Origin of the sequence: Streptomyces sp. NPDC052236 (genome assembly GCF_044548015.1) — a bacterium.
GTDB lineage: Bacteria > Actinomycetota > Actinomycetes > Streptomycetales > Streptomycetaceae > Streptomyces.
In genome coordinates, this window is sequence record NZ_JBIUBL010000002.1 from 1 (window position 1) to 112,413 (window position 112,413).

Sequence of the window (112,413 nt, forward strand, 5' to 3'; positions counted from 1 at the left end):
ACCGGAGCGATCGTGGTGGGCATCGGACCGTTCAGGCCCGACCGGAGGCCCCAGGGCGTGAGGAAACCCGCCCCCACCTGCCCGGACCGCGCACCGGATGCGCCCCGCCGGCAGTGGAGCGAAAGCGGGGGACCAGCCTGCCCAATACCGTTCGGGGCAGCGCCACCGAGCAGCAGTCCTGGCACCAGGACTCACTCCCGCTCAGTGTCTAGGAACGGTGGAGTTCGAACCAGAGGAGTTTGCCGCTGCGGCCGAAGAGGTCGTCGCTGAGCGGGTGGCCGCCCCAGTTATCCGCGCACAGTTGTACGAGCAGGAGGCCGCGTCCGCCGTCCTGGTCGGCCGGGACCAGGTCGGGTACGGGTGGTACTGCCGCCGACGGCTTGTCGAAGGCCGGGGGGATCATGGGGTTGGCGTCCCAGACGCTGACGTGGAGTCGGCCTCTGCCGAGGTGTCTGACCCGCAGCTTTGTCGGCCCGTCGGCGTGCTGGTAGGCGTTGGTGGCGAGCTCGCAGGTCAGTAGCTCGGCGGTGTCGAGCAGTTCGGTCATGCCGTGGCCGACGAGTACGGCTCGCAGGGTCTTCCGGGCCACGCGTGGCGCGCGCGGATCGTGGGGCAGTTGGAGGGCGTACGACCAGGGTTCATGCGGCGATACGGTATCCACGGAAGTCTCCTACGGGCAGGCGGAGTCGGTTCACTCGGCGGCCAAACCGTGCGGTGGCGTGTCGCGGGATGCGGTGCGCTTCCGGCTTACGCGGTGGGCCGGTTGAGTGGCTTGGGCCATACCGTAGCGCGCCGAGATATAAGGTCTTCCATAAAAGTTAGGAAGATGTTCCATCTCTACCCGTGTGGGTGACCTTGGAGAACGTCATGCAGACCCGTACGTCTCTGACCCTGCGGCAGCAGCGACTTGGTACCGAACTACGCAAACTCCGGGAGCGGGCGGGCTTCACCTCCACCGAGGCGGCGGCTCTTCTCGGCGGCCCCCAGTCCCGTATCAGCAATATCGAGGCCGGCCGGTATGCGGTGAGCGCGGATCGAGTGCGGGCTATGGCCCACAACTACGCCTGCGCCGACGAGGCCTATGTCGAGGCCCTCGCCTCCATGACCGGTACGCGAACCCGTGGCTGGTGGGACGAGTATCAGGACCGGTTCGCCCCTGGCCTGATCGACCTCGCCGAGATGGAGCACCACGCCACCGCCCTACGCGTCGCTGTGGTGATTCACATCCCCGGTCTGCTCCAGACCGCCAACCACGCCCGCGCCGTCATGGAGGAGAGCGTGCCGCCCCTCCGTCCGTACGAGATCGAGCATCGCGTCTCGTACCGCATCAAGCGGCAGGCCGTGCTCTACGAGGGAACACCCACCCCGTACACAGCCATCGTTCACGAAGCCGCTCTGCGGATGGGATACGGAGGCCGTCACGTCGCCCGCGAGCAACTCGGCATTCTTCTGGAAGAGGGCGAGCGGGACAATGTGACCCTCCTGGTCATTCCGTTCGGCGCATCCTTCCCTGCCTCCGGGCAGTCGATCACGTACGCCTCCGGGCCAGTGGCCCAGCTTGACACCGTGGTCCTCGACACCGACCACGGCTGCGAGTTCGTGGACGCCGCAGCTCAGTTGGAGCGCTACCGGTCCGTGCTGGACCGGATGGAGGCCCAAGCACTCTCCCCCGAGAAGTCCCGCGAACTCATCCACCGCATCGCCCAAGACACCTGAGAGGAAGTACGTCATGCCCGAGCTCCACTGGTGGAAGTCCTCCTACAGCGCCGAAGCGGCCAACTGCGTCTGTGTCGCCATCGCGCCCGACGGGACCGTCCGCCTCCGGGACAGCAAGGTCCCCGAAGCTCTCGTCGCCGCGAGCCCCAACGCCCTCCGCACGTTCATAGACGCCGTCGCGACAGGGCAGTTCGGCCAGGGCGGCGGGCACGCTCGCCCGTGATCACCCGGCGAGATTTTTTGCGCATAGGGTGGCCGTGCTTCGCGATGGCCCGCATTGGCTGGGTCCCCGGGACTTCACGCCTGTGGGGGTGCCCCTATGTCTTTCGTCAAGTCAGGCAAGTATGGGTGTCATGACGGATGGGGATCAGGGGCGGGATTGGATGGGTCGCACTGCGATGCACTATGCCTGCTTGCATGGTGACGTTGCCGGGGTGAGAGAGGCGCTGGGAGCGGTGCAGACCCGGGCCTCGCGGACAAGGCGGGCATGACGCCGTTGCACTTTGCCGCGCAGGCCCAGAGCTCGCCGACTGCCGAGGTGCTTTTGGCAGCGGACGTCGCTGTGGATGTGCGCGACGGAGATGGGAACACCGCTTTGCTTACTGCGGTGTTCAACTACCGAGGCGATCCCGCGACGCTCCGCGTGTTGCTGGCGGCCGGAGCCGATTCCGGGCTGGCACGCCCGCGCCTGCGGTCAAGGCGCTGACCGCCGCCGAGCTGGAGAAGCTCGCGCTCGTGCAGGGTGATGTCAAGCAGCACAAGATCGAAGGGCCCGGGTCGGGGGGCGGCCGGTCATGGCGGAGAGCGCGTCAGCGCGTCTACCCGCTGAGTACTCCAACCCGCGCCTGAGTCCGGGGCGTCGGGTTCGGTGCTTTGGTTCTGTCAGGCGGCGTCCTCGGTGCCGTGTGAGGTGAACCGGACAATGACTTGACCGTGTTCGGGAGCGAGGTGGATGTCCAGTTCTGAGTCCATGGCCCCTGCGAGGCGGGAGAGCAATGGGAGCGTGGGGGTAGTGCCGCCGAGCTCGATACGGGAGATGCCCGGCTGGGTCATGCCGGCCCGCCGGGCCAGCTCGCTTTGCGAGATGCCCAGTTCCCGGCGTCGTTCCCGGACCCCTTTGGCCAGCTGATGAGCGTAATCCACCATGCTCTCCTATGCGGCGTGGGCGTTGAAGGTCACGGCTGTGCCGCCGGAGGGTGCCAGGTGCACGTCCACCGCCACGTCCAGTGCGGTGGCCAGCCGGACCAGTAGATCGGAGGTCACAGGCAGTACGCCGCCCACTTCGATGTGCTCGACCTCTTCGGCGGACATCCTGAGCCGGCTCGCCAGGGCAGCCTCGGAGAGACCCAGTTCGGTGCGGCGGTCGTGGACGAGTTGGCCGAGTGCCATGGCCAGTCGGATCTGTTCACGCTCTGCGGTGACTTCCGGTGGCTCGGTGTATCCCTCGGCGAGTTTCTTCTCGCGGGTCAGCTTCCAGCGTGTGTGGTTCACTGCTCCTCCTCGTGTGCGTCACGGCTGTACGTCTGGTGTGCGGCCGTGTGCTCTGCCTCGCAGAGTTGCTTCGCCCGTCTGGCGCGCTTGACCTCGGTGTCCTCGCGCATCTTGGTCTTGCGGAAGACGGTGAGCAGCACGATGCGTTTTCCGGCAGGCAGCCAGTAGGTGATGCGTACGGCGTTGCCTCCCAGACTGAGCCTGAGTTCTCGTACGCCATCTCCCAGGTAGCGGGAGTGCGGCTCGGACAGTGTGGTCGGGTATTCGGCGAGCAGTTCCGCTTTCTCCTCGACCTGCCGGTAGCGCTGGGGTGAGAGATTGGGCAACCACTGCTGGACCTCCGGCTCGATCTCGATCACGTACAACTCGCCCATACCGGGAATCGTATATCACGAGGATGATATGGACCTGGCTGTGATCCCGGTCGGGATGAAATCGCAGATCGGGGAGCGTCGAGGTTCGCCGGTACGCCGCTCCGGCTGTATCCGGGCAACGGGACGAAGGCACAGCGGTTGCGGATCGGCGCGGCTTCGTCTCGCGTGCTAGGCCCGGCACTGAGTGGATCGGATGGCGGCGAAGAGATCACCGCACATTGTCGGGCTGGGGCGGATGGCTGAGGCAGTCGGTCGCATGGACTCCGCTGCGGAAACCGGTACTTGAGTGTCCGTGCCATGCCATGCGCTGCGATCACCCGCCGCGCGCCACGCGCCTTAGGGGCGGCGGCGGAGGGCCCCGCGATCACGCGTCAGCACGTCCGTGCGCTTCTCGGCTCGCCCGGCGAAGATCCGACGCTCGTGGTGTTGGAGGGTCTCGCCGAGGTGATCCCCGCCGCGCCGCCGATTCGAACTAAACGATTTGGCCGCTTCTGGTGCACTTGTTGTAGCGCGAAAGCAGCGCTACTTTGCATGCATGGCTACCGTACAGATCAGAAACCTGAACGATGATGCGTACGCGATACTGCGTCGGCGCGCAGCCGATTCTGGCCGCTCCCTTCAGGAGTACCTGCGTGTCCGGCTGGAGGCGGAGGCCGCTGAGCCGACCGTTGACGAGCTGCTGACTGACGTGCGCTCCAAGCTGACCAGTGAAGTGCCTCTCGACACGATCGTCGGCCTCATCAGGGAGGACCGCGATCATGATCGTCGTTGACAGTTCCTTTCTGGTTGCTGCTCTGACCGACGCCGGTGCGGGAGGCAAGGCCTGCGCAGACCGATTGCGGGTGGAGACGCTTGCTGCTCCGGACGTCATCGGTCTGGAAGCGGTCAGCGCGATTCGGGGCCTGTTGCGGGGCAAGAAGATCACGGAGGCCGAGGCAGACCGCGCGGTGCGCGTTGTTGCTCGTATGCCGATCCGGCGGGCGCCTCTCACGGCGCTGCTCGAGCGCTCCTGGGAGTTGCGCGACAACTGCACGCCTTATGACGCCGCGTACATCGCGCTGGCCGAAGCGCTCGATGTGCCCCTGGTGACGGCTGGCAGCAAGCTGAAGGGCGTCCCCAAGACGCGTTGTGTCGTTGAAGTCGTCAGCTGAGAGATAGTCACTCGCGAGACAGCGAATTAGACCCAGCAGCACCCACCCGGTGACGAGAGCGGCCCCACACACACGTGGGGGCCGCTTCCCCTTTGCGTCGGGGCAACCCGTGATCATCCGGCGGAACTTTCGCGCATAAGGTGTGCGTACTTCGCGATGGCCCGCATTGGCAGGGGTCGGGGGACTTCACGCCGGGGGGCGGGTCGTTGGCCATCGACAGAGAAAGTTGCACCGTGAGAACCAGCGTCATCCGCCGTACCGCCGTCGCCGCCTCCGCCGTCTCCCTGGCCTTGCTGGTCACCGCCTGCGGCGGCGAGGACTCGGACAGCGACTCCACCGGCGGCAAGGCCAAGGAGACCGCAGCCGCCAAGCCCAACACGCCCGCGGTCAAGGCGCTGACCGCCGCCGAGTTGGAGAAGGCCGCGCTCGTGCAGGGCGATGTCAAGGAGCACAAGGTCGTGAAGGCCGGGCCCCAGGACACGCTCACCGCGGACAAGGTCACCGTCGACAAGGCCGCCTGCAAGCCCATCGCGTACACGATGTCCGGTGTGCCGGTCGGCGACCCCGCAGCCAACGTCCGGCGCAGGGTCACCAGTGAGCCCAAGAAGGGCCAGGGCACGCCCTCTCCCGAGGACTTCGCGGCGGCCTTCGATGTGACCATTACGCTCGCCTCCCTCTCCTCCTATGACGGCAAGGGCGCAGAGGAAGCGGTCAACAGTCTGCGTACCGCTGTCACCGACTGCGCGAGCGGCTTCACCATGACCGTGTCCGGCACTGCGCAGAAGGTGCTCAAGATGACTGAGACGAAGGCCTCCGGCGGTGACGAAGCCGTCGCCTGGTCCGTGCTGACCGAGGCGGACGGCGACAAGTCCGTGCTCAAGCTGGCGGTCGTACGCAAGGGCGCGACGCTCGCCACGTTCCCCGCGACCAAGGTCGCCGCCCTGGGCACCGGCAAGGACTACCCGCTGCCCGTCGCCGTCATGGACGCGCAAGTCGCCAAGCTCGGCTGACCCCGGCCCGGCGCATCCGCGTCGTAGGCTGCACCGCATGTGCGGAATCGTGGGGTATGTGGGAGGGCAGTCGGCCCTCGACGTGGTCATCGCGGGTCTGAAGCGGCTTGAGTACCGGGGCTACGACTCGGCCGGTGTCGCCGTACTCGCCGACGGCGGGCTGGCCGGGGCCAAGAAGGCGGGCAAGCTCCTCAACTTGGAGAAGGAGCTGATGGACCGCCCGTTGCCGAGCGGGTCCACCGGGATCGGGCACACCCGGTGGGCCACCCACGGCGGGCCGACCGACGTCAACGCCCATCCGCATCTGGACAACGCGGGGCGCGTCGCTGTCGTGCACAACGGCATCATCGAGAACTTCGCCGCTCTCCGGGGCCAGTTGGAGGAGCGCGGGCACACCCTCGACTCGGAGACCGACACCGAGGTCGTGGCGCATCTGCTCGCCGAGTCGTTCTCGTCGTGCGGGGACCTGGCGGAGTCGATGAGGCAGGTGTGCCGGCAGCTGGAAGGCGCGTTCACGCTGGTCGCGGTGCACGCGGACGAGCCGGAGACAGTGGTCGGCGCGCGGCGGAACTCCCCGCTGGTGGTGGGCGTTGGAGAAGGTGAGTCCTTTCTCGCCTCGGACGTCGCCGCGTTCATCGCCCACACGCGGTCCGCGATCGAGCTGGGTCAGGACCAGGTGGTGGAGCTCCGCCGGGACGGCGTGATGGTCACCGACTTCGACGGCGCGCCCGCGGACGTGCGGGCGTACCACGTGGACTGGGACGCTTCCGCGGCCGAAAAGGGGGGTTATGACTATTTCATGCTCAAGGAGATCGCCGAACAGCCCAAGGCGGTCGCTGATACGTTGCTCGGCCGGATCGACGCCGAAGGCTGGCTGACCCTCGACGAGGTGCGGATTCCCGTCTCCGCGCTGCGCGAGGCCACCAAGGTCGTCATCGTCGCCTGTGGGACCGCCTTCCACGCGGGGATGATCGCCAAGTACGCCATCGAGCACTGGACCCGCATCCCGTGCGAGGTGGAGCTGGCGAGCGAGTTCCGCTACCGGGACCCGATCCTGGACCAGCGGACGCTCGTGATCGCGATCTCCCAGTCCGGCGAGACCATGGACACTCTGATGGCGCTGCGCCATGCCCGTGAGCAGGGCGCGAGGGTGCTGGCCATCTGTAATACGAACGGCTCGACCATCCCGCGGGAATCGGACGCCGTGCTGTACACGCACGCCGGCCCGGAGGTCGCGGTCGCATCGACCAAGGCGTTTCTGACGCAGCTGGTGGCCTGCTATCTCGTCGCCCTGTATCTGGGGCAGGTGCGAGGCACTCAGTGGGGGGACGAGATCCAGGCCGTCATCCGGGACCTGGCGAAGATCTCGGGTGAGGTCGAGAAGGTCCTGGAGACCATGGAGCCGGTGCGGGAGCTGGCGCGTTCGCTCGCCCACAAGGACACGGTGCTGTTCCTGGGGCGGCATGTCGGCTATCCGGTCGCGCTGGAAGGCGCGCTCAAGCTCAAGGAGCTGGCGTATATGCACGCGGAGGGCTTCGCCGCGGGCGAGCTCAAGCACGGGCCGATCGCGCTGATCGAGGAGGACCTGCCGGTGGTGGTTGTCGTGCCGTCGCCGCGCGGGCGCTCCGTCCTGCACGACAAGATCGTCTCGAATATCCAGGAGATCCGGGCCCGGGGAGCGCGCACGATCGTGATCGCGGAGGAGGGGGACGAGTCGGTCGTGCCGTACGCGGACCATCTCATCCGTATCCCGGCGACGCCGACACTGCTGCAACCGCTGGTCGCGACCGTCCCGTTGCAGGTTTTCGCCTGCGAGCTGGCGACGGCCCGCGGCAACGAGGTCGACCAGCCGCGGAACCTCGCCAAGTCGGTCACCGTCGAATGATCATTGGGGTGGGGATCGATGTCGCGGAGATCGACCGCTTCCGCGCGGCCATGGAACGCACGCCGGGGATGGCGGAACGGCTGTTCCTGGACCGGGAATTGCTGCTGCCGAGCGGCGAGCGGCGCGGATACGCCTCGCTCGCCGTGCGGTTCGCCGCCAAGGAGGCGCTCGCCAAGGCGCTCGGCGCGCCCTCCGGGCTGCACTGGACGGACGCCGAGGTGTACGTGGAGGACAGCGGCCAGCCGCGGCTGCGGGTGAGCGGGACGGTGGCGGCACGGGCGGAGGCGCTCGGCGTGCGGTCCTGGCATGTGTCCCTCAGCCACGACGCGGGGGTGGCATCGGCGGTGGTGATCGCGGAGGGTTGACGTTATGCGTACCGCTTACAGCGTAGAGACCGTACGGGCCGCCGAGGCCGCACTGATGGCGCGACTCCCGGACGGCGTGCTCATGCAGCGGGCAGCCGCCGGACTGGCCGCCGCCTGCGCGGACCTGCTGGGCCGGGTGTACGGCAGGCGGGTCGTCCTGCTCGTGGGCAGCGGCGACAACGGCGGCGACGCGCTGTACGCGGGGGCACGGCTGGCGCGCCGCGGGGCCGGGGTGGCCGCGGTGCTCCTCGCCCCGGACCGTGCGCACAAGGGCGGGCTCGCGGCCCTGCTCGGCGCGGGAGGACAGGTCGCCGACGACCCCTTCAAGGCGCTGGCCGCCGCCGACCTGGTCATGGACGGCGTCACCGGAATCGGCGGCCACGGCGGGCTGCGGCCGGACGCGGTGCCGGTGGTGGAGGCCGCGCGCGGCTCGGGCGCCGTCGTGGTCGCCGTCGACCTGCCCAGCGGCGTCGAGGCGGACACCGGGGAGGTGCGGGGCCAGGCCGTGCGCGCCGACGCGACCGTCACCTTCGGCACGTACAAACCGGGGCTCCTCATCGACCCGGCGCACGAGTACGCGGGGACCGTGCGGCTCATCGATATCGGGCTCGACGCCCATCTGCCGTCCGTGCCCGATGTGGAGGCGCTGCAACACGCGGATGTGGCACGGCTGTTGCCGGTGCCGACCGGCGAGAGCGACAAGTACCGGCGGGGCGTGGTCGGCGTCGTCGCCGGATCGCTGCGCTACCCGGGCGCGGCGGTGCTCGCGGTCGCGGGGGCGCTGCGCGGCGGTGCCGGGGCCGTGCGGTACGTCGGGCCGGCGGCCGAAGCGGTGATCGCCCGTTTCCCGGAGACCCTGGTGCACGAGGGGCCGCCCTCGAAGGCGGGCCGGGTCCAGTCGTGGGTGGTCGGCCCGGGGATCGGCGACCGGACCGACGACGTACGCGACGCCCTGGATTCCGACGTACCGGTGCTGGTCGACGCGGACGGGCTGCACCTGTTGGACCCCGCGACGGTACGGGGCAGGGGCGGGCCCACGCTGCTGACCCCGCACGCCGGGGAAGCGGCGGCGCTGCTCGGCGTGTCGCGCCAGGAGGTGGAGTCGGCGCGGCTGGCGTCCGTACGGGAGCTGGCGACGCGCTTCGGAGCGACGGTGCTGCTCAAGGGCTCGACGACGCTGGTGGCCGCGCCCGGTGACGGCCAGTCCGGTGACGGTCACCCGGCCCGGGTCAACCCGATGGGTACGGCCTGGCTGGCCACCGCGGGCAGCGGCGATGTGCTCTCCGGTCTTGCGGGCTCGCTGCTGGCCGCCGGACTGACGGCCCGGGACGCGGGCTCGGTCGCGGCGTATCTGCACGGGCTCGCGGCCCGCCACGCCGCGTCGCAGGGCACGCCGATCACGGCGTACGAGGTGGCGGCGGCGGTGCCTTCGGCGTGGCGTGACGTACGGGAGTGAACAGCGACCGGGCGCGTAAACAGTGGCCGGGCGCGAGCAACGGCACAGCGCTCCTGTACGGGCCATGTCGTACCGCTCTGAGACACTGGGCGCGATGAGCCAGACACCACCCTCCCTCCGAGCCCGTGCCGAGATCGACCTCGCGGCCCTGCGCGCCAATGTGCGTGCGCTGCGCGCCCGCGCGCCCCAGGCTGCCCTGATGGCCGTGGTGAAGTCGGACGCGTACGGACACGGCATGGTGCCCTGCGCCCGCGCCGCGCTGGCGGCCGGCGCCACCTGGCTCGGCACCGCAACGCCGCAGGAAGCCCTCGCGCTGCGTGCGGCGGGCATCCAGGCGCGGGTCCTGTGCTGGCTGTGGACCCCCGGCGGGCCCTGGCGCGAAGGCATCGAGGCCGGCCTGGACATGGCCGTGAGCGGACTGTGGGCGCTGCGCGAGGTCACCGCCGCCGCCCGAGAGGCCGGACAACCGGCCCGTATCCAGCTCAAGGCCGACACCGGCCTGGGGCGCAACGGCTGCCAGCCCGCCGACTGGCCCGGCCTGATCGCCGCCGCGCTCGCCGCCGAGAGCGAGGGGACGGTCAAGGTCACCGGCCTCTGGTCGCACTTCGCGTGCGCCGACGAGCCGGGGCACCCCTCGATCACCGCCCAGCTCGACGCGTTCGGCGACATGGTCACGTACGCCGAGAAGGCGGGCATCGCCCCCGAGGTGCGCCACATCGCCAACTCCCCGGCGACGCTGACGCTCCCCGAATCGCACTTCGACCTCGTACGGACCGGCATAGCGATGTACGGTGTCTCGCCCAGCCCCGAGGTCGGCGCCCACGACGCGCTGGGGCTCCGGCCCGTCATGACGCTCGCCGCCTCCGTCGCGCTGGTCAAGCGCGTCCCCGCAGGCCACGGCGTCAGCTACGGCCACCACTACGTCACGGCGGAGGAGACGACACTCGGCCTCATCCCGCTCGGCTACGCGGACGGCATCCCGCGCCACGCCTCGGGCCGCGGCCCGGTCCTGGTCGGCGGTGAGTGGCGGCGGGTCGCGGGCCGGGTCGCCATGGACCAGTTCGTGGTGGATCTGGGCGGGCAGTCGGTCCCGGAAGGCGCGCAGGCGCTGCTGTTCGGGCCTGGTGACCGGGGCGAGCCGAGCGCCGAGGACTGGGCGCAGGCGGCGGGCACCATCGCGTACGAGATCGTCACGCGCATCGGTACGAGGGTTCCGCGCGTCTATCTGAACGAGGAGCCCACGGAACCGACGGAATCCAGGGAATTCAACGAAGGGGGAGCGGCACGGTGAGTGACACCAGCACGGGGGACGCCGTGACCGCGGCGGCGACAGCCGCAGCGACCGGCAACTGGCGCCGCGCGGGCATCGCGGGCGCCGCCATAGGCGTCATCGCGGCCGGCGCGGCGGCGGGCGTGGCGATCGAGCGGATGACCGTCGGCCGCTCCATGCGCCAGAAGGCGCGGCTCGCGCTGGACGCGTCGGGTCCGTACGGCGCGCTGCGCGGCATGCCCGGCAAGGCGTACGCCGACGACGGCACCGAGCTCTACTACGAGGCCGACGAGATCGACCCGGACGCGGGCGGTCCGCGCCGCCGCCGGCTCTTCGGCCGCCGGGCCCCCACGCCGGTCACCGTCGTCTTCAGCCACGGCTACTGCCTCAGCCAGGACTCCTGGCACTTCCAGCGGGCCGCGCTGCGAGGTCTGGTGCGTACGGTGCACTGGGACCAGCGCAGCCACGGCCGTTCGGCGCGCGGCGCCTCGCAGTCGGGCCCGGAAGCCGTGGCCGTTTCCATCGACCAGCTGGGCCGCGACCTGAAGGCGGTCATCGACGCGGCGGCGCCCGAAGGCCCGCTGGTGCTGGTCGGCCACTCCATGGGCGGCATGACGGTGATGGCGCTCGCCGACCAGTTCCCCGAGGTCGTACGGGAGCGGGTCGTCGGGGTCGCCTTCGTCGGCACCTCGTGCGGCAAGCTCGGCGAGGTCAATTACGGGCTGCCGGTCGCGGGCGTGAATGTGGTGCGCCGGGTGCTGCCCAGCGTGCTCAGGGCGCTCGGCTCGCAGGCCGAACTGGTCGAGCGGGGGCGCAGGGCCACCGCCGACCTCTTCGCGGGCCTCATCAAGCGGTACGCCTTCTCCTCCAAGGACGTGGACCCGGCGGTGGAACGGTTCGCCGAGCGGCTCATCGAGTCCACCCCGATCGATGTGGTCGCGGAGTTCTACCCGGCGTTCGTCGACCACGACAAGGTGGAGGCGCTCGCGATCTTCCTCGATGTGCCGGTGCTCGTGCTGGCCGGTGACAAGGATCTGGTCACGCCGAGCTCGCACAGCGAGGCCATTGCCGACCTGCTGCCGGACTCGGAGCTGGTGATAGTGCCCGACGGCGGTCACCTGGTGATGCTGGAGCACCCGGAGGTTGTCACGGACCGTCTCGCCGACCTGCTGGCCCGGGTCGGGGCGGTGCCCGCAGCGGCTAACGTTGGCCCGTATGGAAGCACCGCACAGCCCGGCGGCTGAGACCACGGCCACCACGGCTACCACCGCCGCCACCACCACCACCACCATCCCCGCCGCGACCGCTGTCGCCCGCCTCTCCGTCGGATCGCCCGAGCGGATGCGGGAGCTGGGGCGCGGGCTCGCGAGGCTGCTGCGCCCCGGCGACCTCGTGATGCTCACGGGCGAACTGGGCGCGGGCAAGACGACGCTCACCCGGGGCCTCGGCGAGGGCCTGGGCGTGCGCGGCGCGGTCACCTCGCCGACCTTCGTCATCGCGCGCGTCCACCCCTCGCTGACCGGCGGTCCCGCTCTGGTCCATGTCGACGCGTACCGCCTGGGCGGCGGTCTCGACGAGATGGAGGACCTCGATCTCGACGTCTCACTGCCGGAATCGGTGGTGGTCGTGGAGTGGGGCGAGGGCAAGGTCGAGGACCTCTCCGAGGACCGGCTGCATGTGGTGATCCACCGGGTGGTCGGCGACACGGAGGACGATCGCCGCGAAGTGACCCTGACGGGGTACGGGAAGCGCTGGGCCCAGGCGGATCTGACGGCCCTGGCCAACTGATTCCGACATGGTGTCGGGAAAATGTTGCATCCGGCGTGCCGCGCGTGGTCACATGGTACGGAGAGCTGGTTAGGGATACCTAACTAAGCCTGCCCCCGGAGCCCCAGGAGGCACCCATGTCGGCAACCGAGCGCGAAACGCGGCCACGGCAGCAGCCGCCGGTCGTGTCGATGCGTGATCTGCTGGCGTCGTGCGCGGCGGCCAGCGCGGTCTCGACCCCGCCCCGCGAAGAACCGCTCACGGTGGAGCATGAGAGCGAAGAGAGCCGGGAGAACCGAGAGCACCAGGAACGTCACCAGGAGCGTTCTGGGCGGCGGCGCGACGCCGCGTAATCCGTACGGGCGGTGTTGAGCCAGGTCTCTTAAGGGACGACGGCTAAGGGACGACGGCTAAGGGACGACGACGACCCTTGAGCCGATCGTCGCGAACGTCCAGACCGCGTCACCGTCCGCCCGCGCCATCCGGACACCGCCGGTCTTCTTGCCCGGGTCCGGGCTCGCCAGCGAGCCGTCCACCGCCGCGCTGAAGCCGACCGGGACCTCGTCCACGCTCGCGAAGCGCACCACATGCTCGATCTGCACCCCGTCCGAGCCGGGCACCGACCCCGACCGCGAGGTCACCTTGTACGAACCGGGCGGCGGGCTGACCGTGGAGGGCATGACCGCGAAGGTCCGCTTCAGCTGCTCCTTCGCGCCCACCAGCCACACCCGCCGGTCGCCCAGCGAGTACACGACGCGCACCCCCGCCCCCGACTTCGCGGGAATCACCCGCGGGTCCTTGGGCTTCTGCTTCGTGCCGCCGGAGGCCTGCGCGGAGGGGACCGAACCCGGGGGTTTCGCCGCGCCGGGCTGGTCGGTGACGCTCGCCGACGCCTGATAGGCGAGGAAGCAGACCGCGGCCAGAGCGGCTGCCGTGAGCCCGGCCACGAATCCCGAGCTGCTCCGTGCCACCGTGCCCACCTTTCGTATGCGTATGTACGTAGCCCCACGTATCCCGGCTGACGTTAGCAGCAGGCGTTCCCTCCCATGGGGCAGCCCATGGCCCCGGCACCGGAGCCGTAGGCTGTTTGCGTGCTCCTGCTCGCTGTTGATACCGCCACGCCCGCCGTCACCGCCGCCCTCCACGACGGCAGCTCCGTCGTCGCCGAGTCCAGTCGCGTCGACGCGCGCCGCCACGGGGAGCTGCTGCTGCCCGCCGTCGACCGCGTCCTCGCCGAAGCCGGGGTGAAACTCGACGCCGTCACCGCGGTGGTGGTCGGGGTCGGCCCGGGCCCGTACACCGGACTGCGCGTCGGTCTGGTGACGGCCTCGACGTTCGCGTCGGCGCTGGGGGTGCCGGTGCACGGACTGTGCACGCTGGACGGTCTCGCGTACGCCTCCGGCCTCGACGAGCCCTTCGTCGTGGCGACGGACGCGCGCCGCAAGGAGGTCTACTGGGCGCGCTACGACGGGGCCCGCGCGCGGGTGGGCGAGCCCGCCGTCGACCGGCCCGCCGACATCGCCGAGCGGCTGTCCGGGCTGCCCGTCGTGGGCGCGGGCGCGCTGCTCTACCCCGAGGCGTTCCCGGACGCGCGCGGGCCCGAGCATGTCTCGGCGGGCGCGCTGGCCGCACTGGCGGCCGGGAAGCTGGCCGCGGGGGAGGACTTCCTGCCTCCGCTGCCGCTGTATCTGCGCAGGCCCGACGCCCAGGTGCCCAAGAACTACAAGGTGGTCACCCCCAAGTGACCGTCTCAGCAACCTCAGTAACCTCAGTAACCGATGTGGTGCTGCGCGAGATGCGCTGGTGGGACCTGGAGCAGGTGCTCGAAATCGAGCGCGCGCTGTTTCCCGAGGACGCCTGGTCGCCCGCGATGTTCTGGTCCGAGCTCGCGCACGCGCGCGGACCGCACGCCACCCGCGGCTATGTGGTGGCCGAGGAGGACGGCAGGGAGGGGGACGGCAAGATCGTCGGATACGCCGGGTTCGCGGCGGCCGGCGGCCTCGGCGACGTACAGACCATCGCGGTCGCCCGCGGCCAGTGGGGCACCGGACTGGGGTCCCGGCTGCTGACCGACCTGCTCCAGCACGCCACCGCCTTCGAGTGCGACGAGGTGCTCCTCGAAGTGCGCGTGGACAACACCAGGGCCCAGAAGCTGTACGAGCGTTTCGGCTTCGAGCCCATCGGTTTCCGCCGCGGCTACTACCAGCCGGGCAATGTCGACGCCCTCGTCATGCGGCTGCGGCTCCACGTACCAGGAACAGAGAATTGACGGATGGCACTGATGGCTGACGAACCGCTCGTACTGGGCATCGAGACCTCCTGCGACGAGACCGGCGTGGGCATCGTCCGCGGTACGACCCTGCTCGCGGACGCCGTCGCGTCGAGCGTGGACACGCACGCCCGCTACGGCGGCGTGGTCCCGGAGATCGCCTCGCGCGCGCACCTGGAGGCGATGGTGCCGACCGTCGAGCGCGCCCTGAAGGAGGCCGGTGTCTCCGCGCGCGACCTCGACGGCATCGCGGTGACGGCGGGACCGGGTCTGGCGGGCGCGCTGCTGGTCGGGGTGTCGGCGGCCAAGGCGTACGCGTACGCGCTGAACAAGCCGCTGTACGGGGTGAACCACCTCGCCTCGCACATCTGCGTCGACCAGCTGGAGCACGGGCCGCTGCCCGAGCCGACGATGGCGCTGCTGGTCTCCGGCGGGCACTCGTCGCTGCTGCTCGCGCCCGACATCACCTCGGACGTACGGCCGATGGGCGCGACGATCGACGACGCGGCGGGCGAGGCCTTCGACAAGATCGCGCGCGTGCTGGACCTGGGCTTTCCCGGCGGTCCGGTGATCGACCGGCTGGCGCGCGAGGGCGATCCGGCGGCGATCGCGTTCCCGCGCGGCCTCACGGGGTCGCGCGACGCCGCGTACGACTTCTCCTTCTCGGGGCTCAAGACCTCGGTGGCGCGCTGGATCGAGGCCAAGCGGGCGGCGGGCGAGGACGTGCCCGTACGGGATGTGGCGGCGTCCTTCCAGGAGGCGGTCGTGGACGTGCTGACCCGCAAGGCGGTGCGGGCGTGCAAGGACCAGGGCGTGGACCACCTGATGATCGGCGGGGGAGTGGCCGCCAACTCCCGGCTGCGCGCGCTGGCGCTGGAGCGCTGCGAGCGGGCGGGGATCCGGCTGCGGGTGCCGCGGCCGGGGCTGTGCACCGACAACGGCGCGATGGTGGCGGCGCTGGGCGCCGAGATGATGGCCCGCAACCGGCCCACGTCCGACTGGGATCTGTCGGCGGACTCGTCGCTGCCGGTGACGGACACGCATGTGCCGGGCCGCGCGCATACGCACGATCATGTGCACGAGATCAGCAAGGAGAACCTGTACGGATGACGCTGATGACGCCGACGACGGTCACGTTGATGTGGGAGGCCAAAGCGGCCCAGGGGAGGGGCGCGGAGCTGCTCGCATGGGCGCGGGAGCGGGCGCGGGAGCGGGCGCGGGAGCTGGCGTACGAGCCGCTGCGCCGCGAGGTCTTCCGCGCCGGGCCGGACCGGGTGCTGGTCATGACGTGGTGGGAGGCGGCCGACGTGGCCGCCGAGCTGCCTGAGCTGCCCGAGCCCGCGGCCGACTTGAGCGCGCGGCCGGTGCACCGCTGGCGCTTCGAGTCACTGGGCGTCGCCTGACGGGTCCGCCGCGGCCCTCCCCTCTGGCCGCTCCGGAAGATTCTCAAAAGAATTTCGGGGAGGCTGTCGATCCGGCCGTCTCCCGTTCGACGCAAGGGTGAGAGGCAGGGAACGCCCCCGCCTTTTTGACCGGCTGACCGGCTGACCGACTGACCGAGGAGTCACCATGCCGCGCTTCATGTCCCTGATCCACGTCGATGAGAAGAACGCCCCCGCCGAGGGCCCCAGCCCCGAGCTCATGCAGCGCATGGGCGCGCTGCTCGAGGAGATCACGAAGGCCGGGGTCATGCTGGACACGGCCGGGCTCGCCCCGACCTCGCAGGGCACCCGCGTCACCTGGTCCGGCGGGAAGCTGAGCGTCACGGACGGGCCCTTCACGGAGAGCAAGGAAGTGATCGGCGGCTACGCCATCCTCCAGACCAAGGACAAGGCCGAGGCCATCGAATGGACCAAGCGCTTCCTGCAGGTCCATGAGGAGTACTGGACCATCACCTCGGAGATCCGCGAGATCGCCGAGGGCTAGCCGAGGGCTGGAAGGCGGCGGGACCCTGCGCTTGCCTGCCCCGACCCACGGCTGTTCTGATGGATGGTCGTGACGGCAGCAAGCGCGGTGGAAGCGGTATTCCGGATCGAATCGGCGCGGATCATCGCCGGTGTCACGCGGATCGTACGAGACGTGGGCATCGCCGAGGAACTCGCGCAGGACGCTCTGGTCGCCGCGCTGGAACAGTGGCCGGAGTCGGGCGTCCCGGACAAGCCGGGGGCCTGGCTCATGGCCACTGCCAAGCATCGCGCGATCGACCTCGTACGCCGCCGGGAGACGTACGCGCGCAAGCTGGCGGAGGTGGGGCGCGCCCTGGAGGACGTACAGCCGCCCGAAATCCCCGGACCCGCCGAGCCCGACGACATCGACGACGATCTGCTGCGGCTGATCTTCACCGCCTGCCACCCGGTGCTCTCCACCGAGGGGCGGATCGCACTCACGCTGCGGCTGCTGGGCGGGCTGACGACCGACGAGATCGCGCGCGCTTTCCTGGCGCCGGAGCCGACGGTCGCCCAGCGCATCGTCCGCGCCAAGCGCGCGCTCGCCAAGGCGGACGTCCCCTTCGAGGTCCCGTACGGCCCCGAGCGCGCCGAACGCCTGTCATCGGTGCTGGAAGTCATCTACCTGATCTTCAATGAGGGCTACGCGGCGACCGCCGGCGACGACTGGCAGCGCCCGGCGCTGTGCGAGGACGCGCTGCGCCTGGCCCGGGTGCTGGCGGGCCTGATGCCCAAGGAACCCGAAGTGCACGGCCTGGTCGCGCTGCTGGAGATCCAGGCCTCACGCACGGCGGCCAGGACGGACCCCGACGGCACACCGGTGCTGCTCGGCGACCAGAACCGCGCCCGCTGGGACCAGCTGCTGATCCGGCGCGGCTTCGCGGCGCTGGAACGGGCGGGGAGCGGGCCGTACGGACCGTACGCGCTCCAGGCGGCCATCGCGGCCTGCCACGCGCGGGCGATGCGGTACGAGGACACGGACTGGTCCACGATCGCCACCCTGTACGGCCGCCTCGCGGCGCTCACCGCGTCCCCGGTCGTGGAACTGAACCGCGCGGTCGCGATCTCGATGGCGGAGGGCCCGGAGGCGGCGCTGACCCTGGTCGACGCACTGGCGACGGAGCCCGCGCTGAAGGGGTACCACCTGCTGCCGAGCGTACGGGGGGACCTGCTGGCGCGCCTGGGCCGGGGCGAGGAGGCCCGCGCGGAATTCGAACGGGCGGCGTCGCTGACCCGCAACGAGCGGGAGCGGGAGCTGCTGCGGGAGCGGGCTCGTCAGTCGATGTGATGAACGGCGGGGACTACGGCAGTGCGCAGTGCGCAGTGCGGATCAGCGGTCAGTGGATCGGCGGTCAGCGGAGCCGGCTCGCCAGCTCCGCGAGCCACGCGCCCGGGGCGTACTCCGCCGGTGCGTCGACCTCCATGCCCAGCGTGGTGACGGCCAGCGCGTAGTCGGACTCCTCCAGCGGCAGCGTCAGCAGCTCGTGGAGCTCCCCCGTGAGCTGGGCGATCAGCCCCGCGTCGGTGGTGTCGAGGTAGTCCTGGAGCGCCGCGTCATGGTCCTCGAACTCGTCCGGCATGTCCTGCGAGAACCAGCCGCCCAGGAACTGCGCGAGCTCCGGGAAGCGGGCGTGCCACTCCCAGTGCGTCTGGGGAGTGGCGGGCGGCGGGGCCTCGCCGGTTTCGACGCTCTCCTTGAGGCGGTCCGCCAGGCGCACCAGCCACGCCTGGATCTCCGAGTCGGGCAGACCGACATCCGGTACGGGATAGAACTCGCCGAGCCGCAGCCGCAGCCGGCCCGGCGGGTTGTCGGCGTACTCGCGCAGTTGGTGCTCGGCGACGGCGATGCACCAGGGGCGGGTACGCCAGGTGTGGCGGAGGTAGGCGGTCAGCGGCTCCTCGTCATCGGCCGTCCGGCCCAGGTGGGCCCGGATGACCTCATCCAACTCGCCGTACTTCCGGTCGTGTTCGCGCGGCTTCAGGGACACGGGCGCTGCCTTTAGCGGTAGATGTGGATCGGGAACGTGGCGTGGACGGTGAAGCCGTGCGGGCTCTCGGTGTTCCGCTTGAGGATCACGCGGGCCGCGCGGACATCGACCGGCTCTCGCCCGGCCAGCATCATCGCCTGCAGCAGCACCCGCCCGACGGGCTCGGAACGCGACGGCCACGCCGCCTCGATGGTCAGGCGCTGCCGGGTGGACTGGGCGAGCCAGCGGTGGATGACCTGCTCATTGCGGGTCACGACCTGCTGCGTGGCCCACTGCGCCGTCTCCCGGTCGGGGTACGTGGCGACGCGGTTCCGGGTGACGGCGGTCATGAATGCTCTCGCTGCATATGGTCGTTGACGGTGTCGATGAGCGCGCGGAGCCCGTCGCGGCCGGCCCAGGACAGATGCGGCCTGAGCCCCTCCGCGCCGGGGAACAGCGCCAGGGCCCGCTGCGCCTCGGTCGCGTAGGAGGCCGCCCGCTCATGGCAGTACGGGTGCTCGCTGCTCACATAGGACCGGACGGTGTCCGAGAAGGACCCACCGCCCTCGTCCATGAGGACGGCGTCGAAGCCGAACAGATAGGGAAACGTCTGCAGGAATTCCCATCCGGCCATCGGCAGTTCCGAGTATTCGGGTACCCCTTCGCGGTTGAGAATCCGCACCAATTCGGCCAGCATGCGCAGATACTCGACGGGTTCCATATCACCGGCCGCGCGCATCGCCTTCTCCCGGAATTCCGGCGGAAAAGAATCGAGCGAGCCCGCTCGGGCGACGGAGTCGGCGGCGAAGTCCAGCACTCCGGACGACGCATAGACCGAGCAGTTCCAGTTCGCGATCCAGTCGCCGCGGACGACGCGGATATAACGCTGGATCTCCTCGTCCAGGGAAAGCTTCCCGCCCGACTCCTGGGCCGCGATGGCGAGATCGAGGAGCCGCGGCGCCGGACCGTCCGAGAACAGCGACACAGGCGATGGCTGCCAGTCCTGCGAGTGCTGCGAGGGCTGCGAGGGCTGCACGTAACGTACCTCTCTCAAGGGTCTCAGCGGGCTCACGGGCCCTTGTGCGGCATGGCGGTGAGCACGATGAAGGGCGGCTCCAGACCCTCTTTGTAGACGAGCCGCACCTGGACCCAGTTCTTGTCCTCGGCCCTGGCGTTCATGCCGTCTGCAGCATAGTCGTCGCGCGAGACGCTACGGCCGGTGGACTGCCCGGGGAATTCCAGATAGACCGGTGGCTGGATCTCCGACTTGTTCGGATCGTAGTTGGGGTTGTTCTTTATCTTCTTCTCTGTGCTGTCGATCCAGTCCGCGATCCGGTTTTCGTTGGCGTCGTTCTTGAGGGCGGCCTGCGTGAAACGCTGCGCGGAGCCCAGGTCCGTGAAAGAGGACGCGGCCGGCGCGCCCGCCTGGTCCCGCAGCCGCTGCCTCAGCTGGTCATCGGTCAGGCCGACATGTTTGTCGATGGGGTGGCTGCCGTAGAGCCCTTCCTGATTCGCCAGATCCATCGGGTAATAGGTGTTGTCCGGGTCCTCACCGGGCACGGTGAAACGGTGCTCCCGCTTGAAATCGTTCAGGGCGCGTGCGCCGAACGCCTGTGCCCGGGCGGCCTCCGCGTTGTACGTCGGGGCGCTCAGGAAAGCCTCGTCCAGCGGGCCGTTCAGCGCGTTGAGCTTGGGCACGATCGCGTTGACCCGGGTGTTGTAGGTCTCGACGACGGCGTTGATCGCCGCGGTGTCGAGATTCAGCGTAATTTCCATACTGAGTTCCGCTCCGCCCGCGGCGGCACCCGAGAGGACGCGTCCGAACATCTTGACGGCGCCCTTCGCGCCTTCCTTGACGTCGTCCATGCCGACTCCGTCGCTGAGGTCGATCTTCCCGACCGCCTCGCGTACGGCCTCCATGTAGATGTCCCAGACCTTGCCGTTGAGATCGACGGCGGCCTCGGCGAACTCGTACAACTCATCGCCGAGCTTCATGGCGGTGTCGTGGAGCGCTGTCATCACCGGGTGGCTGGGGGTTGTCTGGGGAGCGCCCGCCGACGGGGCCTGGTCGTGCTTCCACGCGTAGCCCGCGGTGGATGTGCCCCAGGCCGTGGTGCCCCACAGCGAGCTGCAGAACTGGCGCATGGCGTCGTACCACTCGCTGTTGGCCTGCTGGGTGATGCTGTTCGCCTGCCCGGTCAGCCTGCCCTCGGTCGCGCCGAGCGCGATGGTGATCGAACGCCACGCCTTGGAGAGATCGTTGAGGTGGTGCTGGTGCGGATACGGGTAGACCTCCGCGACCTTGCCGAGCCGGAAGGCGTGTTCGACGACCGGGCGCAGCAGGTCCCGGATCATCTCCGGGACCCATTCCAGCAGGCTGCGGAAGAAGCCGTCGCCGCCGTCGTCGTCGCCCCATTTCAGGTTGGGAACCTTGCCGTAGTCGGGAGCCTTGTCGATGACCTGCGGCACTGGCTGCAGGGCGGGCTGCTTGGTGCCGGAGGGGTGGGCGGCGGCCTCCGCCGTCGCATAGTTGTTGGCCGTGGTGGTGAAGCCGACGGCCGCGCCGCCGATGGAGACCACGCTCTTGGCCCACACCTGGAGGAAGCGGTTGCCGACCTTGACGTACGCGGTGGCGAAAGCCTCGGCCGCGGTGCCGTAGCCGCCCGCGTCGGGATGCTTCTGCAACTCCGTGAGCAGGTCCTTGGGCGCTCTGTCGTGTATTTCCTGCTGGCTGGCGAAGCTGCCGGAGACCCGGTGCAGATCGGACGGTTTGACGTCGATGGTGCCGGCCCCCGAGGGCGGAGTCGGAGGGGTGGCCATCAGGCGGCCCCCCAGCCCCGTAGCACCGCGCGGTGCGCCTCGGCGTAGTTCGCGTGGCCGGTGGTCACCACCTCGTGGAGCCACGCCTGCGCCGCCTGCAGGTCCTGCATCTGCCTGTCCCACTTGTCGAGTTCGTCGACGAAGGCGTCGCGGGCCTCGCCCTTCCAGGACAGGACCACTTTCTCGGTCCGCTCGTAGAGGGTTTCGAGCCGCTCGTTGAGCTGCTTGAGGATGTCCCCCAACTCCTCGGCCAGCTCCCGCAGGGTGGTGAAGTTGACGCCTATGTAGTCGTCCGACACGGGTGACCTCCCCTTACGTTCAGATGTCGTGGATGCGACTGCGCGGCGCCGGCGGGGCTGTGTCCTCCGACAGCGCCTGCGCCTCGCGCGCCACGTCCACCCGCGACTCGGCGCGCCGCATCGTCTGGAGCGTGTCCAGCTCCTGCCGGGTGAAGCCGTCGCGCCCCATCCGCATGGCCTCTTCCAGGACGACGAGGGTTTCCCGGATCCGTACGGCGTCTTCCGCGGCGCCCCGGTGCAGCGCGCGGTACCCCTTGGCCGTCTCGCCCTGCCAGCCCGCCTCGATCCGGTCGACGATCGCGTCCATGCGCTTCACCTGCGCGTTCAGGTGACGCTGCATGTCATCGAGGTCCCCGGCGAGCCGGGTCAGATCGCCGTCCGAGACATCGAGATTGGCGCGCTCCACCATGGCTACCCCTCAGTCGGTCACTCCTGCGCTACCGCAATCACATCCGGCACCCTAACAACGCCCGTTTACGGCATGGCGGTTGCAACGGCAACGGCATATGTGAGCCGGATTACGCGAGCCGGATGACGCCCGGATTACGCGGGCCGGATCGCGTGAGCCGGCTGCGCGGGCCTCCCGATCAGCATCGTCGGCGCCCCCGCCACCCTCGTCAGGAAGACCGTCGCCGCGTTCGGCCCCTGCGGTTTCACCTTGCGGCGCAGCTCCTCCGGTTCCACCGCCGAGCCGCGCTTCTTCACCGTCAGCGTGCCGACCCCGCGTTCACGCAGCAGCGCCTTCAGCTTCTTCAGCCCGAAGGGCAGCTCGTCGGTGATCTCGTACGCGGTGGCGTACGGCGTCGGCCGGAGCTCGTCGGCCGTGATGTACGCGATCGTCTCGTCTATCAGCCCGCCGTCCAGCTGCTGGGCGACCTCGGCGACCAGATGCGCCCGGATGACCGCGCCGTCGGGCTCGTAGAGGAAGCGGCCCACCTTCCGTACCCGCGGGTCGGGCAGGCCGCTACCGGTGAGCGCGCGCGGCCCCGGCAGCAGCGTCGCGCCCACCGCGCCCGGCCGCGTCCCGAACCACAGCACCGCCTCCTTCACCTCGCCGCCGTCCGAGATCCACTCCGCCTCGGCGTCGTCCGGGACCGCCTCGTGCGGGATGCCGGGGGCGATCTTGAGCGCGGCGTGCGGGCGGGTGCGGGCCGCGGCGATCGCCCAGGACAGCGGCGGCGAGTACGACTCCGGCGAAAAGATCCGGCCCCGGCCGCCCCGCCTGGCCGGGTCCACGAACACCGCGTCGTACGCGGACGTGTCGGTCCCGGTGACGTCCTCGCACCGGACCTCGATCAGACTGGTCAGGCCCAGCGCCTCCGCGTTCGCACGTGCCACCTCCGCCGTCAGCGGGTCCCGGTCCACCGCCAGTACGGAGATGCCCGCCCGGGCGAGCGCGATCGCGTCGCCGCCGATCCCGCAGCACAGGTCCGCCACGCTCCGTACGCCGAGAGCGGCGAAGCGCTCGGCGCGGTAGGCGGCGACGGAGCGGCGGGTCGCCTGCTCGACGCCGTTCGGGGTGAAGAACATCCGCCGCGCGTCCTGAGCGCCGAACTTCGCGGCTGCCCGCTGGCGCAGCCGCGCCTGCGAGAGCGCCGCCGAGACCAGCGAGGCCGGATGCTCGCGGCGCAGGCGGGTGGCGACGGCCAGCTCCTGCGCCGGGTCGTAGGCGTCCAGGGACGCCAGGAGTGCCGGCCCTTCCCCGGTGCGCAGTTCCGCGAAGGAGGTGAGGGGATCAGTGGGGGCGGTGGCGTCGTTCACCGGCCCATTGTGGGCCAGGCGGGGGATGGTGCGCCCGCGGTGGCGGTGTCGGCCGGAGCGTACGGACCGGTGCTGACAGGATGCGACGCCATGCAGCTAGTACGACAAAAGGAAAATAAGACAGCAAACAGGGCCTTGCTGGTCCTGGCCGCACTTCTGGCCGCGGCCCTCGGTTCCGCCTGCGCGTCCGGCGCCCAGGGCGGCTCCGGCCCCCCGGGCGGGCGGGCCGGCCCGGATGCGGATGCCGGACCCGTCACCGGTCGGCACGGGAAGGAGCCGGAGCAGGCCGGCCCGGCCGGCGCGCTCTCCGCGTACGTACAGCGGGTGAAGCGCGCTCAGGCCGCGCGTGTCGTCGCCGCGAAGAAATGGGGCCTGGCGAAGACCCCGCTCGCCGCGCCCCCGCCGCCCGCCGTCAAACCGAAGATCACCAGCCGCAAGGGCTTCGAGGTCGAGGGCGGCGAGTCGCTGCCGCCCGTCTTCACCACCGTGCCGGTCAAGGAGAAGATCGTCTTCCTGACCATCGACGACGGCGCGGAGAAGGACCCGGCGCTGCTGCGGATGATGACCGACCTCCGGATCCCGTACAGCGCCTTCCTCAGCGACTATGTGATCAAGGACGACTACGCCTACTTCCGGCAGATGCGGGACCGCGGCGTCTCCCTGCACAATCACACCCTCAACCACCCCTATCTGCCCGGCCTTTCGTACGCCGAGCAGAAGGAGGAGATCTGCGGCCAGCAGGCGAAGATCGAGAAGCACTTCGGGAAGCGGCCCCCGCTCTTCAGACCGCCGTACGGCAACTACAACAAGGACACCCTGCGCGCCGCCCGGTCCTGCGGGGTGAAAGCCGTGCCGCTGTGGGCCTCCGAGGCGTTCCCGGACCGTATGGAGTGGCGGGAGTGGGACCGCGATCTGCACCCCGGCGACATCATCCTCACCCACTTCCGGGGCCGCGCGGAATGGAAGGGCTCCATGCCCGACTTGATCCGGCACGTCATGAAGACGGTCACCGGCAAGGGCTACGCCGTCGCCAAGCTGGAGGACTACGTATGAGGCGGGCGGTATGAGGCCGGCGGCACTGCTGGCGGCCGGCGCGCTGCTCGTCACGGGGTGCGCGCAGTCGGTCGACCCGATCGAGCGCCTCGGGCGCAGGGCCGCGCAGCAGGTCTCCCCGGGGGCGCGCTCGGCACCGTACGCGGTGGACCGTGTGCCGACCCGCGACAAGGTCGTCTTCCTCGCCTCCGACGAGCGCGCGGTCCGCGATCCGCGGTTCGTACGGATGAGGGGCGAGCTGAAACTGCCGGTCAGCGTCTTCCGTACGGCGGGCCGTCCCGGTCCGGTGCCGGGCCGGGTGTACGCGGAGGGGGAGCGGCTGCGGCCGGGCGACGTCGTACGGGCGGAGCCGGGGACGCTGGCGCTGCTGCTGCGCCGCGTACAGGAGCAGGGGTACGCGGTGGCGCGCCTGGAGGACTACGTCCGGCCGCGTCCGACCCCCGGGAAGAGTGGAGATCGAGCCGCCGCACCGCCGTGAATTGGCACTCCGCTTGACCGAGTGCTAATCGCGGTCATAGTCTCTGGTCTGGCACTCCCCAGTGGAGAGTGCCAACGCAGCGACAGGCAGGTCCGGCACCCGCGACGACGGATCCACCTGGTCGCCACCCAGACAGTTAACCCCGTGAGATCTCCGAAGGGGGAGGTCGGATCGTGACGACCGCCAGCTCCAAGGTTGCCATCAAGCCGCTCGAGGACCGCATTGTGGTCCAGCCGCTCGACGCCGAGCAGACCACGGCCTCTGGCCTGGTCATCCCGGACACCGCGAAGGAGAAGCCCCAGGAGGGCGTCGTCCTTGCGGTTGGTCCGGGTCGCTTCGAGAACGGCGAGCGCCTGCCGCTCGACGTCAAGACCGGCGACGTAGTGCTGTACAGCAAGTACGGCGGTACCGAAGTCAAGTACAACGGCGAGGAATACCTCGTCCTCTCGGCTCGCGACGTGCTCGCGATCATCGAGAAGTAGTGAAGTAGTCCAGCAAGACAGTAGTGAAGTACTGAAGTAGTCAGGTCGGAGACCCGGGGGTCATTCCCCCGAAGCCTCCGCACCCGAGCATTTCTTGATCTGCGCCCCTGGCCCCCGCGACATATGTAGCCGGGTGGTCAGGGGCGCAGTTCGTTTGAGCGATGACGGTCGCCAGGGGGCGGCCGAGGATCGCAATGAGAGGACAGAGAAGCTCCATGGCGAAGATTCTGAAGTTCGACGAGGACGCCCGTCGCGCCCTCGAGCGCGGCGTCAACAAGCTTGCCGACACGGTGAAGGTGACGATCGGCCCGCGTGGCCGCAACGTCGTCATCGACAAGAAGTTCGGCGCCCCCACCATCACCAACGACGGTGTCACGATCGCCCGCGAGGTCGAGCTCGAGGACCCGTTCGAGAACCTCGGCGCCCAGCTGGTGAAGGAGGTGGCGACCAAGACCAACGACGTCGCTGGTGACGGCACCACCACCGCCACCGTGCTGGCCCAGGCGCTGGTCCGCGAGGGCCTGCGCAATGTGGCCGCGGGCGCGTCCCCGGCCTCCCTCAAGAAGGGCATCGACGCCGCGGTCAAGGCCGTGTCCGAGGAACTCCTCGCGACCGCCCGTCCGATCGAGGACAAGGCCGACATCGCCGCTGTGGCCGCGCTCTCCGCGCAGGACCAGCAGGTCGGCGAGCTCATCGCCGAGGCGATGGACAAGGTCGGCAAGGACGGTGTCATCACCGTCGAGGAGTCCAACACCTTCGGTCTGGAGCTCGACTTCACCGAGGGCATGGCCTTCGACAAGGGCTACCTCTCGCCGTACATGGTGACCGACCAGGAGCGTATGGAGGCCGTCCTCGACGACCCGTACATCCTGATCCACCAGGGCAAGATCACCTCCATCCAGGACATGCTGCCGCTGCTGGAGAAGGTCATCCAGGCGGGTGGCTCCAAGCCGCTGCTGATCATCGCCGAGGACGTCGAGGGCGAAGCCCTGTCGACCCTGGTCGTGAACAAGATCCGCGGCACCTTCAACGCGGTGGCCGTCAAGGCCCCCGGCTTCGGCGACCGCCGCAAGGCGATGCTCGGCGACATGGCCACCCTCACCGGTGCCACGGTCATCGCCGAGGAGGTCGGCCTCAAGCTCGACCAGGCCGGTCTTGACGTGCTGGGCACCGCCCGCCGCGTGACGATCTCCAAGGACGACACCACCATCGTCGACGGTGGCGGCAGCTCCGACGAGGTCAAGGGCCGTATCAACCAGATCAAGGCCGAGATCGAGTCCACGGACTCCGACTGGGACCGCGAGAAGCTGCAGGAGCGCCTCGCGAAGCTGGCCGGCGGCGTGTGCGTGATCAAGGTCGGCGCGGCCACTGAGGTGGAGCTGAAGGAGAAGAAGCACCGCCTGGAGGACGCCATCTCCGCGACCCGCGCCGCGGTCGAGGAGGGCATTGTCTCCGGTGGTGGCTCCGCGCTCGTCCACGCCGTGAAGGTGCTTGAGGGCAACCTCGGCAAGTCGGGCGACGAGGCCACCGGTGTCGCCGTCGTCCGCCGCGCCGCCGTTGAGCCGCTGCGCTGGATCGCCGAGAACGCGGGCCTCGAGGGCTACGTCATCACCGCCAAGGTGGCGGAACTGGCGGCCGGTCAGGGCTTCAACGCCGCGACCGGCGAGTACGGCGACCTGGTGAAGGCCGGCGTCATCGACCCGGTCAAGGTCACGCGCTCCGCGCTGGAGAACGCCGCGTCCATCGCTTCCCTGCTGCTCACGACCGAGACCCTGGTCGTCGAGAAGCCGGCGGATGACGAGGGCGACGCGGGCCACGGTGGCCACGGTCACTCGCACTGACGCGTAAGCGTCAAGCGTTGAGAAGGCCCCTGTTCCGGTCGGAGACCGACCGGAACAGGGGCCTTCTTCGTCAGGCATTGAGGTCAGGCATTGAGCTGGCGCATCAGCCCCGTGGTGTCGTAGTGCCACCAGCCTTCCTGGATCTTGCCGTCCTTGAACCGGAAGATCGTGGTGCCCGTCATGGAGACCTGCTTGCCCGTGGGTGCGAGGCCCAGGAACTCTCCGTGATGGGTTCCGGTCCAGGTCCACAGCGTCACGACGTCGTCGCCCTGGCAGATCTCCCTGTCCAGGTTGAAGTTGAAGTCGAAGGCCGCGCGCCAGCCGCTCACATCGTCGCGGAGGGCGTCGGATCCGACCACGGTCTCCTCTGCCTTTACGGGGTCGTGGTCCCGGTAATCGGCCGCGAACACCTCCTCGATGGCATCGAGATTGCCTCCGACGGCGATCTCGTGGAAGAACCGTCGAGAGGTTGCCTCATTCAACTGTTCATCGCGGACGACATCGAGGTCGGTAAAGTTGGGCATCCCGTCGCAGAGGGCGACCATCTCCTGGAAGATCCGGTCCGTCTCAGGCAGCTTCGAGTTCTTCATCGCCTCTTCGTACGACGGAAATTCAACTATCTCGACAATGTGGGAGCCGTCGGTGCGGTCCTTGCCGACGAGGCTGTGGGTGGCGGTCCGCTTGCCCTTGGTCTGTTCGACCCATTGGTCCATGAGCCGGTCCAGCTCAGCGAACCGCTCGGTCTTGCAGTCGATTATCTGTACGAATTTCATGACGTCTCCCGAGCTGGCGAGCCGATCAGGATACGTCCAGTTTAGTGATATCTGTACAGATTGCGGTCCTTTCTTAGTGATTTACCGGCTTACCGGCTTACCGAGTTGCTGAGTTGCCGAGTTATTGCGGACCGTACTTCCGGCCCGTCCTGGACGAGAGCCCACCGAGCAGCCCGCGCGGCGCCAGCTTCACCACACCCATCAGCGCCTTGTAGCGCGCGTCCGGGATCGACACCGACTTCCCGCGAGCCAGATCCGCCAGCGCCGCCGCCACCAGCTTGTCGGCGTCCAGCCACATCCAGCCCGGGATGTTGTCCGTCCCCATACCGGCCCGCTCGTGGAACTCCGTCCGTACGAATCCGGGGCACAGCGCCATAAGCCGTACGCCCGAACCGGCCAGATCCCGGGCCGCGCCCTGCGTGAACTGAACGACCCACGCCTTCGAAGCGCCGTACGTGCCGCGCGGCACGAACGCGGCCATCGACGCCACATTCACCACGCCGCCCCGCCCGCGCTCCCGCATCGCCTCCGTCGCCGCCGACGTCAGCCGCAGCACCGCCTCGCAGTGCACCTTCAGCATCGTCAGCTCGTCGGCCATGGACACTTCCAGGAAGCGCCCCTTGTTGCCGAACCCGGCGTTGTTGACCAGCAGGTCCACCGCGCTCTTGCGGTCGGCGAGCCGCTTCTCGACCACGCCGATCCCCGCCTCCTGCGACAGGTCGGCGGTCAGCACCTCCGCCTCGATGCCATGCCGGTCGTGCAGTTCGGTGGCCTGCTCGCGCAGCCGCTTGGTGTCGCGGGCCACCAGCACCAGGTTGTGCCCGTCGGCCGCGAGCCGCCCCGCGAACGCGGCGCCGATGCCCGCCGTCGATCCCGTAATCAGTGCAGTCGTCATAGGCGGCACGTTAGTGCCCCGGGTGCGCGGGCGGCGTACGCGCCCTGTCCACCTGCTGTCCCTTCCCGGTGACCGGGAACTGCCCCATCGTCCCGCCGGAGAGCCGCTGCTGCCACGCGCGCATGGCGTCATCGGGATGCTCCGGCGGCCATCCCTGAATCAACTCCCCCTTGTACGGGGGTGATACGGGCCCGCCTTCTCAGGGATTTGGCCCTACGCGGACTTCCCCTGAACGGACTTCCCCGACGCGCCGAACTTGGCCACGTACGCGCGGGCCTTCTCCAGAAGCTCGGGATGGAGGGCATCTCCCGCCGCGAGCACCTGGGGCAGCAGTGCCCGCTCGGTGGTCCCGGCCCGGAACGACAGAGCGACCGTGACCTCGTGATCCGGCCGGTGCACGACCTCTATCGCGTCGCCCCCGCGGATCTCGCCGGGGACGACGACCCTGAGATACGCGCCGGGCACCGCATGCAGCGTGAAGCGCTTGACCCAGCCCCGCTCACCCAGCCAGCTCCCGAACGTACGACACGGAACCCGGCCGCTCGTCACCTCCAGCACCAGCTCCTGGCCTATCCGCCAGCGCTCGCCGATCTTCGCCCCGCTCACATCGAGCCCGCTCGTCGTGAGGTTCTCCCCGAACGAGCCATTGGCGACCGGCCGCCCCAACTCCCGCTCCCAGTGGTCGAGATCCTCGCGCGCGAAGGCGTACACCGCCTGGTCGGTGCCGCCGTGGTGCCGCAGGTGGCAGACGGCGTCCCCATCGAGCCCGCCGCCGCCCTTGCCCTTCGGGCCCGGGTCCGTCACTCGTACGGCCCCATCGACCGGCTGTTTGTCGATGCCCGTCATGCCGCTCGGGGATTCGGTGTACTCGACGCTCTTCGGGCGTCCCACATTCACGGTCAGAACCTTCATGTACAGCACGCTAACCCGCCGCTCTCAAACCAACCAGTCAATTATTACCGTTCCCCCCAAGCTCCCCTTATATTCAAGGAATGATCGAAGCCCGGCATCTCCGTGTCCTGCGCGCCGTGGCCGCCACCGGCTCGTTCTCCGCTGCTGCCCGCGTGCTCGGCCGCACCCAGCCCGCCGTCAGTCAGCAGATGAAGGTTCTGGAGGCGTCCGCGGGCACCCCGCTGCTGATCCGTACCGGTCGCGAAATGCGCCTGACGCAGGCGGGCGAGGCGCTGGTGCGCCACGCCGCGGGCATCCTCGCCGGGCTGACCGCGGCCGAGGAGGAGATCGCCGCCATCGTCGGCCTGCGGGCCGGCCGGGTCCGCCTCGTCTCGTTCCCCAGCGGCAGCTCCACGCTGGTGCCGACCGCGCTCGCCGCCCTGCGCGCAGCCCACCCCGGCACCCGGGTCACCCTGGTCGAGGCCGAACCGCCGCGTTCGGTGGAGCTGCTCCGGGAGGGTGACTGCGATGTGGCGCTCGCCTTCCGCTACGGCGCGGCGGGCGAGGCGCGAGAGGAGCGGCGAAACGAGGTGCGAGAGGAGGAGTGGGACGACCTGACCGTCCGCCCGCTGCTCACCGACCGCCTCGTCGGGCTGGTCCCCGAAGCCCACCGCCTCGCCGCAGCGGGCTCTGTCGCCATCGGCGAGCTGGCCGAGGAGTCCTGGATCGCCGGCTGCCCGCGCTGCCGCGGCCAACTCGTCGCGGTCTGCGAGGAGGCGGGCTTCACCCCTCGTATCGACTACGCCACCGACGACTCCCCGGCGGTAATCGGCCTGGTCCGCGCGGGTCTGGGGGTGGCGGTGCTGCCCGAGCTCGCGATGGAGTCCGTACCGCCCCAAGGCGTGCGGACCGTGGCCCTGGAGCCGCCGGTCCGGCGCGAGATCGTCGCGCTCACGCTGCCGGACCTGGCTCAGGTCCCGGCGGTCGCCGCCATGCTCGACCAGCTGACCCTGGCCGCGACCCGCTGAGGGTCCTTGCAGGAACGTATCTTCAAATCTTGGAATATTTCCGGAATCCTGGACTTCCACCGAACCGGACACGGGGCCAGAATCGGATCGGAATCGGGGCCAGAACCGGAATCGGGACCAGAATCAGAACGGGAACCTCGGACTTCTTCAGAACCTTGACCTTTCCAGAACCTCGGGCTCTCCGGCCGCGGGCGTCAGTCTCGCGCCGTGCCTCCCACGCTGGTCGCCGGGACCAGCCGATGACGGGCGCGCCCCATGAGCTCCTCGCGCTCGTCCTCCGTCAATCCGCCCCACACGCCGTACGGCTCACGTACCGCCAGGGCGTGCGCCGCGCACTCCGCGCGGACCGGGCACCTCATGCAGACCTCCTTCGCCGAGTTCTCGCGTGCGCTGCGCGCGGCGCCCCGTTCGCCCTCGGGGTGGAAGAAGAGTGAACTGTCCACCCCACGGCAGGCCGCGAGCAGCTGCCAGTCCCACAAATCGGCGTTGGGTCCGGGAAGGCGGGAGAAATCTGCCATAGCGCTTGTCCCCTTGAAACCGTGCTGAGTGGATACAGGACAGGTAGAACCAGACGAGATACGGGCGGGTCCGGCACCCGTCCCGTGCCAACGACCGTACATCTACTGTCTAAGTAGATGTAAATATGACTCATTGCGAATCTAGCCACATACGCCAGGAAAAGTGAAGAAAAGCCGCTAAATGGTGCACAGCTTGTAAATGGCTGGGTGGGGGAGCGGCGGCGCTCTCCTCCGCACACGGCCCCTCACATAGAGTGCTGAAGGCGGCCGTCCGACCCGTAACTCTTTCGAGTGACCGTCGTTGAGAGTGCCGAGGCGGTTGCGAGAACCAGCGCTCGGGCGCATGTCCGAGAACGTTCAACCGCACAGGTGACAAAACGTACCCAGCCTGGAGGCTCAAGGTGACGCGCATCAGCTGCGGAGGACGGTCATGACATCCGTCCTCGTCTGCGACGACTCCCCGCTTGCCCGAGAGGCGCTCCGCCGCGCGGTCGCGACCGTGCCCGGCGTCGAGCGCGTGACGACCGCGGCCAACGGCGAGGAAGTCCTCCGCCGCTGGGGCGCCGACCGCTCGGATCTGATTCTGATGGACGTACGCATGCCCGGTCTGGGCGGCGTCGAGACGGTCCGCCGGCTGCTCTCCGCCGACCCCGGCGCGCGGATCATCATGCTGACCGTCGCCGAGGACCTGGACGGCGTCGCGCTCGCGGTCGCCGCCGGCGCCCGCGGCTATCTGCACAAGGACGCCTCGCGCGCCGAACTGCGGGCGACGGTGACCCAGGCCCTCGCCGATCCGACGTGGCGGCTCGCTCCGAGGCGGCTGCGTTCGGCCGAAATGGGCGCCGCGCCGACGCTCACCGCGCGCGAGATCCAGGTACTCGAAGGGATGAGCCACGGCCGGTCCAACGCCGAGATCGGACGCGAGCTCTTCCTCTCCGAGGACACGGTGAAGACGCACGCCAGGCGGCTGTTCAAGAAGCTGGGCGCTTCGGACCGGGCGCACGCGGTGGCGCTCGGATTCCGCTGGGGTCTGGTCCGCTAGAACCTCGCGGGTGGGTTGCCGCGGGGGTACGACGGACCCCGCCCGCCACGGGTGGGCGGGGTGCCGGACGACTGCGGGCATCCGTTTCCCGCGCGATGCCGCATCCTTGAGGATGTGGAGTTCCTCAGGAACGAGTCGGTCGAGCGGGAGGGGAGGGCGCAGGAGATGAGTTCCGGCGCACCCGCTCATAACGCTTCGGTGCACAACATTGGACGCGGCGCTACGGACCCGGAGCCGCCAAGGCACCATGGACCGATGCGCGACGACGAGGTGGCGACCGCCCACGGGGCCATCGGTTCACTCGTACACCGAGCCGTCGACGGCGACGGACAGGCGACGCACGATCTCCTCGCGCATGTCCATCCGCTCGCGCTGCGCTTCTGCCGCTCCAGGCTCAGCCGGCTGCCAGGAGACGCGCGTCACTTCGTGGAGGACCTCGCCCAGGAGGTCTGCGTCGCGGTGCTGATGGCACTGCCGCGCTACAAGGACACCGGACGGCCCTTCGAGGCCTTCGTCTTCGCCATCGCCTCCCACAAGGTCGCCGATCTCCAGCGGGCCGCCATGCGCCATCCGGGGTCTACGGCCGTGCCGTCGGACGAGATGCCGGAGCGCCCGGACGACTCGCTGGGCCCGGAAGAGCGCGCGCTGCTCAGCGACGACGCCGAGTGGGCCAAGCGCCTGCTCGCCAATCTGCCGGACAACCAGCGGGAACTGCTGGTGCTGCGGGTCGCTGTCGGCCTGACCGCCGAGGAGACCGGGCAGATGCTCGGGATGTCCCCGGGCGCGGTGCGCGTCGCCCAGCACCGGGCCCTCAGCCGTCTGCGCGCGCTGGCCGAGCAGTGAGCCGAGCAGTGAACTGAGTCGTACGGACGTCACATACGTAGGTACAGACAGAGCTGCCCTGTGATCTTGATCGTGGAATACAAGGGCCGCGAAGCCGTTAGCATGGACATCCGCACCGATCAAGGCCATTTGGGGAAGGTGTCATGACCAACGTCGACGGAGTGCCCGGTAAATTCGCGACACTCGGGCTGACCTACGACGATGTGCTGCTGCTGCCGGGCTCGTCGGACATGGCGCCCGACCAGATCGACACCTCCTCGTACATCTCGAAGAACGTACGGGTGAACATCCCGCTGCTGTCCGCGGCCATGGACAAGGTCACCGAGGCCCGGATGGCCATCGCCATGGCCCGCCAGGGCGGCGCCGGCGTACTGCACCGCAATCTCGCCATCGCCGACCAGGCCAACCAGGTCGACCTGGTCAAGCGCTCCGAGTCCGGCATGGTCACCGACCCGATCACGGTGAACCCCGACGCGACACTCGGCGACGCCGACCGGCTCTGCGCGAAGTTCCGCATCAGCGGCGTCCCGGTGACCGACGCCGGAGGCAAGCTCCTCGGCATCGTCACCAACCGCGACATGGCCTTCGAGTCCGACCGTACGCGCCAGGTGCGCGAGGTCATGACGCCGATGCCGCTCGTCACGGGCAAGGTCGGGATCTCCGGCGCGGACGCCATGGAACTGCTGCGCCGTCACAAGATCGAGAAGCTTCCGCTGGTCGATGACGCCGGTGTCCTCAAGGGCCTGATCACGGTCAAGGACTTCGTCAAGGCCGAGAAGTACCCGATGGCCGCCAAGGACAAGGAAGGCCGGCTGCTCGTCGGCGCGGCCGTCGGCGTCGCGGGCGACGCGTTCGAGCGGGCCCAGGCGCTGATCGAGGCGGGCGTCGACTTCATCGTCGTCGACACCGCGCACGGCCACTCCCGGCTCGTCGGCGACATGGTCGCCAAGATCAAGTCGAACGCCGCGGGCGTCGACGTCATCGGCGGCAACATCGCCACCCGCGACGGCGCGCAGGCGCTGATCGACGCCGGTGTCGACGGCATCAAGGTCGGTGTCGGACCGGGCTCCATCTGTACGACGCGCGTGGTCGCCGGCATCGGCGTACCCCAGGTGACGGCGATCTACGAGGCCGCGCTCGCCGCCAAGGCGGCAGGCGTCCCGGTGATCGGCGACGGCGGTCTGCAGTACTCCGGCGACATCGCGAAGGCCCTGGTCGCGGGCGCGGACACGGTCATGCTCGGCTCGCTGCTCGCGGGTTGCGAGGAGTCGCCGGGCGAGCTGCTCTTCATCAACGGCAAGCAGTTCAAGTCGTACCGCGGCATGGGGTCGCTGGGCGCGATGCAGACCCGTGGCGAGCAGCGCTCCTTCTCGAAGGACCGTTACTTCCAGGAGGGCGTGGCCTCCGACGAGAAGCTCGTGCCCGAGGGCATCGAGGGCCAGGTCCCCTACCGCGGTCCCCTCTCCGCGGTCGTGCACCAGCTGACCGGTGGTCTGCGCCAGTCGATGTTCTACGTCGGCGGCCGGACGGTCCCCGAGCTCCAGGACCGCGGCCGGTTCGTACGGATCACATCGGCGGGCCTCAAGGAGAGCCACCCGCACGACATCCAGATGACGGTCGAAGCGCCGAACTACAGCAGGAAGTAGCCGGTTCAGCGGCACGCTGACGGCGGGGGCGGCTCCGGGTTTCCCGGGGCCGCCCCTCCCCTGTGTGTCGGGGATACTGGAAGCGGCAGGCAGCAGCGCCGAGAAGAACGGAAAGGCCACACATCGTGACTGAGATCGAGATCGGGCGCGGCAAGCGCGGTCGCCGGGCGTACGCGTTCGACGACATCGCCGTTGTACCGAGCCGGCGTACGCGGGACCCGAAGGAGGTCTCGATCGCCTGGCAGATCGACGCCTACCGCTTCGAGCTGCCGTTCCTGGCCGCTCCGATGGATTCGGTGGTCTCTCCGCAGACCGCGATCCGCATCGGCGAGCTGGGCGGCCTCGGCGTCCTGAACCTCGAGGGTCTGTGGACCCGGTACGAGGACCCGCAGCCGCTGCTCGACGAGATCGCCACTCTCGACCAGGACAACGCGACCCGCCGTCTTCAGGAGATCTACGCCGCTCCGGTCAAGGAAGAGCTGATCGGGCAGCGCATCAAGGAGGTCCGCGACTCGGGCGTCGTGACCGCCGCAGCGCTCTCGCCGCAGCGCACCGCGCAGTTCTCGAAGGCTGTCGTGGACGCGGGCGTCGACATCTTCGTCATCCGCGGTACGACGGTCTCCGCCGAGCATGTCTCGGGCGCCGCCGAGCCGCTGAACCTGAAGCAGTTCATCTACGAGCTCGATGTGCCGGTCATCGTCGGCGGCTGCGCCACCTACACGGCCGCGCTGCACCTGATGCGTACGGGCGCGGCGGGCGTGCTCGTCGGCTTCGGCGGCGGCGCCGCGCACACCACGCGCAACGTGCTGGGCATCCAGGTCCCGATGGCGACCGCGGTCGCCGATGTGGCCGCGGCCCGCCGGGACTACATGGACGAGTCCGGTGGCCGGTATGTGCATGTCATCGCGGACGGTGGCGTGGGCTGGTCCGGCGACCTGCCGAAGGCGATCGCGTGCGGCGCGGACGCCGTGATGATCGGCTCTCCGCTGGCCCGCGCGACGGACGCCCCGGGCAAGGGACACCACTGGGGCATGGAAGCCGTCCACGAAGACGTGCCGCGCGGCAAGCTCGTGGACCTGGGCATCGTGGGCACGACCGAGGAGGTCCTCGCCGGTCCCTCGCACAGCCCGGACGGGTCGATGAACTTCTTCGGCGCGCTGCGCCGGGCGATGGCGACGACGGGATACAGCGAGCTCAAGGAGTTCCAGCGCGTCGAGGTGACGGTGGCGGACTCCCAGCACAGCCGCTGATTGTCCACGTTTCTACGTTCTACGTGTCTACGTATCCACGTATCCACGTACGAGTGGGGCCCGGCACCAGGTGATGGTGCCGGGCCCCTTCGGCTGACCGGATCAGCCGTTGGCCTTCTTGGCACCGGCGTACGCGGCGGCCGCGCCGATGGCGAGGAAGAGGTAATCCATGGCGCCGGCCGCATCGCTCCACGCCTCGGCCAGCACGCCGAAGTGGTCTATGAAGACCTCGGCGAAGGAGCCGTCCGTGAGCTTGGCCAGGAGGACCGCGCCCCCGACCAGCTGGCCCAGGTACACGGCGGGGATCGCGAGTACCACGCTGACGAAGGGCAGCGCCGGGTTGCGTCCGCCCACCTTGGAGCCGGCGAAGCCGATGAGGTAGCCGACGCCGACGGCCGCGTAACCGATCTCGCGTTCGATGGCGCCGATGAGCGCGCCGTACGCGCCTGCGCCGACCAGCGCGGCGACGAGGGCGACGACGATGCCGAGGGCGAGGTTGTCGCGGGTGGGCGCCGGGGGTGGAGTCGGGGCGTACGGGGTGCCACCGGCGAACGGGTTGCCGGACGGCGGTGGGACGGGCTGGCTCATGTGCAATTCCCCCAGGGACGAATGCGCCGCACGACCGTGCGAGCGGAGTCCCGGACACTAGCAGCCAGGTCCGACAGCGCTCCAACGTGTTACCAGGTCGTTGCCCTGTCGCAGTAGGCCTTCACAGGCGGTGTGCGGCCCCGGCCGGAGTCGCGCCCCTGGTGTCGAGCAGGAGCTGGGCTTTCACCGCCAGACCCTGGAGGTCGTACGTACGGTGGTGCTGGAGCAGCACCGTCAGATCCGCGCTCGCGGCGGCCTCGTAGAGGAAGTCCGCGCGGGGGACCGGCAGGTCGCGTACGCGCCAGTCGGGGACGTACGGATCGTGGTAGCTGACGGCGGCGCCCAGGTCCATCAGCCGGCGGGCGATCTCGGTCGCGGGGGAGCTCTCCAGGTCGGCGAGGTCCGGTTTGTATGTGACGCCCAGGAGCAGCACGCGCGCGCCGCGGGCCGATTTGCCGTGTTCGTTCAGGAGGGTGGCGCAGCGCTGGATCACGTACTGCGGCATACGGGCGTTGATTTCCTGGGCGAGGCCGACCATCCGGAGGGGGTGACCGAGCGTACGGGGGGTGTGCGGGACGGAGTTGGGGTCCAGCGGGACTCCGTGGCCGCCGACGCCCGGTCCGGGGCGGAACGCCTGGAAACCGAAGGGCTTGGTCTCGGCGCAGCGGATGACGTCCCAGAGGTCGACGCCGAGGTCGTGGCAGAGCACCGCCATCTCGTTGACCAGGGCGATGTTGACGTGGCGGAAGTTGGTTTCGAGGACCTTGACGGTCTCAGCCTCGCGCAAGCCACGCGCGCGTACCACCTTGTCCGTGATGCGGCCGTAGAAGGCGGCGGCCGCTTCGGTGCAGGCGGGGGTGAGGCCGCCGATGACCTGGGGGGTGTTGGCGTGGCCGTGGGTGCGGCTGCCCGGGTCGACCCGGCTGGGCGAGTACGCGAGGTGGAAGTCACGGCCCGCGCGCAGGCCCGAGCCCTCTTCGAGGAGGGGGCGCAGGAAGTCCTCCGTGGTGCCGGGCTGGACGGCCGATTCGAGCAGCACGGTGGTGTGCGGGCGCAGCCGTGCGGCGAGCGCGCGTGCGGCTTCGGCGACCGCCGTGAGGTCAAGGGTGCCGTCCGCGCCGAGGGGTGTGGGGGCGCAGATGACGGCGGTACGTACGCGGCCGAGCGCGGCGGGGTCGGTGACAGTCCGAAAGCCCCCCGAGACCATCCGGCGGATATCGGCCGGGGTGCGTCCGGCGGCCGGTTCCGTGAGGTGACGCGGGTCGGTGTCGTAGCCGATGGTTTCGATGCCGGCGGCTACAGCGGCCTGGGCGAGAGGCAGACCGAGGTGGCCGAGTCCGATGACGGCGAGATCGGCGGGCATGGCGTGGGCCGTCCTTCCCTATAACCGGAGGGGGCAGTGAGCGCAAGCCCTGTGGACAGAACGAGCCAGCGCAATGTCACACTAGGCGTAAATATGACCGATCTGCCGTATTGCGCGCTTGTGCCGGTCCGAGTGTTATCCACAGGCGGTGGCTGAAGTCACCGATCGCGGACAGAATCGATGTTGTGAGCCCGACCGCAGGGGACATACGGGGGCGACGGGAGGCAACAGTGAAGACAGCGACACTGGGACCGGTGGAGCGTGCCGAGGCACTCGCCGGGTTGGCCGAGCGCGAACTGGACGTGCTGGTCGTGGGCGCGGGCGTGGTCGGAGCCGGGACCGCGCTGGACGCCGCGACGCGAGGACTCTCGACGGGCCTTGTCGAGGCGCGCGACTGGGCCTCGGGCACATCGAGCCGGTCGAGCAAGCTGATCCACGGCGGGCTGCGCTACCTGGAGATGCTGGACTTCACGCTCGTACGGGAGGCGCTGAAGGAGCGAGGGCTGTTGCTGGAGCGGCTGGCGCCCCACCTGGTGAAGCCGGTGCCGTTCCTGTACCCGCTTCAGCACAGGGGCTGGGAGCGGCTCTACGCCGGATCGGGCGTCGCGCTGTACGACGCGATGTCGGTGTCGTCGGGCCATGGGCGCGGGCTGCCCGTCCACCGCCATCTCTCGCGGCGCCACGCGCTGCGGGTCGCGCCCTGCCTGAAGAAGGGCTCCCTGGTCGGGGCCTTGCAGTACTACGACGCGCAGATGGACGACGCGCGCTATGTGGCGACCCTCGTGCGCACGGCCGCGAGTTACGGCGCGCAGGTGGCCAGCCGGGCGCGGGTGGTCGGCTTCCTGCGGGAGGGCGAGCGGGTCGTCGGGGCGCGGGTGCAGGACGTGGAGGCCGGCGGGGAGTACGAGATCAGGGCCAAGCAGGTCGTCAACGCCACCGGGGTCTGGACGGACGACACACAGGCGCTGATAGGGGAGCGCGGACAGTTCCATGTGCGCGCGTCCAAGGGGATTCACCTGGTGGTTCCCAAGGACCGGATTCACTCGACCAGCGGACTGATCCTGCGGACCGAGAAGTCCGTGCTGTTCGTCATCCCCTGGGGGCGGCACTGGATCGTGGGGACGACGGACACCGACTGGGACCTCGACAAGGCACATCCGGCGGCGTCCAGCGCGGATATCGACTATCTGCTGGAGCACGTCAACTCGGTGCTGGCCGTCCCGCTCACCAGGGACGATGTGGAGGGGGTGTACGCGGGGCTGAGGCCGCTGCTCGCCGGGGAGTCGGACGCGACCAGCAAACTGTCTCGCGAGCACACGGTGGCGCATCCCGTGCCCGGCCTGGTGGTCGTCGCGGGCGGGAAGTACACGACCTACCGCGTGATGGCGAAGGACGCGGTGGACGCGGCGGTGCACGGACTCGACCAGCGGGTGGCCGCCTGCGTCACGGAAAACGTGCCGCTGGTCGGCGCCGAGGGATACGCGGCTCTGTGGAACGCGCGGGCGAGGATAGCGGCGCGGACGGGGCTTCATGTGGTGCGCGTGGAGCATCTGTTGAACCGGTACGGCTCGATGACCGAGGAACTGCTGGGGCTGATCGCCGATGACCCCAAGCTCGGCGAGCCGCTCGGGAGCGCGGACGACTATCTGCGGGCCGAGATCGTCTATGCCGCGTCGCACGAAGGCGCGCGCCACCTCGATGACGTACTGACGCGGCGGACCCGGATCTCGATCGAGACCTTCGACCGGGGGACGCGGAGCGCTCGTGAGTGCGCGGAGTTGCTTGCGCCGGTGCTGGGCTGGGACAAGGAGCAGATAGAGAAGGAGGTCACGCACTACGAGAAGCGGGTGGAGGCGGAGCGGGAGTCGCAGCGGCAGCCGGACGACCTGACGGCGGACGCGGCGCGGCTGGGGGCCCCGGACATCGTGCCGCTCTGATCTGCTCTGAGATCCTGTCCGATCCGCTCCGAGTACCCGAGTGCTCCAATTTTTTCGGCGACCGGTGAAGGACTGTCAAAGGGAGGGGGAAAGTCGTCCGGCAGGCCGAACAAGCCTGCGACCAGCGGAGGGGTGGGCTTGACTGCGAGTAGCGGCGGGGTGGGCGGTCCCCCTCCTTCCGGGCCTGTCCTGTTGATCGGCGGCCCCGGGAGACACGCCGGTCCCTGAGTGAGGGACAATGGGAGTTCTGCCGGGGCGGGTTGCCGCATCGCGCGAGAAGCGGCGGGCGCGGCGGAGATCAGGGATCGCAGAGGGGACGCATGTCGGAGGCGGAGCAGTCGCGGAAGCCCCAGCGGGATGCCGGGCGGGATTCCGAGTTGGAGTCCCGGGGGGAGTCTCAGCGGGATTCCCAGGACCGCGAGAAGATCGACAAGGCTGACAAGTCCGGGAAGCCTGACACGCTCGACAAGAAGGCTGAGCCGGAGGCTGGTTCGGAGCCGAAGTCGGAGCCCGGGGTCGGGGCTGAGGGCAGGTCCGCCAAGAAGGCCGGGGGCGAGAAGGAGTCCGCGAAGGAGCCTGTGAAGGACGCTGTGCAGGCTGCCGGGCAGAAGCCTGACCAGGGCTCAGGCCAGGATGCCCCTGCGGGAACAGCCGGGGCCGGTGTCTCCAGGGCCGGGGCTGGAGCCTCGGGGAGTGGATCTGCCGGGGCTGGATCTGCGGGCGCTGGAACCTCCGGGGCCAAGCCCGCAGCCGGCGGGAAGGGCTTCGGGCGCGAGGCCGAAGGGCGGCTCCTCGCCGGGCGGTACCGGCTTGGAGGGGTGCTCGGCCGCGGTGGCATGGGCACAGTCTGGCGAGCGGTGGACGAGACACTCGGCCGCACCGTGGCCGTGAAGGAACTGCGCTTCCCCAACAGCATTGACGAGGACGAGAAGCGCCGGCTCATCACGCGGACGCTGCGCGAGGCCAAGGCGATCGCCCGGATCCGCAACAACAGCGCGGTGACGGTCTACGACGTCGTGGAAGAAGACGACCGGCCGTGGATCGTCATGGAGCTGGTCGAGGGCAAGTCTCTCGCCGAAGCCGTGCGCGAGGACGGCACGCTGACGCCGCGACGGGCCGCCGAAGTCGCCCTCGCGGTCCTCGACGTCCTGCGCTCCGCGCACCGCGAGGGCATACTCCACCGCGATGTGAAGCCGTCCAATGTACTGATCGCCGATGACGGGCGCGTGGTCCTCACCGACTTCGGCATCGCGCAGGTCGAGGGCGACCCGTCGATCACGTCGACCGGCATGCTCGTCGGCGCCCCCTCGTACATCTCGCCCGAGCGCGCCCGCGGCCACAAGCCGGGCCCTGCCGCCGACCTGTGGTCGCTGGGCGGCCTGCTGTACGCGAGCGTCGAGGGCGTTCCGCCGTACGACAAGGGCTCGGCGATCGCGACGCTGACCGCCGTGATGACCGAGCCGGTCGACCCGCCGAAGAACGCGGGCCCGCTGTTGGAAGAGGTCATCTACGGCCTGCTGGCCAAGGACCCCGAGCAGCGACTCGACGACGCGGGCGCGCGGGCGTTGCTCACGAAGGTGCTGTACGCGCCCGAGGCGCCGGAGCGGCCGGCCGAGCCCGAGCCGTCGCCGGAAGCCACCCGCGCCATCGCGATGCCGCCACTGCCGCCGTCGCCCGCGGCACCGTCCGCCCCGGCGAAGCCGAAGGACCCTGCGGCCGACCGGGTGCGTGGCGCGCTGCGCTCCGTACGGAACGCGGCTGCCGCGAAGCCGGCACGCAAGCCGGAATCGACGCCGCGGCCCACTCCGTCGGCCGCCCCGGCCGCGCGGCCCGCGCCGGTGCGGGCGCCGCTCACCGATGTGGTGCCCCGCCGGACCTTGGTGATCGTCGCGGTCGTCGTCGCGGTCGTCGTGCTCGCCACCGGGCTGTTCCTGACGCTGGGCGACGACGACGACCCGAGCGGTCAGAGCAAGACCAAGAACGACAAGGCGGCTTCTGCTGGGGCCACGACCGGCGCTACTGCCGGGGACACCGGCGCAGGCACGGGCACGGACACCGGCAAGGACACCGGCAAGGGGGAGAACGACAGCGACCAGGGGAGCAGCGGCGCGACGGGCGGGAAGCCGTCCGGGACGCCCAAGCCCGACGCCCCCGCGGGCGGGACCGGGCTGCCGGCTGGATATGTGATGGTCTCCAACGACCGGTTCCACTTCGCCATGGCGATGCCCAAGGCCTTCAAGCTCACCGGGATAGCCGGCGAGAACTCCGGCGGGATATTCAGCGCCGCCGGCGGTTTCCCGCGCGTCCAGGTCGACTTCACCGCCGGGCCCAAGGACGATGCCGCCGCCGCGTGGCGGGCCGCGGCCCCCGGGGTTGCCGGCAGCAGCACCGGGTACAAGTTTCTCGGCATCGGCAAGGTCGAGTACAACGGCTATCCGACCGTGGCCGACTGGCAATTCGAGCGCAAACAGGGCGGCGAGCGGGTAAGGGTTCTCAACAGGGGCTTCAGGGTGGATGACACGCACGGCTACTCGATCATGATTACGTGCAAGTCGAGTGAGTGGCGGAGCGCGGAGTGCGAGACGTTGCGCAAGACGGCGTTCGCCACATTCAAGCCCAAGGATTGAGCCAGGACACGTATCGTGAGACCTCACGGACGTTAAGCAGCCGCAAAGGGGTCGTAAAAGGCCGCAAGCGGCCATCAAATGACCGGAATTGACGGTTTGCTGCGGTCTCCGGGACCGGCCAAGGGACAGAGCGCTCGTGGGGAGGCGACGTGGACGACTACGCGGGACGGGTGCTCGCCGACCGCTACCGCCTGCCGCTGCCGCCTTCCGACGCGTATGAACTGGTCGAGACCCGCGCGTTCGACACGTACAGCGGGCAGGAAGTCCTGGTCCGGCAGGTGCCGTTACCAGAGGTGGTGGACGCTGAGGTCCTCGACGCGGACGGTCCGGCCGGGGCGGCTGTGCCGAGGCGGGCGGCCCAGGGGCGTACCACACGCAGGCCCACGGATCCGGCGGTGCGGCGGGCCATCGAGGCCGCGCAGGCCGCGGCGCGGATCCCCGACCACGCGCGCCTGGACCAGGTCTTCGACGTGTTCGCGGAGGCGGGTTCACTCTGGATAGTGAGCGAACGTGTCGCGGCGCGGCCACTGGCGGCCCTCCTCGCGGAGAAGCCGCTCAGCCCCTACCGGGCGGCGGAGGTCGCCTCCGATGTGCTCACCGCGCTGCGCGTGCTGCACGCGCATGGCTGGATCCACCGGAACATCACCGTTCGTACGGTGCTCGTCTGCGACGACGGACGCGTGGTCCTGACCGGGCTGGCGTCCGGCGCGGCGGAGGAGGCGCTGTGCGGGTACGCCCCGGTGCCTGAGGAGCCCGGGGAACCGGTCGAGCTGGACGAGTATCCCGGCCACGACCAGGACGACCAGGACGACCAGGACGAACTGAGCCACGACGAACTGAGCGAGCCGGGTGGCGGCGAACCGCCTGGGCAGGCCGCACTGGAGGCCGGGCCGTACGGCACCGGGATTTACGGGACCGAATCGTACGAGACCGGGCCGTACGGCACCGGGCCGTACGAGGCTCCGGCAGCCGCCGCCCACGGCGCGCTGCCCAGCAGCGGTGGCGTGCCGGATGTCCGAGCCGCGCGGGCGGGCGCGATCGCCGCGTACCGCGCGGGCGCGAGGGCCGCGGCGCGCGACAGCGACGACCAGCGTCAGGACTACGAGCCGAACGTCGTGGAGGGCGGCCCGGTGCAGGCGGGCCTCGACCCCGACTGGTGGGCCCATCGACCGGGCGACCGGGAGCGCGCCCCTGCCGCGAGCAGCATCGCCGACGACGAGTATGACGACGGAGAGAGCGGGGACGAGGAAGGCGACGAGAGCGGCTGGTACCCGGGCGACGACACCAGCGGCCCCGGCCGCGCGCGTCTGATCGGGACCTGGCACGACGGCCCCGGCCCCGGGCCCATACCCGCAGGCGGCAGCGGCGGCAGTACCCCGTACGGTGTCCGGCCCGCGTTGCCCAGCGCCCGTTCGGGCAACGTGCCGAGCCCACAGCCCGGCCGCCCCCAATTGGGTGTCACGGGCAGCTCTCCGTACGGCAGTTCGCCCTACGGAAGTCGCCCCGCGCTGCCTGGCCCCCGATCTGCCCCACCCGCCATAGCCGCCATAGCAGGCAGCAGCAGCGGCGGCGGCTGGGAGCACGGCGGCGCGGACGCCCCGCGGGCCGACGCCCAGCGGCAGGCGGCCGTGGCCGGTACCGGCGCTCCCACCGGCCGCTGGGACGAGATCGTCGCGAGCGGCTCCACCCCCGCGTACCGCGGCCCCGCCACGCCGCTGGCCGCCGAGCGCGCCCGGCAGGCGCGGATCGCCGTCGTCGGCGCGGTCACCGAGCGGTGGGCGCCCGAGCAGGCCGGACCGGTCCACGACAACTGGCAGCTGGCCGCCCCGGTCGGCCCGGCCACCGACCTCTGGGCCCTGGGCGCACTGCTGTACCGGGCCGTGCAGGGCCACGCCCCGTACCCCGAGGAGAGCGCAGTCGAGCTGGTGCAGCTGGTTTGTGCCGAGCCGCCCGCGTTCGCGGAGGAGTGCGGGCCGCTACGCCCCGTCGTGGAGTCGCTGCTGCGCCAGGACCCCACCGAGCGCCCGGACTTCGAAGAGCTGCGCGGCTGGCTGCGTTCGCTCGTACGGTCCGCGCCCGAGCCCGAGGCGGGCATGGACGTCGTGGCGCTGCCCTCGATCGCCGTCGACGCCACGCGGCTGCCCGTCATCCGCCGCCGTGGCGAGCTGGTGCGCAGACGCCGCCGGGGCTCGGCCGAGGTGGTCCACGGCCGTCACCGTCAGCAGCGGGGCAACCGGGAGCGCCGCGGCGAGCGCGGGCCGCGCTCACTCGGACGCGTCCTGCTGCTGCTGATACTGGCCCTCCTGGTGGCCGCCGTCGCGTACGCCGTGCTGTTCCTGCCGAAGGCCGACCCGGAGGGACAGACCCAGCCACAGGGCAAGAGCGGCCCGGTCCCGTCCGCGACGACGGACGGGCCGAGCCCCGGCCGCACGGCCCCGGACTCCCCGCCCGCGTCCGCCGGTGCCACCGGCAGCCCCGGTGCCCAGGAGCCCCAGCCCCAGACTTCTGCCCCGGGCGAGAAACTGCGCGAGGGCTATGTGCTGCGCAATGATGCCGAGGGCTTCCGGACCGTCGTCGACAAGACCTGGCAGCGCAGTCCCATCAACGACGCCGGTCAGGTCCGCTACACCGATGGCGACTTCACACTGATCGTTGTACCCGGCCGCGACAGCGTGCAGGCCAACGGCAGCGACCCGCTGGCCTACCAGCGGGACAAGGAGCGCGAGCTCAAGCCGTTTCGGGAGTCCTCCTGGGCCTGGTCGGGCACCGTGCGCCGGATAGACGTGGGACAGCGGGCGATGGCCGAGGGCGAGTACACCTGGCAGGACAGCAGTGGCCGCGAGGTGTACGTACGCAACCTTGCCCTGATCACCGGCGGCAGTTACCACGTCGTCCAGGTGATCGGTCCCGAGGACCAGCGCGAGCGGGTGACGGAGGCCTTCCAGGAGGCCACCGCCGCTTACCAGCCCACCCGATAGGTACCGCCCACCCGGATAGGTACTGGCCCACCCGCGATAGGTACCGGCCCAGCCGGTGGACGAACCGTCAGAGCGCCCTGGCCGGGCCACTGTCGAACAGATCACAGTGCGATCACTTGAGCGATCCGAGTGTCGTGCCCGCACCCCGTCTCCGTACCCTGTGATCCCAAGGAAACGGGGCACGGTACGTGGAAAACTCTCAGAGCACGGGCACGGGTCTGCTGCTCGCCGGACGTTACCGGCTGGGCGACAGCATCGGCAGCGGCGGTATGGGCAAGGTATGGCGCGCGCATGACGAGCTGCTGCACCGGATCGTCGCCGTCAAGGAGCTGACGGCCGGGCGGTACGTCGCCGAGGCCGATCGGGTCGTTCTGCACGCCCGCACCCAGAAGGAGGCGCGGGCCGCCGCCCGGATCAGCCACCCCGGCGTCGTTACCGTCCACGACGTGCTCGAATACGATTCCCGTCCCTGGATCGTCATGCAGTACGTCGACGGGCCTTCGCTCGCCGGCGCCGCCAAGGAGTCCGGCCTGATCGCCCCCACCGAGGCCGCCCGCATCGGGCTGCACGTCCTGCGCGCGCTGGGCGCGGCGCACGCCGCCGGGGTCCTGCACCGGGACGTCAAGCCGGCGAACGTACTGCTCAGCCGCGACGGCCGGGTGCTGATCACCGACTTCGGGATCGCCGCGATCGAGGGCGACTCGACCATCACCCGGACCGGCGAGATCGTCGGCTCCATCGACTACCTGGCCCCCGAGCGGGTGCGCGGCGCCGATCCGGGGCCCGCGTCCGACCTCTGGTCGCTCGGCGCGACGCTGTACACGGCGGTGGAGGGCCAGTCGCCGTTCCGCCGGTCGTCCCCGCTGGCCACGATGCAGGCTGTGGTGGGCGAGGAGCCACGCCACCCCGCCTCGGCGGGTCTGCTCGCACCCGTGATCATGGCGCTGCTGCGCAAGGATCCCGCTGTACGGGCGTCCGCCGCCGAGGCCGAGCGGATGCTGCTGGAGGCGGCGGAGGGGCGGGTGCCGGTACAGCGGACGGCGGCCCGGCGAGGCGCGCGGCCCGAGACCATGGGCCTGGCGCAGCCGACGCCGACTCCGATGTCGACTCCGACGCCACCCACCGCGGTGTCGGTCCCCGCTGCCGTTACGGCGGTGGTGGCTCCGGCCCGGCGCGGTGGCCGGCTGCGCAGGGCGGCGGTCGTCGTCGTACTCGCCGCGGTGGTGGGCGGCGGCGCGGGGTTCGCCGCCATGAAGTACGCGGGCAACGACACGAGCGACACGAGCGATACGAGCGACACGAGCCGCGGGAGCGGAGCCGCCAAGACCCCCGTACAGCCGGACACCTCCCCAACTCCGAGCCCGACCTCGCCCTCGACTCCGGGTTCGGCCGTGCCGCCCGGTTGGAACCGCGTCGAGGACCCGGCAGGTTTCAGCCTGCTGGTGCCCGACGGCTGGCAGCGCCGGGCGGCAGACGGCCAGATCGACTACACGCCCGACGAGGGCCGCCACCGCCTGCGGATCAGCGTCGACGAGGCGCCCGACTTCGAGAACCCGTATATGCACATCCAGGACATGGAGAAGGGACTGCAGGAGCGGATCCCCGACTACCAGAGGGTGACGTTGGCCGCCGACGTCTTCCGTGACCAGGCGCAGTCCGCGCGCTGGGAGTTCACCTGGACCGAGAAGCAGACGTTCCCCGGCCCGCGGCGGGCCATCGACCAGATGTACTTTTCGGACGACGGCACCGAGTACGCGCTCTTCCTCTCCGCTCCCGCAGAGAACTGGACAGCGACTCGCGCGCAGTTCGACATCATGCTGCGGGGCTGGCGGCCTCCTTCATGATGGGCACCGCTGAATCGAGGGCGAGTTGCGTGTCCAGGAGCGGGCCGCCGGCCGGTCGTGCTGATGGACTCTGGTGCCGCAGGGGGCCAACGCCGGTCCCGAGTCGGATCTGTGGTCGCTGGGCGCGTTGCTGTTGCTGTTGCTGTGCGCGGCGCTGAGCGGCGAATTGCCCTTTCCACCGCGACGCGAGCCAACTGTCCCGCGACACTGTCACGGGTCTGCATCCGGTCCTCCTCCCAGGTGGCATCCACCACCGCGTTTGGCCAGGATGTGTCCATGACCAACGATGGGGGACGGGCGAACGAGCCCACCAGTTACGGACTCAGGCCGCCCAACGCCGCCGCGCAGGTGCCGCCGCAGAGCGATGGCGCGTACCGGCCCACGGAGGCGAGCGGCCTGCCCGGCTCGGCGCCCGGCTCCGTCCCCGGCTCGGCGCCCGCGTCCGCGTCCGCGGGCGATCCGGCTCCCCGGCTGATCGGTGGCCGCTACCGCCTTGTCTCACGTCTCGGACACGGCGGGATGGGCACGGTATGGCGTGCCCGCGACGAGGTCGTGGACCGCGATGTCGCGGTCAAGGAGCCGCGCCTGCCGGAGCATGTGAACGAGCGCGAGCGGGACAAGGTCTATCTGCGGATGCAGCGCGAGGCGCGCGCCGCGGCCCGGATCGATCACCCCTCCGTCGTCACCATGCACGATGTGGTGATCGAGGACGCCAAGCCCTGGATCGTCATGGAGCTGGTGCAAGGCCAGTCGCTCGCCGACCGGTTGCAGGACGGCACCCTCGACGTCCGCGAGGCCGCCAGGATCGGCCTGGACGTACTCGGCGCGCTCTCCGCCGCCCACGATGCGGGCGTGCTCCACCGCGACGTCAAGCCCGACAACGTACTGCTGGGGCGCGGCGATCGCGTCGTACTGACCGACTTCGGCATCGCGCAGGTCGAGGGTGAGCAAGGGCTGACCGAGACGGGGTCGTTCGTCGGCTCGCCCGAGTTCATCGCGCCCGAGCGGGTGCTCGGCCAGCGCCCGGGGCCCGAGTCGGATCTGTGGTCGCTGGGTGTGGTGCTGTACGCGGCGGTCGAGGGCATGTCCCCGTACCGCCGCTCCAACGGCCCCGCGACCCTGCAGGCGGTTCTCTCCGCCGAGCCGCAGATGCCCGCGCGTGTGTCGGGGGCGTTCGGCACGCTGGTGATGCGGCTGCTGCGCAAGGACCCGGGGATGCGGCCGGACGCCGCGGAGATCCGCCAGACGCTGGAGTCGGTGGCGCGGCCTCAGCTCTCGCCCGAGGCGACCAGACTCCTGGCGGGCGCGGGCGCGGGCGCGGGCGGGGGTGGCGCCACGGCCGGCGGCGGCAGCAGCAGGTGGGTGCCGCCCGTGCTGCAAGGCAATCGACCGGCGCAGTTCGGGCTCGGCGGCGGATTGCTGGCGGTGGCCGTCGCACTCGTCCTGATCCTCGCCGACCCCTTCGGGGGCGACGCGATTCCAGCGGGGTGGGAGGTCCGCCCGGACCGGGAGGTCGTCTCGGCGAGCATCGCCGTGCCCGAGGAGTACGAGCGGGTCGAGGGCGACAACGGCACCAGCGTCACGTACGGGGATCCCAGCGGCGTCTTCCAGGTCTACCTGGAGCGGATCGAAACCGCGGCCGTGGAGGACGAACTCAAGCCGGACGCGGATGCCTGGCAGGGGCACTACGAGAAGGGCGGCGTGGGCGGCACCGAGATCAAGGACTCGGATGTGACGGTCTCGTCCACGAAGCAGCAGGGCAAGGAGGGCTTCGACACGATCGTCGATTACGTGCCGTACAGCTCGACGAGCGACGATCCCGTCATCCTCCGCTGGCACGAACGCGTCGTCGCCAGGGGCAAGGGAGCGGCGCAGATCTACTGGCGGCTGCGGGTGTCCGGGCCCGCGGAGGGCTGGGCGGCGAAGGAGGGCGACAAGCTTTTCGGCCGGGTCGTCACCCATATGAAGATCCACGGGCTGTAGGCCGTCGGCGAATGCCGGCGCGGAACAGCTCCGGCGTGGCCGTGAGGGCCCGGTGAACCCGGTGAAAAGCTGTTACCGACGGGTACCCAAAATCTCGGACGCGGAATACTCTCGCCCCCATGACGGACTCGCAGGCCAGCGCCGCCCCAGCTGCTCCCGCCGCCCCCCGCGCCAACCCGACAGCCGCCGCTCCGGCCGGTGCCCGCACCGCCGCGGACGTGGTTACGCCGGAGGTGGTCGCCCAGCTCGTCCGCGGCGTGGTCGGCTCCGGCCGCACCGTGAACCACTCCCCCTTCACCGGGGAGAAGCTGGCGGACCTGCCCGAGTCCACCCCCGCGGACGTGGCGGAGGCCTTCCGCCGCGCCCGTGCCGCGCAGCCCGCGTGGGCAGCCATCCCCGCCCGCGCCCGCGCCGCCGTACTGCTCCGCTTCCACGACCTGGTCCTTGAGCGCCAGGCGGAAATACTCGACCTCATCCAGCTGGAGACCGGCAAGGCACGCCTGCACGCGCACGAGGAAGTGCAGGAGGTCGCCCTCACCGCGCGCCACTACGGCCGCAAGGCCCCGGCGTATCTCGCGCCCAAGCGCCACACCGGCGCCATCCCGGTCCTGACCAGGGTCGCCGAACTGCGCCGGCCCAAAGGCGTGGTGGGTCTGATAGCGCCCTGGAACTACCCGCTCGCACTCTCCGCCGCTGACTCCCTGCCCGCCTTCGCCGCAGGCAACTCCGTCGTGATCAAGCCCGACACCGAGACCGCGCTCACCGCCCTGTGGGCCCGTGACCTGCTCATCGAGGCCGGGCTGCCCGAGGCCGTCCTGCAGATCGTGCTCGGCGAGGGCCCCGTCATCGGCCCGGCCGTCGTCGAACACGCCGACTACGTGTCCTTTACCGGTTCGACCGCGACCGGCCGGGACGTGGCCCAGCGCGCCGCCGCCCGGCTGATCGGCGTCTCCCTCGAACTCGGTGGCAAGAACCCGATGCTCGTCCTGGCCGATGCCGATCTCGACAAGGCGGCCGAGGGCGCGGTGCGTGCCTGTTTCGCCTCCGCCGGACAGCTCTGCGAGTCCGTCGAGCGGCTGTACGTCCACGAGTCGGTCGCCGACGCGTTCCTGGAGAGGTTCACCGCCCGCACCAGGGCCCTGCCGCTGGGTACCGCCCTCGCGTACGGCGCGGGAATGGGCTCTCTCGCCGGTGCCCGCCAACTGGACGCTGTTGTCCGGCATGTGGACGAGGCGGTGGGCAAGGGAGCCAAGGTGCTGGCCGGCGGCCGTGCGCGTCCCGACGTCGGCCCCTACTTCTACGAGCCCACCATCCTCGACGGTGTCGAGGCCCCGATGGCTGTCTGTGAGGAGGAAACGTTCGGCCCGGTCGTCTCCATCTACCGCTTCCGCGACGAGGAAGAGGCGATCGAGCGCGCCAACGCGACCCCGTACGGACTCAACGCCAGCGTCTGGACCAGGGACGGTCGCCGGGGCCGCTCCATTGCCGCCCGGCTGGACTCCGGCACGGTCAACGTCAACGAGGGTTACGCCGCTGCGTACGGCAGCGTCCGGGCCCCGCTCGGCGGCATGAAGGACTCCGGACTCGGCCGGCGGCACGGCTCGGAGGGCATCCTCAAGTACACCGAGGCCCAGACCGTCGCGCAGCAGCGGCTGCTGCCGCTGGGACCGGCCTTCGGCATGGACGACGAGAAGTACGCGGCGTTCATGAACCTCAGCCTGAAGGCGATGAAGGCCCTGCGCCTGCGTTAGATCACGGACTTTTCGCGTGAGGAGAGCCATGCCCCAGGTATCCCCTGCCCAAAAACAGAGCGACTCCGCGTACGACTACGACGTCATCGTCGTCGGCTCGGGTTTCGGCGGCTCGGTCTCAGCGCTGCGGCTCACCGAGAAGGGCTACCGGGTCGGGGTCCTGGAGGCGGGCCGCCGCTTCACCCGCGAGACCCTGCCCAAGAACTCCTGGGATCTGCGCAACTACCTCTGGGCGCCCGCGCTCGGCCTGTACGGCATCCAGCGCGTGCACCTGCTCGGCAAGGTGGCGGTGCTGGCGGGCGCGGGCGTCGGCGGCGGTTCGCTCAACTACGCCAACACCCTCTACGTACCGCCCACAGCGTTCTTCGAGGACCGCCAGTGGGCGTCCATCACCGACTGGAAGTCGGAACTGATGCCGTACTACGACCAGGCCAAACGGATGCTGGGCGTACGGCTCAACCCGACGATGACGCCCTCCGACGAACACTTCAGGGCGACGGCGCAGGCGATGGGGGTGGGCGACAGCTTCCATGTGGCGCCGGTCGGCGTCTTCTTCGGCGACGGCAAGGACGCGGACGGCACGTCCAGGGCGGAACCCGGCGGCTCGGCCGACGACCCGTACTTCGGGGGCGCGGGCCCCTCCCGCAGGGCGTGCACCCAGTGCGGGGAGTGCATGACAGGCTGCCGCCACGGCGCGAAGAACACCCTCACCGAGAACTACCTCCACCTCGCCGAGCAGGCCGGGGCGGTCATTCACCCGATGACGACGGTGGCCGCGGTCAGGGAAGACCCGGCGGGCGGCTTCCGGGTCTCCGCCGTCCCCACCGACAGGCGCAGGGCGACGCCGCGGGTGCTGCGTGCCCAGTACGTCGTCGTGGCGGCCGGCACCTACGGCACCCAGACCCTGCTGCACACCATGAAGGACCGGGGACTGCTGCCGCGGATCTCGCCCCGGCTGGGCGAGCTGACGCGTACCAACTCCGAAGCGCTCGTGGGCGCGCAGACCACCGACCGCCGCTACCGCAAACGGCACGGCGCCAAGCGGCATGGCGCCAAGCGGGTCGACTTCACGCGGGGCGTCGCCATCACCTCGTCGATCCACCCGAACGAGAACACCCACATCGAACCCGTCCGGTACGGCAAGGGCTCCAACGCGATGGGCTCGCTCTCCATCCTCCAGGTGCCGTACGGCGGCCGGCGCGTGCTCGGCTGGCTCGGCAACGTCGGCCGCCACCCCGTGCTGCTGCTGCGCTCCCTCTCCAACCGCCGCTGGTCGGAGCGGACCATCATCGGACTGGTCATGCAGTCCCTGGACAACTCCCTGACGACGTACCGCAAACCGGGCGGCATCGGCAAGGGCCTGCTCACCGCCCGCCAGGGCCACGGGACCCCGAATCCCCAGCAGATTGAGGAGGCGACACGGGCCGCCTCCTTCCTCGCCGAGGAGATCAACGGCTTCCCGGGCAGCAACGTCGGCGAGCTCGTCGGCATGCCGCTGACCGCGCACTTCCTGGGCGGCTGCCCGATCGGCGCGGACGCGGAGCAGGGGGTGATCGACCCGTACCACCGGCTGTACGGCCACCCGGGCATCTCGGTTGTCGATGGTGCGGCGGTCTCGGCGAACCTGGGCGTGAACCCGTCGCTGACGATCACGGCGCAGGCGGAGCGGGCGATGTCGTTCTGGCCCAACAGGGGCGCGGAGGACACGCGCCCGGACCAGGGAGAGACGTACGAACGGCTGGCGGCGGTGGCACCGAAGTCACCGGCGGTTCCGGAGACGGCGTTCGGCGCGCTGAAGCTGCCGTTCCTGGGGATCCCCGTGGTCCCGCCCAAGAAGTAGCCGGACCGACCGGCCGGACCGGCCCGGACAGAAGAGCCGGACAGAAGCGCCGGACAGAAGCGCCGGGCAGGAGAAAGGCGCTGCACCCCCCTCCGAGCGCAGCGCCTCTCTTGCCCTATGGGTGCCTTTGAGCGGCACGGATGTGGCTGTTGTTGCGCATGGTTGACCCCTGACCGCGGCGAATGGTTGCCCCCGGACTGACGGATTCCTTATGTGGCGCCCGTCACATGCCCTCACAGGGAAGATCAAGCTCAGAAAAGCTCAGAAAAGCGTCAGAAAAGAGCTGAGGGCCCCGCGGACGCACGGTCCGCGAGGCCCTCAGCGGGGCAGCACCGACGACAGGGCAGGCGCCGGTGCCGAGGCGCGGCACCGGGGGGTTGCGCCGCGCGGGGGAGGGTCACCGACCCGGCGCGCCAGGGGCGCGCGAGTGGTATCGACCTTTGGCAGTACGGTCGCGCGGAGGAGCCGCGCGTGCTTGCATCGTGGTGGATGGGCTGCGGCATGCGCAACCATGTGGATCGGATGCGGTCGGCCCCGGGCGTCCCCGGAAGCCGACCGCCCTTGGAGTGACCGAGTCGGCTGTCCCCTGCCGACCGGTCACGCGCGCCGGGGCGAGGTCCCACGACGCACCTGCGGTACGTCACACGCCCCAGCGGAGCCACGCGTGGTTTCCTTCAGGCCCGCCCCTGGCTGACACGGACAACGGGACCAACGAAGCCCCGGCGCGCGCGGTCACGTGGCGTACGGGTGAGGGCGCGCCCGAACTCAGGTCCGTAGCAGGGCAGAACGCGTTCCCAGCGGGGGCGGCGGGGCGAAAGGCTTCAGATACGGCCCCGGCACAGCTCCAGCAGCGTCATCGCCAGCGAGGTGCCCGGCTTGCCGAGCGCGTCGCGGTAGTGGGCGAGGACCTCCATCTCGCGGGACAGGCTCACCCGGCGTCCGCCGGAGGAGATCCGGGCCTCCTGGATGACCGCCGATACGGCGATCCGCTCCTGGATGAGACCAATGATGCGGTCGTCGAGGGCGTCGATGCGCTCACGTGCGCCGCCGATGAGGGCGGCGGCCTCGTCGGTACGGGCTCCGGTGTCGGCGACGCCAGTGGTGGCCATGCCGGTGGTCGCAGTCATGAGAGGGCTCCTTGTCGGGGCGGTCGGGGCGGCGGGCCCCGGAGCGGCAAGTCCCGGAAATGACAGACGCCCCGGGCCTTGTCGGCCCGGGGCGTCTGGGGAAGTCCTTTGTCAGTGGCTCAAAGCAGCACAACCGACGAACCCACAGCAGCCGGACGGGCCGGTGCCATAGGTAAAGACGAAAGTCGTGTGCTGAGCCATGGCCCCAGTATGGACCGGCCGCCCTGTCGTGACCAAGGTGGCGTTCGGATGGTGAGACGAGTGCCGCCCTGCCGCGCCGGTAGAATCGAGACACCGACCCCCTCCCATCGCCGGAAGGCCGCCACCCGTGCCAGCAGCACCCTCCGCCGCCCCCGACAGCAGCGCTCCGGACACCGTCCTCGTTGTCGACTTCGGCGCGCAGTACGCACAGCTCATCGCCCGCCGCGTCCGCGAGGCCCGGGTCTACAGCGAGGTCGTCCCCTCCACGATGCCCCTGGCCGAGATGCTGGCCAAAAACCCGAAGGGCATCATCCTCTCCGGCGGCCCGTCCTCCGTGTACGAGGAGGGAGCCCCCCGCCTGGACCCGGAGATCTTCGAGGCCGGGGTTCCCGTCTTCGGCATGTGTTACGGCTTCCAGTTGATGGCGACGACGCTCGGCGGGCAGGTCGACAACACGGGAGCGCGCGAGTACGGCCGTACGCCGCTGCATGTCTCCAAGCCCGGCTCGACCCTCTTCGAGGGCACCCCGGCCGAGCAGCCGGTGTGGATGTCCCACGGCGACGCCTGCTCCGCCGCCCCCGAGGGCTTCACCGTCACCGCGTCCACGGACGTCGTACCGGTCGCGGCCTTCGAGAACGACGAGAAGAAGCTGTACGGCGTCCAGCACCACCCCGAGGTGATGCACTCCACGTACGGCCAGCAGGTCCTGGAGCACTTCCTCTACCGCGGCGCTGGCATCCAGCCGACCTGGACCGCGACCAATGTGGTCGAGGAGCAGGTCGCGCTGATCCGCGCGCAGGTGGGCACCAAGCGCGCCATCTGCGGGCTGTCGGGCGGCGTGGACTCCGCGGTCGCGGCCGCGCTGGTGCAGAAGGCCATCGGCTCCCAGCTGACCTGCGTGTACGTCGACCACGGCCTGATGCGCAAGGGCGAGACCGAGCAGGTCGAGAAGGACTTCGTCGCGGCGACCGGCGTCCAGCTGAAGGTCGTCGACGCCGCCGACCGCTTCCTGAACGCTCTCGCCGGGGTATCCGACCCGGAGGAGAAGCGGAAGATCATCGGCCGCGAGTTCATCCGGGTCTTCGAGCAGGCCCAGGCCGAGATCGTGGCGGAGGCCACGGGCGGCGAGGCCGTCGCCTTCCTCGTGCAGGGCACGCTCTACCCGGACGTGGTCGAGTCCGGCGGCGGCACCGGCACCGCCAACATCAAGTCCCACCACAATGTGGGCGGGCTGCCGGAAGACCTTGAATTCGAGCTGGTCGAGCCGCTGCGCAAGCTGTTCAAGGACGAGGTCCGGATGGTCGGCCAGGAGCTCGGCCTGCCGGACGAGATCGTCCAGCGCCAGCCCTTCCCGGGCCCGGGGCTCGGCATCCGTATCGTCGGCGAGGTCACGCGCGAGCGCCTGGAGCTGCTGCGCGAGGCGGACGCGATCGCCCGCGAGGAGCTCACGGCGGCGGGCCTGGACCGGGACATCTGGCAGTGCCCGGTCGTGCTGCTCGCGGATGTGCGCAGCGTCGGCGTGCAGGGCGACGGGCGTACGTACGGGCATCCGATCGTGCTCAGGCCCGTCTCGTCCGAGGACGCGATGACGGCGGACTGGACACGGATGCCGTACGACGTGCTGGCGAAGATCTCGACGCGCATTACGAACGAGGTCGCGGATGTGAACCGGGTGGTGCTGGATGTGACCAGCAAGCCGCCGGGCACGATCGAGTGGGAGTGACCTCTCTTTAGCCAGCAGGTCAACATCGACGCCGTCGCTCATTCGTTTGGGCGGCGGCGTTGTCGTATCGGCTGGGTACGCTGGCCGTACGGACCGGAATCCCGTCCATGGGAGGAACCATGACCGCTGAGATCGCGCACCCCTGGCCGGTGCCGCCGCAGGACGGTTACACCGTGGACGACCTGCTGACGCTGCCCGACCTCCCGCCGCATACGGAGTTGATCGACGGGAGCCTGGTTTTCGTGAGTCCGCAGAGGAGTTTCCACAGCCTTGCAATGGACCTGTTGGTGCCAGGGCTTCGCACGACAGTCCCTGCGGATCTCAGGGTGCGGCGGGAGATGACTGTCGTCGTTGACAAGCGCCAGGGGCCGGAGCCCGATGTTTCGGTGATCCGCGCGGACGCGGTGACGGGCTCGGAGGAGACCCACTATCAGGCCAAGGACGTCATCCTTGCCGTCGAGGTGGTCTCCCCGGACTCAGAGAAGCGCGACCGCGAGCGTAAGCCGCAGATCTACGCCCAGGGGGGCATCGCCCACTTCTGGCGGGTGGAGCGCGGTGAGGACGGCCGCCCTGTCGTGTACGTCTACGAGTTGGACCCGGCGACCAAGGCGTACGGCCTCGCCGGAATCCACCACGACCGGCTGAAGCTCTCCGTTCCCTTCACCGTCGACATCGACCTGGCCGAGATCGACAACCTATAGGCGCGAGGCTCACGCCAGCGAGAAGTCGTCGTAGTGGAAGCCCGGCGCGACGACGCACGTCACCAGCACCGGCTCGTCGCCCGCCGGAGCCGCCGACTGCCAGGTGTTCGCCGGGACCAGCAACTGGGGCGCTTCGCCCGACTCCACGGACGGGCCCAGGGTCAGCGTCGTCGGCGCCTCGGCAGGGCTCTCGCCCGTGGAGCCGAGGCGCAGGTGGAGCGGGCCGCCGCGGTGCCAGAGCCAGAGTTCGTCGGAGTGGACCCGGTGCCAGCGGGAGCTCTCGCCGGGGTGCAGCAGGAAGTAGATACCGGTCGCGTACGCGCGTGGGCCGCCGTAGCCGGGCGGGGTCGTCGAGCCCGCCGTCCGCCAGGTCTCCCGGAACCAGCCGCCCTCCACATGCGGTTCGAGGCCGAGCAGGCCGATCAGCGGTGAGGGCAGCGGGGGTGGGGCCGTCTGTTCGGTCATCCCCGCATTCTGCTGGACGGCGCGGAAACCGGGGAAGCCGTACGAGGCGCGTGAAGCCTCTGGTCAGTTGAAGTACTCGAAGGTAGCTTCCGTCCCATGACCGAGATGCCCTCGCCCGTCCCCCTCGACCAGCTCCGCTTCGCCATGCCCCCCGTACACGAATCCGTCGTGGACGAGCGGGCGTACCGCAAGGAGCGGCTCGCCGGGGCGCTGCGGCTGTTCGGGCGTTTCGGATACGAGGACGGGGTGTCCGGTCACATCACCGCCCGCGATCCCGAGTTCCCCGACTGCTTCTGGGTTAACCCCTTCGGGGTGCCGTTCGCGCAGGTCACCGCAGGTGACCTGGTCCTGGCCAACGGCGAGGGGCAGGTCGTCGCCGGCAGCTACCACGTCAATCAGGCCGCGTTCGCCGTCCACGCCCAGGTCCACCGCGCCCGGCCCGAGGTCGTCGCCGTCGCGCACACCCACTCTCTGCACGGGCGGGCGCTGGCCGCGCTCGGTGAGCTGATCGAGCCGATCACACAGGAAGCGTGCGGTTTCTACGAGGACCATGCCCTGGTCGACGCGTATACCGGGGTGATCGTGGACGAGGAGGAAGGGCGGCGGATCGCGGGCGCTCTCGGCGCGTACAAGGCCGTCATCCTGCGCAATCACGGGCTGCTGACCGTCGGCGACTCGGTCGACGCGGCGGCGTGGTGGTTCATCTCCATGGAACGGTGCGCCCAGGTGCAGCTCGCGGCGCGCGCGGCGGGCAAACCGGTGCTGATCGAGCGACAGGAAGCGGTCGCCACCCGCGAGCAGCTCGGCAGTGATCTGGTCGCATGGATCAACTACCAGCCTCTGTGGCGGCAGATCAGCCGCGACGAGCCGGAACTGCTGCGGTAGCCAGGTCCGGGCGCACGTCAAGGTCCAGGTCCTGGTCCAGGTCCTGGCCCGGGTCCTGGCCCGGGTCCCGGTGGCCGACCGTCAACGCGGTGGGCGCACGTTCACCCACCGTGGCCTGCATCGCCAGGTCTGGCGCCCCTCCCGTAGGGAACAATTCCCCGGATTCGCAAGGGAAGTTCAGTCAGTGCGGTTCGACGGGGAAGGCGACATCGGACATGACGGTGCAAGAAGCGGAACAGTGCGACGCGTGTACGCACGGGGCGCGCGAAGCGCACCGGCAGGCAGTGGCCGAATTCATCGCCATACGGGACCAGTTGGCCGCCGGGAACGGCCTCCCGGCCGCCGTCGCGTACTCGCCGGGCGCCTCGCGCCAGTGGGTCTCGGACGAACTGACCCAGTCGGCCCGCGCCATGGCCGACCGCAGCCGCGCCGCGGGTGAGGCCTGGCTCCAGCAGGTCCGGCGGCGTTCGCTGCTGACCGTCTGGGCGAGTGTCGTGGCCCTGACGCTCGGGCAGACGGTGACCGCGATCGGCGCGGGCTGGACCGGCGCTCGTACGGCCGGGCTGCTCGCCGCGCTCACCGTGGGCGCGCTGCTGAGTTGCGCGGCTCACCTGCACCGCTCCCGCAGTGGCCTGCTCGCCCCGGTGACCGGCGAGGACAACCGGATCTCCACCTCGCGCGCGGTCGCCGCCACCTGGGTGCTGTTCCTCGCCTTCGCGCTGCTGGTGATGGCCCTCCAACTGGCGTGGGCCTCCTCCGCCGCCCGCCGCGACACCCTGATCGAGGGGCTCGGCCTTGCCCGTGGCGGGGGCATGCTCTTCGTCCTCGCGCTCGTGTGCGCGATCACCGTCGCCGTACGCCGCGTGGTCGCCGTACGGCTGCTGACCCGGCGGCTGCAGAAGCTGCGCGCCGACCGTCCGCGCCTGGCCGATCTGCTCTGCGACGACTCCGGCCGGGGCAGCTTCGCCGATACGCAGTACGTACTGGTGAGCGCCGCCGCGGTGACGTTCGCGCTGGTACGGCTCGCCCGCCGGCCCGAGCGGCTGCCCGATCTGCCATGGGGGCTCGCGCTGTTGGTCGCGGTCTCGGCGGCGACGTACTTCGCCGCGAAGTACGCGGAGGGCGGGCGGCCCCTGGTGCTCTCGGTCGTACGCGCCCGCGAGCCCGGCGAGCTGGACGCCCCGATCCGTACCGGCGACAACATCGAGATCCGTGGCGTGGGATTCGTCCCGCCGGGCGCGGGCGAACCCGACCGGCTCACCCGAATGATCGTGCGCATCGGCGCCGTCCATGTCCAGGTGCCGCTGATCCCGGTCCCCGGCGGCTTCGCCAACCCGACGGACACCATGCTGACCGTGCCGGTCCCGGTGGAAGTCGAGCCGGGGCAGGTGGACATCCAAGTGGTGACGGCAGCGGGCATGGAGAGCAACCGCTGCCTCATCGAAGTGACGGAATGGCCGTCGGGTTGATGACGCGCTTCTTCACATTTCACCGACTCATACAGCACTGTTAGCTCTGTTGTCACAGAGTCACGCGCTGGTGAGCGGCGGGCTTTCGGTATACGTATGGTGGTTGACGGCCAAATCGAAGGCGGGTCCAGGATGACGAGCACATACAGGACGACACCTGAATACGGATCGCTCGACGGTGGCAGGCGCGGCGGCTGGAAGGACATGGCGAGCCACTACGCCCTGCTGCCGCTGCGGCTCTTCCTCGGCGTAACGTTCATCTACGCGGGCATCGACAAGCTCACGGACAGTCAGTTCATGGCAGCGAGCGGGACCGGCTCCGTCGGCGATCTGATGCGCGGCGTGCACGACTCCGCGGGCGTTACCGCCCTGGTCGACCTCGCGCTCAAGAGCCCCGAAGGCTTTGGCTACGGCATCGCTTTGGGTGAACTCGCGGTCGGCATCGGCACTCTGGTCGGCCTGCTGGCCCGGCTCGCCGCCCTCGGCGGGGCGCTCATCTCGCTGAGCCTGTGGCTGACCGTGAGCTGGGCGAGCGACCCGTACTACTACGGCAACGACCTCATCTACATGATCGCCTGGCTGCCGCTGGTGCTCGCGGGCGCTTCGTACTTCTCGCTCGACGCGCTGATGGCGGAACGGCGACGCCGCATGCGGTAGTGCGTCCAGCTCACCGCCCCGGACAGGAACAGACCACCGAAGACCACCGGGAACGCCACGTACCACGGTGTCTGCCAGGAGCCCGCCGCGTCACCCGCGTAGAGCAGCGCCGTGGTGAGCACGGCGAGACCCGCGATCAGTCTGCCCGGCCGGAAGTCATGCAGGAACCGGGATTCCCGCCCGTTCCCCCCGTGCCCGTTGCGGAACTCGTTGCGGAATTCACTGCCGGATTCATGACGCGGCACGGGTGACCTCCACCTGTCCGATGCCTACTTCGAGGCGTAGTTCCAGTGTGCCGCCCGGCTTCGCGCCGGCGGGCGCGGGCAGCGTCCGCCGCCGGTCCTGATCGGGGGAGACGTCGATGTCGTTCGCCGCGTCCTCGGGCAGGCGGATGTCACCGAGGCCCGCCTGGGCACGCAGCTTCACCTCGGCGTCCTTCGGTATGACGACCTTCAGCTGACCCGCCCCGACCTCCGCCCGCGTCGTCACCGTCCGGCCCTCGGGGACGGTGATCGCGGAGAGGTCGAGGGTCGCGACGCCCGAGCCCAGTTCGTACCGCGGCTGGACGACGGCGACCGAAGCGGGCTTCCAGTCCGTACGGACCCACTGGGTGCTGATGTCCTTGGGCAGCGCCGCGGCGCCCGCCAGCAGCACGGCCGTGAGCACCGTCAGCATGATCGTGCCGAAGCCGGTGCGGCCGAGGACCGTGGAGATCAGCAGACCCAGGCCGAACACCGCCAGCGCGCAGACCAGGCCTATCTGGAGGCTCGTGCCCAGCGGATGGCTGTCCCAGCTGATCCCGGTGCCCAGACTGCCCGCGATCAGCGCGAGCAGGAAGACGACGCCGCCGATCGGGCGCGGGCCGCGGGGACGGCGGGGAACCGCCCGCGCGGGCCGGGGGCCCGGGCCCGGTATGGCCGGTATGACGTCAGCCGCCGCCGCGTCCTCCGGTCCCCACAGATAGCCGGTCGGCACCGGGCCTGTCGTGCCGTCCTTGACGATCGGATCGCGCCACCACGAGGGGCGGTCGGGCGCGGGCGGCGCCTTCGTCTCGGGCGGGGCCTCCGCCACCGCGTGCGCCGTCGCCGCGTCCAGCGGTGCGCCGTCGGGCGTGACGATCCGGCGGCGCTGCGACCACACGGCGGAGCCCGCGACGGCGAGGGAGAGCAGCGCGGCGAAGGCGAGCGTCCCGCCGTTGCTCAGCATCGTCAGGAACAGGCCGCAGCCGATGAGGGCGAGGAGCACGGCGGACAGGGCCGCGCCCTCGACCCGGCCGGACAGCAGCCTGCGCGCCTCGTTCTCCTCCTCGTCCTCCGACGGGATCAGCAGCCAGGCGAAGCCGTAGAAGATCAGACCTATGCCGCCGGTCACCGAGAGCACACCGATGACGATCCGGAAGATCACCGGGTCGACGTCGCAGTACCTGCCGAGCCCGCCGCAGACACCGGCCACCACCTTCTGGCGGGGGATGCGGCGCAGCTGCTGCGCTTCGGGCGGCGCCGGGGCGTTCTGCCCCCGGGCAGCCTGCGCTTTCTGCTGCGCGGCCTGCGGCGGAGCCGTCGGCGGCTGGGTCGGCTGAGTCATACGTCCATGGTGACGGGCGCCGTGCCGTGATGGCACCCACGCCGACCCTGGACCTTCCCTGATATCGCCTTACGCTTTCAGGAATGGTTGTCAGGGACGGATTAGGGGGCCGATCAGGGGCGACCCTGATACGTGGCCCGCACCCACGTGTGACGATCGAGGCATGCCAGTCGTCACATCCCGGCCCGTCGGTTCCTCCCGCGCCCCCGCGCCGGAGGAACTGCCGCTGCGCAAGCTGTACCGCAGCGCCGACGGCCGGATGCTCGGCGGCGTGGCGCGCGGTCTTGCCGGGCATCTGGGACTGCCCGTCTTCTGGGTACGGCTGGTCTTCCTCGGCCTGTTCATGGCCGACGGCCTCGGCGCGCTGCTGTACGCGGTCTTCTGGATCGTCGTACCCCTCGGCGTCGGGGGCCGGGCCACCGAGCCGCGCTCCGTCTTCGAGACGACCCCCGACGGCAGGCGCAGGCTGCGCAAGCCCGACAAGGGCCAGCTCTTCGCGATGGTCACCCTGTTCATCGGCGTCGCGATCTTCATCGCCAATATCAACGTGGGCAGCAGCACCAACCGCTATGTCTGGCCGACGCTGCTGATAGGCGCCGGTGTGGTGCTGGTGTGGCGGCAGACGGACAATGCCCGCCGCGCCCGCTGGAGCCAGGTCGGCCACCGCCGGCGCTTGCTGCAGCTGGGCCGGGCGCTGGCGGGTGTGGCCCTCGTCGGCATGGGCCTGACCGTCTTCATGGTGGTCCGCGGCTCGGCGGCCCAGCTCGGGAACGTACTGACCGCGGCGATCGCCGTCATCGCCGGTGTCGCCCTGCTCGCGGGGCCCTGGCTGGTGCGGATGACGCAGGACCTCTCGGAGGAGCGGACCATGCGGATCCGGGCCCAGGAGCGTGCCGAGGTCGCCGCGCATGTCCACGACTCCGTACTGCACACCCTCACGCTGATACAGCGGAACGCCGACGACGGGGGCGAGGTGCGCCGTCTCGCCCGCGCCCAGGAGCGCGAGCTGCGCAACTGGCTCTACAAACCGGAGGGCAACGGCAAGGACGAGGACGAGGAGCCCGACACCCTCGCGGAGGCCGTGAAGAAGTCCGCCGCCGAGGTCGAGGACAAGCACGGCGTCCCGCTGGAGGTCGTGGTCGTCGGCGACTGCCCGCTCGACGAGAAACTGTCCGCGCAGATGCAGGCCGCGCGCGAGGCAATGGTGAATGCGGCCAAGTACGGTGGCGAGGGTGGTGCCGTGCAGGTATTCGCGGAGGTCGAGGGCCGCACAGTCTTCGTCTCCGTACGGGACAGGGGACCGGGATTCGATCCGGACGCGGTTCCCCAGGACCGTATGGGCGTAAGAGAATCGATCATCGGCCGGATGCAGCGCAACGGCGGAACGGCACGACTGCGCTCGGTTCCCGGCGGGGGCACCGAGGTCGAGCTGGAGATGGAGAGGGCGAGCGAATGACCGAAACCGAGGCTGGTTCACAGACCACCGGGCGGCATGTGCGGGTCGTGCTCGTCGACGACCACCGGATGTTCCGGACCGGGGTACAGGCAGAGATCGGGGAGACCGACCGTACGGGCGTCGAGGTGGTCGGCGAGGCCGCCGACGTCGACCAGGCGGTCACCGTCATCACGGCGACCCGCCCCGAGGTCGTCCTGCTGGACGTGCACCTGCCGGGCGGCGGCGGGGTGGAGGTGCTGCGTCGCTGCGCGCCGCTGATGGCCGCCCCCGAGAATGCCGTACGGTTCCTGGCGCTGTCCGTCTCGGACGCGGCGGAGGACGTGATCGGGGTGATCCGCGGCGGCGCCCGCGGCTATGTCACCAAGACCATCACCGGTACGGACCTGGTGGAGTCGATCTTCCGGGTACAGGACGGCGACGCGGTCTTCTCGCCGCGGCTGGCCGGCTTCGTGCTGGACGCGTTCGCCTCGACGGACGCGCCGCCGGTGGACGAGGACCTGGACCGGCTCACCCAGCGGGAGCGGGAAGTTCTGCGGCTCATAGCGCGCGGCTATGCGTACAAGGAGATCGCGAAGCAGCTGTTCATCTCCGTGAAGACGGTGGAGTCGCATGTCTCGGCGGTGCTGCGCAAGCTCCAGCTCTCCAACCGGCACGAACTGACCCGATGGGCGACCGCCCGTCGCCTTGTCTAGTCCTGTCGCTGTCCATGTCCTGTTGCCCAGTTGTGAGGTAACCGGTATATAGCCGGGCAACCGGACGTGCCCTGTTCTCCTCTTGCAGTGCGTGATGAATCTGACGGGGACCACCTTCTTCGTGATCACGATCGTGCTGGTCGTGATCGCCGTTCTGCTGCCGCTGCTGTTGTGGAGCCGGCTGCGCGGGCCCGCCGTGGTGCGGGGCGCCGGCCGGCTGCTCATGGTGCTCTTCGCGCAGGCCACCGCCGTACTGGTGGTGTTCGTGGCGGTCAACAACGCCAACGGCCTGTACGACAGCTGGGGCGATTTGCTCGGCACGTCCGACCACGTCGAAGCGGCGGCGGACCTCGGTCCGAACGGCACCGGCGGCAAGACGCTGGCCTCGCTGCCGAAGGTGGTCCAGAAGTTCGAGAGCATCCGCGACCCCTCGCTCGGCAGCGGGCTGCGGCGCACCGAGCTCAAGGGCGCCATTTCGGGGGTGCGGGGCGAGGTGTACGTCTGGCTGCCGCCGCAGTACGACGACCCGGCGTACCGCGGCAAGAAGTTCCCCGTCGTCGAGGTGCTCGCCGGCTTCCCCGGCTCCTCGAAGAACTGGTTCCGGACGCTCAAGTTCCAGAAGCGGGTCCAGCCGCTCATCGAGTCGGGCGAGGTCGCGCCGTTCATCGTGGTCGCGCCCCGCACCATGCTCGGCGACCACGACACCGGATACGCGAACATACCGGGCAAGGTCAACGCGGACAGCTGGCTGACCGTCGACGTACGCAAGATGGTCGCCGACAACTTCCGGGTCTCCCTGGACCCGGCCGGCTGGGCCATCGTGGGCTACTCGGCGGGCGGGCACGGCGCGGCCAAACTGGCTCTCGCCCACCCCGACCGCTACAGCGCGGCCGTCAGCCTCTCCGGCTACAACGACCCGGCCGCCGAGCCCGGCTCGCTCACCGCCAAGGACCCGGTGCTGCGCCGCGAGCACAACGTACTGAACATCCTGAAGTCGGCGAAGACCCCGCCGCGCGTATCGCTGCTGGTGACAGGACAGGGGGCGGACGGGTACAAGCCGGGGCTCGCGCTGAAGCACGCCGCCAAGCCGCCGACGGTGGTGGACGTACGGGCGACGACGGGCGGGCATGTGACGCCGGTGTGGAGCAGGCAGCTGCCGTACGCGTTCACATGGCTGACGCGGCAGATGAACCCGCATATCTGATTCCGGCACCGCAGGCCAGGAGCGGCCGTTAGGCTCCGCCCCATGGACTTACTGATCAATGCCTTCGTCGCCCTGCACATCATCGGCATCGCGGCGCTGCTCGGCGGCTACCTCACCCAACTGAAGGCGATGGGCGCGGGCACGGCACGCTTCACTCCGACGATGCTGCACGGCGCGCTGACGATGCTGATCACGGGCTTCGCGCTGGTGGGTCTGAACAGGGCCGACGACCAGACGGTGAGCGGCGCGAAGATCGGCGTCAAGCTGGCGCTGCTGGTGGTGATCCTGGGTCTGGTGTACGTCAAACGAGATCAGGAGCGGGTGGAGAAGGCGCTCTTCGGCGCGGTGGGCGGGCTGACGGTCGCGAACATCTTCATCGCGACGCTCTGGACGTGACAGGACCACCGGTCGTCCGTCCCGTCCCCGCCCACCAGCGGTGAAACAGCTCAGGCGGGACGCACGCTGCCGTAGATGGGCATGTAGTAGATCGACTCCTCGCGGACGTTCGTCCCGGGCTTGGGCGCGTGGATCATCTTGCCGTCGCCGATGTAGATGCCGACGTGGCTGATGTCGTCGTAGAAGAAGACCAGGTCGCCCGGGATCAGGTCCTTCGTCTCGACGCGCGTGCCGACGTTCGCCTGGTCCCAGGTGGTGCGCGGCAGATCCACGCCCGCCGCCTTCCAGGCGGCCCGGGTCAGCCCCGAGCAGTCGTACGAGCTCGGCCCGCTCGCGCCCCAGACGTACGGCTTTCCTGTCTGCGCGCGGGCGAAGGCCACAACCTTGGCGGATTCGGTGGTGGCGGTGCCGTCCTCGGCAGTGCCGATTCCGGTGCCGGTGCCGGTGCCGATTCCGGTGTCCGTGGCCGTGCCGGTGGTCTGCTCCTGCTGAGCCTGGCGGCGCTGCTCGGCCTCCGCTTCCTCCCTGGCCTTGGCCTCGGCCTTGCGGCGGGCCTCTGCCTCCCGCGCGCGCTCGATCGCCGCGAGCCGTGCCCGCTCCTCCGTGGTGAGCCGCGACAGTAGCGTGCGCGCCTCGCTCAGCTTGGACTGGACAGCCTGCTTGCTCGTACGCAGCGCCTGCTGCGAGCGCGTCAGCGCATCCAGGCTCTTCGTGGCCTCGGCGCGCTGCTTGGCGGCGGCGGCCCGCTGGGCCTCGTAGTCCTCAACGACACCGCGCTGCCGGTCGGTCACCCGGTCCATCAGCTGCGTCTGGTCGGAGTATGCCTGTGGGCTGTCCGCGAAGAGCAGCGCGGTGGTCGGGGTGACCGCGCCCGTCCGGTACTGGGCGGCGGCGAAGGTGCCCAGGGCGCGCCGGGACTCGTTCAGCTGTTCCGTACGCTTCGCGGTGTCGTCCAGCAGCTGGTCGACCTCGCGCCGCTGCCCGTCGGTGGCTTCCTTCGCCTTGTTGTACTTCTGGGTCTCGGAGCCCGCCTGCCGGTACAGGTCGTCGACCTTCTTCTGCACGTCTTCGACGGATGGCTTCGGCTCGGCGGGTGCGGCATCGGCGCTCTGCGTCGAGAGCAGGGTGACGGAGGCGAGGGCCGCCGTCGTGAACCCGACGGCGGGGGTGTTGGTGCGCAGTCCTGTCATTCCGGGGGCTCCGGTACGGGGACGCATTTTGCGATGCGACGACAAGGTCGACATCTCCTTCTTCCGTGAACCGCCTACCGGGTTAGCTGACGGGTTCGGGCGGAACGGAAGGTCGCCCTACGGACCATAGGGGTATGGTCCGATTCACCCCGGTTGTGCATGGTGGGTCCCCGGTTCCGAACTTCCTTAGCAGAAGCCCGAATTCAGCGCAGACGGCCCGGTTGGCGGGGGTCGCCATGGGGGTACAGGCCGTCTGGTCGAGCACGCTAGCCAATGCGTGTGGCTGTTGTGAAGGTTGATGGCCGATATGCCCGATACATTTTCGTGACCTATGTTTGGGATTACCCGGCGTCGTGACTGGTTACGGTGCGCGTCCTCGGCGTCGTACCCCAATGCGGCGTGAGTTGTCAGTCCGGCGGCCTAGACTCGTAAAGCGATGAGCAGCCTCTTTGACGACAGCTTCCTGGCGGACCTCCAGCACAGTTCGGAGCACCCTCCGCCACCGCCCGAGGACTCGGCCGCCCCGGAGAAGATCCCGGACGATCTCTTCGAGGGCGCATTCGACGTGCCTGCTGCCAGGGACCCGTACCACCGCGACGGCGCCCCGCGCACCGTCGTGGACCCCGCCGCCCTGCTGGAGGGGCTGAACAGCGAGCAGCGCGCCGCCGTCGTACACACCGGGGCGCCCCTGCTCATCGTGGCCGGCGCCGGGTCCGGCAAGACCCGCGTCCTGACCCACCGGATCGCGCACCTGCTGGGCACCCGCAGCGTCCACCCCGGCGAGATACTGGCGATCACCTTCACCAACAAGGCCGCGGGCGAGATGAAGGAGCGCGTCGAGCAGCTCGTCGGCCCGCGCGCCAAGGCCATGTGGGTCATGACCTTCCACAGCGCGTGCGTCCGCATCCTGCGCCGGGAGTCCAAGCGGCTCGGCTTCACCTCGTCGTTCTCGATCTACGACGCGGCCGACTCCAAGCGCCTGATGGCCCTGGTCTGCCGCGATCTGGATCTTGATCCGAAGAAGTTCCCCCCGAAGGCTTTCAGCGCGAAGATCTCGAATCTGAAGAATGAGCTGATCGACGAGGAGGCCTTCGCCGACCAGGCTGCTGGGGGCACCTCCCAGGCCGAAGGCTCTGGGGGAGGTTTTGAGAAGACGCTCGCCGAGGCGTACCGGATGTACCAGGCGCGGCTGCGCGAGGCCAACGCCCTGGACTTCGACGACATCATCATGACGACCGTCCACCTGCTCCAGGCCTTCCCGGACGTCGCCGAGCACTACCAGCGGCGCTTCCGGCATGTCCTGGTGGACGAGTACCAGGACACCAACCACGCTCAGTACACACTCGTACGCGAACTGGTGGGGACGGGTCAGGACGACCTGCCGCCCGCCGAGCTGTGCGTCGTCGGCGACGCCGACCAGTCGATCTACGCCTTCCGTGGCGCGACCATCCGCAACATCCTCCAGTTCGAGCAGGACTACCCGAACGCGACCACGATCCTGCTGGAGCAGAACTACCGCTCCACCCAGACGATCCTCTCCGCCGCCAACGCCGTCATCGAGCGGAACGAAAGCCGCCGCCCCAAGAACCTGTGGACGAACGCGGGCGCGGGCGCGCAGATCACCGGCTATGTCGCGGACACCGAGCACGACGAGGCGCAGTTCGTCGCCGACGAGATCGACCGGCTGACGGACGCGGGCGAGGCCAAGGCCGGTGACGTCGCCATTTTCTACCGTACGAACGCCCAGTCCCGCGTCTTCGAAGAGATCTTCATCCGGGTCGGGCTGCCGTACAAGGTCGTCGGTGGAGTGCGTTTCTACGAGCGCAAGGAGGTCCGCGATGTCCTCGCGTATCTGCGCGTGCTCGCCAACCCCGAGGACACCGTCCCGCTGCGCCGCATCCTCAATGTCCCCAAGCGGGGCATCGGCGACCGCGCGGAGGCGATGATCGACGCGCTCTCGCTGCGCGAGAAGATCAGCTTCGCGCAGGCGCTGCGCCGCGTCGAAGAGGCGTACGGCATGGCGGCCCGCTCCGCGAACGCCGTCAAGCGCTTCAACGTGCTGATGGAGGAGCTGCGCACGATTGTCGACTCCGGTGCGGGCCCGGCGGTGGTGCTGGAAGCCGTGCTGGAGCGGACCGGCTACCTCGCCGAGCTGCAGGCCTCGACGGACCCGCAGGACGAGACCCGCATCGAGAACCTTCAGGAACTGGCGGCGGTGGCGCTGGAATTCGAGCAGGAGCGCGGTGAGGAGGAGGGCTCCGGCACCCTCGCCGAATTCCTGGAGCGGGTGGCGCTGGTCGCCGACTCCGACCAGATCCCCGACGAGGACCAGGACGGCTCCGGTGTCATCACCCTGATGACCCTGCACACCGCCAAGGGGCTGGAATTCCCTGTCGTGTTCCTGACCGGCATGGAGGACGGCGTCTTCCCGCATATGCGAGCCCTCGGGCAGGCGAAGGAGCTGGAGGAGGAGCGCCGGCTGGCGTACGTCGGGATCACACGCGCCCGCGAGCGCCTGTATCTGACGCGGTCGTCGATGCGCAGCGCGTGGGGTCAGCCCGCGTACAACCCGCCGTCGCGGTTCCTGGAGGAGATCCCCGGCCAGCACCTGGAGTGGAAGCGGACGGGCCCGATGGCCGCGCCCGCCGGTCCGACGTCCGGTATCGCGTCGTCGCTGTCGTCCTCGCGGTCGCGGTCGGGTGGCAGGGGCGGCGGCGGGGCTTCGGGCTTCGCCACGCGGCGGGCGAGCGACAAGCCGGTGCTGGCGCTGTCGGTGGGGGACCGGGTCACACACGACCAGTTCGGTCTGGGGACCGTGGTGGAGGTGACGGGGTCGGGAGCGGACGCACAGGCGACGGTCGACTTCGGGGACCCGAAGCCGAAGCGGCTGTTGCTGCGGTACGCGCCGGTCGAGAAGCTCTGACGACACCCGGCGCCGCGTCTTGAGCCGGGTTCTACGGACCGACCGACCGGCTACGGATCGGCCGGGCTTCCCCGGTCCGGTCCTCCGGTCGGCTGGTTCTCCGGTCCGGATCCGCGGTTACGTCGGGTCGAGGCCGTGGCTGCGAAGCCACGCCAGCGGGTCGATCGCCGAGCCGCCGCCGGGCCGTACCTCGAAGTGGAGGTGCGGACCGGTGGAGTTGCCGGAGTTGCCGGAGTACGCGATGACGTCACCGGCCTTGACCGAACCGGAGCGCATTCTCGTGCTGCTCAGGTGGCAGTACCAGGTCTCGGTGCCATCGGGCGCGGTCACGATCGCCATGTTTCCGTAGGCGCCGTTCCACTGCGTACGGACGGTGCCGTCGGTCACGGCGCGCACCTCGGTGCCGTACGAGACGGGGAAGTCGATGCCGGTGTGCACGGACATCCAGTTGACCCCGGCCTGGCCGTAGCCGGCGCTCAAGCCTTCCTGCGCCACCGGCAGGACGAACTTGGGTCGCAGCCTCTCCAGGCGCTCGGCCGCATCCTTGCGCTTCTTCTTGTCCGCGTCCTGGCGCGCCTTCAGATCCAGGCGTTCCTGAGTGCGGGAGGCGCGGTCGCCGAAGTCGCGGGCGTCGGCGCTGAGCGCGGCGAGCTGCGTATCGATCTTGTTGTTGGCGGCGACCGGCTTGACTGAGGACGGGTCGGCGGCCGTCAGGGTGGTCACGCCGGCCTTGCTCTCGCCGTCGTCGGCGGCGATACCACCGACGGACGCGGCGGCGATACCGGCCACGCCCATCACACAGGCGGAGGGCACGGCGACGGTGAGGAGTGCCGAGCGCTTCGCGGGGGTACGGCGGCGGCCTCGGCTTCCGCCGGAACGGCGGACGGGGTAGGGGGTGACGGGCGCTACGGGGGTAAGAGTCTCCGGCTCGAGTCCAGGTTCGTGTTCGGGCTCGAACTCGGCTTCCGCTTCCGGCGCCTGCTCTGGTTCCTGCTCGTGTTCGTGTTCGGCCTCGAACTCGTGCGGGTAGTCCGCGGGCTGGAACTCGGTCGGGTTCTCGTACCCGCTCTTGTACCCGGGTTCGTAACCGGCCTCGTAGCCGACTTCCGGGATGAACTCGTGCTCAGGGGTGAACTGTTGCGGTACGAAGGCGGTTGCTGCCTCAGCGCCGGTGCCGGTGCCCGTGCCCGTGTTCCAGGCGGTGGCGTCGTAGGTGCCGGTGCTCGTGTCCGTCTCGTACGCGAAGGTGGCCGCGGCGGTCTCGTACTGACCGGTCTGCGCGGTCTGGTTCCAGGCGTTTGCGTCCCACTGGCCCGTGGCGTCGTACTGGCCGGTGGTGTCGTACTGCGCGAACTCCTGCGGCTGCTGCGCCGCGTAAGTGTCATAACCGGTGGTCTGGTGAGAGCCGGTGTCCCACTGGGTGGAGTCGTACTGACCGCTCTGGCCCGCTTCGTAGTTGCCCGGCAGGGCACCGAAGAGCGGGTCGATGTCGAAGCTGCCGGTGGTGTGCCCGTCATATGCGACGTACCCGGCGTGGGCGTGCTGGTCGGTCACCAACTTCTCTCTCGCCTCGGCAGCAGGACCTGCATCCCCCAGAGGGGAAAGCGTGGCGTGACTGTACCCGGCAGTATGCGACGGCGACAATCTTCCGCAGGTTTTAGGTAATCAGGAAACGGGCATTCGGCCGCCTTTCGGCGGCCTATGGGGGCAGCCTTGGCCTTACGTTCGAAACGTGTTCGATCCCCCTCTACGTCTATTGGCGCTGAGTCATGCGACGGAGAAGGCTCCCGAGGAGGTCGCCGCGGACTCGCTCGACTCCAGTGCCTGCCGGATGCCGGCTGCGACGGCGGGGTGGAGCGGCAGGGCAAGATGACCGATTCCGCTCACACGCACATTCTCGGCGATGAGGTCCGGGTGATCGATGCAGGCGGTCTCGACCGGGATCATCAACTGGTCGAGGTCGCTCCAGAAGCTCACGAACCGGGTGCGGCAGCCGGGCGCCGGGGAGCGCAGCTCTTCGATCATCGCCGAGCCCGGGCGCATCTGGCGGACTATGGGATGCGCGCTCGCGAGCGGGGCGACAGTGGTGCCGGAGTGCGGGGTGCCCAGGGTGACCAGGGTGCGTATCCGCTGGTCACCGCCGAGGCGCTGCGCGTAGTAGCGGGCGATCAGGCCGCCGAGGCTGTGCCCGACGATGTCGACCTGGCGATGGCCCGTACGTGCGCAGATCTCCTCTATGTGGTTGCCGAGCAACTCGGCGGCGACGCGAACGTCGCAGGTCAGAGGGGAGTAGTTGAGGCATTCGAGGTGTCGCCAGCCGTGCCGGGCGAGGGAGCGGCGGAGCAGGACGAAGACGGAGCGGTTGTCCACGAAGCCGTGGAGCATGACGACGGGCGGGTGGGACGGGCCCGGGGGCGTCGGCAGGGTGGCGGCGGCCGGGGAGGGGAGTTTGGCCTTTCCGGGCTTGGGGCCGGGGCCGGGGCCGGGGCTGTCGCGCTCGTGGCCGTCGTGGCCGTCGTGACCGTCGTGGGGATCATGGCGCTCATGGGTGAGGCCGGAGGGGTAGAGGAGCAGATGTCCGGCGAGGATCGCCAGTTCCAGGGCGGTGGCGCGCAACAGGGCGGCCGAGAGCTGTAGATGCCGCAAAGGGCGCAGAAACAGTGGAAAGAGGGGTGAAACCCTCATGGCCGACCTCCCTAAATGGCGCGCGGGGGACGGCTCCGTCCCCCATGTGCCCTCATGGGCCACTCAGGTCTCATACCAGCCTCTTGCGGCAATATGTCCGCGTCGGGTCAACGAGAAGAGGTGCGGCGGCACTGTGTTGTGCGTCTGATGCACAGTGCTACGGCGGACCTGAAGCGGCTCTCTCGTGATCGTCCCCAGGCGGCGGCCGGATGTACCTTTTGGTGGTCTTTATGGCTGTAGCTATGACTTGCGCGCCGCGTTGTGCGGGGGCGATGCGTAGCGAACATGTCCCATGTGTGATTTCCCCCTCGGTAACCTCCGCGAAACGACTGGTTGAGCGATGCTGTAGATAACGTTCGTTCACTTTGGCGGCGCAGGTCGTGTGTGGAGGCAGCGATGGGTGTGACCGGTCCGATCCGTGTGGTGGTGGCCAAGCCGGGTCTCGACGGCCATGACCGTGGGGCGAAGGTGATCGCGCGGGCCCTGCGGGACGCGGGCATGGAGGTCATTTACACCGGCCTTCACCAGACTCCTGAGCAGATCGTGGACACGGCGATTCAGGAGGACGCGGACGCGATTGGGCTGTCGATCCTTTCGGGTGCGCACAACACGCTCTTCGCGAAGGTGATCGAGCTGTTGAAGGAGCGCGAGGCGGAGGACATCAAGGTTTTCGGCGGCGGGATCATCCCGGAGGCGGACATTGCTCCGCTGAAGGAGCTGGGCGTGGCGGAGATCTTCACGCCGGGCGCGACGACGGCGTCGATCGTTGACTGGGTCAACGCGAACGTTCGCGAGCCCGCAGAGGCGTAACGCTTCCGGCGCGGCGCTTGGCGTGTGCGGGTGGCCGGTCCAGCGCGGGCGTCTCGGGCACGGGTGCGGGTTGCCCAGTCCGGGGCGGGTCGCTTGTGGTTCGGGCTTCGGCCCCGGGGGTGCGGGTTCCTGTCCGGTGCGGGATCCGGCCCCCTCCGGGCCGACTCCTCGGGGTCGGCGGCATACAGGTCAATGGTTTTCGTCGTCCTGATTTTGCCGCCAATCCCCACGGGTGGCCCCAAGCCGCAGACGGGTGGGGGCGCACGTGCCTTCCTTGGTGGTACGGCCCAAACCGCGTCGCGGCGTGAAGCCGCCCGGACCGCTTGCAGGGGCCGTTTGCTTTGCGGCAGAGCCGCCGGAGCACCTTGGGCGTCAGCCCCACGTACCTGAGGGGCGGGTGCACCGTCCACTCCGCGGCGCAGCCGCTGGAGCACGCGCGGGGCCGAGTCCGTCTGCCGCGGCGCGAAGCTGCCGCACCGCAGGCCGGGGGCCGCCCGCTCCGGCAAGGGGTCAGTCTGGGGGTGCAGCCCCCAGTTACGGGAAGGGGCGGGGTGGGGGAGCCGCCACCGCTTCCAGTTCTACCCGTATCGCCGCCCGCAGGTGCAGCGTCGACACCATCCGCTGGAACGCCTCCGACCAGTAGCCCCCCGCCCCCGGCGACGCCCCCTCCCGTTCGTCCGGGGTCGCCGTCAGGGACTCCAGGCGGGTCGCCTCCGCCGGGGCCAGGCAGCGTTCCGCCAGGCCCATCACCCCGCTGAAGCTCCACGGGTAACTCCCCGCGTCCCGCGCGATGTCGAGCGCGTCGACCACCGCCCGGCCCAGCGGTTCCGCCCACGGCACCGCGCACACCCCCAGCAGCTGGAATGCCTCCGACAGTCCGTGCGCCGCGATGAAGCCCGCCACCCAGTCCGCGCGCTCGCCCTCCGGCAGCGTCGTGAGCAGTTTTGACCTCTCGGCCAGGGAGATCGTGCCGGGACCGGTATCCGGTGGGGTCCCGGGCGGGCCGAGCAGGGCGCGGGACCACTCCGGGTCCCGCTGGCGCACCGCCGCCCGGCACCACGCCGCGTGCAGCTCGTCGCGCCAGTCGTCGGTGACGGGCAGCGCGACGAGCTCCTCGGCCGTACGCCCGCCGAGCCGGTCCGGCCACGTGGACAGTGGGGCCGCCTCCACCAGCTGGCCAAGCCACCAGGACCGTTCGCCCCGGCCCGACGGGGGGCTCGCCGCCACCCCGTCGCGCTGCATGTCGGCGTCGCATTCGTGCGGCGCCTCCACCGCTATCGCCGCCCCGCCCGCGTCCCCGCTGCGGTCCAGGCCGACGCACGACGCCGCCCGCGCCGCCATCCGCCCGGCGAGCGCCGAGCGCGGCAGCGCCGCGAGGAGCTCGGCCGCCGTGGCGCGGACATTGCGGCTGCGGTCGGACAGGGCCCGTTCCAGGAACGGCTCGTCCGCGTCGGACAGTCCCCTGCGCAGCGAGTCGAGGAACATCAGCCGGTCCTCCGCACGCTCCGTGGACCATGTTCCGGCCAGCAGCGCCAGCGCCGCCCCCGCGTCGCGCGCCCGCACCGCGCCCAGCAGGGCGACGCGCTCGGCGAACAGCCCCTCCTCCCACAGGCGCCGGACCGCCTCGGCGTCTTCCGCGGCCGGAAGCGTGGAGCCCCCGGAAGCCCCCCGCAGCGCGAACTTCCACTCCGGGTTGAGCCGGGCGAGCCATAGGCCGCGCGGCCCGGCGAAGGCGAGGGCCTGTGGCCGCAGATCCGTACGCGCCCGGGACGCGTCCAGCAGCGCGGGCAGTACGGAAGGCGGCGCCTGATACCCGTGCTCATTGGCCGCGGCGAGCCACTGCGGGAGCAGCTCCGTCAGATCCGGTGCCGTACCGCGCCGCCCCCCGGCGGACGGGGCGGACCGGTCGGCCAGCAGTTGCGCCAGCCGTCGCCGGGCGGGTGCCGGCAGCTGGGGGCGTGTGTCGTGCGGCGCGGGCTCCGGGCGGGCGGCGGCAGGCGCGGGCAGCAGTCCCGCTCTGCGTCGTACGGTATGGAGCGCCGCGGCGTCCAGCAGAGCGGTCGGCGCGTCCTTGCCCGCGGTCATGGCATCCGCCGGCGGTGTGCGGCGGTCGGTACCCAGAAGGGCCGAAGTGACGAGCTCTTCCCAGGGTGAGGTGCTGGTGGTGCTGGTCATGGCGTCCTCCGTACGTTCACGTTCGCCTTCAGATGAGGGAGACCGTCTCGGCTGCGTCCTGCGACCAGGCGGCGAGCGGGTTGAAGCCCTGGTGGCCGCACTCGCCGAAGACAGTGACCGGGCCGCCGCCGGAGAGCGCCGCGAGCTTCCACAGCCCCGTGCGGGTTAGTGCGGCGGGGGCGACGGGCAGCGCGGACCCGCTCTCCGCGTCGGCCAGTTGCCACCCCTCGCCCGCCGGGACCGGTATGACGCCGGTCAGCGTCACCGGCCACGCGTCCAGCCAGGGATCGTCCCGCAGGGCCGACCCGTACGCCTCGACGGCTGCCGCGGCAGAGCCGCCCGGCGGCGGTGACCCGATCGGGACGGGCACGCCGAACCGCTCGCCCAGCTCCGCCCGCAGCTGCCCCGCGCCCCCGTACGGCGTGAGTTCGGCGTCGATCACGAGCCCCACCGGCAGAGCGTGCTGCGGGGAGCGGCCCGCCGCGCCGAAGGAGAGCAGCAGCGCCGTGCGCCCGGACTCCCGCCCGTACAGCCAGTTGCGGCGGGTGGTGAGCTTGCCGTCCGACGAGTCGTACTGGGCCAGGATCAGCCAGTGGTCCCGGACCGGCGGGCCCTCGGGCGGTGCGGTGAGGCCGATCCGGGTGCGGACGGTCGTGGCCAGCGGATCCGGCAGCCGCTCGATGCCCAGCCACGCCACGTCCAGCAGGTGGATCAGCGCGCACTCCTCCAGCAACCGCACCGGCCAGCCCGCCCCGGACCCGGGTATCGCGCCCAACTCCCGCACCCGCCCGGCCAGTCCCGGGGCCTGGGCGTCGACCATGCGGGCCGCGGTCTCCTCCCACATCGCGTACCCCGGCCGCTCGGCCGCGGCCAGGCCGCCGCGCAGCAGATCCGCCAGCCGCTGCTCAAGCTCCGTCGCCCCCGCGGTGATCCGGTCGGCCCGGCGCTCGGCCCGGCGCCGCGCCGCCTCCGGGTCGGCGGTCTTCGCGGGCTGCCCCGCGCCCGCGTCGCCCTGCTCCTTGTCCGTGGCGCGCTTTCTGCGCCCTGCCAGCCATTCCTCCGCCCAGTCCGGCGTCGCCGACCGGGCGACAGCGTCCTCGGCCCCCGCCCAGAGCAGCAGTAGTCCCAGCGCGTGCTTGCACGGGAACTTCCGGCTCGGGCAACTGCACACATAGGCAGGGCCCGTGGTATCGATGATGGTCTGGTACGGCTTGCTGCCGCTGCCCTTGCACCGGCCCCACACGGCCCCCGAGCCGCTGCTGCCCGCGCCGGACCAGGGCCCGGCCGTCCCGAGTCGGCTTCCCGCTTTGCGTGACGTATCGTCAGGAGCCAGAGCCAGCACCTGTTCTGTTGTCCAGCGCACCCCCGGTTGATTCATGGTGGCAACGCTACGGGCCACCACTGACAACGGGCCCTGAGCTGCGGCTCTGTGCGTTCGGCCGCGACTTTCGACAACTTGACTTTACTCTTTCTTTGCGATTGGCTGCGGGGCTAAAACCTTCAAGATCCGGGGGGATTCCCTATGAACCGCACCATCCGCGCCGCCGTCTGCGCCGTCGCCGTCGCCGGTCTCACGCTCGGCCTCTCCGCCTGTTCCGAGGCCGTCGACGCCGTCGACAAGGCCACGAACGCGACGTACGAGGTCACCTACGAGGTCAGCGGCAAGGGCGTCGACTCGATCGACTTCCACAGCGGTGGCGGCAGCGCGACCAACCCGACGATCGAGACGGTGCAGAAGCCGGCCCTGCCGTGGACGAAGACGGTCACCCTGCGCGGCATCATGCCCCCGGCGGTCATGCCGCTCGCCGCGGACCTCACGGGGTCCGAGGTCAGCTGCAAGATCACATACAAGGGCAAGGTCATCAAGGAGGAGAGCGGCGAGGGCCTGGCCGCTGCCGCCGGGTGCATCGCGGTCTCGCCGATCGTCGGGTAACTCCCTGGCGAACGTGGCCCTTTAGGTTCTGACCTGCGGCGACGGCCGATTGTCAGTGGCATGGTGCACCGTGGATCCCACAACAGGTCGAACGATCTGGAGGGGGATCCATGACCGTGTCCGAAACCGGCGCAGCCACGGGCGCCGAGGTCGCCGAGGTCCTGCGGCCACATGCCGAGAACGCTTTCGCCGACGAGCTGACGGCGCTGGCCGCGGCCGACGACCGGCCGCGGCCGGGCAACTGGAAACTGTCGCCGTGGGCCGTCGCCACCTATCTGCTCGGCGGCACGCTGCCCGACCGGACGGTGATCACACCCAAGTACGTGGGACCGCGCCGGATCGTCGAAGTAGCCGTCACCACGCTGGCGACCGACCGGGCGCTGCTGCTCCTCGGCGTGCCGGGCACTGCCAAGACCTGGGTCTCCGAGCACCTCGCGGCGGCCGTCAGCGGTGACTCCACCCTGCTCGTGCAGGGCACGGCGGGCACGTCGGAGGAATCCGTCCGCTACGGCTGGAACTACGCACAGCTGCTCGCCCACGGCCCCAGCAGAGACGCGCTGGTACCGAGCCCCGTCATGCGCGCGATGTCCGACGGAATGACGGCGCGGGTCGAGGAGCTCACCCGTATGCCCGCGGACGTACAGGACACGCTGATCACCATCCTGTCCGAGAAGACCCTGCCGATCCCGGAGCTGGGGGAGGAGGTGCAGGCGGTCCGCGGCTTCAATGTCATCGCCACGGCCAATGACCGCGACCGCGGGGTCAACGACCTCTCCAGCGCGCTGCGCCGCCGGTTCAACACCGTCGTGCTGCCGCTGCCCGCGACGCCGGAGGACGAGGTCGACATCGTGTCGCGGCGCGTCGGCCAGCTGGGGCGCTCCCTGGAGCTGCCGGCCGCGCCGGAGGGCCTTGAGGAGATCCGCCGTGTGGTCACTGTCTTCCGGGAGCTGCGGGACGGGGTATCGGCCGACGGCCGCACCAAACTCAAGTCCCCCTCGGGGACGCTGTCGACGGCCGAGGCGATCTCCGTCGTCACGGGTGGCCTCGCGCTCGCGGCGCACTTCGGGGACGGCGTGCTGCGGCCCGGCGATGTGGCGGCGGGCATCCTCGGCGCGGTCGTACGCGACCCGGCGGCGGACCGGGTCATCTGGCAGGAGTACCTGGAGACGGTGGTCCGTGAGCGGGACGGGTGGAAGGACTTCTACCGCGCCTGCCGCGAGGTGAGCGCATGACCGGCCCACTGCTGCTCGGCGTCCGCCACCACGGACCGGGCTCGGCGCGGGCGGTGCGGGCCGCGCTGGAGGCGGCGGCGCCGCCGGCCGTCCTGATCGAGGGCCCGCCCGAGGGCGACGCCTTGCTCGCGCTCGCCATGGACGACCAGATGCGCCCGCCGGTCGCGCTACTGGCGCACGCGGTGGACGACCCGGGGCGGGCGGCATTCTGGCCACTGGCCGAGTTCTCGCCGGAGTGGGTGGCGATCCGCTGGGCGCTGGGGCGGGGCGTGCCGGTGCGGTTCATCGACCTCCCGGCGGCGTATTCGCTGGCGCTGGCGGCGGAGGAGGAGGCGGGGACAGGGACGGGGGACTGCCCTTTGGACCCCTCGGACCCCTCGGACCCCTCGGACCCCTCGGGTGCTGCCGCGCCCGATTCCCCGGAGCCGGTGGGAGTGCCTGGTGCCGCGTCCCTTGCGGGACAGGCGCCGGATGGCGCCCCGGCCTCTCCGATGACTGGAGGCGGTGGCGCGGAGTCGTACGTGAGCGGCGCGTCCGGCTGCCCTCGCGGGGGCGGGGCGGCCGGAGCCTTTGTCTCCGGTGCTGACGCGGACGAAGGATCCGGGGAGCGTGGCGGGGGTGGGGCTGGGGGAGCCCCACCGCCTGGTGCGGACGTGGGCGGCGGGGGCGGCCGGCGGGATGCGGGTGGGGTTGGAGGCCTGAAGCCCGGAGCGGACAGCGGCGTTGGCGGGGAGCCGTACGGCGGCGGCGTTCCCGAGGAGCGGGATGCGGGCAGGGCCGCTGGAGGACTCGCGACCCGTAGGGGCGGGGGCTTCGGCACGGAGTCGTACGCGGGTGGCGCGCGGGGCGGGCGCGGGGTACCCCATCAGCGCGGCGGGGATGAGGTCGCCGGAGGCCTGGCGGCTGCCTCCGAAGCCGTCACGGTTCCGTCCGGCCGCGGACGTGACGCGGGCGGCGTGCAGGGGATGCGGATCGACCCCATCGCCGTGCTTGCCGAGACCGCCGGGTACGACGATCCCGAGCGGTGGTGGGAGGACGTCGTCGAGCATCGAGGGACGGGGGGCCACGCGGCCGATCCCCTCGCCCCCTTCGCAGCCCTCGGCGAAGCCATGGCCGCGCTGCGTGAGACATACGGCCACGGCGGGCATGACCGTGATCTCGCCCGTGAGGCCCATATGCGGCTCCAGCTGCGTGCCGCGCGCCGGGAGTTCGGGGATGAGGTCGCCGTCGTCTGCGGTGCCTGGCATGTGCCCGCGCTTCAGGAGCGGACCACCGTCGCCGCCGACAGGGCCCTGATCAAAGGGCTGCCCAAGGTCAAGGCCGAGTTGACCTGGGTCCCCTGGACGTACCGCAGGCTCGCCCGGCACAGCGGCTACGGCGCCGGCATCGACTCGCCCGGCTGGTACGGGCATCTCTTCGGCGCGCCCGACCGGCCCGTCGAGCGGTGGATGACCAAGGTCGCGCGGCTGCTGCGGGACGAGGACAGGATGGTCTCCTCCGCGCATGTCATCGAGGCCGTCCGGCTCGCCGAAACGCTCGCCGCCATGCGCGGCCGTCCCCTCGCCGGGCTGACCGAGACGACCGACGCGATACGGGCCGTGATGTGCGACGGCTCCGATGTGCCGCTGGATCTGGTCCGGGACCGGCTGGTTGTCGGGGATGTGCTCGGCGAGGTGCCGGATGCCGCGCCGGCCGTGCCGTTGCAGCGCGACCTGACCCGGCTCCAGCGCAGCCTGCGGCTCAAGCCGGAGGCGCTGGAGCGGGAGCTGGAGCTCGATCTGCGCAAGGAGACCGACGCGGCCAAGAGCCGCCTGCTGCACCGGCTGCGGCTGCTCTTTATCGGCTGGGGCGAGCCCGCCGCCGGGCGGGGGAGCACCGGCACGTTCCGGGAGAGCTGGCGGCTGCGCTGGGAGCCCGAGCTCGTCGTGCGGGTCGCGGAGGCCGGGGTCTGGGGCACCACCGTGCTCTCCGCCGCCACGGCGAAGGCCGAGTCGCAGGCGGTGTCGGCGACCGCCCTCGCCGATGTCACCGCCCTCGCCGAGCAGTGCCTGCTGGCCGAGCTGCCCGAGGCGCTGCACGTGGTGATGACCGCGCTGGCCGACCGGGCGGCGCTGGACGCGGACGTGGGGCACCTCGCCCAGGCGCTGCCCGCCCTGGCCCGCTCCCTGCGGTACGGGGACGTGCGATCGACGGACACGGCCGCGCTCGGCGAAGTCGCGGCCGGGCTCGCCGAGCGGATCTGCGTCGGCCTGCCGCCCGCGTGCACGGGACTCGACGCGGACGGCGCGGCCGAGATGCGGGGGCATCTCGACGGCGTGCACACCGCGATAGGGCTGCTGCCGAAAGCCCGTGAGCTGGGCGAGCGCTGGGGATCCGCCCTGCACCGGCTCGCGGTCCGCGACACCGTGCCCGGGGTGATACGCGGCCGGGCCGCCCGGCTGCTGCTGGACGACGGGCGGCTCCAGGAGGACGAGGCCGCGCGGCTCATGAGCCTCGCCCTCTCCCCGGGCACACCGCCCGCCGAAGCGGCGACCTGGATCGAGGGTTTCGTCGGCGGCGCGTCCGGCGGCGGCATGCTCCTGGTCCATGACGAGCGCCTGCTCGCACTGGTCGACGCGTGGCTGACCGGCGTGCCCGCGGACGCGTTCACGGACGTGCTGCCGCTGCTGCGCCGCACCTTCTCGGCGTACGAACCGGGCGTGCGCCGCACTCTCGGCGAGCTGGCCAGGCGCGGACCCGTGGCGGGCTCCCGTCCCGCGTACGCCGAGTCGGCGGTGCCCGGCTTCGGCACGGGCATCGACGGACCGCGGGCGGACGCGGTGCTGCCGGTGCTGCGCCTGCTGCTCGGCATGGAACTCGGCATGGAGGGCGACAAAGTTGAGGGGGTGGTCCTATGACAGTGACCGGCCAAACCGAACAGGCCGGCCGAACCGATCACGATGAGCGGTTGCGGCGGTGGCGGCTCGTGCTCGGAGGGGAGTCCGTCGACGGAACGGGCCACGCGCTCGCCGGGACGGACGCGGCCATGGACGGCGCCCTGACCGCCCTCTACGGCGGCGGTGAGAAGCGGTCCGGCAGCCGGGACCGGTCCGCCGGCCTCGGGGCGTCCGCGCCGTCCGTCGCGCGCTGGCTCGGCGACATCCGTACGTACTTCCCCAGCTCCGTCGTCCAGGTCATGCAGCGTGACGCGATCGACCGGCTCGGCCTGTCCACACTGCTGCTGGAGCCGGAGATGCTGGAGGCCGTGGAGGCCGACGTTCATCTCGTCTCCACCCTGCTCTCCCTCAACAAGGCCATGCCAGAAACGACCAGGGAGACCGCCAGAGCCGTCGTACGCAAGGTTGTCAACGAGCTGGAGAAGCGGCTCGCCACCCGCACCAGGTCCACCCTCACCGGAGCGCTCGACCGGTCAGCGAAGATCAACCGTCCGCGCCACCGGGACATCGACTGGGACCGCACCATCCGGGCCAACCTCAAGAACTATCTGCCCGAGTTCGGGACGATCGTCCCCGAGCGGCTGATCGGATACGGACGCGCGTCCCAGTCGGTGAAGAAGGACGTGGTCCTCTGCATCGACCAGTCGGGCTCGATGGCGGCGTCCGTCGTCTACGCGTCCGTCTTCGGCGCGGTCCTGGCGTCCATGCGGTCCATCGCCACCCGCCTGGTCGTCTTCGACACCGCGGTCGTGGACCTCACCGACCAGCTGGACGACCCGGTGGACGTGCTCTTCTCCACCCAACTGGGCGGCGGGACCGACATCAACAGGGCCCTGGCGTACTGCCAGTCACAGATCACCCGTCCCGCCGACACCATCGTCGTACTGATCAGCGACCTCTACGAAGGCGGCATACGGGACGAGATGCTGAAGCGGGTCGCGGCGATGAAGGCGTCCGGGGTGCAGTTCGTCACGCTGCTGGCCCTCTCCGACGAGGGGACGCCCGCGTACGACCGCGAACACGCGGCGGCACTCGCGGCGCTCGGCGCGCCCGCCTTCGCCTGTACGCCGGACCTCTTCCCGGACGTCATGGCGGCGGCCATAGAGAAGCGCCCGCTGCCGATACCGGACACGTCGACTCCTCGGTAGCATCGGTGACGCCGGCAATGTCGATAAATGTCGACAGCAGTGGCCTGGCCGGTACGGTCCGCACCTCTTGCGGCCGCCTCGCGCCCGGCCGCCCGGTCGCCCGTGATCACTCCTGGCAGGGCCAGGAGTGCGATCTGTGACCGTTATCACCGCCCAGGTGTGATCTGTGATTTAGGGACCCACCTCCCACGGGGATAACCTGCGAGACGGACATGCCGCGTCCACGGACTCCGTGTGCGCCTCCCTTGTGACAGCGCTCGTCACGTTGCCCTTCGCGGCACGCCCACGCAGACACTGATCACTGCAAAATCTTTAAAGACATAAAGACCAAGGGACGGACGCGCGTGGACCTGTTCGAGTACCAGGCGAGGGACCTCTTCGCCAAGCACGGTGTACCGGTGCTGGCCGGTGAAGTCATCGACACGCCTGAGGCGGCGCGCGAGGTGGCAGAGCGTCTGGGCGGCAAGGCTGTCGTCAAGGCGCAGGTCAAGGTCGGTGGCCGCGGCAAGGCCGGCGGCGTCAAGCTGGCCTCCAGCCCCGAGGACGCGGTCGCCAAGGCCGACGCCATTCTGGGCATGGACATCAAGGGCCACACGGTCCACAAGGTGATGCTGGCCGAAACCGCGGACATTGTGGAGGAGTACTACGTCTCCTTCCTGCTGGACCGCACCAACCGCACCTTCCTCGCCATGGCGTCCGTCGAGGGCGGCGTGGAGATCGAGATCGTCGCCGAGGAGAACCCCGAGGCGCTCGCCAAGATCGCGGTCGACGCCAACGAGGGCTGCACCCCGGAGAAGGCCGCCGAGATCGTCGCCGCCGCGAAGTTCCCGGCCGAGATCGCGGACCAGGTCGCCGACGTCCTCCAGAAGCTGTGGACCGTCTTCATCAAGGAGGACGCCCTCCTTGTCGAGGTCAACCCGCTGATCAAGTCCGGCGACGGCAAGATCATCGCGCTCGACGGCAAGGTGTCTCTCGACGAGAACGCCGACTTCCGCCAGCCCGAGCACGACGCGCTTGAGGACAAGGCCGCGGCCAACCCCCTCGAGGCCGCTGCCAAGGCCAAGAACCTCAACTACGTCAAGCTCGACGGCGAGGTCGGCATCATCGGCAACGGTGCGGGTCTGGTCATGTCGACCCTCGACGTCGTCGCGTACGCCGGTGAGGCGCACAACAACGTCAAGCCCGCCAACTTCCTCGACATCGGCGGCGGCGCCTCCGCCGAGGTCATGGCGAACGGCCTGGAGATCATTCTCGGCGACCCGGACGTCAAGTCCGTCTTCGTCAACGTCTTCGGCGGCATCACCGCCTGCGACGAGGTCGCCAACGGCATCGTCCAGGCCCTGGCCCTGCTCAAGAGCAAGGGCGAGGAAGTAACCAAGCCGCTGGTCGTGCGCCTCGACGGCAACAACGCGGAGCTGGGTCGCAAGATCCTGTCCGACGCCAACCACCCGCTGGTACAGCGCGTGGACACCATGGATGGCGCGGCCGACAAGGCCGCCGAGCTCGCCGCGGCTGCGAAGTAAGGGAAGAGGGACTCCACAAACCATGGCTATCTTCCTCACCAAGGACAGCAAGGTCATCGTCCAGGGCATGACCGGTGCCACGGGCATGAAGCACACCAAGCTCATGCTCTCCGACGGCACCAACATCGTCGGCGGCGTGAACCCGCGCAAGGCCGGTACGACCGTCGACTTCGACGGCACGTCCGTACCCGTCTTCGGTTCCGTCGCCGAGGCGATGGAGAAGACCGGCGCCGACGTATCCGTCGTCTTCGTGCCGCCGGCGTTTGCCAAGGCCGCCGTCGTCGAGGCGATCGACGCCGAGATCGGTCTCGCGGTCGTCATCACCGAGGGCATCGCCGTGCACGACTCGGCCGCCTTCTGGGCGTACGCGTCGAGCAAGGGCAACAAGACCCGGATCATCGGCCCGAACTGCCCCGGCCTGATCACCCCCGGCCAGTCCAACGCCGGCATCATCCCGGGCGACATCACCAAGCCCGGCCGCATCGGTCTTGTGTCCAAGTCCGGCACGCTGACCTACCAGATGATGTACGAGCTCCGTGACATCGGCTTCTCGTCGGCCGTCGGCATCGGTGGCGACCCGGTCATCGGTACGACGCACATCGACGCCCTCGCGGCGTTCGAGGCGGACCCGGAGACCGAGCTGATCGTGATGATCGGCGAGATCGGCGGCGACGCCGAGGAGCGTGCGGCCGACTACATCGCCAAGAACGTGACCAAGCCGGTCGTCGGCTATGTCGCGGGCTTCACGGCGCCCGAGGGCAAGACCATGGGCCACGCCGGCGCCATCGTCTCCGGCTCCTCCGGCACCGCGCAGGCGAAGAAGGAGGCCCTTGAGGCCGCGGGCGTCAAGGTCGGCAAGACGCCGACCGAGACGGCCAAGCTGGCGCGCGCGATTCTGGCCGGCTGACCTTCGCGGTACTGAGTTCGCGTACGCATACGAGTGGGCCCGCTCCTCCCGGTGACTTCCGGTGAGGTGCGGGCCCACTCGCGTACCGACCGCTGAGCAGTACCGCTGAACCGCTGAGTACTAGCGGATCTGCGGTACGAGCCGGCCGGGGCCGTGCGCGGTCTCGGCAAGGAGCTTCTGGCGCAGCTGCTTGGTGGTCTCGGTCAGCTGCGGCGGTCCGCCGTGCGGCGGCGGCACGCCGCCGACCTCCCCGCCGGGTGGGAGCGGTGGTTCGTACCGAGTGGGGGCGGTGGCCAGCGTGAACACCGTCGCGGCCACGATCAGCGCGGTGACGGCGATGGCGGCCCGCGTCCAGAACTGGGCGCGGCGCTCGCCGCCGACCCGTACGGCCCGGGCAGGGGTCATATACGGCGGCAACTCCTCGCGGGCGAGGGCCGCGAGCCTCTCGCGAAGCACCGCCGTCTCGCCCAGCTCCGGCAGCCGCTCGGCGATGGCGGCCCGCGCGTGCAGCACCCGATTGGCCGCCGCCGGGGTGCTCGCCTCGGTTTCGGCGGCCGTCTCTGGCAGATCGAGACCCACGCCGTCGTAGAGGAGGAGCGTGCGGCGGTACGAAGGCGGCAGTTCCAGCAGCGCGTCGAGCAGCGCGCGGCGGCCGGAGTCGACGGAGGGCGAGTCGGGCCGGCTGTGGGCGTGGCGCAGCCGGTGCCAGGGGGACAGGGCGTACTCGTACGCGGCGGCGCGGAGCCATCCGGCGGGGTCCGGGTCGACGGCGACCTCGGGCCAGCGGTACCAGGCGAGGTGGAAGGCGCGCTCGACGGATTCGTGGGAGAGCCGGTGGCGGCCGGTGAGCAGGTAGGTCTGGCGTACGAGGGCGGGGGCGACGTAGGCGTACAGGGCGTCGAAGGCGTCGTGGGGGGCGAGCCCGGCAAGCTGGAGCGCGGGACCGGGTTCCGGCGCGGGCGCGGGCGCGAGTTCCGGTTCCGGTACCGCGGCCGGTGTTGGCGCCGGTTCCGGTTCCCGTTCTGCTTCAGGTTGTGGCGTCGGCTCTTCACGTACGAAGGCCACCGGCGGCTTGGCCGCGCGTTTGACGGCCGGTTTGGGGCGGGTGTTCGCGGCGTACGGCTTCTGGGAGGTGGGCGACGCGGTCCAGGGAGGGGCCGCGGCCTTCGCCGCCCTGGAGAGTGGCTTCGCCGGTTTCTCCAGCTTCTCGGGTTTCTCCGGCTTCCTCTCCGGCTTCCCGAGCGTCTGCGGCTTCTCCGGCTTCTCCGGCTTCTCGGGTTTCGCCGGTTCCTCTGGTTTCTCGTCCGCGAGCACGCCCAGCGTGCCGAGGACTTTCGCGTACGCCTCGCGTCTGCGCCCCCGTGGTTCGGTGCGGCCGGTCTCCCAGGATCTGACCGTCGCCCGCGTCACGCCGACGGCCTTTGCGACCTGCTCCTCGCTCAGGGACTTCGCCTCGCGCAGCCTGCGCCGCTCCTTCGGGGAGGGCAGCGGGAGGGCGGAAGCGGAGCGTGTGGTGCTCTGGGTCATGAGGAGCTCCCGGCAGCACTGCACCCGGCCAAAAAGTACATAAACGTATATTGAGCGACACAACGGCCCTTTGCTCGTTACGTGGATAAAGCGCGTGTCGTTGGCAGCATGGCCGCGTGACACACATGACTCCCGTGACGCAGTTGACCGGTGGCAGCTGCCGGAGCGCCGCGCCGCTCGCCTCCTTCGTACGCGGGGCGACGGCGGCGGGGCTCGGGCTCGGCGTGTTCGCCGTCCTGGTGATGGTGTTGTGGATCAGCTCCCCGTATCCGGACAGCGGTCCGGGCGGGGCGCTGCACGTCGCTGCGGGGCTGTGGCTGCTGGCCCATGGCGCCGAGCTCGTACGGACGGGCCCGCTGACTGCCGGAACCCCGGCGCCGGTGGGGTTGGTGCCGCTGCTCCTCGTCGTACTGCCGGCGTGGTTGGCGCACCGGGCGGCCCGCGACGCGCTCGAAACCGACGAGGGACGGCCGCTGCCGTCGTGGTGGGCCGCGCTGGGTGGGGTGACCGTGGGATATCTGCTGGTCGGCGCGGCTGCCGTGCTCTATGCCGAGGGTGGGTCGCTGCCGGCGGACCGGTTCAGCGCGGCGTTGCATCTGCCTGTGGTGACCGTGCTCTCCGCCGCGGCCGGGGTGTGGGCGGCGAGCGGCCGACCGTTCGGGCCGCTGCCCGCGTGGTTGCCGGAGCGGGGCCGGACGGGGCTCGTCCGTACCCGTGTGGGCGCCGCGCTGCGGGCCGCCGCCGCAGGGACGCTGACGCTGCTCGGCGGCGGCGCGCTGCTGGTCGCGGCGTCGCTGGTGTGGCACGCGGACGCGGCGCAGGACTCGTTCCTGCACCTCGCGGAGGTGTGGTCGGGCCGCGTCGCGGTGTTGCTGCTGGGGCTCGCGCTGGTGCCGAACGCTGCGGTGTGGGGTGCCGCCTACGGGCTCGGGCCCGGCTTCGCGGTCGGTACGGGGGCGACGGCGACGCCGCTCGCACTGGTGGGGGACCCGGCGCTGCCGTACTTCCCGCTGGTCGCCGCGGTTCCGTCGGAGGGCCGGGGCACGCCGCTGAACTGGGCGGCGGTGGCGGTACCGGTGGTCGCGGGGGCGGTCATCGCGTGGTTCACGGGACGGGTGGCGGTGCCGCGCGAGTCGGTACTGCGCGAGTCGGTACTGCGCGAGGCGGCGGCACGGGAGCGGGTGGCGTGGAGCCGCCGGGAGACCGCGCTGACGGCGCTGCTGGGGGCGCTGGGGTGCGGTGCCCTGACGGCGTGCCTGGCGGCTGCGGCGGGCGGTCCGCTGGGCACCGGCAGGCTGGCGCAGTTCGGCCCGGTGTGGTGGCTGACGGGGGCGGCGGCGCTGGGGTGGTCGGCGGGGGTGGGGGTGCCGATGGCGCTGGTGGTGCGGGCGTGGCGGTGCAGGCGGAGGCGGAGGCGGAGGCGGTGGCAGCGGCGGTGGGTACGGGTATGGGGTCGCGGGTCGGTCGTGGACGCGGTGGTACCGGGCGCGGATCCGGACACCTTGTTGCTGGGTCGGTCCGCGTCTCTGGGTAAACCGTCGAAGCCGGACCCCCGTCCCGCCCCCAACCCCGCACTTGATCTGTATGACTTCCTGCTTGCGGACTCCTGGAGCGAGAGGAGCGAGAGGAGTGAGCGCGAGGTGCGGGAGGCCGCCCAGTGGTCGGCGCTGATGGAGGGGGCGGGAGGTCTGCTGGCGGACTTCCCGGGGAAGCCGGGGAAGCCGACGGATTCGGGGGACTCGGGGCAGCCGTAGCGGTGCCCTCAGGTCTCAGGCCCCCGGCCCCCAGTCCCTACTCCTTGACGCCGATCACTCCGCGCAACGGGTCGGGGAGCAGCTCGTTGCAGGACAGCTGGCCCGACTTTGTCAGAGCGTCGTTCACGCACGTGTAGTAGTCGCGGTATACCAGTTGCGCCGTGAACGACGCCGCCACGATCACCAGCGCGATGCTCGCCATCACCAGGCCGCTCACCGCCGCCGTGATCTGCGGCTTCCCCGGGTACGTGGACGGGGACGCGGGTGCCTGAGGAGGCGCGGCCGACGTCGTCATCGCCGCCGCAGCCGCCGAGCGCTGAGCGGCGGGCTTGGCGCGCAGGGAGCTGATGCTCCAGTACAGCGCCAGCGCGCCCAGCAGCAGCGCGATCTCCGGGAAGTCGAACAGCACGAAGAAGAACGCCCACATGCCCGAGAGCAGCGCATACCGCGCCCGGCGCTGGGCCGGGTCCGTCGGGTCCCACTTCAGGCCGCCGGGGGAGCCGCCGCCGGGGCCGTTCTGGCCGCCGCCGTTGGGCCCGGTCGGACCGTTGGGCCCGGTCGGGCCGTTCTGGTTGCCGGGGCGGCGGCCGAAGCCGCCGCCCGAGGAGCGGCCCGGCTGGTGGCTGCTCCACTGGCTGCCCCAGCCGGAACGGCCGGACTGGTCGGGGCGGTCCGAACCGTCCTCGGGGGAATCGGAAGAACCGGAAGAACCCGAAGAATCAGAGGACGACGACGAGGAGTCGTTCGTCGGGCGGCGCGGCTGCCAGGGCTGGTCCGGCCTGCCCTCCGGCGGCGGCGCGAAAGGGTTGTTGTTGTCGTCCGTGGACTGGCGCTCCCGCGGCAACAGGAGGTACGTACGGTGGCGTCGGTCCGGCATGTGGTGAACGTCTTCCCCTCAGACCCGGCGCCCAGCGGACTCGGGGTCTTGTGTCGTTGTGCCCGTCTGGGGACAGGCTCTGTCCCCAGACGCTACCTCCCGGCCAGGCCCCCGTCCCGTGGGGGCCGTGCTGTGTGCCGGTATCGTTGCTGACGGTCGGCTTGTTCGTAGGGTTCCCCGTATCGGGAGCTCGACCCTTTCGTACGACCACACAAAGCCGCACAGCGCTGCACGCAGCACCGCAAGCAGCACCGCGAGAAAGAGACCCGCCGTGGCCTCCCCGCCCGCCTCCACCTCCCCGGCCCCACCCGGCCCCACCGGCCCGCCCGCCCGGCCCGCCCGCCTCGTGGTCCTGGTCTCCGGCTCCGGTACGAACCTCCAGGCCCTGCTCGACGCGATCGCCGCCGACCCCGAGGGTTTCGGCGCTCGCGTCGTGGCCGTCGGCGCCGACCGGGACGGGATCGTGGGCCTTGAGCGCGCCGAACGGGCCGGTCTGCCCACCTTTGTCCGCAGGGTCAAGGACTACGGCACACGCGACGCCTGGGACCACGCGCTGGCCGAGGCCACCGCCGCGTACGAACCGGATCTCGTCGTCTCGGCAGGCTTCATGAAGATCGTGGGGAAGGAATTCCTCGCCCGGTTCGGCGGCCGTTTCATCAACACCCACCCCGCTCTGCTGCCCAGCTTCCCCGGGGCCCACGGAGTGCGCGACGCGCTCGCGTACGGCGCGAAGGTCACCGGGTGCACCGTCCACTTCGTCGACGACGGCGTCGACACCGGCCCGATCATCGCTCAGGGCGTGGTCGAGGTCGTTGAAGAGGACACAGCGGAAGGCGAAGCCGCTCTCCATGAGCGGATCAAGGAAGTCGAGCGACGACTGCTCGTTGATGTCGTGCGGCGACTGGCCCGTAGCGGCTACCGCATTGAGGGACGAAAGGTAATTTTGCCGTGACTTTCGAGACTGCTGGGCCTGACGAGATCGTTGAGACCGTCGAGAGCGCCAAGCTTGTCGGGGCCGGACGGCGGGCCATCCGGCGCGCGCTGGTCAGCGTGTACGACAAAACGGGTCTTGAGGAGCTCGCCCGCGGGCTGCATGAGGCGCGTGTCGAGCTCGTCTCCACCGGCTCGACCGCCGCCCGGATCGCCGCGGCCGGCGTACCGGTCACCAAGGTCGAGGAGCTCACCGGCTTCCCCGAGTGCCTGGACGGCCGGGTCAAGACGCTGCACCCGCGCGTGCACGCCGGGATCCTCGCCGACCTGCGGCTGGAATCGCACCGTACGCAACTCGCCGAAATGGGCGTGGAGCCGTTCGACCTGGTGATCGTGAACCTCTACCCGTTCAGCGAGACGGTCGACTCCGGCGCCACGCCCGACGAGTGCGTCGAGCAGATCGACATCGGCGGCCCCTCGATGGTCCGCGCCGCCGCCAAGAACCACCCCTCCGTCGCGGTCGTCACCAGCACCGCGCGGTACGCGGACGTGCTCGCCGCCGCGAAGGACGGCGGCTTCGACCTGGCCACCCGCAAGCGCCTGGCCGGAGAGGCCTTCCAGCACACCGCCGCGTACGACGTGGCGGTGGCGACCTGGTTCGCCGACGCGTACGCCCCCGCCGACGACTCGCAGTTCCCGGACTTCCTGGGCGTCACCTACGAGCGCAGGAACGTGCTCCGGTACGGCGAGAACCCGCACCAGCCCGCCGCCCTCTACACAGGCGGATGTGGCGGCCTGGCCGAGGCCGAGCAGCTGCACGGCAAGGAGATGTCCTACAACAACTACACGGACACCGACGCCGCCCGCCGGGCCGCGTACGACCACTCAGACCCCTGCGTCGCGATCATCAAGCATGCCAACCCCTGCGGTGTCGCGATCGGTGCCGATGTGGCCGAGGCCCACCGCAAGGCGCACGCGTGCGACCCGCTTTCCGCCTTCGGCGGGGTGATCGCCGTCAATGCGCCGGTGAGTCTGGAGCTGGCGGAGCAGGTCTCCGAGATCTTCACCGAGGTCATCATCGCCCCGGACTACGAGGACGGTGCGGTCGAGGTCCTGGCCCGGAAGAAGAACATCCGAGTGCTGCGCTGCCCCGACGCACCGCAGCCCCCGGCCGAGTTCAGGCCGATCGACGGCGGCGGCCTCGCACAGGTGAAGGACGTCTTCCAGGCCGAGGGCGACGACCCGGCCAACTGGACGCTCGCGACCGGCGAGGCGCTCACCGCCGACGAGCTCACGGAGCTCGTTTTCGCGTGGCGCGCCTGCCGCGCGGTCAAGTCCAACGCGATTCTGCTCGCGAAGGGCGGCGCGTCGGTCGGCGTCGGCATGGGACAGGTCAACCGCGTCGACTCGGCGAAGCTGGCGGTGGAGCGGGCGGGCGAGGAGCGCGCGCAGGGCTCGTACGCCGCCTCCGACGCGTTCTTCCCGTTCCCGGACGGGCTGGAGATCCTCACCGCGGCGGGCGTCAAGGCCGTGGTGCAGCCGGGCGGTTCGGTACGTGACGAGCAGGTGATCGCGGCGGCGGAGAAGGCGGGCGTGACGATGTACTTCACGGGTACACGCCACTTCTTCCACTGATTTGCTGATGCACTGATTCTTCCGCCGAGGTGAACCCCGGAGAACGGCGTAGGCCGTAACTCATCCTCCAGGAGAGGGAGTTACGGCCTACGAGTTTGCGTTGCCGTGCCGGACCGCGTCAGGTCAGTGGCGGGCGCGGTTGAACCAGGCGCCGCCGTCGGACTTCCCGACGAACACGGTCACGAGGATGGCCAGCACCGTGTGCACGAGGCCGACGATGATGAACGGGTAGACGCCCAGGACCGCCGTGATGATGCCGAAGACCATCGCGGTGATGCGGATGCCGTTTCCGCCGCTCTTGAACTTGACGGCCAGGAAGACAGCGAGCATCCCCCACAGCAGTACGAGGAACGTGAGGCCGTAAATCGCGCCCGTCGAGAAGTCGGCGAGGTCCTGGAACTGGACGTCGTCCTTCAGCTTCGGGTCGTCCTTGGCCTTGTCGACAGCGATAGCGGCGAGGACGAAGAGGACCGTGCCGATCAGCTGGAAGCCGGCGATGACCCAGAGCATCACGCGAGCGGCCTTCACACCGCCGGGCATCTCGGTCGGGCCGCCGGGGAAGCCGCCGCCGTACGCCTGGACCGGCGGGGCCTGGGGGTAGCCGTAGCCGGGCTGCTGGTCAGGGGCCTGGGGCTGGCCCTGCTGGGGGTAGCCGTAGCCCGGCTGACCCTGCGGTTGCTGGCCGTAGCCCGGTTGGCCTTGCGGCTGCTGGCCATAGGGATTGTTGGGGTCGCCGAAGCTCATGAGCGGGAATCCTCCGTTGGAAAGTGCGGGGACGACGCGGTCCGAGCGGAGGAACGTCACATGTTCAGCGGTTTGTCCCCCCAGCACTTCCCGCGGCTGCGCGGCTCATCGTCGTATTAACGTCAACTTTTTGTCCAGTCGGTAACTCAATGTGTTGTGCAAGTGCAACCTCGCACACAGCTGGGAGAGAACCGAAGAGAGGGGCGAATTGGAACCGGGGCGGGTCTATCCGCGAGGATGGGTACATGACCGCCCAGATTCTCGATGGCAAGGCCACCGCAGCCAAGATCAAAACCGATCTGACCGCCCGTGTGGCGGTCCTCAAGGAGCGGGGCATCGCCCCGGGCCTGGGGACCGTGCTCGTCGGGGACGACCCCGGCAGCCGCTGGTACGTCAGTGGCAAGCACCGCGACTGTGCGCAGGTGGGCATTGCCTCGATCCAGCGCGAACTGCCGGACACCGCCACGCAGGAAGAGATCGAGGCGGTCGTACGGGAGCTCAACGACAACCCCGAGTGCACGGGCTACATCGTCCAACTCCCGCTTCCCAAAGGCATCGACACCAACCGTGTCCTGGAGCTGATGGACCCGGCGAAGGACGCGGACGGGCTGCACCCGACGAGCCTGGGGCGGCTGGTGCTGGGTGTGGCGGGGCCGCTGCCGTGCACCCCGTACGGCATTGTCCAGCTGCTGCGCCACCATGGCGTCGAGATCAACGGGGCGAATGTGGTGGTGGTGGGGCGCGGGATCACCATCGGGCGGCCGATGCCGCTGGTGCTGACCCGTAAGTCCGAGAACGCGACGGTCACGCAGTGCCACACCGGTACGCGCGATCTGTCGGCGCACCTCAGGCAGGCCGACATCATCGTCGCCGCGGCGGGAGTGCCGCACCTGATCAAGCCGGAGGACGTCAAGCCGGGCGCGGCGGTGCTCGATGTCGGCGTCAGCCGCGACGAGAACGGCAAGATCGTTGGTGACGTCCACCCGGGCGTCGCGGAGGTGGCGGGCTGGGTCGCCCCGAACCCGGGCGGCGTCGGCCCGATGACACGCGCGCAGCTGCTGGTCAACGTGGTCGAGGCGGCTGAGCGCGCAGCGGTCGCCGCCGCGGGCTGACCGGGAAGGGCTGAACCATGGGCGTACGTACGAACGAGGAACCGGACGCGACAGGGCTTCCCGGAGGCGGTGCGGGGCGGTCCGCCGACGGTACGGGCCGGCCTCGGCCCGAGGCGGCCGGTGCGGAGGTCGCGGACGGACCGACGTCCGAGGACGCCACCGAGGGCCGGGCCCGCGCCAACGCCAACTCCACCCCCAGCTCCGGCTCTGATACGGAAGCTGACGCCGAAGCTGACGCCGAAGCCGCCGACGCGCTCGCCGACGCGGTACGCCCCCGGGCCGGCGGCGCTCCCGACGCGCCGGAGCCGAAGAGTGGCGCGGCCGACGCCGACAGTGGCCCCCCTGGCCCCGGCAGCCCCGGCAGCCCCGGCGGCAAGACTCCCTCGCGGCGTCCCGCATCCCTCACCCTCGACACCGCCCGCCCCGAGGGCGGTGGGCGGGCCGCGCCCGGTGACGCGCCCGCGCCCGCTCGGCAGTGGCCGCTTCTCACCGTGCTCGCCGTGACCGGCTTCGGGCTGATCGTCGTCGGCACCGACGCCTTCGCCGACGCCTTCCGCGTGGGAGTGATCCTGATCGGCGTGGGCATGATGACGGGCGCGGTGCTGCGCCGCGTCCTGCCCTCCGTCGGCATGCTCGCCGTGCGCTCGCGCTTCACCGACATGGTGACGTACGGACTGTTCGGTGTCCTGATCGTGCTGCTCGCGCTGATGGCGCAGCCCGAGCCGTGGCTGGACGTGCCGTTCCTGGAGGACGTAGTCCACTTCACCGTGCGTTAGCGAGCACAGCGTCGGCGTGCGACGGCGCCTGTCCCCTCCCCCGAGGAAGGACAGGCGCCGTCGCGGTTTAAGAGTCATGGACGTGACAACCGCGATCAAGGGACGCCAGGTGCCTGTGGCATGGAAGTGACCATTCCGCCACGGTGTGATCGTTGCGCCACGGATGCGAGACTGAATCGGCGGCGGAACTGAACTCCTGGCCCCGAACATCTCAGCGGGTAGCCAGAAACGGGATGTCCGAGGGGGAAGCAATGCCTCGTTGGAAGGTGCTACCGGACGAGATCGACCCACAGGCCCGGGAGTTCACCAGGCAGCTGCGCCGGCTGGTCGACCGCAGCGGGCTGAATCTCACGGCGGTGGCCGACCGCACCGGTTACGGCAAGACGTCGTGGCAGCGGTATCTGAACGGACAGCTGCCCGCGCCCAGGGGCGCGATCGTCGCACTGGCCGAGGTGACCGGTACGGACATGGTTCAGCTGGTCACCATGTGGGAGCTCGCGGAGCAGGCCTGGAGCCGTTCCGGTCCCGCGGCGGTGAGGGTGAGTACGGAGCCCAGGGAGTTCGGACCCCCGATCGCGCCGAGCGCACCGTCCGCACCGATCACACCTACCGCGCCGCCCGGCGCCACCACCGTCACCACAGCGCCGGTCACCGCCGCCCCCGCACCGCCCTCCCCGTCTCCTCGCCCACCACACGCGCAGCGCAAGCTCGCGCTGTTCCTCGCCGGTGTCGTCGGCGCGCTTCTGGTCATCGCCGCGGCCCTGCTCCTGACCGACCTCGGGGGAGCCGCGAGCGGCGAGGCCAAGACCGTGGCCAGGACGCCGTCCGCCTCGCCGGCCACCAGCGCCCCGGCGCTGCCCGCGGGCGTGAAGTGCGGCGGCGCCGCCTGTACGGGAAAGGATCCGGAAGCCATGGGCTGCGGCGGCGAGTTCGCCGAGACCGTCTCCCGTACGTACGTCGGCATGGCGCTGCTGGAGCTCCGGTACAGCAAGACGTGCCAGGCGGCCTGGGCCCGGGTCACCCTGGCGGCCCCCGGGGACACGGTGCAGGTCAGCGTCGGCGGCAAGACCGCGCAGAGTGGCCTGGTGAACGCGGACAACGATGCGTACACGCCGATGGCAGCGGTGACGGCGCCGACCGAGGCGAAGGCGTGCGTGACGCGGCAGATGGGCGCCATGGGCTGCACCATCGAGTAACGGGTGCAGCCATAAGGCGCGCCACAAGGTGGGATAGCCTGACGCTGGATGTCTCTTCACGTCAAGATTAAGAAGAAGTGTGGAGGGGCGTTCCGCACCAGGGGCAGGGACCCCCACCGCCAGCTGTCTTACGGAGATCGAGATGACCCGTACCCCCGTGAATGTCACTGTGACCGGCGCGGCCGGCCAGATCGGCTACGCGCTGCTCTTCCGCATCGCCTCCGGCCACCTGCTCGGCGCGGATGTGCCGGTCAAGCTCCGTCTCCTGGAGATCCCGCAGGGTCTGAAGGCCGCCGAGGGCACGGCCATGGAGCTGGACGACTGCGCCTTCCCGCTGCTGAGCGGCATTGAGATCACCGACGACCCGAACGTGGCCTTCGACGGCGCGAACGTGGGGCTGCTGGTCGGCGCCCGCCCGCGTACGAAGGGCATGGAGCGTGGTGACCTGCTCTCCGCCAACGGCGGCATCTTCAAGCCGCAGGGCAAGGCCATCAACGACAACGCCGCGGACGACATCAAGATCCTGGTCGTCGGCAACCCGGCCAACACCAACGCGCTCATCGCGCAGGCCGCGGCCCCGGACGTACCGGCCGAGCGCTTCACCGCGATGACCCGCCTCGACCACAACCGCGCGATCTCGCAGCTCGCGAAGCGGACGGGCGCGGCGGTCTCCGAGATCCGCCGCCTCACGATCTGGGGCAACCACTCGGCGACCCAGTACCCGGACATCTTCCACGCCGAGGTGGCGGGCAAGAACGCCGCCGAGGCCGTGAACGACGAGCAGTGGCTCGCCGACACGTTCATCCCGACCGTCGCCAAGCGCGGCGCGGCGATCATCGAGGCGCGTGGTGCGTCCTCGGCTGCCTCGGCCGCGAACGCCGCGATCGACCACGTACACACGTGGGTCAACGGCACGGCGGAGGGCGACTGGACGTCGATGGGCATCCCGTCGGACGGCTCGTACGGCGTACCGCAGGGCCTGATCTCGTCCTTCCCGGTCACGTGCAAGGACGGCAAGTACGAGATCGTCCAGGGCCTGTCCATCAACGACTTCTCTCGCGCGCGCATCGACGCGTCGGTGAAGGAGCTGGAGGAGGAGCGTGCGGCGGTCCGCGAGCTCGGCCTCATCTGATCCGTACGAGTAGTACGACTACGAGTTGTACTACTACGAGTTGTACGACTCTGTCACTGTGGGGCACTACGTCGTGTAGTGCCCCACAGTGCTGTCATCCCGCCGTATGGTCCAAGATCGCGGTGGTCAGCGGGGTGATCACCTCGCGGGGGAGCGCATGCCCCATGCCAGGGATCTCGACGACGCGCGCGCCTCGGATCGCCTGGGCGATGTGCTGGGGGTGCGGCGGCGGGAAGACCGGTTCGGCCGGGGCGGAGATGACCAGGGTCGGCACGTCTGTCTTGGCCAGTTCGTCGGTGCGGAGCATGCCTGAGTGATCGGCCCGGCCGTGCGCGGTGCCGGCGGTGTGGTGCCCGGTGTGCTCGATGATCTTCCTCTCCAGGGCGTGTGCGTACTCCGCGTCGAAGGGGATCTGCCCGCCCCCCAGTGCCCGCCAGTGCTCGACCCGCCGGTCCAGCTCGGCCTCCAGGCCCCGGTCCTCGACAGTGCGGGACCACATTTCCAGTACCTCGGGGGCGATGCCGGGGAGTTCCTCGGCCGGGATTCGCGTTCCGTCCTGCGTGGTGTACGGGGCGGTGCTGAGCGCGCAGGTCCCCATCAGGGTGGCGCTGAGCAGCCGGTCGGGATGATCGGCGATCAGCAGCTGGGCCAGCATGCCGCCCAGGGACAGGCCGACGACGTGGGCGCGTTCGACGCCGAGGCCGTCCAGGACCGCGATCGCGTCCTCGGCGAGGTCGGTGATGGCGTAGGGCTGATCGTCGAAGGGCCACGTGGAGCGGCCGGTGTCGCGGTGGTCGTAGCGAATCACACGGTGGCGGGCGGAGAGCGCGTCCACGAAGTCATCGGGCCAGCCCATGCCGGATGCCTGCGCGCCCATGATCAGCAGGAGCGGGGGAGCGCCGACGGCTCCGCGTTCCTCCGCCCAGAGGCGTAGGCCGGGCGAGATGTCGAAGAAGTGCTGCATGTGGGCGCCTCCGCGGGCAAGTCTGACGAGTCGATACGTTGCGTCTCGTCATGAGAGTAGCGCAGTCCCGTGTGTGGGGAAGGGGGAAAGAGAGGCAGGGAAGGTTTGCTTGCCGCATCCGATCAGACCGGAGTACGCCTGCCCCGTCACCCGGAAGTGATGTGGGCAACTTTGAGACACGCGTACGCATGCTTTCCAAACCCTTGGGCAGGCGACCCGTCCGCTGGTCAGTGCCGGCGGATGACCTCACGGGCAACTTGGAACTTAACGGAAACGGAAGGCTGAACGCGACGTGTCGGCACAACAGACCATCCACGTGGGCGGAGAGTGGCGCGCAGCCACGTCCGGCGCCACGCGCGAGATCATTGACCCTGCCGACGCCACCGTCCTCGCCGTCGTGGCGGAGGGCGGCGCCGAGGACACCGACAAGGCCGTCGCCGCCGCGCGTACGGCATTCGACGGCGGCCAGGGCGAGTGGCCCCGTACCCCCGTCGCCGAGCGCGCCGCCCTGCTGCGGCGCGTCGCCGGGCTGCTCCAGCGCGACCGCGAAGAGCTCGGGCTGCTGGAGTGCCGCGACGCCGGAAAAACCCTGGAGGAAGGGCACGTCGACGTCGACTGCGTGAGTGACGCCTTCCGCTACTTCGCCGACCTCGTCATGAACGAGAGCGGCGGGCGCGTCGTCGACGCCGGTTCCGACGAGATCCACAGCGTGGTCGTACACGAACCCGTCGGGGTCTGCGCGTTGATCACGCCCTGGAATTATCCCCTCCTCCAAGCGAGTTGGAAGATCGCCCCGGCGCTGGCCGCGGGCAATACCTTTGTGATCAAGCCGAGCGAGATCACGCCGCTGACCACTGTCGCGCTCATCGCGCTGCTCGCCGAGGCCGGACTGCCGGCCGGCGTCGCCAATATCGTGACCGGCGCGGGCGCCCCCGTCGGCGCCCGGCTGGCCGAGCACCCCGATGTGGATCTGGTGTCCTTCACCGGCGGACTGTCCAGCGGTACGAAGGTGATGCGCGCCGCCGCCGACAGCGTCAAGAAGGTCGCCCTCGAACTCGGCGGCAAGAACCCCAACGTCGTCTTCGCCGACGCGTGCGCGAGTGACGAAGGCTTCGACACCGCCGTCGATCAGGCGCTGAACGCCGCGTTCATCCACAGCGGCCAGGTCTGCTCCGCCGGATCGCGGCTCATCATCGAGGAGTCGCTGCGCGAGCGCTTCGTCACCGAACTCGCCCGCCGCGCCGGGAAGATACGCCTCGGGCGCGGCACCGAGAAGGGCGTGGAGTGCGGACCTCTCGTCTCCGCGCAGCAGCTCGCGAAGACGGAGGAGTACGTCGCCTCGGCGCTGGAGCAGGGCGCGGTGCTGCGCACGGGCGGGGAGCGGCCGAAGGCCCCGGAGGGTCCGGAGGGTGAGGGGTACGAGACGTACGAGGGGTACTTCTACCGGCCCACCGTCCTCGACCACTGCCACCGCGACATGCGCGTCGTACGCGAAGAAATCTTCGGCCCGGTACTGACCGTCGAGACCTTCCGTACGGAGGACGAGGCCGTCGCCCTCGCCAACGACACCGAATACGGTCTTGCGGGCGCGGTGTGGACCGCCGACGCCGGGCGCGCTCGGCGCGTCGCCGGGCGACTGCGCCACGGAACCGTATGGATCAACGACTTCCATCCGTATCTCCCGCAGGCCGAGTGGGGCGGATTCGGGAAGTCGGGCATCGGCCGCGAGCTCGGGCCCACCGGTCTCGCCGAGTACCGCGAGGCCAAGCACATTTACCAGAACCTCGCCCCGCGCCCCGTGCGCTGGTTCGTCGGTTGACCCAGCCAACGCCCAGCCACGCCCAGCAACGAAGACGCGGACCCAGGACGAGGAGCCCAGCACGCCATGTCTGTGTACGACTCTGAGTACGACTATGTCGTCGTCGGCGGAGGCACCGCCGGATCGGTGATCGCCTCCCGGCTCACGGAGAACCCCGACATCACCGTCGCCGTCATCGAGGGCGGCCCGAGCGACGTCGGCCGGGACGACGTACTGACCCTGCGGCGCTGGATGGGCCTGCTGGGCGGCGAGCTCGACTACGACTACCCGACCACCGAACAACCCCGCGGCAACTCCCACATCCGGCACAGCCGGGCCCGGGTCCTCGGCGGTTGTTCCTCGCACAACACCCTCATCGCCTTCCGGCCGCTGCCGTCCGACTGGGACGAGTGGGCGGCGGCGGGCGCGGACGGGTGGGACGCGGCGGCCATGGACTCCTACTTCGACCGGCTGCGGAACAACATCGTGCCGGTCGGCGAGGCGGACCGTAACGCCATCGCCCGCGACTTCGTCGACGCCGCGCAGAGCGCACTGGCCGTCCCCCGCGTCGAGGGCTTCAACAAAGAGCCCTTCCACGAGGGCGTCGGCTTCTTCGACCTCGCCTACCACCCGGAGGACAACAAGCGGTCCTCCGCCTCGGTCGCGTATCTGCACCCGTTCCTGGACCGCCCGAATCTGCACATAGCGCTGGAAACCTGGGCGTACAAGCTGGAGTTCGACGGCGCGCGGGCGACGGGCGTGCGCGTCCGTACGAAGGACGGCGAGGAGCGAAGCGTCACGGCGCGGCGCGAGGTCCTGGTCTGCGCGGGCGCCGTGGACAGCCCGCGGCTGCTGCTGCACTCCGGCATCGGGCCGCGCGCCGACCTGGAACGGCTCGGCATACCTGTCGTACACGATCTGCCGGGCGTCGGGGAGAACCTGCTCGACCATCCGGAGTCGGTGATCGTGTGGGAGACGCACGGACCGATCCCCGAGAACTCGGCGATGGACAGCGACGCGGGACTGTTCGTACGGCGTGATCCCGCGTCCGCCGGGCCCGATCTGATGTTCCACTTCTACCAAATACCGTTCACCGACAACCCGGAGCGGCTTGGTTACGAGCGGCCCGCGCACGGGGTGTCGATGACGCCGAACATCCCCAAGCCGCGCAGCCGTGGCCGCCTCTATCTGACCAGCGCGGATCCGGATGTAAAGCCTGCGTTGGACTTCCGTTACTTCACTGATGAGGACGACTACGACGGCCGTACGCTCGTCGACGGGATCAAGCTCGCCCGCACGATAGCGGCGGCTCAGCCGCTGGCCGGGTGGCTGAAGCGGGAGGTCTGCCCGGGGGCCGAGGTCGTCTCCGACGAAGCGATCGGTGAGTACGCGCGCAAAGTGGCGCACACGGTGTACCACCCGGCGGGCACCTGCCGAATGGGTGCCTCTGGTGATGAACTGGCCGTAGTATCCCCGGATTTGAGAATCCAGGGGCTCGAAGGCATCCGTATCGCCGACGCGTCCGTCTTCCCGACGATGCCTGCCGTCAATCCGATGATCGGCGTCCTGATGGTCGGCGAGAAGTGCGCGGATCTGCTGTCCGCGGCTTCCGAGGAGAAGGGCGTGACCCGATGAAGCCCGAAGCCCAGACCGAAGCCCAGACCGAAGCCGAAGCCGATAACGAGTCTGTGAGTATTGATGTGACCAAGTCTGCTGTGGACGCGGCTGTGCCGCCTGTCTTCTCCGTACGCGACCTGTGGAAGGTCTTCGGGCCGAAGGCCGACCGCGTTCCCGGCGATGCCGCGCTCGGCGCGCTCACCCCGGCCGAGCTGCGCGAGCGCACCGGCTGCACCGCCGCCGTACGCGATGTCTCCTTCGATGTGCGCAAGGGTGAGGTCTTCGTTGTCATGGGCCTCTCCGGCTCCGGCAAGTCGACGCTCGTGCGCTGTCTGACCCGGCTGATCGAGCCCACGTCGGGGTCGATCGCCATCGACGGCGAGGACGTGCTCGCCATGGACACGGCGCGCCTGCGCGAACTGCGCCGCCGCCGCGCGTCCATGGTCTTCCAGCACTTCGGTCTGTTGCCGCACCGTTCGGTGATCGACAACGTTGCCTACGGCCTGGAGATCCAGGGCATGGGCAAGGCCGCCCGCAGGGAGCGGGCCGCGGAGGTCGTCGCGAAGGTCGGCCTCGAAGGCCTTGAGCACCGTAGGCCAGGGCAGCTGTCGGGCGGTCAGCAGCAGCGTGTCGGTCTTGCGCGCGCGCTCGCCGTCGACCCCGAGGTGATGCTCTTCGACGAGCCGTTCAGCGCGCTCGACCCGCTGATCCGCCGGGACATGCAGGAGGAGGTCATCCGGCTGCACCGCGAGGAGGGCCGGACGATGGTCTTCATCACGCACGACCTGAGCGAGGCGCTGAAGCTGGGCGACCGTATCGCGCTGATGCGGGACGGGCTGATCGTGCAGCTGGGCACGCCGGAGCAGATAGTCGGCTCGCCCGCCGACGACTATGTACGGGACTTCGTACGGGATGTGCCGCGCGAGCAGGTCATGACGGTGCGTACGGCCATGCGGCCGGTGGGCGCGGACGATTCCGAGACGGGTCCGGCGCTGGCGCCCGACGCGACGGTCTTCCAGGCGATCGAGGCGGTGGCCCGCAGCGGCGAGACGGCGCGAGTGGTGCAGGACGGGCGGTGCGTGGGGGTCGTCGACCACCGGGGGCTGCTGGATGTCGTGGCCGGACTCGACCGACTCGACAGCAAGCTCGACAGCAAGGGGGCGGTGGCCTGATGCGCACCCGAGCCGAAGCCCGACCTGGCCGGGCCCGGTCGTCCGTGACCGGGTCTGTGACCGAAACCGAAACCGAAACCGGAACCGGAAGCGGAACCGGAACCGGAACCGTGACCGGGACCGGAACTGGGTCTGTGACCGTGACCGGGACCGGTGACCGTACCCGGTCCGAGTGTCGGTCCCGCGCGGCGCAGCCCGCGGGGGCCCCCACGCGGCGCGCGGCGTGCGCCGATCGCGACGCCGGGCCGCCCGTGCCCGGCGCCTCCGAGCAGCAGCCCGCCCGCGTCGCGCGCCCTGCCCGGCAGGCCCCTGCCCGCCCCGGGCGGTGGAGCCGATGACCGCCACCGTCACCGCCGCTCCCCCCGAGAAGACCCGCGAGCCCACCCCGGCCCCCGCGCCCAGCGCCCTGCGCGAGCTTCTCCACCACCCCATCAAGGGCAAGCTGCTGCTGCTCGCCCTCGCCGCCCTCGTGCTCGTGCCCGTCGGTGTCGGCCTCTGGGGCAGCGGCAGCTGGCCCGGCGAGCTGACCGTCGACGTGTCCGGGCCCCTCGACGACGCCAACACCTGGGTCGTCGACAACCGCGATACCCACCCCCTCTTCCTCTACTTCCTCCTCCACCTCTCCAACACCGCCACCGATGCCGTCGACGCCGTCTACCAGTTCCTCGACGCCATGGGCTGGCTCGGCGTCCTCGTCGCCGGTGTGGGCCTCGCCTGGCGCGCCGCCGGGCTCGGGCGGCGGGGGATCAAGGTCGCGGCGACCGCGTTCGGGGCGTTCGCCGTGTGCGGGCTGCTCGGGATGTGGGACGCCACGCTGCTGACCATCGCGCTGATGGTCGTGGCCGTCGCCGTCGCCTCGCTGCTGGGCGTGGCGATCGGGCTCGCCGCCGGTCTGTCCGACCGGGTCGACCGGGTGCTGCGGCCGGTGCTCGACACCATGCAGGTGCTGCCCGCGTTCGCGTATCTGCTGCCGTTCGTGCTGGTCTTCGGCACCGGCACGCCCGCCGCCCTGTTCTGTACGGTGATCTACGCCGCCCCGCCCATGGCCCGTCTCACCTCGCTCGGCCTGCGCGGCGCCGACCCCGCCGTACTCGAAGCCTCCACCTCGCTCGGCGCGAGCGGCTGGCAGCGGCTGCGGACCGCACGGCTGCCGCTCGCCCGCAAGCAGATGCTTCTCGGCCTCAACCAGACGATCATGATGGCGCTCTCGATGGTCGTCATCGCGGCCCTCGTCGGCGCGGGCGGACTGGGCGAGGAGGTCTACTCGGCGCTCTCCACCGTCGACGTCGGCAAGGCCCTCGCCGCGGGCATCCCGATCGTGCTGATCGCGGTCTGGCTGGACCGTACGACCGCGGCGGCGGGCGACCGTATCGGCGAGAGCGCGCCGGGCGGCGGCCTGCTGCACGGCCGTTCCGCGTGGGGCCTGGTGACCGCCGGCGCCGTCGCCGCGGCGCTGGCCGGGATCGCGATCGGCAAGGCCTGGCCGGAGGGCTGGACGTACGACATCTCCACGCCCGTCAACAAGGCCCAGGACTGGATCACCGACAACCTCTCCTCCGGAGTCCCGGTCCTCGGGGGCACGGAGGTGTGGGCGGAGCACTTCACTCTCTGGATTCTCAACCCGCTGCGCGACAGCCTGATCTGGCTGCCCTGGTGGTCGGTACTGCTGCTCGTGGCGGCCCTGGCCTGGCTGGTCGGCACCTGGGCGACCGCGCTCACCGCCACGCTCTCGATGGCGGCGATCGGGGTCCTCGGGGTCTGGGCGAAGTCCCTGGACACGCTCTCCCAGGTGCTCGCGGCCCTGGTCCTCACCCTGGTCCTGGGCGTGCTCGCGGGGGTGCTGTGCGCGCGGGCCGGACGGCTCGAACGCTGGCTGCGGCCCGTGCTGGACGCGATGCAGACGATGCCGCACTTCGTGTACCTCATCCCGGTGGTCGCGCTGTTCGGCGTCACCCGCTCCTCGGCGATCATCGCGGCCGTCGTCTACGCGTTGCCCGCTGTCGTACGCATCACCACCCAGGGACTGCGCGAGGTCGACCCCGCGGCGCTGGAGGCCTCGCGTTCGCTGGGCGCTTCGCCCCGGCAGCAACTCCTGGGCGTACAGCTGCCGCTGGCCCGTCCGGCGCTCCAGCTGGCCGTCAACCAAGGTGTCGTGCTGGTGCTGGCCGTGGTCGTCCTCGGCGGCATGGTCGGCGGCGGGGCGCTGGGCTACGACGTCGTCAAGGGCCTGTCCCGGGGCGAGATGGGCATCGGGATGACGGCCGGAGTCGCGATCGTCTGCCTCGGTCTCGTACTGGACCGGGTCACGCAGCCCACGACACGGACCGGTCCCGGCACCCGTACCGGCACCAGGACCCGCAAGAACAATCCTTCCTAGTCACTAATTACAGGAGCACCATGCGCATGCGCACCGTACGTATCAGCACCGCCGTCGTCAGCGCCCTCGGGCTCCTCACCCTCAGCGCATGCGGCGCCGCCGACACCGGCAAGAAAGAGGAGGCCGGCGGCGCGAAAACCGTGAGACTGACCGTCCCCTCGTGGGTCGGCGCCCAGGCGAACACGGCCGTCGCCGGTTACCTCCTGGAGAAGGAGCTCGGCTACACCGTCAAGACGCAGCAGATGGGCGAGGTCCTCGCCTGGGACGCGCTCTCCAAGGGCGACATAGACGCGATCATGGAGGACTGGGGTCACCCCAAGGAGGAGAAGCAGTACGTCGAGACGAAGAAGACCGTCGCCAAGGGCGGCGACCTCGGCGTCACCGGGCACATCGGCTGGTTCGTACCGAAGTACTTCGCGGACGCGCACCCCGATGTGACGGACTACAAGAACCTCAACAAGTACGCCAAGGAATTCAAGACGGCGGAGAGCGGTGACAAGGGCGAGATCCTGGAAGGCTCGCCGGACTACGTCACCAACGACGACGCGATCATCACCAACCTCAAGCTGGATCTGAAGACCAACTACTCGGGTTCCGAGGCCGCGCAGATCACGGCGATCAAGAAGTACGCGAAGGACAAGAAGCCGTTCCTGACGTACTGGTGGACCCCGCAGTGGCTGAACGCGCAGATCGACATGGTCGAGGTGAAGCTGCCGGAGCACAAGGAGGGTTGTGACGCCGACCCGAAGAAGGTCGCGTGCGCGTACCCGGACACGGCGCTGCAGAAGTTCCTCAACGCGGACTTCGCGAAGAACGGCGGCGAGGCGGCGGAGTTCCTGAAGAACTTCAAGTGGACGACCGAGCAGCAGAACGAGGTCGCGCTGATGATCGCGAGCGAGAAGATGGCGCCGGAGGCGGCGGCCGAGAAGTGGGTCAAGGCGAACGAGGCGACGTGGAAGGCCTGGCTCCCGAAGAAGTGACGGTACGTCCTTTGCTTGGCGCGGACGGCATTCCCGATGCCGCCCGCGCCGAGCGGCCTGTCAGCCGCGGATCTCGCGCGATCTCCCCTACCGCCGCCATCGCCCGCCCGTGCAGGAACGGACCGAAGGTGATCCGGGTCGCGCCCAGGGCGCCCAGCTCGGCGACGGGCACGCCGCCCGGCATCGGGACGACGTTGATCGGGCCCTCCAGCTCCGCGCGCAGCAGCGGGAGCCGCTCCGGCGGTACGGCGATCGGGAAGACGCAGTCCGCCCCCGCCGCCACGTACAGCCGGGCCCGGGTGATCACCTCCTCCGGGTCGCTGACGCCGCGGATGAACGAGTCGACCCGGGCGTTGATGAAGAGCTGGTCACCCGCCTCCGCGCGGACCTCCGCCAGCCAGTCCGCATGGAATCGCGGGTCCTTGAGACCCTGGGTGGCGCTGTCGGAGTCTTCCAGGTTGCAGCCGACCGCGCCGGTGTCGAGGATCCGGGCCACCAGCTCCTTCGGGGGCAGGCCGTAGCCGCTCTCGACGTCCGCGGAGACAGGGACGTCCACCGAGCGGACGATACGGGCGACGGCGGCGAACATCTCGTCGGCGGGAGTGTGCCCGTCCTCGTAGCCGAGAGCCGCCGCGACACCGGCGCTCGGCGTCGCCAGCGCCGGGAAACCCGCTTCGGTGAAGGCGCGGGCACTGCCCGCGTCCCACGGTCCCGGGAGGACGAGCGCGTCGCCGGGGGCGCGGTCGTGATGCAGGGCGCGGAAAGCGGTCACGGTCATTTCTGATACCTCTTCGGGATGCGCGGACTTCGCTCGGCAGGAAACCGTCAGCGCTTGAACTGGCCGGGCGTGTAGTGGCCGGGGACCATGCGGGTGGACACAGCCAACCGGTTCCAGGCATTGATGACCGTGATCGCCGAGACCAGCTGGGCCAGCTCCGTCTCGTCGAAGTGGGCGGCGGCCCTCTCGTACACCTCATTTGGCACGAAACCGTCGGTCAGGACGGTGACAGCCTCCGTCAGCGCGATCGCCGCGAGCTCCTTCTCGGTGTAGAAGTGGTGCGACTCTTCCCAGGCGCTGAGCTGGATGATCCGCTCCACCGACTCGCCCGCCGCGAGGGCGTCCTTGGTGTGCATGTCCAGGCAGAAAGCGCAGTGGTTGAGTTGCGAGGCGCGGATCTTGACCAGTTCGAGGAGGACGAGGTCCAGGCCCTGCCGGGCCGCCGCGTCGAGTATGACCATGGCCTTGAAGACCTCGGGCGCGAGCTTCGCCAAGTCGAGGCGCGGGGCGTGCTCGGGGGCGTAGGACGTGTTCTCGTGCGTCGTCATGACTTCGACGCTACGCGGCCGGTGGCACAGATGTATGGTCCACTTTCATGGCAGATTCCTGGGCCGCTTTCGGCTCCGACCTGCATCTGGAACTGCGCGGCTCCAGGGTGCGATCGGGTCTGACGGACGCGTTGCGGGAGGCCGTGCGCACGGGACGGCTGGCGCATGGGACCCGGCTGCCGTCCTCACGTTCGCTCGCCGTCGATCTGGGGATCGCGCGGAACACGGTCGCCGACGCGTACGCCGAACTGGTCGCCGAGGGATGGCTCACCGCCCGGCAGGGCTCGGGCACGCGGGTCGCCAGACGGGCGGCCGTGCCGAAGAAGCCCGCTACGGGGGTGGCGGCGGCCAGGGCTCCGGCTGCCCGGCCCGCGTACAGCCTGCTGCCGGGCGGGCCGGACCTGGCCTCCTTCCCGCGCGCCGAGTGGCTGAAGGCGGCCCGCAGGGCGCTGACCGTCGCGCCCCACGAGGCCTTCGGCTACGGCGATCCGCGCGGGCGCGTCGAGCTGCGGACGGTGCTCGCCGAGTATCTGGCGCGGGCGCGCGGCGTGTACGCGACCCCTGAGCGGGTGGTGATCTGCTCCGGCTTCCTGCACGGGCTGATGCTGCTGGCGAAGGTGTTGAGGGCACGGCGGGTGCGGGAGGTGGCCGTCGAGTCGTACGGGCTCGACGTCCACTGGAACGTACTGGCCGACGCGGGGCTGCGGACGCCCGCGCTGACCTTCGACGAACAGGGCGCGGAGACCGGCGGACTGGCGGCCCTGCGCGGGGCGGGCGCGGTGCTGCTGACGCCCGCGCACCAGTTCCCGAGAGGGGTCGCGCTCCACCCGGACCGGCGCGCCGCCGCCGTCGACTGGGCGCGCGGTGCGGGCGGGCTGATCCTGGAGGACGACTACGACGGGGAGTTCCGCTACGACCGCCAGCCGGTGGGCGCGCTCCAGGGCCTGGACCCGGAGCGGGTCGTCTACCTGGGCACGGCGAGCAAGTCCCTGGCGCCGGGGCTGCGACTCGCCTGGATGGTGCTGCCCGAGGAACTGGTGGGCGAGGTGGCCGAGGCCAAGGGAGGCATCGACTGGGTGTCGAGCACGCTGGAGCAGCTGACGCTGGCGGAGTTCATCGGCTCGGGCGCGTACGACCGGCATGTGCGGGGGATGCGGCTGCGCTACCGCAGAAGGCGCGACGAACTGGTCCGGGCGCTGGCGGAGCGCGCCCCGGACATCCACGTCAGTGGCATCGCGGCGGGGCTGCACGCGGTGCTCGAACTCCCGCCGGGCAGCGAGCAGTCCGTCATCCAGGCGGCGGCGTGGCAGGGCCTGGCGGTGGAGGGGATCTCCCGCTTCCGCCACAAGGACGCGCCGCCGGGGAGGGACGCGCTGGTGGTGGGGTACGGGACACCGGCGGACAGCGGCTGGGCGGGGGCCCTGGACGCGCTGTGCCGGGTGCTGCCGTGATCTCGTAAAGGGCCTAAACCAGTGTAAAGCTACCGTGGATGGGGGCTGTTGAGCGTGGTTGGCGGACCGGGCTTACCGGCGCGCGAGGCGGCCATCTAGTCTGTCCGGCGGTTCACTGCGTGAAATCGCACTGAGATCCGCACTGAAGACTGCACAGATTCGAACGGGGGGACGGGCTGATGGTGGCGCGACGCAGGCTGAGGTCGAGCGCGGTGGTGCTCGGTGGCATGGGGTTGCTTGCGGCGACGATCACGTCCTGCGGCTCGGACTCGGAACCGGACAGGCGGTGCGTCGACCCGGTGACCCGGGAGCAGCTGCCCAATTACGAGTGCGAGGACGACGACAGCGGCAGCGGCACCCGACGTGGCTCGTACTACTACGGCGGCAGGATCAGCGCCGGCAAGGCCGAGGGCGGCAGCTTCGACAAGTCCGCGGTCGACCGCGGCGGCTTCGGCAGCTCCGGCTCCGGCGGCGGCTGACCCGACGAGACCTGACGTAGCGACGAGGCACAGCGATCCATGAAGCGTCACACCATCGAACCCCGCCCCGGCTGGCAGAAGATCGTCGAGGAGCAGGGCCTCGTCTATCCCCTCACCCGCTACCCGGACGACTCCCTGCGCCCGTACTGGGACGAGAGCGCGTACTACGAGTTCTCGCTGCCCGAGGTCGAGGCGCTGGAAGAGGTGGTCGAGGAACTGCACGCCATGTGCCTGGCCGCCGCCGAGCACATCGTGGCGCGCGACCGCTTCGCCGACCTCGGCATCACCGACCGGCGGCTCGCCTCGCTGATCGCCGAGTCCTGGCGGCGGCGGGACGAACTCCCCTCGGTCTACGGCCGCTTCGATCTGCGCTACGACTCCACGGGCCCGGCCAAGCTGCTGGAGTACAACGCCGACACCCCCACGTCCCTGGTCGAGGCCGCAGGACCGCAGTGGTTCTGGATGGAGGATCGTTTCCCCGGGGCCGACCAGTGGAACTCCCTCCACGAACGCCTCATCGCCGCCTGGCAGCGCCAGGCCCCGCTGCTGCCGCCCGGGCCGCTGCACTTCGTCCACTCCGACGGGGACGAGCTCGGCGAGGACCTGATGACCGTCGCGTATCTGCGTGAGACGGCCGAGCAGGCCGGTATCGCCACCGAGGCGCTGTCCGTCGAACAGATCGGCTGGGACCGGCTCTCCGGCCGCTTCGTCGACGACAGGCTCCGCTTCATGCGCAGCTGCTTCAAGCTCTATCCATGGGAGTGGCTGGTCACCGACCGGTTCGGGCCGCATGTCCTCGACACCCTGGACAACGGCGGCTCCACGGGCACCACCTGCTGGATAGAGCCCGCCTGGAAGATGCTCCTCTCCAACAAGGCGCTGATGGCGATCCTGTGGGAGCTCTACCCGGCTCACCCGAATCTGCTCCCCGCCTACCTCGACGGACCGCGCGAACTCGCCGGCCGGCGGGGCTATGTGGCCAAGCCGCTGCTCGGCCGCGAGGGCGCGGGCGTCACCATCCACGAGCCGGGCGCCGAGCCCGTGGTGCGGGAAGAGCCGTGCTGCTACCAGGAACTGGCCCCGCTGCCGGACTTCGACGGGAACCGGGTGGTGCTCGGCGCATGGGTCGTTGAGGACGAGGCGGCGGGCCTCGGCATCCGGGAATCGGCAGGGCTGGTCACGGACGAGTACGCCCGCTTCCTGCCCCACGTCATCCGCTGAGTCCGCTGAGTCCGCTGAGTCGAGTACGGCTCGGGGGCCCGGGTACGGCTCGGGGACCGGTACAGCTCAGGCGTCGAGTACGGCTCTGAGCTGGTCCAGGCCCCAGTCCAGATCCTCCTTGCTGATCACCAGTGGCGGGGCGATCCGGATCGTGGAACCGTGGGTGTCCTTGACCAGGACCCTGCGGTCCATCAGCTTCTCCGAGATCTCCCGGCCGGTGCCGTGGCTCGGCACGATGTCGACGCCCGCCCACAGCCCCCGGCCGCGCACCGCCTCCACCGCGCCGCCGCCCGTCAACAGGCCCAGCTCGTGGTGGAGATGGTCGCCCAGCTCCGTGGCGCGCTGCTGGAACTCGCCGGTGCGCAGCATCGCGATCACCTCCAGGCCCACCGCGCAGGCCAGCGGATTGCCGCCGAAGGTCGAGCCGTGCTCACCGGGCCGGTAGATACCGAGCACCTCGGCCGAGGAGACGACCGCAGACACCGGCACCACACCACCCCCCAGCGCCTTGCCCAGCACATACATGTCCGGCACGACGCCCTCGTGCTCACAGGCGAAGGTCCGGCCGGTACGCCCCAGGCCCGACTGGATCTCGTCCGCGACGAAGAGGATGTTCCGCTCGCGGGTCAGCCGCCGCACCCCCGCCAGATACCCGGCCGGCGGCACCAGCACCCCAGCCTCGCCCTGGATCGGCTCCAGCAGCACGGCCACGGTGTTCTCGGTCAGCGCCGCGTCCATCGCGGTCAGGTCCCCGTACGGAACGATCTCGAAGCCGGGCGTATAGGGACCGAAGTCCGCCCGTGCCTCCTGGTCCGTGGAGAAACTGATCACGGTCGTCGTACGGCCGTGGAAATTATTGGCCGCGACGACGATCTTCGCCATGTTGGCCGGGACGCCCTTGACCCGGTAACCCCATTTCCGGGCGGTCTTCACGGCGGTCTCCACCGCCTCAGCCCCGGTGTTCATCGGCAGCACCATCTCCATGCCGCACAACTCGGCGAGCTGTGCGCAGAAGTCCCCGAACCGGTCGTGGTGGAAGGCGCGGGAGGTGAGCGTGACTCTCTCCAGCTGCGCCTTGGCGGCGTTGATCAGCCGGCGGTTTCCGTGACCGAAGTTGAGCGCCGAGTACCCGGCGAGCATGTCGAGGAAGCGGCGCCCCTCGACATCGGTCATCCAGGCGCCCTCAGCCGAGGCGACGACGACGGGCAGAGGGTGGTAGTTGTGCGCGCTGTGAGCCTCCGCAGAGGCGATGGCACTCTCCGATACAGACACGGGATCTCCGTTCACGTAGAGACAAGGCATCCAAGGCATTCGGTGTGGGCAGGGTGATGCCCCTGTTTCTATCTGTTTCTATCGTCGCTCGTCCGGCGGACGAAGAAACCTTGCCGAGGGGTGATGGCCGCTAAGACCGACCGGCAAATGGGGGGTGGGAGAAGGAGCGGCGCTGGGTGCGTGCAGCTGCAAGGCGGAGGATTGAGGCATGGCGGAGCCATGGTGATTGACGACAACGCGGTGGGGGCACTCCCCCTGGCTTCGCCGGGGGCACCCCCACCAGGCGAAGCTCTGGGGGAGTGCGTGCCCAGCCCCGCGACGCCGCCCCCCATTTGCCGGTCGGTCTAAGCTGGGCGGTACGCACGGCGACTGGCGCACGGGGAAGTGACCCCGAGGGAACCGCGCGCGGAAATCCACACGAGGTACCGCCCGCCTGGGTACCCCGGGACAGGTCCCGTGTGGGTGCCGATCGCCCCCTGCCCGAACCTTCGGCAGGGATCCCAAGCCGCACCCCCGGGACCACGACCGAGCAACCGATCGCCCGGAGGACACCATGGTCCACGCCCAATCCCTTCCCCTGCCGCACCCGGCGCTGTCCGCCGCCGACCCGGAACTGGCGGCCCTCGTCCGCGCCGAGGAGCGGCTCCAGGCCGAGACGCTCCGGCTCATCCCCAGCGAGAACTATGTCTCCCAGGCCGTGCTGGAAGCCTCCGGCACGGTCCTGCAGAACAAGTACAGCGAGGGATACCCCGGCCGCCGCTACTACGAGGGCCAGCAGAACATCGACCAGGTCGAGCTGCTCGCCATCGCCCGCGCCAAGGCCCTCTTCGGCGTCGAGCACGCCAATGTCCAG

General features: G+C 70.2%; 101 protein-coding genes, 1 pseudogene and 1 riboswitch (1 of these 103 only partly in view). Of the genes and pseudogenes, 68 read left to right on the top strand and 34 right to left on the bottom strand.

The window, feature by feature from the left end; genetic code table 11:
- Positions 1-208: 208 nt before the first annotated feature.
- Positions 209-661 carry an ATP-binding protein gene (locus tag ACIHCQ_RS03920; RefSeq protein ID WP_399657660.1) on the bottom strand — a complete coding sequence of 151 codons (453 nt, stop codon included), beginning with the start codon at positions 659-661 and terminating at the stop codon, positions 209-211.
- Positions 662-867: 206 nt separating this feature from the next.
- Here ACIHCQ_RS03920 and ACIHCQ_RS03925 point away from each other — a divergent pair, with 206 nt between their 5' ends.
- The 3 genes and pseudogenes from ACIHCQ_RS03925 to ACIHCQ_RS03935 all read left to right on the top strand — a co-directional run.
- The gene (locus ACIHCQ_RS03925) at positions 868-1,716 is read left to right on the top strand and encodes a helix-turn-helix domain-containing protein (protein WP_399658632.1); all 849 of its coding nucleotides are present in this window, start codon (positions 868-870) and stop codon (positions 1,714-1,716) included.
- Positions 1,717-1,729: 13 nt separating this feature from the next.
- Positions 1,730-1,939 (top strand): DUF397 domain-containing protein, encoded by a 210-nt coding sequence (locus tag ACIHCQ_RS03930; protein ID WP_399657662.1) that lies wholly within the window; start codon positions 1,730-1,732, stop codon positions 1,937-1,939.
- Positions 1,940-2,182: 243 nt separating this feature from the next.
- Positions 2,183-2,422 (top strand): annotated as a pseudogene (locus ACIHCQ_RS03935) (ankyrin repeat domain-containing protein); the annotation flags it as partial.
- A 176-nt stretch (positions 2,423-2,598) separates the two neighbouring features.
- Here ACIHCQ_RS03935 and ACIHCQ_RS03940 read toward each other — a convergent pair.
- The 3 genes from ACIHCQ_RS03940 to ACIHCQ_RS03950 are packed head-to-tail and all read right to left on the bottom strand — an operon-like array spanning position 2,599 to position 3,581.
- Positions 2,599-2,862, bottom strand: a complete 264-nt coding sequence (locus ACIHCQ_RS03940) for a helix-turn-helix domain-containing protein (protein WP_399657665.1) — start codon at positions 2,860-2,862, stop codon at positions 2,599-2,601.
- Between the two features lie 6 nt (positions 2,863-2,868).
- Complete coding sequence (locus ACIHCQ_RS03945; protein ID WP_399657667.1) at positions 2,869-3,207, bottom strand: helix-turn-helix domain-containing protein; 339 nt, start codon at positions 3,205-3,207, stop codon at positions 2,869-2,871.
- Positions 3,204-3,581 carry a type II toxin-antitoxin system RelE/ParE family toxin gene (locus ACIHCQ_RS03950; RefSeq protein ID WP_399657669.1) on the bottom strand — a complete coding sequence of 126 codons (378 nt, stop codon included), beginning with the start codon at positions 3,579-3,581 and terminating at the stop codon, positions 3,204-3,206. Before ACIHCQ_RS03950 ends, ACIHCQ_RS03945 begins: the two co-directional genes overlap by 4 nt.
- A gap of 535 nt (positions 3,582-4,116) precedes the next feature.
- Here ACIHCQ_RS03950 and ACIHCQ_RS03955 point away from each other — a divergent pair.
- The 10 genes from ACIHCQ_RS03955 (at position 4,117) to ACIHCQ_RS04000 (ending at position 12,838) form a co-directional block, all read left to right on the top strand.
- The gene (locus ACIHCQ_RS03955) at positions 4,117-4,353 is read left to right on the top strand and encodes a FitA-like ribbon-helix-helix domain-containing protein (RefSeq protein WP_399657671.1); all 237 of its coding nucleotides are present in this window, start codon (positions 4,117-4,119) and stop codon (positions 4,351-4,353) included.
- Positions 4,340-4,732, top strand: a complete 393-nt coding sequence (locus tag ACIHCQ_RS03960; protein ID WP_399657673.1) for a type II toxin-antitoxin system VapC family toxin — start codon at positions 4,340-4,342, stop codon at positions 4,730-4,732. Before ACIHCQ_RS03955 ends, ACIHCQ_RS03960 begins: the two co-directional genes overlap by 14 nt.
- A gap of 233 nt (positions 4,733-4,965) precedes the next feature.
- Positions 4,966-5,742, top strand: a complete 777-nt coding sequence (locus ACIHCQ_RS03965; protein WP_399657675.1) for a hypothetical protein — start codon at positions 4,966-4,968, stop codon at positions 5,740-5,742.
- Positions 5,743-5,779: 37 nt separating this feature from the next.
- On the top strand, positions 5,780-7,627 hold the full coding sequence (gene glmS, locus ACIHCQ_RS03970; RefSeq protein WP_399657677.1) for a glutamine--fructose-6-phosphate transaminase (isomerizing): 1,848 nt from the start codon (positions 5,780-5,782) through the stop codon (positions 7,625-7,627).
- Positions 7,624-7,992, top strand: coding sequence for a holo-ACP synthase (locus tag ACIHCQ_RS03975; RefSeq protein WP_399657679.1), 369 nt, complete (start codon positions 7,624-7,626; stop codon positions 7,990-7,992). The genes glmS and ACIHCQ_RS03975 overlap by 4 nt, the downstream gene beginning before the upstream one ends.
- Before the next feature lie 4 nt (positions 7,993-7,996).
- Entirely contained in the window at positions 7,997-9,448 is a 1,452-nt protein-coding gene (locus ACIHCQ_RS03980) for an NAD(P)H-hydrate dehydratase (RefSeq protein ID WP_399657681.1), read from the top strand.
- A 94-nt stretch (positions 9,449-9,542) separates the two neighbouring features.
- Positions 9,543-10,739, top strand: coding sequence for an alanine racemase (gene alr / locus ACIHCQ_RS03985; protein ID WP_399657683.1), 1,197 nt, complete (start codon positions 9,543-9,545; stop codon positions 10,737-10,739).
- Positions 10,736-11,962, top strand: coding sequence for an alpha/beta fold hydrolase (locus ACIHCQ_RS03990; protein WP_399657685.1), 1,227 nt, complete (start codon positions 10,736-10,738; stop codon positions 11,960-11,962). Before alr ends, ACIHCQ_RS03990 begins: the two co-directional genes overlap by 4 nt.
- Complete coding sequence (gene tsaE / locus ACIHCQ_RS03995; protein ID WP_399657687.1) at positions 11,934-12,506, top strand: tRNA (adenosine(37)-N6)-threonylcarbamoyltransferase complex ATPase subunit type 1 TsaE; 573 nt, start codon at positions 11,934-11,936, stop codon at positions 12,504-12,506. The genes ACIHCQ_RS03990 and tsaE overlap by 29 nt, the downstream gene beginning before the upstream one ends.
- A gap of 116 nt (positions 12,507-12,622) precedes the next feature.
- Entirely contained in the window at positions 12,623-12,838 is a 216-nt protein-coding gene (locus tag ACIHCQ_RS04000) for a hypothetical protein (RefSeq protein WP_399657691.1), read from the top strand.
- Between the two features lie 57 nt (positions 12,839-12,895).
- Here the strand turns inward: ACIHCQ_RS04000 and ACIHCQ_RS04005 are convergent, their stop codons facing one another.
- Positions 12,896-13,456 (bottom strand): hypothetical protein, encoded by a 561-nt coding sequence (locus ACIHCQ_RS04005; RefSeq protein WP_399657693.1) that lies wholly within the window; start codon positions 13,454-13,456, stop codon positions 12,896-12,898.
- A 120-nt stretch (positions 13,457-13,576) separates the two neighbouring features.
- Between ACIHCQ_RS04005 and tsaB the strand changes: the two genes are divergently transcribed.
- The 6 genes from tsaB (at position 13,577) to ACIHCQ_RS04035 (ending at position 17,988) form a co-directional block, all read left to right on the top strand.
- A complete protein-coding gene (gene tsaB, locus ACIHCQ_RS04010) occupies positions 13,577-14,230 on the top strand; it encodes a tRNA (adenosine(37)-N6)-threonylcarbamoyltransferase complex dimerization subunit type 1 TsaB (RefSeq protein ID WP_399657695.1) in 654 nt (217 codons plus the stop codon).
- Positions 14,227-14,754: a ribosomal protein S18-alanine N-acetyltransferase gene (rimI, locus tag ACIHCQ_RS04015; RefSeq protein WP_399657697.1), complete on the top strand. Its 528-nt coding sequence runs from the start codon at positions 14,227-14,229 to the stop codon at positions 14,752-14,754. The genes tsaB and rimI overlap by 4 nt, the downstream gene beginning before the upstream one ends.
- Positions 14,755-14,766: 12 nt before the next feature.
- A complete protein-coding gene (gene tsaD, locus ACIHCQ_RS04020; RefSeq protein WP_399657699.1) occupies positions 14,767-15,864 on the top strand; it encodes a tRNA (adenosine(37)-N6)-threonylcarbamoyltransferase complex transferase subunit TsaD in 1,098 nt (365 codons plus the stop codon).
- A 5-nt stretch (positions 15,865-15,869) separates the two neighbouring features.
- Positions 15,870-16,157, top strand: coding sequence for a hypothetical protein (locus ACIHCQ_RS04025; protein ID WP_399658633.1), 288 nt, complete (start codon positions 15,870-15,872; stop codon positions 16,155-16,157).
- A 166-nt stretch (positions 16,158-16,323) separates the two neighbouring features.
- On the top strand, positions 16,324-16,680 hold the full coding sequence (locus ACIHCQ_RS04030; RefSeq protein WP_399657701.1) for a YciI family protein: 357 nt from the start codon (positions 16,324-16,326) through the stop codon (positions 16,678-16,680).
- A 63-nt stretch (positions 16,681-16,743) separates the two neighbouring features.
- The gene (locus ACIHCQ_RS04035) at positions 16,744-17,988 is read left to right on the top strand and encodes an RNA polymerase sigma factor (RefSeq protein WP_399657703.1); all 1,245 of its coding nucleotides are present in this window, start codon (positions 16,744-16,746) and stop codon (positions 17,986-17,988) included.
- A 64-nt stretch (positions 17,989-18,052) separates the two neighbouring features.
- Here ACIHCQ_RS04035 and ACIHCQ_RS04040 read toward each other — a convergent pair whose 3' ends face one another.
- The 7 genes from ACIHCQ_RS04040 to ACIHCQ_RS04070 all read right to left on the bottom strand — a co-directional run bounded on the left by ACIHCQ_RS04040 (position 18,053) and on the right by ACIHCQ_RS04070 (position 23,643).
- Positions 18,053-18,688, bottom strand: a complete 636-nt coding sequence (locus tag ACIHCQ_RS04040) for a contact-dependent growth inhibition system immunity protein (RefSeq protein WP_399657705.1) — start codon at positions 18,686-18,688, stop codon at positions 18,053-18,055.
- A gap of 11 nt (positions 18,689-18,699) precedes the next feature.
- On the bottom strand, positions 18,700-19,017 hold the full coding sequence (locus tag ACIHCQ_RS04045) for an RNase A-like domain-containing protein (RefSeq protein ID WP_399657707.1): 318 nt from the start codon (positions 19,015-19,017) through the stop codon (positions 18,700-18,702).
- Positions 19,014-19,703: a hypothetical protein gene (locus tag ACIHCQ_RS04050; protein ID WP_399657709.1), complete on the bottom strand. Its 690-nt coding sequence runs from the start codon at positions 19,701-19,703 to the stop codon at positions 19,014-19,016. Before ACIHCQ_RS04050 ends, ACIHCQ_RS04045 begins: the two co-directional genes overlap by 4 nt.
- A 32-nt stretch (positions 19,704-19,735) precedes the next feature.
- Positions 19,736-21,487: an RNase A-like domain-containing protein gene (locus tag ACIHCQ_RS04055; protein ID WP_399657711.1), complete on the bottom strand. Its 1,752-nt coding sequence runs from the start codon at positions 21,485-21,487 to the stop codon at positions 19,736-19,738.
- Entirely contained in the window at positions 21,487-21,786 is a 300-nt protein-coding gene (locus tag ACIHCQ_RS04060; RefSeq protein ID WP_399657713.1) for a WXG100 family type VII secretion target, read from the bottom strand. The genes ACIHCQ_RS04055 and ACIHCQ_RS04060 overlap by 1 nt, the downstream gene beginning before the upstream one ends.
- Before the next feature lie 19 nt (positions 21,787-21,805).
- The gene (locus ACIHCQ_RS04065; protein ID WP_399657715.1) at positions 21,806-22,195 is read right to left on the bottom strand and encodes a WXG100 family type VII secretion target; all 390 of its coding nucleotides are present in this window, start codon (positions 22,193-22,195) and stop codon (positions 21,806-21,808) included.
- Positions 22,196-22,329: 134 nt separating this feature from the next.
- Positions 22,330-23,643 carry a methyltransferase domain-containing protein gene (locus ACIHCQ_RS04070; RefSeq protein ID WP_399658634.1) on the bottom strand — a complete coding sequence of 438 codons (1,314 nt, stop codon included), beginning with the start codon at positions 23,641-23,643 and terminating at the stop codon, positions 22,330-22,332.
- On the opposite strand from ACIHCQ_RS04070, the gene ACIHCQ_RS04075 reads away from it, so the two are divergent.
- The 4 genes from ACIHCQ_RS04075 to groL all read left to right on the top strand — a co-directional run bounded on the left by ACIHCQ_RS04075 (position 23,638) and on the right by groL (position 27,401).
- Positions 23,638-24,600: a polysaccharide deacetylase family protein gene (locus ACIHCQ_RS04075; protein WP_399657717.1), complete on the top strand. Its 963-nt coding sequence runs from the start codon at positions 23,638-23,640 to the stop codon at positions 24,598-24,600. The two genes, ACIHCQ_RS04070 and ACIHCQ_RS04075, sit on opposite strands and share 6 nt — an antisense overlap.
- Positions 24,601-24,610: 10 nt before the next feature.
- Positions 24,611-25,078: a hypothetical protein gene (locus ACIHCQ_RS04080; RefSeq protein ID WP_399657719.1), complete on the top strand. Its 468-nt coding sequence runs from the start codon at positions 24,611-24,613 to the stop codon at positions 25,076-25,078.
- 173 nt (positions 25,079-25,251) lie between these two features.
- Positions 25,252-25,560, top strand: a complete 309-nt coding sequence (gene groES / locus ACIHCQ_RS04085) for a co-chaperone GroES (protein WP_003948573.1) — start codon at positions 25,252-25,254, stop codon at positions 25,558-25,560.
- A gap of 215 nt (positions 25,561-25,775) precedes the next feature.
- Positions 25,776-27,401: a chaperonin GroEL gene (gene groL, locus ACIHCQ_RS04090; RefSeq protein WP_399657721.1), complete on the top strand. Its 1,626-nt coding sequence runs from the start codon at positions 25,776-25,778 to the stop codon at positions 27,399-27,401.
- 83 nt (positions 27,402-27,484) lie between these two features.
- Here the strand turns inward: groL and ACIHCQ_RS04095 are convergent, their stop codons facing one another.
- From ACIHCQ_RS04095 to ACIHCQ_RS04105, 3 genes are all read right to left on the bottom strand, one after another.
- On the bottom strand, positions 27,485-28,174 hold the full coding sequence (locus ACIHCQ_RS04095) for an ester cyclase (protein WP_399657723.1): 690 nt from the start codon (positions 28,172-28,174) through the stop codon (positions 27,485-27,487).
- Positions 28,175-28,295: 121 nt separating this feature from the next.
- Positions 28,296-29,069 carry an SDR family NAD(P)-dependent oxidoreductase gene (locus ACIHCQ_RS04100; protein WP_399657725.1) on the bottom strand — a complete coding sequence of 258 codons (774 nt, stop codon included), beginning with the start codon at positions 29,067-29,069 and terminating at the stop codon, positions 28,296-28,298.
- Between the two features lie 213 nt (positions 29,070-29,282).
- Positions 29,283-29,981 (bottom strand): MOSC domain-containing protein, encoded by a 699-nt coding sequence (locus ACIHCQ_RS04105; RefSeq protein WP_399657727.1) that lies wholly within the window; start codon positions 29,979-29,981, stop codon positions 29,283-29,285.
- Positions 29,982-30,061: 80 nt separating this feature from the next.
- Between ACIHCQ_RS04105 and ACIHCQ_RS04110 the strand changes: the two genes are divergently transcribed.
- Positions 30,062-30,988: a LysR family transcriptional regulator gene (locus tag ACIHCQ_RS04110; protein ID WP_399657729.1), complete on the top strand. Its 927-nt coding sequence runs from the start codon at positions 30,062-30,064 to the stop codon at positions 30,986-30,988.
- Positions 30,989-31,182: 194 nt separating this feature from the next.
- On the opposite strand, the gene ACIHCQ_RS04115 is transcribed toward ACIHCQ_RS04110, so the two are convergent.
- Positions 31,183-31,506, bottom strand: a complete 324-nt coding sequence (locus ACIHCQ_RS04115) for a WhiB family transcriptional regulator (protein WP_399657731.1) — start codon at positions 31,504-31,506, stop codon at positions 31,183-31,185.
- 430 nt (positions 31,507-31,936) lie between these two features.
- On the opposite strand from ACIHCQ_RS04115, the gene ACIHCQ_RS04120 reads away from it, so the two are divergent.
- The 4 genes from ACIHCQ_RS04120 (at position 31,937) to ACIHCQ_RS04135 (ending at position 36,287) form a co-directional block, all read left to right on the top strand.
- Positions 31,937-32,548 (top strand): response regulator transcription factor, encoded by a 612-nt coding sequence (locus tag ACIHCQ_RS04120; protein ID WP_003948568.1) that lies wholly within the window; start codon positions 31,937-31,939, stop codon positions 32,546-32,548.
- A gap of 255 nt (positions 32,549-32,803) precedes the next feature.
- Positions 32,804-33,391, top strand: a complete 588-nt coding sequence (locus ACIHCQ_RS04125; RefSeq protein ID WP_399657733.1) for a sigma-70 family RNA polymerase sigma factor — start codon at positions 32,804-32,806, stop codon at positions 33,389-33,391.
- Between the two features lie 143 nt (positions 33,392-33,534).
- Positions 33,535-35,037: an IMP dehydrogenase gene (gene guaB / locus ACIHCQ_RS04130; protein WP_399657735.1), complete on the top strand. Its 1,503-nt coding sequence runs from the start codon at positions 33,535-33,537 to the stop codon at positions 35,035-35,037.
- A gap of 125 nt (positions 35,038-35,162) precedes the next feature.
- Positions 35,163-36,287: a GuaB3 family IMP dehydrogenase-related protein gene (locus ACIHCQ_RS04135; protein ID WP_399657737.1), complete on the top strand. Its 1,125-nt coding sequence runs from the start codon at positions 35,163-35,165 to the stop codon at positions 36,285-36,287.
- 102 nt (positions 36,288-36,389) lie between these two features.
- Here the strand turns inward: ACIHCQ_RS04135 and ACIHCQ_RS04140 are convergent, their stop codons facing one another.
- On the bottom strand, positions 36,390-36,875 hold the full coding sequence (locus ACIHCQ_RS04140) for a hypothetical protein (RefSeq protein ID WP_399657739.1): 486 nt from the start codon (positions 36,873-36,875) through the stop codon (positions 36,390-36,392).
- Between the two features lie 121 nt (positions 36,876-36,996).
- Positions 36,997-38,238: a nucleotide sugar dehydrogenase gene (locus tag ACIHCQ_RS04145; protein ID WP_399657740.1), complete on the bottom strand. Its 1,242-nt coding sequence runs from the start codon at positions 38,236-38,238 to the stop codon at positions 36,997-36,999.
- 230 nt (positions 38,239-38,468) lie between these two features.
- Between ACIHCQ_RS04145 and ACIHCQ_RS04150 the strand changes: the two genes are divergently transcribed.
- The 7 genes from ACIHCQ_RS04150 (at position 38,469) to ACIHCQ_RS04180 (ending at position 53,198) form a co-directional block, all read left to right on the top strand.
- Positions 38,469-40,175: a glycerol-3-phosphate dehydrogenase/oxidase gene (locus tag ACIHCQ_RS04150; RefSeq protein ID WP_399657743.1), complete on the top strand. Its 1,707-nt coding sequence runs from the start codon at positions 38,469-38,471 to the stop codon at positions 40,173-40,175.
- Between the two features lie 320 nt (positions 40,176-40,495).
- The gene (locus tag ACIHCQ_RS04155; protein ID WP_399657745.1) at positions 40,496-42,802 is read left to right on the top strand and encodes a serine/threonine-protein kinase; all 2,307 of its coding nucleotides are present in this window, start codon (positions 40,496-40,498) and stop codon (positions 42,800-42,802) included.
- Between the two features lie 149 nt (positions 42,803-42,951).
- Positions 42,952-45,780, top strand: coding sequence for a protein kinase (locus ACIHCQ_RS04160; RefSeq protein WP_399657747.1), 2,829 nt, complete (start codon positions 42,952-42,954; stop codon positions 45,778-45,780).
- A 188-nt stretch (positions 45,781-45,968) separates the two neighbouring features.
- On the top strand, positions 45,969-47,624 hold the full coding sequence (locus ACIHCQ_RS04165) for a serine/threonine-protein kinase (RefSeq protein ID WP_399657749.1): 1,656 nt from the start codon (positions 45,969-45,971) through the stop codon (positions 47,622-47,624).
- A gap of 276 nt (positions 47,625-47,900) precedes the next feature.
- Positions 47,901-49,607, top strand: coding sequence for a serine/threonine-protein kinase (locus tag ACIHCQ_RS04170; protein ID WP_399657751.1), 1,707 nt, complete (start codon positions 47,901-47,903; stop codon positions 49,605-49,607).
- Positions 49,608-49,726: 119 nt separating this feature from the next.
- The gene (locus ACIHCQ_RS04175; RefSeq protein ID WP_399657754.1) at positions 49,727-51,358 is read left to right on the top strand and encodes a succinic semialdehyde dehydrogenase; all 1,632 of its coding nucleotides are present in this window, start codon (positions 49,727-49,729) and stop codon (positions 51,356-51,358) included.
- Between the two features lie 28 nt (positions 51,359-51,386).
- Entirely contained in the window at positions 51,387-53,198 is a 1,812-nt protein-coding gene (locus ACIHCQ_RS04180) for a GMC oxidoreductase (protein ID WP_399657756.1), read from the top strand.
- 821 nt (positions 53,199-54,019) lie between these two features.
- Here the strand turns inward: ACIHCQ_RS04180 and ACIHCQ_RS04185 are convergent.
- On the bottom strand, positions 54,020-54,325 hold the full coding sequence (locus tag ACIHCQ_RS04185; RefSeq protein ID WP_399657757.1) for a chorismate mutase: 306 nt from the start codon (positions 54,323-54,325) through the stop codon (positions 54,020-54,022).
- A 328-nt stretch (positions 54,326-54,653) separates the two neighbouring features.
- On the opposite strand from ACIHCQ_RS04185, the gene guaA reads away from it, so the two are divergent.
- Together guaA and ACIHCQ_RS04195 are read left to right on the top strand one after the other, a co-directional pair.
- Positions 54,654-56,249, top strand: coding sequence for a glutamine-hydrolyzing GMP synthase (guaA, locus tag ACIHCQ_RS04190; protein ID WP_399657759.1), 1,596 nt, complete (start codon positions 54,654-54,656; stop codon positions 56,247-56,249).
- 119 nt (positions 56,250-56,368) lie between these two features.
- Positions 56,369-56,950: a Uma2 family endonuclease gene (locus ACIHCQ_RS04195; protein WP_399657762.1), complete on the top strand. Its 582-nt coding sequence runs from the start codon at positions 56,369-56,371 to the stop codon at positions 56,948-56,950.
- A 9-nt stretch (positions 56,951-56,959) separates the two neighbouring features.
- On the opposite strand, the gene ACIHCQ_RS04200 is transcribed toward ACIHCQ_RS04195, so the two are convergent.
- Complete coding sequence (locus ACIHCQ_RS04200; RefSeq protein WP_399657764.1) at positions 56,960-57,415, bottom strand: cupin domain-containing protein; 456 nt, start codon at positions 57,413-57,415, stop codon at positions 56,960-56,962.
- Between the two features lie 96 nt (positions 57,416-57,511).
- Between ACIHCQ_RS04200 and ACIHCQ_RS04205 the strand changes: the two genes are divergently transcribed.
- From ACIHCQ_RS04205 to ACIHCQ_RS04215, 3 genes are all read left to right on the top strand, one after another.
- Positions 57,512-58,300 (top strand): class II aldolase/adducin family protein, encoded by a 789-nt coding sequence (locus tag ACIHCQ_RS04205; RefSeq protein WP_399657766.1) that lies wholly within the window; start codon positions 57,512-57,514, stop codon positions 58,298-58,300.
- A gap of 215 nt (positions 58,301-58,515) precedes the next feature.
- Entirely contained in the window at positions 58,516-59,769 is a 1,254-nt protein-coding gene (locus tag ACIHCQ_RS04210; protein ID WP_399657768.1) for a hypothetical protein, read from the top strand.
- Between the two features lie 132 nt (positions 59,770-59,901).
- The gene (locus ACIHCQ_RS04215) at positions 59,902-60,426 is read left to right on the top strand and encodes a DoxX family protein (protein ID WP_399657770.1); all 525 of its coding nucleotides are present in this window, start codon (positions 59,902-59,904) and stop codon (positions 60,424-60,426) included.
- Here the strand turns inward: ACIHCQ_RS04215 and ACIHCQ_RS04220 are convergent.
- Together ACIHCQ_RS04220 and ACIHCQ_RS04225 are read right to left on the bottom strand one after the other, a co-directional pair.
- The gene (locus tag ACIHCQ_RS04220; protein WP_399657772.1) at positions 60,333-60,671 is read right to left on the bottom strand and encodes a hypothetical protein; all 339 of its coding nucleotides are present in this window, start codon (positions 60,669-60,671) and stop codon (positions 60,333-60,335) included. The two genes, ACIHCQ_RS04215 and ACIHCQ_RS04220, sit on opposite strands and share 94 nt — an antisense overlap.
- Positions 60,658-62,010, bottom strand: a complete 1,353-nt coding sequence (locus ACIHCQ_RS04225; protein ID WP_399657774.1) for a PspC domain-containing protein — start codon at positions 62,008-62,010, stop codon at positions 60,658-60,660. Before ACIHCQ_RS04225 ends, ACIHCQ_RS04220 begins: the two co-directional genes overlap by 14 nt.
- A gap of 163 nt (positions 62,011-62,173) precedes the next feature.
- On the opposite strand from ACIHCQ_RS04225, the gene ACIHCQ_RS04230 reads away from it, so the two are divergent.
- The 4 genes from ACIHCQ_RS04230 to ACIHCQ_RS04245 all read left to right on the top strand — a co-directional run bounded on the left by ACIHCQ_RS04230 (position 62,174) and on the right by ACIHCQ_RS04245 (position 65,758).
- Positions 62,174-63,466, top strand: coding sequence for a PspC domain-containing protein (locus ACIHCQ_RS04230; RefSeq protein WP_399657776.1), 1,293 nt, complete (start codon positions 62,174-62,176; stop codon positions 63,464-63,466).
- Positions 63,463-64,158 carry a LuxR C-terminal-related transcriptional regulator gene (locus ACIHCQ_RS04235; RefSeq protein WP_399657778.1) on the top strand — a complete coding sequence of 232 codons (696 nt, stop codon included), beginning with the start codon at positions 63,463-63,465 and terminating at the stop codon, positions 64,156-64,158. The genes ACIHCQ_RS04230 and ACIHCQ_RS04235 overlap by 4 nt, the downstream gene beginning before the upstream one ends.
- A gap of 94 nt (positions 64,159-64,252) precedes the next feature.
- A complete protein-coding gene (locus ACIHCQ_RS04240) occupies positions 64,253-65,362 on the top strand; it encodes an alpha/beta hydrolase (protein ID WP_399657780.1) in 1,110 nt (369 codons plus the stop codon).
- A gap of 42 nt (positions 65,363-65,404) precedes the next feature.
- Entirely contained in the window at positions 65,405-65,758 is a 354-nt protein-coding gene (locus ACIHCQ_RS04245) for a hypothetical protein (protein WP_399657781.1), read from the top strand.
- Between the two features lie 50 nt (positions 65,759-65,808).
- Here ACIHCQ_RS04245 and ACIHCQ_RS04250 read toward each other — a convergent pair whose 3' ends face one another.
- Positions 65,809-67,002, bottom strand: a complete 1,194-nt coding sequence (locus ACIHCQ_RS04250; protein WP_399657783.1) for an NlpC/P60 family protein — start codon at positions 67,000-67,002, stop codon at positions 65,809-65,811.
- A 2-nt stretch (positions 67,003-67,004) separates the two neighbouring features.
- Positions 67,005-67,167, bottom strand: a riboswitch (cyclic di-AMP (ydaO/yuaA leader).
- Positions 67,168-67,384: 217 nt separating this feature from the next.
- Here ACIHCQ_RS04250 and pcrA point away from each other — a divergent pair.
- Positions 67,385-69,871: a DNA helicase PcrA gene (gene pcrA, locus ACIHCQ_RS04255; protein WP_399657786.1), complete on the top strand. Its 2,487-nt coding sequence runs from the start codon at positions 67,385-67,387 to the stop codon at positions 69,869-69,871.
- Between the two features lie 117 nt (positions 69,872-69,988).
- Here pcrA and ACIHCQ_RS04260 read toward each other — a convergent pair whose 3' ends face one another.
- Entirely contained in the window at positions 69,989-71,425 is a 1,437-nt protein-coding gene (locus ACIHCQ_RS04260; RefSeq protein WP_399657787.1) for a M23 family metallopeptidase, read from the bottom strand.
- 213 nt (positions 71,426-71,638) lie between these two features.
- Positions 71,639-72,556: a lipase family alpha/beta hydrolase gene (locus ACIHCQ_RS04265; protein ID WP_399657789.1), complete on the bottom strand. Its 918-nt coding sequence runs from the start codon at positions 72,554-72,556 to the stop codon at positions 71,639-71,641.
- A gap of 396 nt (positions 72,557-72,952) precedes the next feature.
- Between ACIHCQ_RS04265 and ACIHCQ_RS04270 the strand changes: the two genes are divergently transcribed.
- Positions 72,953-73,366 (top strand): cobalamin B12-binding domain-containing protein, encoded by a 414-nt coding sequence (locus ACIHCQ_RS04270; RefSeq protein ID WP_399657791.1) that lies wholly within the window; start codon positions 72,953-72,955, stop codon positions 73,364-73,366.
- Positions 73,367-73,900: 534 nt separating this feature from the next.
- On the opposite strand, the gene ACIHCQ_RS04275 is transcribed toward ACIHCQ_RS04270, so the two are convergent.
- Positions 73,901-75,541 carry a DUF5691 domain-containing protein gene (locus ACIHCQ_RS04275; protein ID WP_399657793.1) on the bottom strand — a complete coding sequence of 547 codons (1,641 nt, stop codon included), beginning with the start codon at positions 75,539-75,541 and terminating at the stop codon, positions 73,901-73,903.
- 28 nt (positions 75,542-75,569) lie between these two features.
- Entirely contained in the window at positions 75,570-76,919 is a 1,350-nt protein-coding gene (locus ACIHCQ_RS04280; protein WP_399657795.1) for an SWIM zinc finger family protein, read from the bottom strand.
- Between the two features lie 144 nt (positions 76,920-77,063).
- On the opposite strand from ACIHCQ_RS04280, the gene ACIHCQ_RS04285 reads away from it, so the two are divergent.
- The 6 genes from ACIHCQ_RS04285 to sucD all read left to right on the top strand — a co-directional run bounded on the left by ACIHCQ_RS04285 (position 77,064) and on the right by sucD (position 85,220).
- Positions 77,064-77,474 carry an MmpS family transport accessory protein gene (locus tag ACIHCQ_RS04285; RefSeq protein ID WP_399657796.1) on the top strand — a complete coding sequence of 137 codons (411 nt, stop codon included), beginning with the start codon at positions 77,064-77,066 and terminating at the stop codon, positions 77,472-77,474.
- Between the two features lie 110 nt (positions 77,475-77,584).
- Entirely contained in the window at positions 77,585-78,706 is a 1,122-nt protein-coding gene (locus ACIHCQ_RS04290) for an AAA family ATPase (protein WP_399657798.1), read from the top strand.
- On the top strand, positions 78,703-81,603 hold the full coding sequence (locus tag ACIHCQ_RS04295) for a DUF5682 family protein (protein WP_399657800.1): 2,901 nt from the start codon (positions 78,703-78,705) through the stop codon (positions 81,601-81,603). The genes ACIHCQ_RS04290 and ACIHCQ_RS04295 overlap by 4 nt, the downstream gene beginning before the upstream one ends.
- Entirely contained in the window at positions 81,600-82,790 is a 1,191-nt protein-coding gene (locus ACIHCQ_RS04300; protein ID WP_399657802.1) for a VWA domain-containing protein, read from the top strand. Before ACIHCQ_RS04295 ends, ACIHCQ_RS04300 begins: the two co-directional genes overlap by 4 nt.
- 344 nt (positions 82,791-83,134) lie before the next feature.
- Positions 83,135-84,313 carry an ADP-forming succinate--CoA ligase subunit beta gene (gene sucC / locus ACIHCQ_RS04305; RefSeq protein ID WP_399657804.1) on the top strand — a complete coding sequence of 393 codons (1,179 nt, stop codon included), beginning with the start codon at positions 83,135-83,137 and terminating at the stop codon, positions 84,311-84,313.
- Positions 84,314-84,335: 22 nt separating this feature from the next.
- Positions 84,336-85,220, top strand: a complete 885-nt coding sequence (sucD, locus tag ACIHCQ_RS04310) for a succinate--CoA ligase subunit alpha (protein WP_399657806.1) — start codon at positions 84,336-84,338, stop codon at positions 85,218-85,220.
- Positions 85,221-85,340: 120 nt separating this feature from the next.
- Here sucD and ACIHCQ_RS04315 read toward each other — a convergent pair whose 3' ends face one another.
- The gene (locus tag ACIHCQ_RS04315) at positions 85,341-86,747 is read right to left on the bottom strand and encodes a helix-turn-helix domain-containing protein (protein ID WP_399657808.1); all 1,407 of its coding nucleotides are present in this window, start codon (positions 86,745-86,747) and stop codon (positions 85,341-85,343) included.
- 125 nt (positions 86,748-86,872) lie between these two features.
- Between ACIHCQ_RS04315 and ACIHCQ_RS04320 the strand changes: the two genes are divergently transcribed.
- Positions 86,873-88,501 (top strand): DUF6350 family protein, encoded by a 1,629-nt coding sequence (locus ACIHCQ_RS04320; protein WP_399658635.1) that lies wholly within the window; start codon positions 86,873-86,875, stop codon positions 88,499-88,501.
- 37 nt (positions 88,502-88,538) lie between these two features.
- On the opposite strand, the gene ACIHCQ_RS04325 is transcribed toward ACIHCQ_RS04320, so the two are convergent.
- Positions 88,539-89,378, bottom strand: a complete 840-nt coding sequence (locus ACIHCQ_RS04325; protein ID WP_399657810.1) for a hypothetical protein — start codon at positions 89,376-89,378, stop codon at positions 88,539-88,541.
- Positions 89,379-89,649: 271 nt separating this feature from the next.
- Between ACIHCQ_RS04325 and purN the strand changes: the two genes are divergently transcribed.
- A complete protein-coding gene (purN, locus tag ACIHCQ_RS04330) occupies positions 89,650-90,330 on the top strand; it encodes a phosphoribosylglycinamide formyltransferase (protein WP_399657812.1) in 681 nt (226 codons plus the stop codon).
- A 26-nt stretch (positions 90,331-90,356) separates the two neighbouring features.
- Positions 90,357-91,943 (top strand): bifunctional phosphoribosylaminoimidazolecarboxamide formyltransferase/IMP cyclohydrolase, encoded by a 1,587-nt coding sequence (purH, locus tag ACIHCQ_RS04335; protein ID WP_399658636.1) that lies wholly within the window; start codon positions 90,357-90,359, stop codon positions 91,941-91,943.
- 123 nt (positions 91,944-92,066) lie between these two features.
- Here purH and ACIHCQ_RS04340 read toward each other — a convergent pair whose 3' ends face one another.
- Entirely contained in the window at positions 92,067-92,687 is a 621-nt protein-coding gene (locus ACIHCQ_RS04340; RefSeq protein ID WP_399657814.1) for a proline-rich domain-containing protein, read from the bottom strand.
- Positions 92,688-92,932: 245 nt separating this feature from the next.
- Here ACIHCQ_RS04340 and ACIHCQ_RS04345 point away from each other — a divergent pair, with 245 nt between their 5' ends.
- The 4 genes from ACIHCQ_RS04345 (at position 92,933) to ACIHCQ_RS04360 (ending at position 96,903) form a co-directional block, all read left to right on the top strand.
- Entirely contained in the window at positions 92,933-93,799 is an 867-nt protein-coding gene (locus ACIHCQ_RS04345) for a bifunctional methylenetetrahydrofolate dehydrogenase/methenyltetrahydrofolate cyclohydrolase (RefSeq protein ID WP_399657816.1), read from the top strand.
- A 17-nt stretch (positions 93,800-93,816) separates the two neighbouring features.
- Complete coding sequence (locus ACIHCQ_RS04350) at positions 93,817-94,575, top strand: DUF3017 domain-containing protein (RefSeq protein ID WP_399657818.1); 759 nt, start codon at positions 93,817-93,819, stop codon at positions 94,573-94,575.
- 251 nt (positions 94,576-94,826) lie between these two features.
- Positions 94,827-95,771, top strand: coding sequence for an XRE family transcriptional regulator (locus ACIHCQ_RS04355; RefSeq protein ID WP_399657820.1), 945 nt, complete (start codon positions 94,827-94,829; stop codon positions 95,769-95,771).
- A 142-nt stretch (positions 95,772-95,913) separates the two neighbouring features.
- Positions 95,914-96,903 carry a malate dehydrogenase gene (locus ACIHCQ_RS04360; protein ID WP_399657822.1) on the top strand — a complete coding sequence of 330 codons (990 nt, stop codon included), beginning with the start codon at positions 95,914-95,916 and terminating at the stop codon, positions 96,901-96,903.
- Positions 96,904-96,997: 94 nt separating this feature from the next.
- On the opposite strand, the gene ACIHCQ_RS04365 is transcribed toward ACIHCQ_RS04360, so the two are convergent.
- Positions 96,998-97,867, bottom strand: coding sequence for an alpha/beta fold hydrolase (locus tag ACIHCQ_RS04365; protein ID WP_399657824.1), 870 nt, complete (start codon positions 97,865-97,867; stop codon positions 96,998-97,000).
- Between the two features lie 292 nt (positions 97,868-98,159).
- On the opposite strand from ACIHCQ_RS04365, the gene ACIHCQ_RS04370 reads away from it, so the two are divergent.
- From ACIHCQ_RS04370 to ACIHCQ_RS04390, 5 genes are all read left to right on the top strand, one after another.
- Complete coding sequence (locus tag ACIHCQ_RS04370; RefSeq protein ID WP_399657826.1) at positions 98,160-99,686, top strand: aldehyde dehydrogenase family protein; 1,527 nt, start codon at positions 98,160-98,162, stop codon at positions 99,684-99,686.
- Between the two features lie 66 nt (positions 99,687-99,752).
- Positions 99,753-101,300, top strand: a complete 1,548-nt coding sequence (locus ACIHCQ_RS04375; RefSeq protein WP_399657828.1) for a GMC family oxidoreductase — start codon at positions 99,753-99,755, stop codon at positions 101,298-101,300.
- Positions 101,301-101,365: 65 nt separating this feature from the next.
- Entirely contained in the window at positions 101,366-102,454 is a 1,089-nt protein-coding gene (locus ACIHCQ_RS04380) for a glycine betaine/L-proline ABC transporter ATP-binding protein (RefSeq protein WP_399657830.1), read from the top strand.
- Positions 102,455-102,788: 334 nt separating this feature from the next.
- Positions 102,789-104,831, top strand: a complete 2,043-nt coding sequence (locus ACIHCQ_RS04385) for an ABC transporter permease (RefSeq protein ID WP_399657832.1) — start codon at positions 102,789-102,791, stop codon at positions 104,829-104,831.
- Between the two features lie 20 nt (positions 104,832-104,851).
- Positions 104,852-105,811 (top strand): ABC transporter substrate-binding protein, encoded by a 960-nt coding sequence (locus ACIHCQ_RS04390; protein WP_399657834.1) that lies wholly within the window; start codon positions 104,852-104,854, stop codon positions 105,809-105,811.
- Here ACIHCQ_RS04390 and ACIHCQ_RS04395 read toward each other — a convergent pair.
- Entirely contained in the window at positions 105,765-106,589 is an 825-nt protein-coding gene (locus ACIHCQ_RS04395) for an isocitrate lyase/phosphoenolpyruvate mutase family protein (protein WP_399657836.1), read from the bottom strand. The two genes, ACIHCQ_RS04390 and ACIHCQ_RS04395, sit on opposite strands and share 47 nt — an antisense overlap.
- 47 nt (positions 106,590-106,636) lie before the next feature.
- Positions 106,637-107,137 carry a carboxymuconolactone decarboxylase family protein gene (locus ACIHCQ_RS04400; protein WP_399657838.1) on the bottom strand — a complete coding sequence of 167 codons (501 nt, stop codon included), beginning with the start codon at positions 107,135-107,137 and terminating at the stop codon, positions 106,637-106,639.
- 47 nt (positions 107,138-107,184) lie between these two features.
- Here ACIHCQ_RS04400 and ACIHCQ_RS04405 point away from each other — a divergent pair, with 47 nt between their 5' ends.
- The 3 genes from ACIHCQ_RS04405 to ACIHCQ_RS04415 all read left to right on the top strand — a co-directional run bounded on the left by ACIHCQ_RS04405 (position 107,185) and on the right by ACIHCQ_RS04415 (position 110,288).
- On the top strand, positions 107,185-108,588 hold the full coding sequence (locus ACIHCQ_RS04405) for a PLP-dependent aminotransferase family protein (protein WP_399657840.1): 1,404 nt from the start codon (positions 107,185-107,187) through the stop codon (positions 108,586-108,588).
- 182 nt (positions 108,589-108,770) lie between these two features.
- Positions 108,771-109,067, top strand: coding sequence for a hypothetical protein (locus ACIHCQ_RS04410; RefSeq protein ID WP_399658637.1), 297 nt, complete (start codon positions 108,771-108,773; stop codon positions 109,065-109,067).
- A 39-nt stretch (positions 109,068-109,106) separates the two neighbouring features.
- Positions 109,107-110,288 carry a glutathionylspermidine synthase family protein gene (locus ACIHCQ_RS04415; RefSeq protein ID WP_399657842.1) on the top strand — a complete coding sequence of 394 codons (1,182 nt, stop codon included), beginning with the start codon at positions 109,107-109,109 and terminating at the stop codon, positions 110,286-110,288.
- Positions 110,289-110,354: 66 nt separating this feature from the next.
- On the opposite strand, the gene rocD is transcribed toward ACIHCQ_RS04415, so the two are convergent.
- Complete coding sequence (rocD, locus tag ACIHCQ_RS04420; protein WP_399657844.1) at positions 110,355-111,560, bottom strand: ornithine--oxo-acid transaminase; 1,206 nt, start codon at positions 111,558-111,560, stop codon at positions 110,355-110,357.
- 553 nt (positions 111,561-112,113) lie between these two features.
- Here rocD and glyA point away from each other — a divergent pair.
- Positions 112,114-112,413: the 5' portion of a serine hydroxymethyltransferase gene (glyA, locus tag ACIHCQ_RS04425; RefSeq protein WP_399657846.1), read on the top strand. 1,014 nt of this gene lie beyond the right edge of the window; only the first 300 of its 1,314 coding nucleotides appear in the window; it begins with the start codon at positions 112,114-112,116; its stop codon lies beyond the right edge, outside the window.

Bases quoted from the DNA above. Each gene is read 5' to 3' on its own strand.
- ACIHCQ_RS04155 (WP_399657745.1), top strand. From the start codon at position 40,496: ATGTCGGAGGCGGAGCAGTCGCGGAAGCCCCAGCGGGATGCCGGGCGG.
- ACIHCQ_RS03930 (WP_399657662.1), top strand. From the start codon at position 1,730: ATGCCCGAGCTCCACTGGTGGAAGTCCTCCTACAGCGCCGAAGCGGCC.
- tsaE (WP_399657687.1), top strand. From the start codon at position 11,934: ATGGAAGCACCGCACAGCCCGGCGGCTGAGACCACGGCCACCACGGCT.
- ACIHCQ_RS04200 (WP_399657764.1), bottom strand. From the start codon at position 57,415: ATGACCGAACAGACGGCCCCACCCCCGCTGCCCTCACCGCTGATCGGC.
- ACIHCQ_RS04390 (WP_399657834.1), top strand. From the start codon at position 104,852: ATGCGCATGCGCACCGTACGTATCAGCACCGCCGTCGTCAGCGCCCTC.
- glmS (WP_399657677.1), top strand. From the start codon at position 5,780: ATGTGCGGAATCGTGGGGTATGTGGGAGGGCAGTCGGCCCTCGACGTG.
- ACIHCQ_RS04140 (WP_399657739.1), bottom strand. From the start codon at position 36,875: ATGAGCCAGCCCGTCCCACCGCCGTCCGGCAACCCGTTCGCCGGTGGC.
- ACIHCQ_RS04075 (WP_399657717.1), top strand. From the start codon at position 23,638: ATGCAGCTAGTACGACAAAAGGAAAATAAGACAGCAAACAGGGCCTTG.
- ACIHCQ_RS04055 (WP_399657711.1), bottom strand. From the start codon at position 21,487: ATGGCCACCCCTCCGACTCCGCCCTCGGGGGCCGGCACCATCGACGTC.
- ACIHCQ_RS03950 (WP_399657669.1), bottom strand. From the start codon at position 3,581: ATGGGCGAGTTGTACGTGATCGAGATCGAGCCGGAGGTCCAGCAGTGG.
- ACIHCQ_RS04375 (WP_399657828.1), top strand. From the start codon at position 99,753: ATGTCTGTGTACGACTCTGAGTACGACTATGTCGTCGTCGGCGGAGGC.
- ACIHCQ_RS04265 (WP_399657789.1), bottom strand. From the start codon at position 72,556: ATGAGGGTTTCACCCCTCTTTCCACTGTTTCTGCGCCCTTTGCGGCAT.
- ACIHCQ_RS04250 (WP_399657783.1), bottom strand. From the start codon at position 67,002: ATGTCGACCTTGTCGTCGCATCGCAAAATGCGTCCCCGTACCGGAGCC.
- ACIHCQ_RS04030 (WP_399657701.1), top strand. From the start codon at position 16,324: ATGCCGCGCTTCATGTCCCTGATCCACGTCGATGAGAAGAACGCCCCC.
- pcrA (WP_399657786.1), top strand. From the start codon at position 67,385: ATGAGCAGCCTCTTTGACGACAGCTTCCTGGCGGACCTCCAGCACAGT.
- ACIHCQ_RS04230 (WP_399657776.1), top strand. From the start codon at position 62,174: ATGCCAGTCGTCACATCCCGGCCCGTCGGTTCCTCCCGCGCCCCCGCG.
- ACIHCQ_RS04000 (WP_399657691.1), top strand. From the start codon at position 12,623: ATGTCGGCAACCGAGCGCGAAACGCGGCCACGGCAGCAGCCGCCGGTC.
- ACIHCQ_RS04065 (WP_399657715.1), bottom strand. From the start codon at position 22,195: ATGGTGGAGCGCGCCAATCTCGATGTCTCGGACGGCGATCTGACCCGG.
- ACIHCQ_RS04120 (WP_003948568.1), top strand. From the start codon at position 31,937: ATGACATCCGTCCTCGTCTGCGACGACTCCCCGCTTGCCCGAGAGGCG.
- ACIHCQ_RS04360 (WP_399657822.1), top strand. From the start codon at position 95,914: ATGACCCGTACCCCCGTGAATGTCACTGTGACCGGCGCGGCCGGCCAG.
- ACIHCQ_RS04295 (WP_399657800.1), top strand. From the start codon at position 78,703: ATGACCGGCCCACTGCTGCTCGGCGTCCGCCACCACGGACCGGGCTCG.
- ACIHCQ_RS04395 (WP_399657836.1), bottom strand. From the start codon at position 106,589: ATGACCGTGACCGCTTTCCGCGCCCTGCATCACGACCGCGCCCCCGGC.
- ACIHCQ_RS04235 (WP_399657778.1), top strand. From the start codon at position 63,463: ATGACCGAAACCGAGGCTGGTTCACAGACCACCGGGCGGCATGTGCGG.
- ACIHCQ_RS04145 (WP_399657740.1), bottom strand. From the start codon at position 38,238: ATGCCCGCCGATCTCGCCGTCATCGGACTCGGCCACCTCGGTCTGCCT.
- ACIHCQ_RS04350 (WP_399657818.1), top strand. From the start codon at position 93,817: ATGGGCGTACGTACGAACGAGGAACCGGACGCGACAGGGCTTCCCGGA.
- ACIHCQ_RS04210 (WP_399657768.1), top strand. From the start codon at position 58,516: ATGACGGTGCAAGAAGCGGAACAGTGCGACGCGTGTACGCACGGGGCG.
- ACIHCQ_RS04025 (WP_399658633.1), top strand. From the start codon at position 15,870: ATGACGCCGACGACGGTCACGTTGATGTGGGAGGCCAAAGCGGCCCAG.
- ACIHCQ_RS03975 (WP_399657679.1), top strand. From the start codon at position 7,624: ATGATCATTGGGGTGGGGATCGATGTCGCGGAGATCGACCGCTTCCGC.
- ACIHCQ_RS04080 (WP_399657719.1), top strand. From the start codon at position 24,611: ATGAGGCCGGCGGCACTGCTGGCGGCCGGCGCGCTGCTCGTCACGGGG.
- ACIHCQ_RS04355 (WP_399657820.1), top strand. From the start codon at position 94,827: ATGCCTCGTTGGAAGGTGCTACCGGACGAGATCGACCCACAGGCCCGG.
- ACIHCQ_RS04095 (WP_399657723.1), bottom strand. From the start codon at position 28,174: ATGAAATTCGTACAGATAATCGACTGCAAGACCGAGCGGTTCGCTGAG.
- ACIHCQ_RS04400 (WP_399657838.1), bottom strand. From the start codon at position 107,137: ATGACGACGCACGAGAACACGTCCTACGCCCCCGAGCACGCCCCGCGC.
- ACIHCQ_RS04245 (WP_399657781.1), top strand. From the start codon at position 65,405: ATGGACTTACTGATCAATGCCTTCGTCGCCCTGCACATCATCGGCATC.
- ACIHCQ_RS04365 (WP_399657824.1), bottom strand. From the start codon at position 97,867: ATGCAGCACTTCTTCGACATCTCGCCCGGCCTACGCCTCTGGGCGGAG.
- ACIHCQ_RS04100 (WP_399657725.1), bottom strand. From the start codon at position 29,069: ATGACGACTGCACTGATTACGGGATCGACGGCGGGCATCGGCGCCGCG.
- ACIHCQ_RS04175 (WP_399657754.1), top strand. From the start codon at position 49,727: ATGACGGACTCGCAGGCCAGCGCCGCCCCAGCTGCTCCCGCCGCCCCC.
- tsaD (WP_399657699.1), top strand. From the start codon at position 14,767: ATGGCTGACGAACCGCTCGTACTGGGCATCGAGACCTCCTGCGACGAG.
- ACIHCQ_RS04170 (WP_399657751.1), top strand. From the start codon at position 47,901: ATGACCAACGATGGGGGACGGGCGAACGAGCCCACCAGTTACGGACTC.
- ACIHCQ_RS04285 (WP_399657796.1), top strand. From the start codon at position 77,064: ATGAACCGCACCATCCGCGCCGCCGTCTGCGCCGTCGCCGTCGCCGGT.
- ACIHCQ_RS04205 (WP_399657766.1), top strand. From the start codon at position 57,512: ATGACCGAGATGCCCTCGCCCGTCCCCCTCGACCAGCTCCGCTTCGCC.
- ACIHCQ_RS04180 (WP_399657756.1), top strand. From the start codon at position 51,387: ATGCCCCAGGTATCCCCTGCCCAAAAACAGAGCGACTCCGCGTACGAC.
- ACIHCQ_RS04225 (WP_399657774.1), bottom strand. From the start codon at position 62,010: ATGACTCAGCCGACCCAGCCGCCGACGGCTCCGCCGCAGGCCGCGCAG.
- ACIHCQ_RS04215 (WP_399657770.1), top strand. From the start codon at position 59,902: ATGACGAGCACATACAGGACGACACCTGAATACGGATCGCTCGACGGT.
- alr (WP_399657683.1), top strand. From the start codon at position 9,543: ATGAGCCAGACACCACCCTCCCTCCGAGCCCGTGCCGAGATCGACCTC.
- ACIHCQ_RS04280 (WP_399657795.1), bottom strand. From the start codon at position 76,919: ATGAATCAACCGGGGGTGCGCTGGACAACAGAACAGGTGCTGGCTCTG.
- ACIHCQ_RS04320 (WP_399658635.1), top strand. From the start codon at position 86,873: ATGACTCCCGTGACGCAGTTGACCGGTGGCAGCTGCCGGAGCGCCGCG.
- ACIHCQ_RS04270 (WP_399657791.1), top strand. From the start codon at position 72,953: ATGGGTGTGACCGGTCCGATCCGTGTGGTGGTGGCCAAGCCGGGTCTC.
- ACIHCQ_RS04315 (WP_399657808.1), bottom strand. From the start codon at position 86,747: ATGACCCAGAGCACCACACGCTCCGCTTCCGCCCTCCCGCTGCCCTCC.
- sucD (WP_399657806.1), top strand. From the start codon at position 84,336: ATGGCTATCTTCCTCACCAAGGACAGCAAGGTCATCGTCCAGGGCATG.
- ACIHCQ_RS04035 (WP_399657703.1), top strand. From the start codon at position 16,744: ATGGTCGTGACGGCAGCAAGCGCGGTGGAAGCGGTATTCCGGATCGAA.
- ACIHCQ_RS04325 (WP_399657810.1), bottom strand. From the start codon at position 89,378: ATGCCGGACCGACGCCACCGTACGTACCTCCTGTTGCCGCGGGAGCGC.
- ACIHCQ_RS04045 (WP_399657707.1), bottom strand. From the start codon at position 19,017: ATGACCGCCGTCACCCGGAACCGCGTCGCCACGTACCCCGACCGGGAG.
- ACIHCQ_RS04110 (WP_399657729.1), top strand. From the start codon at position 30,062: ATGATCGAAGCCCGGCATCTCCGTGTCCTGCGCGCCGTGGCCGCCACC.
- ACIHCQ_RS04240 (WP_399657780.1), top strand. From the start codon at position 64,253: ATGAATCTGACGGGGACCACCTTCTTCGTGATCACGATCGTGCTGGTC.
- guaB (WP_399657735.1), top strand. From the start codon at position 33,535: ATGACCAACGTCGACGGAGTGCCCGGTAAATTCGCGACACTCGGGCTG.
- ACIHCQ_RS04185 (WP_399657757.1), bottom strand. From the start codon at position 54,325: ATGACTGCGACCACCGGCATGGCCACCACTGGCGTCGCCGACACCGGA.
- ACIHCQ_RS04415 (WP_399657842.1), top strand. From the start codon at position 109,107: ATGAAGCGTCACACCATCGAACCCCGCCCCGGCTGGCAGAAGATCGTC.
- groL (WP_399657721.1), top strand. From the start codon at position 25,776: ATGGCGAAGATTCTGAAGTTCGACGAGGACGCCCGTCGCGCCCTCGAG.
- ACIHCQ_RS03960 (WP_399657673.1), top strand. From the start codon at position 4,340: ATGATCGTCGTTGACAGTTCCTTTCTGGTTGCTGCTCTGACCGACGCC.
- ACIHCQ_RS04385 (WP_399657832.1), top strand. From the start codon at position 102,789: ATGACCGCCACCGTCACCGCCGCTCCCCCCGAGAAGACCCGCGAGCCC.
- ACIHCQ_RS04105 (WP_399657727.1), bottom strand. From the start codon at position 29,981: ATGAAGGTTCTGACCGTGAATGTGGGACGCCCGAAGAGCGTCGAGTAC.
- ACIHCQ_RS04340 (WP_399657814.1), bottom strand. From the start codon at position 92,687: ATGAGCTTCGGCGACCCCAACAATCCCTATGGCCAGCAGCCGCAAGGC.
- ACIHCQ_RS04290 (WP_399657798.1), top strand. From the start codon at position 77,585: ATGACCGTGTCCGAAACCGGCGCAGCCACGGGCGCCGAGGTCGCCGAG.
- ACIHCQ_RS03925 (WP_399658632.1), top strand. From the start codon at position 868: ATGCAGACCCGTACGTCTCTGACCCTGCGGCAGCAGCGACTTGGTACC.
- ACIHCQ_RS04195 (WP_399657762.1), top strand. From the start codon at position 56,369: ATGACCGCTGAGATCGCGCACCCCTGGCCGGTGCCGCCGCAGGACGGT.
- ACIHCQ_RS03955 (WP_399657671.1), top strand. From the start codon at position 4,117: ATGGCTACCGTACAGATCAGAAACCTGAACGATGATGCGTACGCGATA.
- ACIHCQ_RS04300 (WP_399657802.1), top strand. From the start codon at position 81,600: ATGACAGTGACCGGCCAAACCGAACAGGCCGGCCGAACCGATCACGAT.
- ACIHCQ_RS03980 (WP_399657681.1), top strand. From the start codon at position 7,997: ATGCGTACCGCTTACAGCGTAGAGACCGTACGGGCCGCCGAGGCCGCA.
- ACIHCQ_RS04275 (WP_399657793.1), bottom strand. From the start codon at position 75,541: ATGACCAGCACCACCAGCACCTCACCCTGGGAAGAGCTCGTCACTTCG.
- ACIHCQ_RS04115 (WP_399657731.1), bottom strand. From the start codon at position 31,506: ATGGCAGATTTCTCCCGCCTTCCCGGACCCAACGCCGATTTGTGGGAC.
- ACIHCQ_RS04125 (WP_399657733.1), top strand. From the start codon at position 32,804: ATGCGCGACGACGAGGTGGCGACCGCCCACGGGGCCATCGGTTCACTC.
- ACIHCQ_RS04405 (WP_399657840.1), top strand. From the start codon at position 107,185: ATGGCAGATTCCTGGGCCGCTTTCGGCTCCGACCTGCATCTGGAACTG.
- ACIHCQ_RS04345 (WP_399657816.1), top strand. From the start codon at position 92,933: ATGACCGCCCAGATTCTCGATGGCAAGGCCACCGCAGCCAAGATCAAA.
- ACIHCQ_RS03940 (WP_399657665.1), bottom strand. From the start codon at position 2,862: ATGGTGGATTACGCTCATCAGCTGGCCAAAGGGGTCCGGGAACGACGC.